Annotated in this window: 105 protein-coding genes and 21 pseudogenes (1 of these 126 cut by a window edge); 66 read left to right on the top strand and 60 right to left on the bottom strand. The window is 68.9% G+C overall.

What is annotated here, in order from left to right; translation table 11 throughout:
* The 5 genes and pseudogenes from AB0I23_RS21060 to AB0I23_RS21040 form a co-directional block, all read right to left on the bottom strand.
* Positions 1-44 (bottom strand): annotated as a pseudogene (locus tag AB0I23_RS21060) (arsenic resistance protein); its annotated part reaches 444 nt to the left of the window's first position; the annotation flags it as partial.
* A gap of 131 nt (positions 45-175) precedes the next feature.
* Entirely contained in the window at positions 176-496 is a 321-nt protein-coding gene (locus tag AB0I23_RS21055) for a hypothetical protein (protein ID WP_359111209.1), read from the bottom strand.
* A complete protein-coding gene (locus AB0I23_RS21050; RefSeq protein ID WP_359111207.1) occupies positions 493-1,263 on the bottom strand; it encodes a heavy metal-responsive transcriptional regulator in 771 nt (256 codons plus the stop codon). Before AB0I23_RS21050 ends, AB0I23_RS21055 begins: the two co-directional genes overlap by 4 nt.
* A gap of 445 nt (positions 1,264-1,708) precedes the next feature.
* A complete protein-coding gene (locus AB0I23_RS21045; RefSeq protein ID WP_359111205.1) occupies positions 1,709-2,044 on the bottom strand; it encodes a hypothetical protein in 336 nt (111 codons plus the stop codon).
* A 345-nt stretch (positions 2,045-2,389) separates the two neighbouring features.
* Positions 2,390-2,791 carry a hypothetical protein gene (locus AB0I23_RS21040; RefSeq protein WP_359111203.1) on the bottom strand — a complete coding sequence of 134 codons (402 nt, stop codon included), beginning with the start codon at positions 2,789-2,791 and terminating at the stop codon, positions 2,390-2,392.
* Positions 2,792-2,812: 21 nt separating this feature from the next.
* Here AB0I23_RS21040 and AB0I23_RS21035 point away from each other — a divergent pair, with 21 nt between their 5' ends.
* The 3 genes and pseudogenes from AB0I23_RS21035 to AB0I23_RS21025 form a co-directional block, all read left to right on the top strand.
* On the top strand, positions 2,813-3,961 hold the full coding sequence (locus AB0I23_RS21035) for a hypothetical protein (RefSeq protein WP_359111201.1): 1,149 nt from the start codon (positions 2,813-2,815) through the stop codon (positions 3,959-3,961).
* 316 nt (positions 3,962-4,277) lie between these two features.
* Positions 4,278-4,520 (top strand): hypothetical protein, encoded by a 243-nt coding sequence (locus AB0I23_RS21030; RefSeq protein ID WP_359111199.1) that lies wholly within the window; start codon positions 4,278-4,280, stop codon positions 4,518-4,520.
* Positions 4,514-4,771 (top strand): annotated as a pseudogene (locus AB0I23_RS21025) (transposase); the annotation flags it as partial. The gene AB0I23_RS21030 and the pseudogene AB0I23_RS21025, both read left to right, overlap by 7 nt.
* Before the next feature lie 669 nt (positions 4,772-5,440).
* On the opposite strand, the gene AB0I23_RS21020 reads toward AB0I23_RS21025, so the two are convergent.
* The 4 genes and pseudogenes from AB0I23_RS21020 to AB0I23_RS21005 all read right to left on the bottom strand — a co-directional run.
* Complete coding sequence (locus tag AB0I23_RS21020) at positions 5,441-6,874, bottom strand: arylsulfotransferase family protein (RefSeq protein ID WP_359111197.1); 1,434 nt, start codon at positions 6,872-6,874, stop codon at positions 5,441-5,443.
* A 1,125-nt stretch (positions 6,875-7,999) separates the two neighbouring features.
* Positions 8,000-8,710, bottom strand: a complete 711-nt coding sequence (locus AB0I23_RS21015; protein ID WP_359111196.1) for a hypothetical protein — start codon at positions 8,708-8,710, stop codon at positions 8,000-8,002.
* A 146-nt stretch (positions 8,711-8,856) separates the two neighbouring features.
* Positions 8,857-9,093: a transposase gene (locus AB0I23_RS41730; RefSeq protein ID WP_436846973.1), complete on the bottom strand. Its 237-nt coding sequence runs from the start codon at positions 9,091-9,093 to the stop codon at positions 8,857-8,859.
* Positions 9,094-9,105: 12 nt separating this feature from the next.
* Positions 9,106-9,470, bottom strand: a pseudogene (locus AB0I23_RS21005) (DUF2267 domain-containing protein); the annotation flags it as partial.
* A gap of 114 nt (positions 9,471-9,584) precedes the next feature.
* On the opposite strand from AB0I23_RS21005, the pseudogene AB0I23_RS21000 reads away from it, so the two are divergent.
* Positions 9,585-9,875 (top strand): annotated as a pseudogene (locus AB0I23_RS21000) (ATP-binding cassette domain-containing protein); the annotation flags it as partial.
* 509 nt (positions 9,876-10,384) lie between these two features.
* On the top strand, positions 10,385-11,149 hold the full coding sequence (locus AB0I23_RS20995) for an SDR family NAD(P)-dependent oxidoreductase (protein ID WP_359111194.1): 765 nt from the start codon (positions 10,385-10,387) through the stop codon (positions 11,147-11,149).
* A gap of 167 nt (positions 11,150-11,316) precedes the next feature.
* Here AB0I23_RS20995 and AB0I23_RS20990 read toward each other — a convergent pair whose 3' ends face one another.
* Positions 11,317-11,925, bottom strand: a complete 609-nt coding sequence (locus AB0I23_RS20990; RefSeq protein ID WP_359111192.1) for a TetR/AcrR family transcriptional regulator — start codon at positions 11,923-11,925, stop codon at positions 11,317-11,319.
* A 196-nt stretch (positions 11,926-12,121) separates the two neighbouring features.
* Between AB0I23_RS20990 and AB0I23_RS20985 the strand changes: the two are divergent.
* Positions 12,122-12,409 (top strand): annotated as a pseudogene (locus tag AB0I23_RS20985) (IS701 family transposase); the annotation flags it as partial.
* A gap of 176 nt (positions 12,410-12,585) precedes the next feature.
* Here the strand turns inward: AB0I23_RS20985 and AB0I23_RS20980 are convergent.
* Positions 12,586-13,611 carry a hypothetical protein gene (locus AB0I23_RS20980; protein ID WP_359111190.1) on the bottom strand — a complete coding sequence of 342 codons (1,026 nt, stop codon included), beginning with the start codon at positions 13,609-13,611 and terminating at the stop codon, positions 12,586-12,588.
* Between the two features lie 241 nt (positions 13,612-13,852).
* Between AB0I23_RS20980 and AB0I23_RS20975 the strand changes: the two genes are divergently transcribed.
* On the top strand, positions 13,853-14,011 hold the full coding sequence (locus AB0I23_RS20975) for a hypothetical protein (protein ID WP_359111259.1): 159 nt from the start codon (positions 13,853-13,855) through the stop codon (positions 14,009-14,011).
* Between the two features lie 65 nt (positions 14,012-14,076).
* Here the strand turns inward: AB0I23_RS20975 and AB0I23_RS20970 are convergent, their stop codons facing one another.
* Complete coding sequence (locus tag AB0I23_RS20970) at positions 14,077-15,093, bottom strand: hypothetical protein (RefSeq protein WP_359111188.1); 1,017 nt, start codon at positions 15,091-15,093, stop codon at positions 14,077-14,079.
* A 637-nt stretch (positions 15,094-15,730) separates the two neighbouring features.
* Here AB0I23_RS20970 and AB0I23_RS20965 point away from each other — a divergent pair.
* Together AB0I23_RS20965 and AB0I23_RS20960 are read left to right on the top strand one after the other, a co-directional pair.
* Entirely contained in the window at positions 15,731-18,106 is a 2,376-nt protein-coding gene (locus AB0I23_RS20965; RefSeq protein WP_359111186.1) for a beta-N-acetylglucosaminidase domain-containing protein, read from the top strand.
* A 100-nt stretch (positions 18,107-18,206) separates the two neighbouring features.
* Positions 18,207-18,836 carry a DUF2264 domain-containing protein gene (locus AB0I23_RS20960; RefSeq protein ID WP_359111184.1) on the top strand — a complete coding sequence of 210 codons (630 nt, stop codon included), beginning with the start codon at positions 18,207-18,209 and terminating at the stop codon, positions 18,834-18,836.
* Here the strand turns inward: AB0I23_RS20960 and AB0I23_RS20955 are convergent.
* From AB0I23_RS20955 to AB0I23_RS20945, 3 genes are all read right to left on the bottom strand, one after another.
* On the bottom strand, positions 18,826-19,194 hold the full coding sequence (locus AB0I23_RS20955; RefSeq protein ID WP_359111253.1) for a hypothetical protein: 369 nt from the start codon (positions 19,192-19,194) through the stop codon (positions 18,826-18,828). The genes AB0I23_RS20960 and AB0I23_RS20955 overlap by 11 nt on opposite strands.
* A gap of 8 nt (positions 19,195-19,202) precedes the next feature.
* A complete protein-coding gene (locus AB0I23_RS20950; RefSeq protein ID WP_030936061.1) occupies positions 19,203-19,460 on the bottom strand; it encodes a hypothetical protein in 258 nt (85 codons plus the stop codon).
* Positions 19,461-19,739: 279 nt separating this feature from the next.
* Positions 19,740-20,783 (bottom strand): LacI family DNA-binding transcriptional regulator, encoded by a 1,044-nt coding sequence (locus AB0I23_RS20945; protein ID WP_359111182.1) that lies wholly within the window; start codon positions 20,781-20,783, stop codon positions 19,740-19,742.
* A gap of 169 nt (positions 20,784-20,952) precedes the next feature.
* Here AB0I23_RS20945 and AB0I23_RS20940 point away from each other — a divergent pair, with 169 nt between their 5' ends.
* The 8 genes and pseudogenes from AB0I23_RS20940 (at position 20,953) to AB0I23_RS20905 (ending at position 32,234) form a co-directional block, all read left to right on the top strand.
* Positions 20,953-21,939, top strand: coding sequence for a nucleoside hydrolase (locus AB0I23_RS20940; protein WP_359111180.1), 987 nt, complete (start codon positions 20,953-20,955; stop codon positions 21,937-21,939).
* Positions 21,936-23,366, top strand: coding sequence for an MFS transporter (locus AB0I23_RS20935; RefSeq protein ID WP_359111178.1), 1,431 nt, complete (start codon positions 21,936-21,938; stop codon positions 23,364-23,366). Before AB0I23_RS20940 ends, AB0I23_RS20935 begins: the two co-directional genes overlap by 4 nt.
* A 770-nt stretch (positions 23,367-24,136) precedes the next feature.
* The gene (locus tag AB0I23_RS20930; protein ID WP_359111252.1) at positions 24,137-25,063 is read left to right on the top strand and encodes a ribokinase; all 927 of its coding nucleotides are present in this window, start codon (positions 24,137-24,139) and stop codon (positions 25,061-25,063) included.
* 1,367 nt (positions 25,064-26,430) lie between these two features.
* Positions 26,431-28,242: an exo-alpha-sialidase gene (locus tag AB0I23_RS20925; RefSeq protein ID WP_436846971.1), complete on the top strand. Its 1,812-nt coding sequence runs from the start codon at positions 26,431-26,433 to the stop codon at positions 28,240-28,242.
* Positions 28,239-29,429, top strand: a pseudogene (locus AB0I23_RS20920) (family 20 glycosylhydrolase). The gene AB0I23_RS20925 and the pseudogene AB0I23_RS20920 overlap by 4 nt, the downstream one beginning before the upstream one ends.
* A gap of 23 nt (positions 29,430-29,452) precedes the next feature.
* Positions 29,453-30,187 (top strand): hypothetical protein, encoded by a 735-nt coding sequence (locus tag AB0I23_RS20915; RefSeq protein ID WP_359111177.1) that lies wholly within the window; start codon positions 29,453-29,455, stop codon positions 30,185-30,187.
* Positions 30,184-30,957 (top strand): LysR family transcriptional regulator, encoded by a 774-nt coding sequence (locus tag AB0I23_RS20910; protein WP_359111175.1) that lies wholly within the window; start codon positions 30,184-30,186, stop codon positions 30,955-30,957. Before AB0I23_RS20915 ends, AB0I23_RS20910 begins: the two co-directional genes overlap by 4 nt.
* A gap of 392 nt (positions 30,958-31,349) precedes the next feature.
* Positions 31,350-32,234, top strand: a complete 885-nt coding sequence (locus tag AB0I23_RS20905) for a M20/M25/M40 family metallo-hydrolase (RefSeq protein ID WP_359111250.1) — start codon at positions 31,350-31,352, stop codon at positions 32,232-32,234.
* Between the two features lie 302 nt (positions 32,235-32,536).
* On the opposite strand, the gene AB0I23_RS20900 is transcribed toward AB0I23_RS20905, so the two are convergent.
* On the bottom strand, positions 32,537-34,288 hold the full coding sequence (locus tag AB0I23_RS20900) for an FUSC family protein (protein WP_359111173.1): 1,752 nt from the start codon (positions 34,286-34,288) through the stop codon (positions 32,537-32,539).
* A gap of 279 nt (positions 34,289-34,567) precedes the next feature.
* Here AB0I23_RS20900 and AB0I23_RS20895 point away from each other — a divergent pair, with 279 nt between their 5' ends.
* The gene (locus AB0I23_RS20895) at positions 34,568-34,903 is read left to right on the top strand and encodes a DUF6233 domain-containing protein (protein WP_359111171.1); all 336 of its coding nucleotides are present in this window, start codon (positions 34,568-34,570) and stop codon (positions 34,901-34,903) included.
* A 273-nt stretch (positions 34,904-35,176) separates the two neighbouring features.
* Here AB0I23_RS20895 and AB0I23_RS20890 read toward each other — a convergent pair whose 3' ends face one another.
* On the bottom strand, positions 35,177-35,785 hold the full coding sequence (locus tag AB0I23_RS20890) for a TetR/AcrR family transcriptional regulator (protein ID WP_359111169.1): 609 nt from the start codon (positions 35,783-35,785) through the stop codon (positions 35,177-35,179).
* Between the two features lie 46 nt (positions 35,786-35,831).
* On the opposite strand from AB0I23_RS20890, the gene AB0I23_RS20885 reads away from it, so the two are divergent.
* A complete protein-coding gene (locus AB0I23_RS20885; protein WP_359111168.1) occupies positions 35,832-36,284 on the top strand; it encodes an SRPBCC family protein in 453 nt (150 codons plus the stop codon).
* Positions 36,263-36,544, top strand: a pseudogene (locus AB0I23_RS20880) (amino acid permease); the annotation flags it as partial. The gene AB0I23_RS20885 and the pseudogene AB0I23_RS20880, both read left to right, overlap by 22 nt.
* Here the strand turns inward: AB0I23_RS20880 and AB0I23_RS20875 are convergent.
* Both AB0I23_RS20875 and AB0I23_RS20870 read right to left on the bottom strand, forming a co-directional pair.
* Positions 36,496-36,651: a hypothetical protein gene (locus AB0I23_RS20875; protein ID WP_359111166.1), complete on the bottom strand. Its 156-nt coding sequence runs from the start codon at positions 36,649-36,651 to the stop codon at positions 36,496-36,498. The pseudogene AB0I23_RS20880 and the gene AB0I23_RS20875 sit on opposite strands and share 49 nt — an antisense overlap.
* A 378-nt stretch (positions 36,652-37,029) precedes the next feature.
* Entirely contained in the window at positions 37,030-37,185 is a 156-nt protein-coding gene (locus tag AB0I23_RS20870) for a hypothetical protein (protein ID WP_359111164.1), read from the bottom strand.
* A gap of 156 nt (positions 37,186-37,341) precedes the next feature.
* Here AB0I23_RS20870 and AB0I23_RS20865 point away from each other — a divergent pair, with 156 nt between their 5' ends.
* Together AB0I23_RS20865 and AB0I23_RS20860 are read left to right on the top strand one after the other, a co-directional pair.
* Positions 37,342-37,572, top strand: coding sequence for an SHOCT domain-containing protein (locus AB0I23_RS20865; protein WP_436846972.1), 231 nt, complete (start codon positions 37,342-37,344; stop codon positions 37,570-37,572).
* The gene (locus tag AB0I23_RS20860) at positions 37,569-38,159 is read left to right on the top strand and encodes a sulfocyanin-like copper-binding protein (RefSeq protein ID WP_359111160.1); all 591 of its coding nucleotides are present in this window, start codon (positions 37,569-37,571) and stop codon (positions 38,157-38,159) included. Before AB0I23_RS20865 ends, AB0I23_RS20860 begins: the two co-directional genes overlap by 4 nt.
* 328 nt (positions 38,160-38,487) lie before the next feature.
* On the opposite strand, the gene AB0I23_RS20855 is transcribed toward AB0I23_RS20860, so the two are convergent.
* Positions 38,488-38,982, bottom strand: a complete 495-nt coding sequence (locus tag AB0I23_RS20855; RefSeq protein WP_359111158.1) for a recombinase family protein — start codon at positions 38,980-38,982, stop codon at positions 38,488-38,490.
* Between the two features lie 441 nt (positions 38,983-39,423).
* On the opposite strand from AB0I23_RS20855, the pseudogene AB0I23_RS20850 reads away from it, so the two are divergent.
* The 3 genes and pseudogenes from AB0I23_RS20850 to AB0I23_RS20840 form a co-directional block, all read left to right on the top strand.
* A pseudogene (locus AB0I23_RS20850) lies at positions 39,424-39,713 on the top strand (transposase); the annotation flags it as partial.
* Positions 39,714-39,924: 211 nt separating this feature from the next.
* A complete protein-coding gene (locus tag AB0I23_RS20845) occupies positions 39,925-40,473 on the top strand; it encodes a DUF1062 domain-containing protein (RefSeq protein ID WP_359111156.1) in 549 nt (182 codons plus the stop codon).
* Between the two features lie 203 nt (positions 40,474-40,676).
* The gene (locus AB0I23_RS20840) at positions 40,677-41,708 is read left to right on the top strand and encodes a hypothetical protein (protein ID WP_359111154.1); all 1,032 of its coding nucleotides are present in this window, start codon (positions 40,677-40,679) and stop codon (positions 41,706-41,708) included.
* A gap of 5 nt (positions 41,709-41,713) precedes the next feature.
* On the opposite strand, the gene AB0I23_RS20835 is transcribed toward AB0I23_RS20840, so the two are convergent.
* Entirely contained in the window at positions 41,714-42,022 is a 309-nt protein-coding gene (locus AB0I23_RS20835) for a hypothetical protein (protein WP_359111152.1), read from the bottom strand.
* Between the two features lie 29 nt (positions 42,023-42,051).
* Positions 42,052-42,656, bottom strand: a pseudogene (locus AB0I23_RS20830) (recombinase family protein).
* 403 nt (positions 42,657-43,059) lie between these two features.
* Between AB0I23_RS20830 and AB0I23_RS20825 the strand changes: the two are divergent.
* From AB0I23_RS20825 to AB0I23_RS20815, 3 genes are read left to right on the top strand one after another with little or no spacing between them, the layout of a single operon-like run.
* Complete coding sequence (locus tag AB0I23_RS20825; RefSeq protein WP_359111150.1) at positions 43,060-43,755, top strand: type 1 glutamine amidotransferase domain-containing protein; 696 nt, start codon at positions 43,060-43,062, stop codon at positions 43,753-43,755.
* Positions 43,752-44,510: an SDR family NAD(P)-dependent oxidoreductase gene (locus AB0I23_RS20820; protein WP_359111149.1), complete on the top strand. Its 759-nt coding sequence runs from the start codon at positions 43,752-43,754 to the stop codon at positions 44,508-44,510. The genes AB0I23_RS20825 and AB0I23_RS20820 overlap by 4 nt, the downstream gene beginning before the upstream one ends.
* Before the next feature lie 54 nt (positions 44,511-44,564).
* The gene (locus tag AB0I23_RS20815) at positions 44,565-44,969 is read left to right on the top strand and encodes a nuclear transport factor 2 family protein (RefSeq protein ID WP_359111147.1); all 405 of its coding nucleotides are present in this window, start codon (positions 44,565-44,567) and stop codon (positions 44,967-44,969) included.
* 304 nt (positions 44,970-45,273) lie between these two features.
* On the opposite strand, the gene AB0I23_RS20810 is transcribed toward AB0I23_RS20815, so the two are convergent.
* The 3 genes from AB0I23_RS20810 to AB0I23_RS20800 all read right to left on the bottom strand — a co-directional run bounded on the left by AB0I23_RS20810 (position 45,274) and on the right by AB0I23_RS20800 (position 47,456).
* Positions 45,274-45,852 carry a Tn3 family transposase gene (locus tag AB0I23_RS20810; protein ID WP_359111146.1) on the bottom strand — a complete coding sequence of 193 codons (579 nt, stop codon included), beginning with the start codon at positions 45,850-45,852 and terminating at the stop codon, positions 45,274-45,276.
* A complete protein-coding gene (locus AB0I23_RS20805) occupies positions 45,795-46,613 on the bottom strand; it encodes a DUF4158 domain-containing protein (protein WP_359111144.1) in 819 nt (272 codons plus the stop codon). Before AB0I23_RS20805 ends, AB0I23_RS20810 begins: the two co-directional genes overlap by 58 nt.
* A gap of 291 nt (positions 46,614-46,904) precedes the next feature.
* Entirely contained in the window at positions 46,905-47,456 is a 552-nt protein-coding gene (locus AB0I23_RS20800; protein ID WP_359111142.1) for a YciI family protein, read from the bottom strand.
* Positions 47,457-48,001: 545 nt separating this feature from the next.
* On the opposite strand from AB0I23_RS20800, the pseudogene AB0I23_RS20795 reads away from it, so the two are divergent.
* From AB0I23_RS20795 to AB0I23_RS20765, 7 genes and pseudogenes are all read left to right on the top strand, one after another.
* Positions 48,002-48,670 (top strand): annotated as a pseudogene (locus AB0I23_RS20795) (tyrosine-type recombinase/integrase); the annotation flags it as partial.
* 205 nt (positions 48,671-48,875) lie between these two features.
* Entirely contained in the window at positions 48,876-49,205 is a 330-nt protein-coding gene (locus tag AB0I23_RS20790) for a helix-turn-helix domain-containing protein (RefSeq protein WP_359111140.1), read from the top strand.
* Between the two features lie 258 nt (positions 49,206-49,463).
* Entirely contained in the window at positions 49,464-50,447 is a 984-nt protein-coding gene (locus AB0I23_RS20785; RefSeq protein ID WP_359111138.1) for a hypothetical protein, read from the top strand.
* Positions 50,411-50,830 carry a hypothetical protein gene (locus tag AB0I23_RS20780; RefSeq protein WP_359111137.1) on the top strand — a complete coding sequence of 140 codons (420 nt, stop codon included), beginning with the start codon at positions 50,411-50,413 and terminating at the stop codon, positions 50,828-50,830. Before AB0I23_RS20785 ends, AB0I23_RS20780 begins: the two co-directional genes overlap by 37 nt.
* 16 nt (positions 50,831-50,846) lie before the next feature.
* Positions 50,847-51,320 carry a hypothetical protein gene (locus AB0I23_RS20775; RefSeq protein ID WP_359111135.1) on the top strand — a complete coding sequence of 158 codons (474 nt, stop codon included), beginning with the start codon at positions 50,847-50,849 and terminating at the stop codon, positions 51,318-51,320.
* Positions 51,321-51,704: 384 nt separating this feature from the next.
* On the top strand, positions 51,705-52,976 hold the full coding sequence (locus tag AB0I23_RS20770; RefSeq protein WP_359111133.1) for an MFS transporter: 1,272 nt from the start codon (positions 51,705-51,707) through the stop codon (positions 52,974-52,976).
* A gap of 227 nt (positions 52,977-53,203) precedes the next feature.
* Positions 53,204-53,401, top strand: a complete 198-nt coding sequence (locus tag AB0I23_RS20765) for a hypothetical protein (RefSeq protein WP_359111132.1) — start codon at positions 53,204-53,206, stop codon at positions 53,399-53,401.
* A gap of 346 nt (positions 53,402-53,747) precedes the next feature.
* Here AB0I23_RS20765 and AB0I23_RS20760 read toward each other — a convergent pair whose 3' ends face one another.
* On the bottom strand, positions 53,748-54,125 hold the full coding sequence (locus AB0I23_RS20760) for a winged helix-turn-helix transcriptional regulator (protein WP_359111131.1): 378 nt from the start codon (positions 54,123-54,125) through the stop codon (positions 53,748-53,750).
* 102 nt (positions 54,126-54,227) lie between these two features.
* Here AB0I23_RS20760 and AB0I23_RS20755 point away from each other — a divergent pair, with 102 nt between their 5' ends.
* Positions 54,228-54,863 (top strand): NAD(P)-dependent oxidoreductase, encoded by a 636-nt coding sequence (locus tag AB0I23_RS20755; protein ID WP_359111129.1) that lies wholly within the window; start codon positions 54,228-54,230, stop codon positions 54,861-54,863.
* A gap of 48 nt (positions 54,864-54,911) precedes the next feature.
* Here AB0I23_RS20755 and AB0I23_RS20750 read toward each other — a convergent pair whose 3' ends face one another.
* Together AB0I23_RS20750 and AB0I23_RS20745 are read right to left on the bottom strand one after the other, a co-directional pair.
* Complete coding sequence (locus AB0I23_RS20750; protein ID WP_359111127.1) at positions 54,912-56,252, bottom strand: tyrosine-type recombinase/integrase; 1,341 nt, start codon at positions 56,250-56,252, stop codon at positions 54,912-54,914.
* Positions 56,253-56,664: 412 nt separating this feature from the next.
* Positions 56,665-57,282, bottom strand: a complete 618-nt coding sequence (locus AB0I23_RS20745) for a DUF6000 family protein (RefSeq protein ID WP_359111249.1) — start codon at positions 57,280-57,282, stop codon at positions 56,665-56,667.
* 199 nt (positions 57,283-57,481) lie between these two features.
* Here AB0I23_RS20745 and AB0I23_RS41725 point away from each other — a divergent pair, with 199 nt between their 5' ends.
* On the top strand, positions 57,482-58,084 hold the full coding sequence (locus tag AB0I23_RS41725; protein WP_436846970.1) for a DUF3885 domain-containing protein: 603 nt from the start codon (positions 57,482-57,484) through the stop codon (positions 58,082-58,084).
* On the opposite strand, the gene AB0I23_RS20735 is transcribed toward AB0I23_RS41725, so the two are convergent.
* From AB0I23_RS20735 to AB0I23_RS20715, 4 genes and pseudogenes are all read right to left on the bottom strand, one after another.
* Positions 58,066-58,467, bottom strand: a complete 402-nt coding sequence (locus AB0I23_RS20735) for a hypothetical protein (RefSeq protein WP_359111257.1) — start codon at positions 58,465-58,467, stop codon at positions 58,066-58,068. The genes AB0I23_RS41725 and AB0I23_RS20735 overlap by 19 nt on opposite strands.
* Positions 58,389-58,649 carry a YrhB domain-containing protein gene (locus AB0I23_RS20730; protein WP_359111123.1) on the bottom strand — a complete coding sequence of 87 codons (261 nt, stop codon included), beginning with the start codon at positions 58,647-58,649 and terminating at the stop codon, positions 58,389-58,391. Before AB0I23_RS20730 ends, AB0I23_RS20735 begins: the two co-directional genes overlap by 79 nt.
* 455 nt (positions 58,650-59,104) lie before the next feature.
* A pseudogene (locus AB0I23_RS20720) lies at positions 59,105-59,518 on the bottom strand (ATP-binding protein); the annotation flags it as partial.
* Entirely contained in the window at positions 59,518-59,904 is a 387-nt protein-coding gene (locus AB0I23_RS20715; RefSeq protein ID WP_359111122.1) for a hypothetical protein, read from the bottom strand. The pseudogene AB0I23_RS20720 and the gene AB0I23_RS20715, both read right to left, overlap by 1 nt.
* A gap of 483 nt (positions 59,905-60,387) precedes the next feature.
* On the opposite strand from AB0I23_RS20715, the gene AB0I23_RS20710 reads away from it, so the two are divergent.
* Together AB0I23_RS20710 and AB0I23_RS20705 are read left to right on the top strand one after the other, a co-directional pair.
* The gene (locus AB0I23_RS20710) at positions 60,388-60,570 is read left to right on the top strand and encodes a DUF6480 family protein (RefSeq protein ID WP_359111120.1); all 183 of its coding nucleotides are present in this window, start codon (positions 60,388-60,390) and stop codon (positions 60,568-60,570) included.
* Positions 60,571-61,103: 533 nt separating this feature from the next.
* Positions 61,104-61,529 (top strand): annotated as a pseudogene (locus tag AB0I23_RS20705) (transposase); the annotation flags it as partial.
* Positions 61,530-61,624: 95 nt separating this feature from the next.
* Here AB0I23_RS20705 and AB0I23_RS20700 read toward each other — a convergent pair.
* The 3 genes and pseudogenes from AB0I23_RS20700 to AB0I23_RS20695 all read right to left on the bottom strand — a co-directional run.
* A pseudogene (locus tag AB0I23_RS20700) lies at positions 61,625-62,014 on the bottom strand (SRPBCC family protein); the annotation flags it as partial.
* A complete protein-coding gene (locus AB0I23_RS41720; RefSeq protein WP_436846969.1) occupies positions 61,959-62,195 on the bottom strand; it encodes a hypothetical protein in 237 nt (78 codons plus the stop codon). The gene AB0I23_RS41720 and the pseudogene AB0I23_RS20700, both read right to left, overlap by 56 nt.
* A 4-nt stretch (positions 62,196-62,199) precedes the next feature.
* Complete coding sequence (locus tag AB0I23_RS20695; RefSeq protein WP_359111118.1) at positions 62,200-62,766, bottom strand: hypothetical protein; 567 nt, start codon at positions 62,764-62,766, stop codon at positions 62,200-62,202.
* 203 nt (positions 62,767-62,969) lie between these two features.
* Between AB0I23_RS20695 and AB0I23_RS20690 the strand changes: the two genes are divergently transcribed.
* The 8 genes from AB0I23_RS20690 to AB0I23_RS20655 are packed head-to-tail and all read left to right on the top strand — an operon-like array spanning position 62,970 to position 66,632.
* Positions 62,970-63,263: a gas vesicle protein gene (locus tag AB0I23_RS20690; protein WP_359111117.1), complete on the top strand. Its 294-nt coding sequence runs from the start codon at positions 62,970-62,972 to the stop codon at positions 63,261-63,263.
* Between the two features lie 32 nt (positions 63,264-63,295).
* Positions 63,296-63,772, top strand: a complete 477-nt coding sequence (gvpJ, locus tag AB0I23_RS20685; RefSeq protein WP_359111115.1) for a gas vesicle protein GvpJ — start codon at positions 63,296-63,298, stop codon at positions 63,770-63,772.
* A gap of 3 nt (positions 63,773-63,775) precedes the next feature.
* Positions 63,776-64,489: a GvpL/GvpF family gas vesicle protein gene (locus AB0I23_RS20680; RefSeq protein WP_359111113.1), complete on the top strand. Its 714-nt coding sequence runs from the start codon at positions 63,776-63,778 to the stop codon at positions 64,487-64,489.
* Positions 64,490-64,499: 10 nt separating this feature from the next.
* The gene (locus AB0I23_RS20675; protein ID WP_359111111.1) at positions 64,500-64,760 is read left to right on the top strand and encodes a gas vesicle protein GvpG; all 261 of its coding nucleotides are present in this window, start codon (positions 64,500-64,502) and stop codon (positions 64,758-64,760) included.
* Between the two features lie 8 nt (positions 64,761-64,768).
* On the top strand, positions 64,769-65,212 hold the full coding sequence (locus tag AB0I23_RS20670; RefSeq protein ID WP_359111247.1) for a gas vesicle protein: 444 nt from the start codon (positions 64,769-64,771) through the stop codon (positions 65,210-65,212).
* The gene (locus AB0I23_RS20665) at positions 65,205-66,026 is read left to right on the top strand and encodes a GvpL/GvpF family gas vesicle protein (protein WP_359111110.1); all 822 of its coding nucleotides are present in this window, start codon (positions 65,205-65,207) and stop codon (positions 66,024-66,026) included. The genes AB0I23_RS20670 and AB0I23_RS20665 overlap by 8 nt, the downstream gene beginning before the upstream one ends.
* Complete coding sequence (locus AB0I23_RS20660) at positions 66,023-66,235, top strand: gas vesicle protein (protein ID WP_359111108.1); 213 nt, start codon at positions 66,023-66,025, stop codon at positions 66,233-66,235. The genes AB0I23_RS20665 and AB0I23_RS20660 overlap by 4 nt, the downstream gene beginning before the upstream one ends.
* Entirely contained in the window at positions 66,225-66,632 is a 408-nt protein-coding gene (locus tag AB0I23_RS20655; protein WP_359111106.1) for a gas vesicle protein K, read from the top strand. The genes AB0I23_RS20660 and AB0I23_RS20655 overlap by 11 nt, the downstream gene beginning before the upstream one ends.
* A gap of 480 nt (positions 66,633-67,112) precedes the next feature.
* On the opposite strand, the gene AB0I23_RS20650 is transcribed toward AB0I23_RS20655, so the two are convergent.
* The 3 genes and pseudogenes from AB0I23_RS20650 to AB0I23_RS20640 all read right to left on the bottom strand — a co-directional run.
* Positions 67,113-67,331: a hypothetical protein gene (locus AB0I23_RS20650; RefSeq protein ID WP_359111105.1), complete on the bottom strand. Its 219-nt coding sequence runs from the start codon at positions 67,329-67,331 to the stop codon at positions 67,113-67,115.
* A gap of 120 nt (positions 67,332-67,451) precedes the next feature.
* Positions 67,452-68,846 (bottom strand): NAD(P)/FAD-dependent oxidoreductase, encoded by a 1,395-nt coding sequence (locus AB0I23_RS20645; protein ID WP_359111103.1) that lies wholly within the window; start codon positions 68,844-68,846, stop codon positions 67,452-67,454.
* A 161-nt stretch (positions 68,847-69,007) separates the two neighbouring features.
* Positions 69,008-69,184, bottom strand: a pseudogene (locus AB0I23_RS20640) (TetR/AcrR family transcriptional regulator); the annotation flags it as partial.
* A gap of 92 nt (positions 69,185-69,276) precedes the next feature.
* Here AB0I23_RS20640 and AB0I23_RS20635 point away from each other — a divergent pair.
* Entirely contained in the window at positions 69,277-70,911 is a 1,635-nt protein-coding gene (locus AB0I23_RS20635) for an amidohydrolase (protein WP_359111102.1), read from the top strand.
* Positions 70,912-71,135: 224 nt separating this feature from the next.
* Here AB0I23_RS20635 and AB0I23_RS20630 read toward each other — a convergent pair whose 3' ends face one another.
* The gene (locus tag AB0I23_RS20630) at positions 71,136-72,194 is read right to left on the bottom strand and encodes a LacI family DNA-binding transcriptional regulator (protein WP_359111100.1); all 1,059 of its coding nucleotides are present in this window, start codon (positions 72,192-72,194) and stop codon (positions 71,136-71,138) included.
* A gap of 130 nt (positions 72,195-72,324) precedes the next feature.
* On the opposite strand from AB0I23_RS20630, the gene AB0I23_RS20625 reads away from it, so the two are divergent.
* The 7 genes from AB0I23_RS20625 to AB0I23_RS20595 all read left to right on the top strand — a co-directional run bounded on the left by AB0I23_RS20625 (position 72,325) and on the right by AB0I23_RS20595 (position 80,687).
* A complete protein-coding gene (locus AB0I23_RS20625) occupies positions 72,325-73,962 on the top strand; it encodes an ABC transporter substrate-binding protein (RefSeq protein WP_359111098.1) in 1,638 nt (545 codons plus the stop codon).
* A complete protein-coding gene (locus AB0I23_RS20620) occupies positions 73,959-74,912 on the top strand; it encodes an ABC transporter permease (protein WP_359111097.1) in 954 nt (317 codons plus the stop codon). The genes AB0I23_RS20625 and AB0I23_RS20620 overlap by 4 nt, the downstream gene beginning before the upstream one ends.
* Positions 74,909-75,796, top strand: coding sequence for an ABC transporter permease (locus AB0I23_RS20615; protein WP_359111095.1), 888 nt, complete (start codon positions 74,909-74,911; stop codon positions 75,794-75,796). Before AB0I23_RS20620 ends, AB0I23_RS20615 begins: the two co-directional genes overlap by 4 nt.
* A 5-nt stretch (positions 75,797-75,801) precedes the next feature.
* Complete coding sequence (locus tag AB0I23_RS20610) at positions 75,802-76,809, top strand: ABC transporter ATP-binding protein (RefSeq protein WP_359111093.1); 1,008 nt, start codon at positions 75,802-75,804, stop codon at positions 76,807-76,809.
* On the top strand, positions 76,806-77,618 hold the full coding sequence (locus tag AB0I23_RS20605) for an ABC transporter ATP-binding protein (RefSeq protein ID WP_359111091.1): 813 nt from the start codon (positions 76,806-76,808) through the stop codon (positions 77,616-77,618). The genes AB0I23_RS20610 and AB0I23_RS20605 overlap by 4 nt, the downstream gene beginning before the upstream one ends.
* An 881-nt stretch (positions 77,619-78,499) precedes the next feature.
* Entirely contained in the window at positions 78,500-79,543 is a 1,044-nt protein-coding gene (locus AB0I23_RS20600) for a helix-turn-helix domain-containing protein (RefSeq protein WP_436846968.1), read from the top strand.
* Positions 79,544-79,697: 154 nt separating this feature from the next.
* The gene (locus AB0I23_RS20595; protein WP_359111090.1) at positions 79,698-80,687 is read left to right on the top strand and encodes an alpha/beta hydrolase; all 990 of its coding nucleotides are present in this window, start codon (positions 79,698-79,700) and stop codon (positions 80,685-80,687) included.
* Positions 80,688-81,251: 564 nt separating this feature from the next.
* Here AB0I23_RS20595 and AB0I23_RS20590 read toward each other — a convergent pair.
* The 5 genes and pseudogenes from AB0I23_RS20590 to AB0I23_RS20570 all read right to left on the bottom strand — a co-directional run.
* A complete protein-coding gene (locus AB0I23_RS20590) occupies positions 81,252-83,507 on the bottom strand; it encodes a helix-turn-helix domain-containing protein (RefSeq protein WP_359111088.1) in 2,256 nt (751 codons plus the stop codon).
* A 126-nt stretch (positions 83,508-83,633) separates the two neighbouring features.
* On the bottom strand, positions 83,634-83,771 hold the full coding sequence (locus AB0I23_RS20585; protein WP_359111086.1) for a hypothetical protein: 138 nt from the start codon (positions 83,769-83,771) through the stop codon (positions 83,634-83,636).
* Between the two features lie 115 nt (positions 83,772-83,886).
* Positions 83,887-84,094 (bottom strand): annotated as a pseudogene (locus AB0I23_RS20580) (IS701 family transposase); the annotation flags it as partial.
* A gap of 162 nt (positions 84,095-84,256) precedes the next feature.
* Positions 84,257-85,459, bottom strand: a complete 1,203-nt coding sequence (locus AB0I23_RS20575; RefSeq protein WP_359111084.1) for an MFS transporter — start codon at positions 85,457-85,459, stop codon at positions 84,257-84,259.
* Between the two features lie 188 nt (positions 85,460-85,647).
* Positions 85,648-85,779: pseudogene (locus AB0I23_RS20570) on the bottom strand (N-acetyltransferase); the annotation flags it as partial.
* Between the two features lie 29 nt (positions 85,780-85,808).
* Between AB0I23_RS20570 and AB0I23_RS20565 the strand changes: the two are divergent.
* Positions 85,809-85,933 (top strand): annotated as a pseudogene (locus tag AB0I23_RS20565) (IS256 family transposase); the annotation flags it as partial.
* Positions 85,934-86,094: 161 nt separating this feature from the next.
* Here the strand turns inward: AB0I23_RS20565 and AB0I23_RS20560 are convergent.
* Positions 86,095-88,869, bottom strand: coding sequence for a helix-turn-helix transcriptional regulator (locus AB0I23_RS20560; protein WP_359111083.1), 2,775 nt, complete (start codon positions 88,867-88,869; stop codon positions 86,095-86,097).
* Between the two features lie 263 nt (positions 88,870-89,132).
* Here AB0I23_RS20560 and AB0I23_RS20555 point away from each other — a divergent pair, with 263 nt between their 5' ends.
* The 3 genes and pseudogenes from AB0I23_RS20555 to AB0I23_RS20545 form a co-directional block, all read left to right on the top strand.
* A complete protein-coding gene (locus AB0I23_RS20555) occupies positions 89,133-91,967 on the top strand; it encodes a helix-turn-helix transcriptional regulator (protein ID WP_359111081.1) in 2,835 nt (944 codons plus the stop codon).
* A gap of 118 nt (positions 91,968-92,085) precedes the next feature.
* Positions 92,086-93,072, top strand: coding sequence for an alpha/beta hydrolase (locus AB0I23_RS20550; RefSeq protein WP_359111079.1), 987 nt, complete (start codon positions 92,086-92,088; stop codon positions 93,070-93,072).
* 88 nt (positions 93,073-93,160) lie between these two features.
* Positions 93,161-94,117, top strand: a pseudogene (locus AB0I23_RS20545) (helix-turn-helix domain-containing protein); the annotation flags it as partial.
* A gap of 20 nt (positions 94,118-94,137) precedes the next feature.
* Here the strand turns inward: AB0I23_RS20545 and AB0I23_RS20540 are convergent.
* The 5 genes from AB0I23_RS20540 to AB0I23_RS20520 form a co-directional block, all read right to left on the bottom strand.
* On the bottom strand, positions 94,138-95,877 hold the full coding sequence (locus AB0I23_RS20540) for an MFS transporter (protein ID WP_359111078.1): 1,740 nt from the start codon (positions 95,875-95,877) through the stop codon (positions 94,138-94,140).
* Between the two features lie 178 nt (positions 95,878-96,055).
* A complete protein-coding gene (locus AB0I23_RS20535; RefSeq protein ID WP_359111075.1) occupies positions 96,056-96,793 on the bottom strand; it encodes a YoaK family protein in 738 nt (245 codons plus the stop codon).
* Positions 96,774-97,298: a DoxX family protein gene (locus tag AB0I23_RS20530; protein ID WP_359111074.1), complete on the bottom strand. Its 525-nt coding sequence runs from the start codon at positions 97,296-97,298 to the stop codon at positions 96,774-96,776. Before AB0I23_RS20530 ends, AB0I23_RS20535 begins: the two co-directional genes overlap by 20 nt.
* A gap of 47 nt (positions 97,299-97,345) precedes the next feature.
* Positions 97,346-98,008, bottom strand: a complete 663-nt coding sequence (locus AB0I23_RS20525; protein ID WP_359111072.1) for a hydrolase — start codon at positions 98,006-98,008, stop codon at positions 97,346-97,348.
* Between the two features lie 127 nt (positions 98,009-98,135).
* Positions 98,136-100,016 (bottom strand): amidohydrolase, encoded by a 1,881-nt coding sequence (locus AB0I23_RS20520; protein WP_359111244.1) that lies wholly within the window; start codon positions 100,014-100,016, stop codon positions 98,136-98,138.
* A 439-nt stretch (positions 100,017-100,455) separates the two neighbouring features.
* Here AB0I23_RS20520 and AB0I23_RS20515 point away from each other — a divergent pair, with 439 nt between their 5' ends.
* Entirely contained in the window at positions 100,456-101,427 is a 972-nt protein-coding gene (locus tag AB0I23_RS20515; protein WP_359111070.1) for an alpha/beta hydrolase, read from the top strand.
* A 57-nt stretch (positions 101,428-101,484) separates the two neighbouring features.
* Positions 101,485-102,207: an alpha/beta fold hydrolase gene (locus AB0I23_RS20510; protein ID WP_359111068.1), complete on the top strand. Its 723-nt coding sequence runs from the start codon at positions 101,485-101,487 to the stop codon at positions 102,205-102,207.
* Positions 102,208-102,315: 108 nt separating this feature from the next.
* Here the strand turns inward: AB0I23_RS20510 and AB0I23_RS20505 are convergent, their stop codons facing one another.
* The 5 genes and pseudogenes from AB0I23_RS20505 to AB0I23_RS20485 all read right to left on the bottom strand — a co-directional run bounded on the left by AB0I23_RS20505 (position 102,316) and on the right by AB0I23_RS20485 (position 104,867).
* Positions 102,316-102,534: a hypothetical protein gene (locus AB0I23_RS20505; RefSeq protein ID WP_359111066.1), complete on the bottom strand. Its 219-nt coding sequence runs from the start codon at positions 102,532-102,534 to the stop codon at positions 102,316-102,318.
* Between the two features lie 36 nt (positions 102,535-102,570).
* Entirely contained in the window at positions 102,571-102,756 is a 186-nt protein-coding gene (locus tag AB0I23_RS20500) for a low temperature requirement protein A (RefSeq protein WP_359111064.1), read from the bottom strand.
* A 62-nt stretch (positions 102,757-102,818) separates the two neighbouring features.
* Positions 102,819-102,887, bottom strand: a pseudogene (locus AB0I23_RS20495) (low temperature requirement protein A); the annotation flags it as partial.
* Complete coding sequence (locus tag AB0I23_RS20490; RefSeq protein ID WP_359111062.1) at positions 102,884-103,363, bottom strand: low temperature requirement protein A; 480 nt, start codon at positions 103,361-103,363, stop codon at positions 102,884-102,886. The pseudogene AB0I23_RS20495 and the gene AB0I23_RS20490, both read right to left, overlap by 4 nt.
* A gap of 136 nt (positions 103,364-103,499) precedes the next feature.
* On the bottom strand, positions 103,500-104,867 hold the full coding sequence (locus AB0I23_RS20485; RefSeq protein WP_359111061.1) for a dihydrolipoyl dehydrogenase family protein: 1,368 nt from the start codon (positions 104,865-104,867) through the stop codon (positions 103,500-103,502).
* 239 nt (positions 104,868-105,106) lie between these two features.
* Between AB0I23_RS20485 and AB0I23_RS20480 the strand changes: the two genes are divergently transcribed.
* Positions 105,107-105,685, top strand: coding sequence for a Dps family protein (locus tag AB0I23_RS20480; RefSeq protein ID WP_359111059.1), 579 nt, complete (start codon positions 105,107-105,109; stop codon positions 105,683-105,685).
* A 130-nt stretch (positions 105,686-105,815) separates the two neighbouring features.
* Positions 105,816-106,706: a LysR family transcriptional regulator gene (locus tag AB0I23_RS20475; protein ID WP_359111058.1), complete on the top strand. Its 891-nt coding sequence runs from the start codon at positions 105,816-105,818 to the stop codon at positions 106,704-106,706.
* Between the two features lie 135 nt (positions 106,707-106,841).
* Here AB0I23_RS20475 and AB0I23_RS20470 read toward each other — a convergent pair.
* Positions 106,842-107,028, bottom strand: a pseudogene (locus tag AB0I23_RS20470) (integrase core domain-containing protein); the annotation flags it as partial.
* Positions 107,029-107,169: 141 nt separating this feature from the next.
* On the opposite strand from AB0I23_RS20470, the gene AB0I23_RS20465 reads away from it, so the two are divergent.
* The 3 genes from AB0I23_RS20465 (at position 107,170) to AB0I23_RS20455 (ending at position 108,298) form a co-directional block, all read left to right on the top strand.
* Positions 107,170-107,409 carry a hypothetical protein gene (locus AB0I23_RS20465; RefSeq protein ID WP_359111055.1) on the top strand — a complete coding sequence of 80 codons (240 nt, stop codon included), beginning with the start codon at positions 107,170-107,172 and terminating at the stop codon, positions 107,407-107,409.
* 69 nt (positions 107,410-107,478) lie between these two features.
* Positions 107,479-107,796 (top strand): hypothetical protein, encoded by a 318-nt coding sequence (locus AB0I23_RS20460; RefSeq protein WP_359111054.1) that lies wholly within the window; start codon positions 107,479-107,481, stop codon positions 107,794-107,796.
* Positions 107,735-108,298, top strand: a complete 564-nt coding sequence (locus tag AB0I23_RS20455) for an integrase (RefSeq protein WP_359111052.1) — start codon at positions 107,735-107,737, stop codon at positions 108,296-108,298. Before AB0I23_RS20460 ends, AB0I23_RS20455 begins: the two co-directional genes overlap by 62 nt.
* Here the strand turns inward: AB0I23_RS20455 and AB0I23_RS20450 are convergent.
* The 4 genes and pseudogenes from AB0I23_RS20450 to AB0I23_RS41715 form a co-directional block, all read right to left on the bottom strand.
* Positions 108,249-109,217, bottom strand: a complete 969-nt coding sequence (locus AB0I23_RS20450; protein WP_359111242.1) for a hypothetical protein — start codon at positions 109,215-109,217, stop codon at positions 108,249-108,251. The two genes, AB0I23_RS20455 and AB0I23_RS20450, sit on opposite strands and share 50 nt — an antisense overlap.
* A gap of 153 nt (positions 109,218-109,370) precedes the next feature.
* Entirely contained in the window at positions 109,371-109,532 is a 162-nt protein-coding gene (locus tag AB0I23_RS20445) for a hypothetical protein (protein ID WP_359111240.1), read from the bottom strand.
* 594 nt (positions 109,533-110,126) lie between these two features.
* Positions 110,127-110,414 carry a site-specific integrase gene (locus AB0I23_RS20440; RefSeq protein ID WP_359111050.1) on the bottom strand — a complete coding sequence of 96 codons (288 nt, stop codon included), beginning with the start codon at positions 110,412-110,414 and terminating at the stop codon, positions 110,127-110,129.
* A 961-nt stretch (positions 110,415-111,375) separates the two neighbouring features.
* Positions 111,376-111,540, bottom strand: a pseudogene (locus AB0I23_RS41715) (helix-turn-helix domain-containing protein); the annotation flags it as partial.
* Positions 111,541-111,766: the final 226 nt, after the last annotated feature.

The following is a 111,766-nucleotide window of genomic DNA, read 5'->3' as shown; positions in this document are numbered from 1 at the left end:
GCGGCCATCGCCACGAGGTAGATCGCGGCCCGGTGGTGTTTCATCCGCTCGACCAGGCTCTGCGGTCCCTGCTGCGGCACCCGAACTGCTCCTTCGTGCTGCGCCAGCCGTCTGGTGGCGGTCGCGCGTTCCATCCTCACAGGCCCTCGCGCCCGACCTGACCTGGGGCTCCCGCTCAGTGAGCGGCCTTGCTGCCGTCCGTGTCCGGGGGCAGGCCGACGGTCGGCATGCCGAGGTCGGCCCGCGCCGGGACCGTGCGGCACGAGGCCGTCCGGCGCCGCCGTCGCACCACCAGGGCTGCGAGTCCGGCGGCGACGGCCAGCACCGCCAAGGCAGGCGTCCACAGCGACCCGATCGCGGAAGTGACACCGATGCCGCCGAGGACGGCCAGGAGCGGGCCCGCGCAGCACACCGCGCAGGCGGCGAGCGCGGCAGCCCCGGCGCCGAGCGCGCCCCAGGGCCGGGACGGACGGGAATCGGGGGACTGGGTGGTCATGCGGTCGCTCCGAAGAGGTCGGCCAGCATCCCGGCGGCGGACTCGGGCGCCCGCACCTCCAGCTGGAGAGCGGTCGGGGTCAGGTGCAGGGTGAAGTCGAAGAACGCGCAGCAGCCCTGTTCCGCGGCGGCGAGGGCCGCGACCTCACCGGCGAGCTCGGCGCCGACGGGGAAGGACAGACGTACGCCGTCGTCGATCTCCTCGCGCTGCTCGGCCTTGCCGACCAACTGCTGCCACTGCTCGGTGCGCTCGCCCAGCTCGGCGCCGAGCGTGCAGGCGACCGGTGTGTCCCGCCACGGCTCGGCAGCCTGGACCGGGCGGGTCGGCGACAGCGTGATCGGCACGGGCCCGGCCGCCGGAGTGCTGGTCATGGCGCATCCGCAGTCGGGACCGCACGCCCCTTCGGGCGCCGGGCCCGACAGCTCGGCATGGACACCGGTCAGGTGGGCGGAGAACGCGCGCAGCTCAGCGATCCGGCCGTCGGTCTCCGAGATCCGGTCGGTGACCAGCGGCAGCATCCGCGTCCGGACGGACGCGCACACCCCTTCCTCACGGACCTCCAGCAGCTCGCGGATCTCCTCCAGGGCCAGGCCCAGCAGCTTGGCCGAAGAGATGAACGCCAGACGCTCCACCGCATCCTCGCCGTACACCCGATACCCGGACGGTGTCCGGTCGGCGGGCAGCAGCCCGGCGTCCTCGTAGAAGCGCAGCGTTGTCGCCGGTACACCAGAGCGCTCGGCCAGCTGCGAGATGCGGTAGCTCGTCATGCCCCCGACGGTAAACCTTCGACCCGACTTGAAGGTCAAGCCGGAATCCCCGGCCGCTTCGGCAAGCCGGTCACTGACCGCTTATGCACAAGGGTGCGGGTGCCGTAAGAAGACGCCGTGGGTGTGGACGGCGCGCGGAATGCGGGGGATGAGCTCCGATGGGTTGTCGCCCGGGTAGAGGTGGAGGTTGCGCCAGCCGTGGACGCGGGCCATGTACGTGGCGGCTGCCTCGATGATGTCGGCCCACCTCTGGTGCCCGAGCACGACGAAAGCGACCGGGTAGAGATGGTCGTCGATGGAGTCGTCGATGCCGGTGACGTACAGGCCGCGATGGGTGATGAAGCCGCTGTCGGCGGCGTCGTCGGCGCAGGGGGCCAGAGCTGTTCGACGGGGTGCCGGCCGCCGTCCTCGGCTTCGCTGGTCTCGATCTCGTACAGGGTCGTGGTCATGCGGCGCTCACCCCCGCGACGGCATCGGCCAGGAGCGCGACGACGTCGGCCTCGTACGGGTCGGCGTATCTCTCGCGGTCGCTGACGTCGAACGGCGTGTCCTTCGCGGTGACAGTGAAGCCGGAGATGACGGTGGCCGCCTTGCCCTCCAGCTCGGTGTTGAGGCGTTCGGCGTCGCGGGAGGCGAGCCAGGTTTGGGTGTATGGCCCGAGGCGGAGCAGCGTGTGGCCGGTGCCGTCGGCGCGGCGGGCTTCGACGTGGACGCCGTAGTGCGCTGGGTCCACGCCGACGTCGTCGGGGAGGAGCAGGTTAGCGGCGGCGTGCGTGAGCATCGCGTAGGCCGGCTGCCAGGCCCCGAGGATCGCGGTCGTCTCGCAGCGCAGCCAGCCCTTGCCTGTGTAGCCGAGCTGGTGGCCGTGGAGGTAGGCCGCGGCGTGCGGGGTGTCGGGGTGGACCAGGGCGACGGCGACTAATCGGTGCCGTGGTCGTCGCCGGGGGATGCGCGCGCTCGATGAACGGGCCGACCCTCACGGCGACGTCCTGGGCCTTGCCGGGCGTCCAGGGCTCCGGGTCGCGCACGGCAGTGAGCATCGCGCGGAACTGATCGACCACGGCCTGGTCCTCGGGGGAGGGAGTGGTGCCGGGTGGGGTGCCGCAGGGACGGAACAAACGACGGATCATCGGGCGGTCTCCTGCTCGGGGTTGGCGGTGCGGGTGCTGGCGGACGTCTTGAGCACGCGCGGCAGGTGGACGTGAAGGTGCTCGACTTCGACCTCGCGGCCGCTGTCGCGGACTTCGCGGGCAAGGAGTTCGGTGAGTCCGCATGCCCTCTTCCGGACAAGGACCGATGGAGGGCTGGCACGCAGCGGCCCGACTAGGTTGAGCGCATGACAAGCCTCGATCACCCCCAACTCTCCGGGCTGGGGCGGAACCCAACAGCCCCTCAGGACGTCCTGGTACGCCTGGCCACACACACGGCCGGCCGACACGGGATATCGCTGCGTCACGGGCAACTGGAGGACGCCGTTGTCGAGGCTCTGCTGACGCACGGCGACGACATCACCGCGGTGGGCCTTCACGGGGACCGGATCTCCCCGGAGATGCGCCGAAGGATCGCCGAGCATCCCGATCCGGCGATCCGTGATGCGTACACAGACTTTGTCCGCGACATGGTGGACCGCAAGGTGCCGATCGGCATCGATGACCTGGAGGAAGCCTACGGCCAGCCTCGGACGGCACTCGTCAGCGCGCCCGGTCCGAGCCTGCGCGCCGCGGTCGCGCGAGCCTGGCACGACCGGCCTCTCGCCGTGCAAGTGGAACTACTCGCCGACCCGGATCCGCAGGTCCGTGCAGCCGCCACCGAGCACAGGCAACCGGGTGTCCCGCCTGAGTGGAGGGAACGTTGCCTTACCGACCCTGCCGTGCGCGTCAACGTGGCGCGCTACGTCCCGCTCACGTCGGAGCAGTTTGCGCAGCTCATGCAGATCGAGGAAGAGGAGGTCCATCAGGCTGTCGCCGGGAACCCTCATCTATCGGCAGAGATGGTTGCCCGGCTACTGGACATCGTCGACCCGCTCGTGCGGGTCGCGGCGGCGCAGAGTCGCCATGTGGACGCCGAAACCCGGGGCCGACTGTACGCGCTCGTAGAAGCCGAACGCGCGGATGGAAGCATCGAGGCCGAGGTGGCTCTGAACTGGAACTTCGCCGAACCGGACTGGCTGCGCGAAGCGCCCCTCAACGAGCGGATGACCTACCTGGACAGTCGGTACACAACATTCCGGCGCGTACTGGCCTCCTGCCATGACCTACCTGAAGAGGCATGGCGTCAGCTGGACAACGACCCGGAACTCGTGGTTCGTCGTGCTGCTGCCCGCCGGCCAGACACACCACCGGAGATCCTGGAAGGGCTGGTACGCGCACACGGCGACGTGTTCCACATCCGACCGCTACTCGTCGACCACCCCAACTTCCCCCGACACGTGCTGCGGACGTTCATTGACGAACCAAGCCCGAACGTGCGCTACCTCGCCCTGCAAGACCCAGAACTACCCGTCCCAGACCTTCAGCAACTCGCCGCCGCTGCCGAGTCCTTCCTGCGCCGAGGGGTCGCCCGTCACCCCAACATCACGGACGTGTTGCTGGAGCAGCTGCTTTCAGACCCGGATCCCCAGGTCGCCGACGATGCCGCTGCCAACTCCGCGCTGCGGCCGACCCAGATGTATCGAATCCTCACTACTGCAGGCTTGTGACCCCACGAGAGGATCAGGCCCGGGCCCTGTGTTCTCCCGGTTCTCGCGGAGGGGGAGTGTCATGAATCAGGCTCTGCCAAGATTTTCGTAGCCGTTGATCGACTTTGCGGTTTCGGCCTCGGCAAGTGCCTTGGTGGGGGAGGCTGGTGGCGTGTGATGTCGAGTTGACGGCGCTGCTTCCCCAGCTGGCTTCGGTGTTGGTCGAGGCGGTAGAGACAGGCGACGGCCTGGTCAGGATCACGGTGCGGACCGCCGCCGGGATCTCGGTGGTCTGCCCGGACTGCGGGCAGGAAGCGCGTGGGAGCACAGCCGGTACGTGCGGCATGGCGCCGACGAGGCGATCGGCGGGAAACCGGTGGTGATCGACGTGTCGGTGCGCCGCTTGTACTGCGAGAACCCGGGCTGTTCCAAGACCACGTTCGTCGAGCAGGTCCCGGGGCTGACGGTGCGCTACCAGCGGCGTACCCCGTTCCTGCAGAAGGTGATCGCGTCGGTCGCGACGGCCCTGGCCGGCAGAGCCGGGGCCCGGCTGTTGCCTTGTCGTGGGCGAGCATGCTGACCTGCTTGTTACGCATCCCCCTGCCCGCGGTAGCGATGCCCACGGTGCTCGGTGTGAACAACTTCGCACTGCGGCAAGGCCACCGCTACGCCACGATCCTGATCGACGCCGAAACCCGCGCACGCGTCGAGGTCCTGCCCGACCGCAAGGCCGAAACCCTGACCGCCTGGCTGCGTACTCATCCCGGCATCGAGGCGGTCTGCCGGGACGGCGCGGCGGGCTACGCGCAGGCCGTCACCGACGCGCTGCCCGGGGTGCCGCAGATCGCCGACCGCTGGCACCTGTGGCACAACCTCGGCGAAGCTGTTCTCAAGGAGGTCCACGCGCACGCCGGCTGCTGGGCGAAATGCGCGCCGCCCTCCCAGGCCCGGGTACGCGAAGAGACCACCCGCGAGCGCTGGCACCAGGCCCACGACCTGCTCGGCCAGGGCGTCCGCCTGCTGGAATGCGCCCGCCGCCTGCAACTGGCGCTGAACACCGTCAAGCGCTATGCATACGTCCCCGAGCCCGAGCAGCTGAAGAAGGCCCCGCAGTACCGGCCCACCCTGGTCGGCCCCTACCGCAACCACCTGCGTCGCCGTCGCGAGGAGGATCCCGCAGTGAGCGTCAGCCAGCTCCTGAAGGAGATCAAGAACCTCGGCTACCAGGGCAGCTCGAACCTCCTCTACCGCTACATCAACCAAGGGCGTGTCGAGTCCAACCGCCCAGCCGTCCCGCCCCGCCGCTTCAAGAGCCTGCTCTGCACCGCCCCCGATCAGCTGAGGGACAAAGACCGCGAGCTCGTCACGGCCCTGACCGGTTCCAGTACTTTGGCGTACCATTTGCCGTCGCGTTCGTCGGCATGCATTCCCGGGTGGGGTCGGCGGGTGGGATCAGGGTGTGGCGCGGTCCCTTCAGCCATGCCGCGACTCCTTTCTGGTCTACCTCGTCAACCGTTGGCTGGAGAGCGTCACGACGTGGGATGTCCCAAGGACTTTGCCCTGCGCATTCAGCGCCTTTACCTGGAAGTACGGTCCGGAGGCATTCGTGGTGACGGCTGTCTCGAATCCGGACCGTGGGACGTGTCTGACAACGACCGACAGGGCGTGGGGGTCGGACCCGGCGAGTACCTGCCATGCTCTGGTCTGCGTCGAGCCGTTCCAGGAGGCGTAGACGACGCTGCCCCCGCCGTCGACCCGTGCCGCGGCACTCGGGGGGTAGTACGGCGTGCCGATCCATTCGTTCCGGAACGCTCGGTACGAGATGTTGGAGCCCGGCAGCTTCGCGTCGTAAAGCCGGTTCTGCGAGCCGTTGCCCTGGATGTTCCCCGCGCCCGCGTACTCCGAGTAGTACGGGCTTTGACCCCATCCAATGAATTCGTTGCCGTTGGAAAGGGCCTGGATGTTTCCCTGGGTCGGCGACTCCAGCGGTGGCTGGTGGTAGTAGGTCCTGTCCACGGTCGCCTTCCGGCTGCGGAAGTCGAGGTTGAGGATCAGGCCGTGCGACACCTGTTCAGGGGCGCCGTCGGGCAGGTCGCAGCAGCCGTCGTCGAACATGCTGATCCGGTTTCCCGGCCGGAATCGGGCATCATGCTGCCAGAAGAAGTCCGCGTTCGGGCCGAAGGTGAAGTCGCTTTTCTTTCCACCGAGTTGCCAGCGGATCCTCCCCGATCTCTTGGTGACGTCGTAGATCGCCCACATGTTCCGGGCCGAGATCAGCAGCCGACCGTCAGGACCCTCGTCGACCGAGTTGATGTGAAAGGCATCCCACACCCCGTCGGACGACGACGCACTGGAGACCGGCTCCTCGGAATCCGCGGGGTCGAGGTGGTCCAGTGCGTTCCACGAGAAGAGGAGTCTGCCCGTGGCGAGGTCTACCTCCTGGACCTCGCTGTTCTCGATGGCTCCGTTCTTCGGACCCCCATAGGAAGTGAGATCCATGGGCACCGGTTTGGAAGCGATGAACAGCGCGGTGCCCCTGCGGGTCAGAGTGAATTCGTGCTCGTCCGGGTAGTAGCCGTGATGCGCGAAAACGGTCTTGATCAGGCGGTAGTGGGTGTCGTAGATGTAGTAGCACCCGCCCGGTTCGGGCGCACCGGCCGGGAGGTTCGTATACGCCGGGGGAAGCGCGAGGGTGCCCTGCCACCAGGTCAGCACCGGTTGTCCCCAGCCCCTGCGGCCGTCGTAATAAGTCTGGACCTTGAAGTCGGCATTCTGGAGGTTCGTGGAGGGCAGTGGGCGGAACCAGACCGGATCACCGGAGTTGTCGTTGATCAGTGCCCCGGTCTGGCCGACCATCTGGTCCGCGCTGAACGGCGCGACAAAGATGTCCCCGCGAGCCGTCCCCGGTTTGTTCGCCGTCACGGTCACCCGCATGGGGTGAAGGCCCGGCTCGGAGACGAAACTCCACACGTCGCTGCCCGACAGGATTGGTGGCGGAGTGCTTTCCGACGGAGGGAAGGGCGTCGTCGCGCACAGGCGGGACGCGCCCCCTTGCGAACTCGCCGCGGCCGAGGGCACGCAGCTTGCGACGACACACCCCACAACGAGCACACAGGCACCGACCGTGCGACGCGTCCTTCCTCGTGTCCGGCGAGCCCATGGCTCTCGTGTCGCCATTGCCGACCTCCTTGGCACCCGGAACCCTTCTCCGATGGCGGTGCCGCTCGTCTTCGAACGTCTTGTTCGGTTCGCCCCTCCGACCCGGAATGGTCAAGACCGGGAGGAGTTGTTCCCCGGGTGACGGTAAGCAGCAAGGACCGCCTGCAACTGCTCAAAGCCACGCCGGTAGACCATTCGGCAGGCGTGATCTCACCCGGACACACGCCAGAGCCACGCAGGACCCGTGAGGCGTTAACTCCGCAACGGAGACCACCGGATCCGGCGAGTAGCAACCCATGGCACACCGAACCGGCCCCCGGAAGGCGCAGGTCCCGCCAGCAGAACCGACCCGAGACGTGTAAGCCGGCGCCCATCCGACGCGACAGCCGGACCACCAGACTAAAAGCCGGCTTGTTACGGGTGGCGGCCCAGTCGATGGGCCGATCGGGGATCCCCGCGAGTTCCATCACGGGCCGCTGCCCGGCGGTCGGGTAGCGGGGCACGGTCGCCAGATCGAGCGCGCGACAGATCTCTTCCAGGAGGCGTTGGTTGTAGAGCTCTGAGAGGGCGACGGCGTACTCGAGGAACGGGCGGGTGTGCAGGGTGCTGGAGGCCCGCAATTGGAATGGCCCGTTCCGTCGTGGCGACCTGCGCGTTCTCGGCATGTCTCATGCGCGGGCCACGGCGTCTTGTCTCACGATCTTGGCCCTTTGCTCCGGGGCAACGAAGTATGCGATGGCGTTTCCATTGTCCTGTCGTAGCGCAGCTGGCAGATTCTCACTCGGCCTCATCCGCATTGTCGGATTCTCACCATTTTGCACGCCAAGTGAAGTGAACGTTATCCGGGTGATCTTGACTGCTGGCAGCGCTTACCACCTGATCTTGTTCGGTCCCGCGAGGCTACTGCTGATGGGCGGCTGGTCGCGCGAGAGCGAGTCCGCTCCACCGCTCCAGTTCGTCCGCGTGGCTGCCGACCGCCGTCGCCCGGGCGACCGCTACGGCCTCCTTCGGTGTCGGCTCACCATGGCGGGAGAGCAGCGCCAGCGGCCAGGCCGGAGTGCCCGACTGCTCACCGTCGAAGGGGTGCCAGTCCCAGGCCGCATCGAACCGCCAGGCGCGCCCGTTCCGGTCGGCAACCTCATCACCCGGTTCGAGGAAGGCGTACGGACGGAAGAACAGCTCGATGCGTATCGGTTCACCGCCGGCCGGATCGATCGCGTAGCCCTGGTCCTCAAGGTCAGGATCATGGGTCTCACCCTGCTGCAGGACCTCGAGGTAGGACGCGGGCCGGGGCAGCATGCCGGTGACCAGGGGCGGATCGAAGCGATGGACCGCCTGGACGTGCACCACGGTCGCGGGGATTCCCACCAGGCAGGTATCGCCCGGCTTCAGTGCGGTCTCCGCCGGTTCCGTTCGGAAGAGCTCCCACTCGCGGGCCGCTGGCGTCGGAAGCGCCCTCTGGCCGTTCCACCTGATGTTCTCGGCCTGCGAGTCCACCTCCAACCACGGCCACCGCACGGACACGTAGTAACGGGTGACCCCGGTGACGGCGGTCTCAGTGAACGGGCACTCCAGCAACAGCACGTCACCGGGCCGGTAGTCGCAACTCATGGACGCATTCTGCATGCCCTCACTGACAAGCGACCGAACGAGTATCCGGTGTTCCGGGGAGGCGGCCCGCAGCGCGCGCCCCCTTCCACGAGAGCCAACTCGTCTGAGAACAGCGCCCGGCGTCATTCTCAAACCACCTGGCAACCTCACAGGTCAGCGACCCACCAGCTGCCACCTCGAATCGGACGGGACCTCCATACCGTCTGCGAGGGGCCGAACACCTCGCGGGCTGATCTCTTCATGGGAATCCCGGTGCGGTACCAATAGATGATCCCGTTGATGATGCAACGGTGGTCGGCGAACGGGCGCCCTGCCTTCCCATCGTTGCAAGGAAGACAGGGCGCCAGGTGTGCCCACTGGTGCCGGCCAGTAGGACGGACCACGATCAGTCGGCCGCGGTCCAGGAGGCCGGTGCCGCCCACGTGGCCGACGACGGCGAGGACGGCTCCGGTGTCCCAGCGGGCGGTCGCAAGGGTGCCGCCGGTGCGGGTGGCAAGGCCCTTGACGAAGCCCCAGCCGGTGAGCTCTTGCCGGTCGGGGATCTGGCTGGTGAAGACGCGGGCGGCCTCGATGGGGAGGCAGGCGGCGAGATCGACGCGTTCGTCACCGGTGAGCTGACGGCCAGGGCCGCCAGCACGGCACGTGTGACGTCCTCGGCGCGCTCCCGGGTGGGATACGCGCCCCCGTACCGGATCCTTTCGAGCATCTGGTGAAACGTCATGCCGGGCCCGGCAGCGGCCGGTTCACGCAGCGAAAGCATCGCAGAGTGGTTGCCCTTCTCGTCAAGGGAAGGTGTCGCCGACGGGCAGGGCCGACCAGGTGTGCGGTGGCCGGCCCTGCTGATGTGGTGCGCGGGTCACGCTCTTCCGACGCGGCGGACTTGGACAAACCCGTCGACCAGCTGTCCGTCGGCCAGCGCCGGCGGCTCGCACTGGCCCTCCTGGTGGCCCGTCCGCCCCAGTTGCTGCTGCTCGACGAACCCACCAACCATCTCTCCCCGCGCCTGTGCGACGAACTGGAGGAGGCCTTGAGGACCGGCCCCGGCGCGATCGTCCTCGCGAGCCACGACCGCTGGCTTCGCCGACGTTGGCAGGGGCGCGAGATCCGATTGGAGCCGGGACGCGGTCAGCGGGAGAACGCGGCGGCGGCCCGTTCCCGGTCCTGACCGAGGGCCAACCCGGCGCTCACTCGCCGTCGTCCCCGCCCTCGGCAACTGGGTCGGAAGCCACACCAACCACTGCGCAACGTCATCGACCACGCTGAGGACGGTGTCCGGTCCCTGACCAGTCACTGGGCCGACGGCTGCACGGAGGCGGCCCCACTCGTGTCGGCTGTCGCGCGAGGCGGCTGCTGGATCCCGATCGCCCGCGACATGGTCACGCCCCTCGACGGCATGGTCACCGGTGAGCCGACTTTAACGCAGACGGCGCGACGCCTTCACGGTTCTGCCTGCGCCCCTGCGGTCAGGGACCACTACCCACCCGAGATCACTGACAGCCCGGCCGCCACCGGCTCCCGGAGGCGAGGCACTGGAGAAATTTTGGACTTGCTAGTCCAGTATTTCCGTCGCACAGTGGCGCTTACGCCCTGGCTGTCAGGGCCCCGTTCGGTCGAAGGCGGCGCGCGGTTCGGCCGTTCGGGCTCACAGTGGAAAACCAAGCAACGGAGTGGATCATGTCGATGCGGCTTGAGGGCAAGACCGCCCTGGTGACCGGAGCGACCAGCAACATCGGGCGGGCGATCGCGGAGGCCTTCGCCGCCGAGGGGGCGCACGTCGTCGTCTCAGGCCGCAGCGCCGAGCGGGGCAAGGAAGTCGTCGACGGGATCCGCGCACGCGGCGGCCGTGCCAACTTCGTGCAGGCCGACCTGGACGGCAGCGCCGTCGCCTCGCGGACACTGGCCCAGGAGGCGACGCAGGTCCTCGGCGGCCGTATCGATGTCCTGGTCAACAACGCCGGCATCTACCCCGGCGACACCACGGCGGCTACTGACGAGAAGACCTTCGACCGGGTCTACGCCGTGAACGTGAAGGCCCCGTTCTTCCTGACTGCTGCCGTGGCGCCCACCATGGTGGAGGCCGGCGGCGGGGCGATCATCAACTTGGGCTCCTGGATCGCGCGCCTGGGCGTTCCGATCGGTGCCCTCTACAGCTCCACCAAGGGAGCCGTGGAGACGCTGACCCGGGCTTGGGCGGCGGAGTTCGGGCCGCAGGGCGTACGGGTGAACGCGATCTCCCCGGGCGTGGTGCTGACGCCCGCACCCGGAGAGGTCCACCCCGGCGAGATCATGATGAAGGGCACCCCTGCGGGCCGGGTGGGCACCCCCGACGCCATCGCGAACGCCGCCGTGTACCTGGCCGGTGACGAGTCCTCATTCGTGCACGGCATCGTGCTCGACGTCGACGGCGGTCGCACCACCGTCGCCGTCATCGCCGGCTGACGCACGGCATGGACCCGGGGGTGCCCAGGAGGGTGGTGGTTTCGATGAGCTGCCTGCCCCGTTTCCCCGTCCGGCCGCGAACGTGCCACGCGCAGGGCAGGGGTGCTGCGGCTGGGCACGATCGGCGCCCGGCCTGAGGTTGGGCGTGTGATCCAGCCGACGCCAGGTCACACCACGGCGCAGCCTGCGCGCCGCAGGTCCGCGATCCCTTGATCGAGAGCGGCGCGCAGGTGGGTGGACTGCCCCGTCGACAGCAGGATCGACACGCCCCCTTGGATCGCGGCCAGCAGCGCCGCAGCCCTCATGTCGACATCGAGCTCGTCGGGAAGCCGGCCAGCCGCCTGCATCGCCCTGATGCCCGCCGCCAGGCTCTCCTGCCAACGGCACATCAGCTCGATCACGATCGCCCGCGCCCCGGGGGTCGAACGCCCGACCTGAAGGAACAACGACCCGAGCGGACACCGGTCCCCCTGCGCTTCGTAGCGCTTGATCACCACGTCCCGCCACTGCTCCCATGCCTCCCACGAGTCGAGGCAGCCCAGATAGGGCTGCTGGTCCTCCAAGACTCGATCCGCCTCGAACTGGGCCACCGCGACGAGGAGTTCATCCTTTCCGGATGGGAAGTAGTGGAACAGCTGGCTCTTGCTCGTGCTGGTCCGCGCCATGATGTCGTCCAGCGTCGCCGAGGCAACGCCCTTCTCCCGCAGCACCGCCGCAGCCCCCTCGACGATCCGGCTCCGCGTCGTCTTCCCCTTTGCCGTGAGCTCGCCACGCATGCCACGCACCTCCTCAAAAATGGACCGTCCAGTCCATTGTATTGCGGCATCCTACTGCGGCCGACAGGGACGGTTCGAAAGTCCGTACCCCGGTCCACCTCCTCGAACAATGCCGCCGCTCGCGTGGCGGTGCCCGAGGCCCAGCGCCCGGTGCTGAGCAGCCCCAAGACCGCAACGCCGAGGCCCAGCCGCCGACCTCGTACGCATCGCCGGCTGCCGCTGGAAGGTCGAGGAATGCTTCCAGAGCGCGAAGAACGAATGCGGCCCGGACCAGTACGAAGTCCGCCGTTACGTGGGCTGGTACCGGCGCATCACACTCGCCATGCTCGCGCATGCTTTCCTCGCCGTCCCGGCCAGTCAGGAACGGGAAAAAGGGGCACTGAGCGGGACACACCCGACCTCGTGGACCTCACACCGGCCGAGATTCGACATCTGTTGGCAGGTGGACCCCACCGCCGTGCTCCGGACCGCAACCACGCGATGACGTGGTCCCACTGACGTCGCCGCCACCAAGCACGGGCCCGCCGTTGCCACTACAAGCAGCGCGGCCACACGTTCGTGGGACGGCCCGGCAATGACCGCTCCACCCCCGTTCCAGCCCGCTACACTTCCCACGCCCAAGCCGTTGACCAGCACGAATGAAGAAGTCCGGCTGGAGTACTAGCCGTCCTCCCTGTCCGGGTTCTCGTAGCTCGTGAACCAGTGCCGGTCGAAGTAGCACGCGGTGGAGTACGGGTGTTGCGGGTCGGTGAGCAGGCAGTGGATGAACTCCGCGGTCGAGCTGTCAAACCGGTCCCACTCCCTGTGGTCGTCGCCCGTGACGAGGATGGACCACCGGTCGGGGGCGGCGCCTTCGGTGAGCCAGTAGAACGAGGTCCGCTGCTCTGTGCTCGCCCACTGCAGCAGGCCTCCCGGGGCCGGGTAGAGGCGGTACGGCTCCCATGGCCCGCCACCGTCCTCTGCGGCCGTCCGGGCCCAGAACTCGTTGAATTCGACGAGGTCGAGGCTGCCGGGCGGGCCGTCGGGAACCAGGAGGCCGAGGTAGTCGTCGAAGTCGCCGTAGCCGAACCGCTCAACCAGTTCCTTGTAGTCTCCGGGCAACACTGTCCCGAGGCGGGACTCGACCGTCGCCCAGTCGACAGCGGTGCCGCCCCGCTCCCGTGTCCATCCGGTGACGGCGACGACCTGGTCCACCCAGGACGTCTCCTCCGTTGGCCCGTACGGCCGCTCCTTCGGTACGGCCTTCGCCGCCGGCTGCTGCTGCGATGTTTCGACCTGCGTGCCCGGCTGCCGAGGTGCCGCCTCCGCGTCCGGCTGCTGCTGTACGGCCTGCCCGGCCACCAACACCACCGGCCTCACCACCCCGTCGGCGCGGACCGCACCGCAGCCGATCCACCAGTCGGCGTGCTTCCACGCGCGCATCTCGGCGACCTGGTCCCCGAAAGGGGCGAGGAGCGGTGCGCCGGTGCGTCCGGTCACCGTCGGATCGACGTACCCGCCCATGGCCAGGTTACGCAAACGCCCGTACCGGGCGGTCAGTTCCTTGCTCAAAGCCCTCAGATCGACAACCTCGTCCGCCGGCAGGCAGACATGGTCCGCACCATGACCGGCCCGGCCGCACACCACGTCTTGCCGGTTGTGAGCCACCAGGGTGTGAACGGCAGCGAGCAGTTCCTGTTCGTCCATGACCGGGCAGTCAAGCACGGACCTGTGACACCACGCCGCTCCGTGCGCCCTCGGGCTCGTTACGGGCGGCTACCCGATCCAGCGGCGGCCGGGGTGTTGCGGTTCAGGGAGGAACGCGACCCGGCCGTGCTGGCCCAGTTCGTGCAGCTGCGGGTGGTGGAACGGGAAGGCGCCCCACCGGCCCGTACCACGCGGCCACCGTGAGCAGATCACGGTCGACGGCGAAGACGAGCCGACGGCCGTGAAGCTGGGCGTATGGGTCTCCAACACCAAATCGAGGCGCGACAAGCTCACCCAGGAGCAGTTGGCCGCCGTCGCCGCCGAACTCAACGGCCGCCCACGCAAAACGCTCGGCTGGGAAACCCCAGCCGAGCGCCTGCATAAACTGCTCGCAGCCTGATCAACACAACCACGTGTTGCGACGACTCCTGGAAACCGCCCGCTCTCCGGGCCCCTTCGTAGTGCTTACTCGGACTGCTGAGGAGCCAGGGCGACCCAGGCGTCGCCGGGGGCGGATTCGGTGCCGTCGGCGTGGAGCGCCGTCACCCAGTAGAAGTGCGTGGTGCCGGCGGTGGCCGTGGTGTCGGTGCACGACAGGCCGGTGACCGGGTCCGCGGTCAGCGGCTCGTACGCGGCGGTGGCCGGGTTCCAGCGGTGGACCCGGTATCCGGTGATGTCCGTCCGGTTGTACGCGGAGGACAGGTCCCAGTCGAGCTGGACCGTGCCGGCGGCGGGATCGGCCTTGGCCTTGACGGAGACCAGCCAGTCGGCCGGCGTCTTCGCGGTGGGCCGCAGGTCGTACTCGGTAACGGTGGTGTGCGCCGTCTCGTAGGGGTCGCCGGCCACGTTGTGGACGGAGTTGCCCGAGGTGTCCAACGCGTCCACGAAGTACGTGTGGTTCTCGCCGTCCTGGAGGTTCTCCGTGTCGACGAACCGGGTCGTTCCCGGCTTGGTCTGTCCCACCCAGGTGTACTCGGTGCCGTCGTCCTTCGTGCTCTTCCGGAATACGCTGTACTGGGCGAGGTCGGCGGCCGGGCCGTCCTCCCAGTCCAGGACCGTGCCGTACTCGGTGGCGGTGGCCGTGAACCCGGTGACGGCCGGCGGGGCGGTGCCGTCACGGTAGGAGAGCGAGTGGGCAGCGGACGGCCCCGACTCCCGCCCGAGCGCGTCGACGGTGGTCACCCAGTACACGTAGAAGCTTTCGGACGGGCTCGGGGTGACCGTGGTGTCGGTGCAGACGTACGTGTGGCGGATGCCGTAGGCGGTGTCGGTGAGCGTTGGGGCGCAGGGCACCACCCGGGAGTCGACGACGTCGAACGTGCCGGTCGCGTCGTCGAAGCGGCGCTCCTCGCGGTGGACCCGGAACTCCGTCGGTGCGTACGGCGACATCTGCCAGGACAGGTCGACGCCGCCACCGTCCTCCGGCCGGTTCTGCGACCTGCTGAAGTAGGGCACGGCGAGCGGCCGGGCGAACGACACCACCGACGAGTACCCGGTGCTGCCCGCCGGGTCGGTCGCCGCGACCTACGGCCGTCTCGACGCGATACGCCTCGGGGGATGCCGAACCGGGCACCCGGCCGAGCTGGAGGGCCAGGTCGTGAGGCGCGGGGTGTGGCTTCACCACGATCTGCGGCGACCGGTCCAGATGGCCCTCCTGGACCAACTCGGCTGCCACTGTGCGGGCTTCGTCGCGCAGCCGCCCGGCGGAGCCCAGCACCAGGACGACGCGGGTGGCGGGGCCCGGCCGCCAGCGCCCCGGCGCCGCCGCGACATCGCGTACGGCCGGGATCGTGGGTGTCGCGGATGTGTCCCCGACCCCGGATGCGTACCCTGCGGCACGCCTCACCTCGGCGGCCCCCCGACGCCGCTGAGCAGGGCCGACGTGGTGAGCGCGCCGCATGCTACGGCCGACCTGCGGTTGATCATAGAGCTCTCCCCTTCATCGTGTTTGCCTTGGACTCCGTGGTTTGGCTCCAGCGAAACGTAGCGACTCAAGTGGTCTAATCCAATAGGTCGGACCTGTTGACAGTGAACTGAGTTTCAGCAGTAACCTTTTGCGGTCGTTGCGGTCTAGACCACCTTGGAGATCTTTATGGCACGCCGCAGGATCGCCGCCGGAATGTTCGCAATAGCAAGTGCCATGGTGCTCGGGGTGCTGCCGCACGCCGCCAGTGCCCAGCCAGCCCCGGACGCGGCCTCGGCCGACGCCGGCCCCCTGCCACCGGTTTCCCCCACCCCGCAGTCCATCTCCCGCGCCGGACGCGACGCGACCGTAACGGGCCGGGTGCTCGTGGTCGCGGACGACCACACGGACGCGGCCGCCCGTGACCGGCTGATCCGCGAACTGAAGAAGCACGGCGCCGCGCGCGTCGATGTCGTCGCCCCCGGCGAAGTCCCCTCGGGAGCAGCCGGTTTGCTCACCATCAGGCTTGGATCCGCCGAACGCCCGGACATCGCACGCGCGCTGGGTGACACCGCCGTGTCCGATCACGCCGAGGGTTACGCCCTGCGCGTGTCGGGACAGGCCCCGCACCAGCAGGTCGCCCTCGGAGGCACGGACGCGACGGGCCAGTTCTACGCGGTGCAGACACTGCGTCAGCTCTTCCAACGCCAGGGCGACGACTGGCAGGTGGCGGGCGCACAGACGAGCGACTACCCCTCGATGCCCCTGCGCGGCACCATCGAGGGCTTCTACGGTCAGCCCTGGACGCACGCCGAACGGCTCGACCAGATGGACTTCTACGGCGACGTCAAGGCCAACACCTACATCTACGCGCCCAAGGACGACCCCTACCACCGCGACAAGTGGCGTGACCCCTATCCCACCGACAAACTCGCCGAACTGGGCGAGCTGGTGAACCGGGCCACCGCGAACCACGTCCGCTTCACCTTCGCCGTCTCACCCGGCGGATCGATCTGCTACTCCAACCCCGACGACCGCAAGGCCCTCAAGGCCAAGCTCCAGGCCCTCTACGACCTGGGCACCCGGTCCTTCTCCATCCCGCTGGACGACATCAGCTACACCAGGTGGAACTGCGCGGCCGACCAGGCGGCGTACGGCCAACCGGGGCGCACCGCGGCCGCGAAGGCCCAGGTCGACCTGCTCAACGACCTCCAGCGGAACTTCATCGCCACCCACGAGGACGCCCGCCCGCTCCAGATGGTGCCGACCGAGTACGGCGACCTCACCGACACCAGCTACAAGCAGACGATGCGGGCCACCCTGGACCCGGCGGTCGTCGTCATGTGGACCGGTACCGACGTCGTACCGCCCGCGATCACCAACGAGCAGGCCGACGGCGCCTCGAAGCTCTTCGGCCGCAAGGTCTTCGTCTGGGACAACTACCCGGTCAACGACTACGGCAACACCAGCGGCCGGCTGCTGCTCGCCCCGTACGACAAGCGCGAGGCGGGACTCTCCGAGCATCTCTCGGGCATCGTCGCGAACCCGATGAACCAGCCGTACGCCAGCAAGATCGCGGTCTTCGGCGCCGCGGACTTCACCTGGAACGACAAGGCGTACGACGCGAAGGCGAGTTGGGCGCGCGCCATGGCCTACCTCGCGGGCGGTGACCGCCGGGCCACCGACGCGCTGCTCGTCTTCGCCGACCTGGAACACCTGGCCCCGACCTTCGGCACCACCCCCTGGCAGTCCCAGGCACCCGAACTCGCCAGCCGGGTAGCCGAGTTCTGGAAGGCATGGGACGCGGGCGACCGCACCAGTTCTATCAAGGCGCTGCGCACCTACGCGAGCGAAATCGAGGACGCCCCGGCCGCCATCCGCGCCGGATCGGTGGAGCAGGGCTTCGCCGCCGATGCCAAGCCCTGGCTGGACGCCACCCAGCTGTGGGGCATGTCGATGGTGAAGACACTGGACGCGCTCGCAGCCCGGCAGGCCGGTGACAAGGAGAAGGCCGAGGTGCTGCTCGCCGACTCCGAGGCTCTGCAGAAGCAGGCCCGGGCCGTACGGGTCGATCCGGCGCGCAACACCTGGGGCAAGGCCCAGCCCAAGGTCGGCGACGGGGTGCTCGACTCCTTCCTCATCCAGGCGGACATCCGGCTTCAGCTGTGGGATGCCGCGGGCGGCTCGGAGAACCTCGCGCTGAAGGGCACGGCGAGCGCATCCAGCGTCGAGCAGAACCTCGACCGGCTCTCGGCCCGGTACGTCAACGACGGTCAGCTCGGCACCCGTTGGGCATCCGGCTACAGCGACAACGAGTGGGTCCAGGTGAAGCTCGCCGCCCCCGCCGAGGTCGCAGCGGTAACCCTCGCCTGGGAGGGCGCCTGCGCGACGGAGTACCAGATCCAGACCTCCCTGGATGGGACGAACTGGAGCGAGGCGGCCACCCAGCACCCCGACAGCTGCGGCAATGACGTGATCAAGATCAACTCCGGCAGCGCGGTGCAGTATGTCCGAATGCAGGGCGTTAAGCGGAAGACGACCTGGGGCTACTCGGTCTACGAGATGGGCATCTACGGCTCGCCCGCCGCGTGATTCGGCGGTAGCCGCCAAGGCGTAGTCAAGAGGCAGGAGGGCGGTCCGTCCGAGGCGGACCGCCCTTTTGTGCACCTCGTGATCCGTCGCCGGCGCCGCGGTGTGCGCGGCAGGGGCGGCGGCCGGTCTGGCCCGGGACCGCGCCTGGGCGGCGTTGTCCCCCCAGGCGCAGCAACAGGTCATCGAATGGATGAGCGGGGCTTTCGACATCCAGATCCCGGACAACAACTGGTACTGGTTCCGGATCGCCGTCGGCGAGTTCCTCGCCTCGGTCGGTACTCCACTCACCGACGACCAGTGCGACCAGCTGGAGCGGGAACGCTCCCGACTGGAGGAGTTCCGGGTCGGTGACGGGTGGTACCGCGACGGCCCGCACGTGACCTTCGACCACTACTGCGGCTGGGCGATGCACACTTGCCCCGTCCTCGTCGACCTCATCACTGGTCCTCACGAGGGCACCGTCCCCGCCCACGAGCGCCTGCGCCGCTACCTCGAGGACGCTTCCTACCTCGTGGGTGCCGACGGGTCGCCCATCTTCCAAGGGCATTCGCTCATCTATCGATTCGCCGCCCGCGGCCCCGTGGGCCGGTGCCCTCGCCGGATGCACACCACTCACGCCTGGGCAGACCCGGCGGTTGGCGAGCGGGATGCTTCGTCACTTCGTAGTTGGCACCGCGCAGGGCTCGCCTTGGGCGGCGCCGTCACACGGAGGGGCTGGATCAGGCGTTGAGGTTCAGTACGCGGACCGGCTCGCCCTGCCACCGCTTCGGGGCGGTGGTGGCGATGATCGCTCCGTCGGGGCGGTCGGGTGTGGGCTGCGCTGCGTACTGACTGTGAGCCGCAGCCCATGTTTTCTGCCGGGCGAGGGCCAGGGCCGCGGCCAGGTCCAGGTCCAGGACGGTGATACCCGGCAGTGCGGCAAGGTGCTCGGCTGTGCCGGGCCGTGCGCGGTCGGCTTCGACGAGTGCACACGCCGGGGCGTACAGGAACCAGCCGGATTCGGCGTGGGCTCGGTGGATGAGACGGGAGGCGAGGATGTTGCCCTGACCGGCCGCGGCCATCGCCGTTTCGTCCAGGACGATATGCATGGCGCCGGTCACCGGCTCGTCACCTGGGCCAGGCGCCGGTCCAGCTCACTGTCCAGGTCGTCCTGCTCGGCCGGGGTGGGTGCGTAGCCGTTCCACTCCTTCAGTGCGGCCAGGGCCTTCTCGGCACGCTCGGCACGCTCGGCCGGGGTGAGCATGGTCTCGGCCAGACGAGCCAGATAGGCGCGCAGTGACAGCCCCTCAGCGGCTGCGATCGCGGCGAGCCGGTCCTTGGCCTCTTCGGGGATACGGACATTGGCATCAGACATTGTCGTACTCCTTCCTATTCCTCCAGAGTACGGGTACGTACCCGTACCCGTCACGTCGGCGTGGGTGACCGCCACCCCGAAGGCGCAGCGAACTCCGGCGCCTCGCGCCTCCGGACCAAGGATGCGCTTCCCTCCCCGGCTGAAGCCGGGGATACCCACGCAAGATCAGGGATGGCCCGCATCGCCATGGATGCACCCGGTCGCCGCAGCGTCACTCATCGGCCGATCAGAATGCGTTGCTTCCGTGGGCCGGTGCGGGCTGCCCGGCCAGGGGCAGTCCTACAGAGCCCCTACGGTCGATTCCCGGAGGATGAGCCTGCTTGTCAGTATGACCTGGTCGTCTGCGGGGTTCCCGCCCTCGATGATCGCGCGCAGGGCCCTGCCCGCCGCCTCGCCGAGTTCACGGGCGGGGAGGCGCACGCTTGTAAGGCTCGGGCTCATGTGGCGCGAATACGGGAGGTCGTCGAAGCCGGCGACGGCGAGTACACCGGGGACGCTCACACCGGCCGCGCGGGCGGCCGCAAGGATCCCGTATGCGTGGGTGTCGGTGCAGCCGACCGCCGCGCTGATGCCGGCGGCCTGCCACGCGGGCCAGACTTTCGCGAAGGCATTGGCGGCATCGTCAACAGCGGTGAGCGAGCTGGCCTGATAGCCGGCCTCAAGCCCTAGATCCGCTGCCGTGTCGCAGAACGCCTCACGTCGCACCCGGAAGGTCTCTGCCTCGACGACGCTGTCGAGATAGGCGACGCGCCGGTGGCCGAGGCCCGCGAGATGGCGGGCCAACTCGGCTGCGCCGCCCGCTACGTCGAGGTTGACGGTGGGCCAGGCGGTGTTGAGCCCGGGGGCATCCAGCAGAACGGCCCGTGTTCCGGCGGGAAGGCTCGCGACCAGCTCCGCGTTCGGGGCGTCGATGAGGAAGCCTGCTGGGCGCTGCGAGATCAGGCGGGGGATGCTGGCAGGGTTGGTCGGGCTGCCGGGGTCGCTCACGGACAACAACAGCTCGTACCGATCGCCGAGCGCCGCGCGGGCGGCGGAGATCAGCTCGGCGTAGAAGGGGTTGGTGACGTCCGTTGCGATGAGTACGACCACGGGGCTGAACCCCTTGGAGAGGGAGCTGCCGGCAGTGTCCACCACGTAACGCAGGCGTGCGACTGCGTTCTCGACCTTCTCCCTGTTCGCGGCAGAGACACGCCCGCGCGCTTTGCCACTGACCACGAGTGAGACGGTGGCGGTCGAGACCCCCGCCTCACGCGCGACCATCGCTGCCGTCACGCGCCGGGAGCCTGCGGGGCGGGTGAGCGGACTGCCGTCGGCCGTATCCATGTGCCGCATTGTACTGGGGGCGTCCTGCCCTGCCTCACCATGGGGTGAAACGCTTAACGTCAAACGCTTGACGTCAAACGCTTGACGTGAATCTTTGCCGGTGTCACAGTCGTGTGATCCCCCTGGCCGCCTGTAGCAGCCCGAGTTCCCGACGACGCGGAGCAACGCCATGTCCTTTTCCCCGCATGAATCCAGTCCGCGCAAGATCATCCTCGATTGCGACCCCGGCCACGATGACGCAGTGGCCCTCCTTCTGGCCCACGGAAACCCGAGCATCGAGCTGCTGGCCGTGACGACCGTGGTCGGCAACCAGACACTGGAGAAGGTCACACGCAACGCGCTGTCCGTGGCTGCCGTCGCCGGTATCACCGGGGTCCCGTTCGCGGCCGGCTGCTCCCGGCCCCTGGTCCGCCCGATCGAGATCGCGCCGGATATCCACGGCGATTCGGGGCTCGACGGGCCCGACCTTCGCAAGCCGGCGTTCGAGCTCGATCCGCGTCACGCCGTCGACCTCATCATCGACACGGTCATGGCCCATGAGCCCGGAACCGTGACCCTCGTCCCCACGGCGGGACTGACGAATATCGCGATGGCAGCCAGGAAGGAGCCGCGGATCGTCGAGCGGGTCCGCGAGGTCGTCCTCATGGGGGGCGGTTACCACGTGGGCAACTGGAGCGCCGTCGCGGAGTTCAACATCAAGATCGACCCCGAGGCCGCTCACATCGTCTTCAACGAGTCCTGGCCTGTCGTCATGGTGGGCCTCGACCTCACTCATCAGGCCCTCGCAACGCCGGATGTGGTCGAGCGCTTCGCCGCGATCGGCACGGGTCCTGCGAAGTTCGTCGTCGAGCTGATGGACTTCTTCGCGGCGACGTACAAGGACGCTCAGGGCTTCGACCACCCGCCCGTGCACGATCCGTGCGCCGTCGCCTACGTCATCGACCCCACGGTCATGACCACCAGGCGCGTCCCCGTGGACATCGAACTCACCGGCACGCTCACCCTCGGCATGACCGTCGCCGACTTCCGTTCCCCGGCACCGGAGAACTGCAACACCTCGGTGGCCGTCGAGCTGGACCGTGAGAGGTTCTGGGACCTCGTCGTCGACGCCGTGAGGAACATCGGCGAGCCGTCCTCGGAGGTGTCCGCGGAATGAGCGTGCAGACGAGCCCAAGTATCGAAACGTCGGTGACGAGAACCAGCGTCCTGACCGTAGCGCTCCTCGCGGCGTGCGTGGCCTTCCAGCTGAATGCATCGATGCTCAGCCCCGCGCTGGTGTCGATGGCGCGCGAGCTGCACACCGACCAGGCCGTGATCGACCTGACCCAGACATGGTTCTTCACAGCTGCGGCGCTCTTCTCACTGTTCCTGCCGCGGCTGAGCGACATCGTGGGCCGCAAGCGCGTCCTCGTCGGGATGATGGTGCTCATGGCCGCGGGCTCCATGATCGCTGCGCTGGCCCCCGATGTGAGCTGGCTCTTCGTGGGGCGCATCATCCAGGGTGTGTCCGGACCTACGGTCCCGCTGTGCCTCATGATGCTCCGGTCTGCCACGGCGGATCCGCGCCGCTACGGGGCGCTCCTGGGCGTCATCACCGCCGTCAACGGTGGCGTGGCCGGGATTGACTCGTTCGTCGGCGGCTACTTCACCGAGCACTTCGGCTTCCGCAGCCTCTTCTGGATCATGATGGTCCTCGCCGTCGTCGCTGCCGTCCTCGTCGCGGCCAAGGCACCTGAGACCCGCCCGGGAGCCGGCACGTCGATGGACTGGGCCGGGGTGTTCTGCATCGTCGTCGCCGTCGGCGCCGTCCTTGTCGCGCTCAACCAGGCGGCCGGTCTCGTCGCCACCTTCGACAGCGGCACGCTTCTCGTCTCGGTGCTGCTGGCCGCCCTTGGCGTCGCGGCCTTCGCGGGCTTCTGGGCGGTGGAGAAGCGGGCGGCCCAGCCCATGGTCGAGATCGTGCACCTCCGCCAGCGCGCGACGTGGGCTCCGTTGCTGACAACCGTGATGACCATGACCGGCATCTTCGCGGTGATCAACGGGATCGTGCCCGCCTATGTTCAGGCTGCTGCGCCCGGCTTCGCGATCGGTCCCACGGAAATGTCTTTGATCATCCTCACCCCCTACGCCCTGCTCGGCTGGGTGGCCGGCCCGTTCAGCGGCCGCCTCGCCCCTGTGCTCGGTTACGGAAAAATGCTGCGGATCGGTCTGCTCGGAAGTCTCGTAGCGCTCGCGGTCATCGCGTTCCTGGGCCTGGCGAGCCTTCCCGTCATGGTGGCGGGCACAGCACTCCTGGGCGTCGCGTACGCGGGAACCGCGAACATCATGCTCAACGGGCTCGGTATCGTCCTCTCCCCGAAGGCCAACCCCGGCTTCCTGCCGGGCATGAACGCCGGTGCGTTCAACCTCGGCGCCGGCCTGAGCTTCCTCGTCCTGCCCGCAGTCCGCCAGGCCACAGAGTCGCTCGGCGACACCCGGACCTCGTACCAGATCGTCGTCCTGGCCGGCTTCCTCGTCACCCTCGCGGCACTTGCCGTGTCGTTCCTCATCCCGCGCCCGGTGGAAGCCGAGGTGCCGCGCTGACCGGCAGCACCGTCGGCCCGCCCACACGGATCTGACGCTTCTGACCCTCGAACGGCCGGATGTCCGTCGAGCCCAAGTCGCCGATCGTGGCGGCGCGCACGGTGCAACTGATGGCCGGTCTGCGCTCCGACAGCAGGGAATCCGTCCTGGAAGCCGGCAGCTCGCTCCGCAGGCAGATCGAACTGCCGGCCTGGGGACGGAACATTCAGGTCAGCGTCACCGACTTCGGCATCCGCCCTACCCGCCGCTATTCCGAGAGCGACCTGCTCCTGGCCGAGGAGGCAGCCGCCGACCTGGGACTCTCCGTCCGCGGTGTCCAGACGATGGCCGGCCACGACTCCGTTGCCCTGAACACGATGGACCCCACCGTGATGCTTTTACCCCCAGCGTCGACGGTGTCTCGCACGGTGAACGCGAGTTCTCCAAGGACGAGGACATGGACGGGGCCCGAGGGCGCTCACCCAGGTGGTGCGCGGGCTGGTCCAGGGAGTACTCGCAGAGCAGCCCGCGGAAACCGGCGCTCTGGCCAGCCCGCAGCCCAGGGACGCCCCGTGACGCAGGACGCACAAGGGAGCGCGGCGACACAACCGACGCAGGCCACCCCACCGGACCCGCAGGCGGACCGCCCTCCGCACCTGGTGCATCCGGGCACCCATCGCACTGATCGAACGGAAAGCACACTCACATGGACACGACACGCTCTCCCCACAGCACGCGCACCGTATGTGTCGTCGGCTCGATCAACGCAGACCTGAGTTGCCACGGAGCACCTGCCCCAGCCGGGACAGACCGTGCGCGGCGGCGGCCTGGTGATCGGTTCCGGCGGCAAGTCGGCCAACCAGGCAGTGGCCGCGTCCCGCCTCGGCGCATCCGTGAGCATGGTGGGCGCGGTCGGCCGCGACGAGCACGGCGGCATCCTGCGCGGCGCGCTCGAACGGGAAGGCATCGACACCTCCCGGGTGCAGTCCTTCTCGGACGTCGCCACCGGCACGGCGTTGATCACCATTGACCACGAAGGCGAGAACACCATCGTCGTCTCCCCGGGAGCCAACGGAGTCCTGTGCGACCGGGACATCGAACTTGCCCGAGAGACCATCGCCCAGGCTGCAGTACTCGGCCTCGCCTTCGAAGTCGACGACCGGGTGCTCCTCACCGCGGCTCGGATCGCCCACAGCTCCGGAGGCCAGGTCGTGCTCAACCCCTCGCCCTATCGCACACCGCACCCGGACCTACTGGCCATGGTCGACCTGCTCGTGCTCAACGAACTCGAACTCGCCGACATGGTGGGAGCCGAACTGGCGGAACAGTCGTGGGACGACATCTGCCGTGTGCTGTTCGAACGCTTCGGTATCCGCCGCACGGTGGTGACCGCAGGAGCCCGCGGCGCGATGGTGCTGAACCATGCCGGCGGCGTCGGCCCCGACACTCAGGCCCACGTCGTCCGCATCGCGCCGATCACCGTCAGCGCTGTCGACACCACCGGCTGCGGGGACGCCTTCCTCGGAGCGGTACTCGCGGGCCTTGCCGACGGCCGTACCGTCGTCGACGCCGCGCACACGGCAGCAGCGGTCGCCGCCTGCGCCGCCACCCGCCGCGGAGCCCAGAGCTCCTACCCGACCATCGCCGAACTGCAAGCCCTGCTCGACTCACTCGACCATGACGACGTCGCCGCCTCGGCACACTGCTTCGGCCGCTGACGCCCGCCGTATCTGCTCCAACTCCTGTGGGGCTCGAAAAGTCTTCGTTGCAGGTCACGCGGCGTATCAATACTCGTTGATGATGCCGCCGAGGACCCTGGTGCGGAGCAGGCTTCGGTCGTCGAGGTCGTGCACGATTGCGGGCTGCTCGGTCGCGCTGGGCGATAGCTGCTGCCGGGATCGGTGCGGCCGGTGTCCGTTGTACGGGTCCTGGCAGTCAGTCAGGACCTTCCTGGCGTGGCTCTCGCCCAGGACCAGGACGTGGTCTGGGCCTCGCGGCGGATGGTGCCGATCACGCGTTCGCACTGCGCGTACATGCCCGGTGCCCGGGGCGCGCTGAGCAGCACCTGCGTGTCCTCGGGCGGTCAAGACGGCATCGAAGGCGTCGGTGTACCTGGCTGTCGCGGTCGCGTAGCAGGAACCGTGGTCCGGCGCCCCGCTCGCCGAGGCCGGCAGCGATGTTCCGGGCCTGTTGTACCGCCCACTGCGCGGTGGGGTACGCGGTCACCTTGGTGATGTGCAGTCTCCGGGTGCCGTGCTCGATGAACGCCCTCGCGTACAGGCGCTTGCCCCAGGCCGTGTCGACAGGGAAGAAGTCCGCGGCAAGGATCCCCTGAGCCCGCGCCGTGAGGAAACCGCGCCAGGTGGGGCCAAAGCGGTGCGGGGCCGGGCCGGTGCCTGCTGCGTGCAGGATCCTCCGGACCGTGGAGGCCGCGATGGGGTGCCCGGGGCCAGTTCACCCTGGATGCGGCGGTGGCCCCAGCGGGGATTCTCATCAGCCAGGCGCAGCACGAGACTCTTGAGCGCGGCCGCCGCCGGCGGCCGTCCGGTGCGGGAGCTGCGGGCGCAGTAGTCCCACTTCCTGGCGATCGGTTTGCGGTGCCAGGCCCCGGCAAAGTACCGGGAGTGGCGGGGAAGACGGCGGCCACGCGGTATCAGCGAAGTGAGGGCGGCGAGCCGGAACCGGTCGGCCGGCTCATGGCGCACCCTGCCCTTCACATGCCTGCGCAGGATGGCGTTCTCGTGCCGCAGCACCAGCAGTTCAACATCCTTGGCGGTGTCTCGGCGCAGTAGGACCACGGGGACGGACAACAGCGCGCGGGCGGTGCGGCAGAGCAGGGACACGATCACCAGGGCAGCACTACAAGTCCCCACCGACGAGCCTGGAGACGGTTGCTGACCAGCAGCAATGACTTTACGAGCCCCACAGCCGGCCGGAGCCGGAGGCGAACCCGGGCAGCCGCAACACCTTGACGTGTGGTCTACACCACTATACGTTCCGGCACGCATAGACATCTGACGTCAGAGGTCCGTTGTTGAGGTGCTCTCGGCGCCCGAGCATCGAACCCGAGAAGGGGTTCCGCTTCATGAAACGTCAATTCGCCCGGCTGCTGGCGACCGTGGTTCTGACCGGCCTCGCCACCGTGCCGGCGCAGGCCGACGGCCCTCCAGGGATCGGCCAGACAAGCCACATCGCGCGGCAGGACCTCGCCGACCGGGGCGAGGGAGGCTTCCCGCAGTACCGCATTCCCGCGCTCACCACGACCGTCGACGGCACGCTGATCGCCGCGTACGACGGGCGGCCCAGCATGGCCGACGTGCCCAGCAACATCGCGATGGTGATCAGACGGAGCACGGACGGCGGCCGTACCTGGCAGCCGCAGCAGATCGTCCGCCAGGACGCCGCACCCCGGGGATACGGCGACCCGAGCCTGCTCGTGGACCGCCGGACCGGACGTGTCTTCGTCTTCTACGCGGCCTCCGTCAACCAGGGCTACATCGGTTCGGGCACCGGGACCGACCCCGACGACCCGAACGTGCTGCACGCGGACTACAGCTACTCCGACGACGACGGACGCACCTGGAAGCACCGCCGGATCACGTCGCAGATCAAGACCCCTGGCTGGGGCGGGATGTTCGCCTCTTCCGGCGAGGGCATCCAACTGCGGCACGGCACGTACGCCGGGCGTCTCATCCAGCAGTACGTGGTCCGTCACAAGGGCGGCAATTACGCGGCCAGCGCCTACAGCGACGACCAGGGCGAGACCTGGCACATGGGGGAGCTCGTCGGCCCGGGGGCGGACGAGAACAAGACCGTCGAGCTCTCGGACGGCACGGTGATGCTCAACGTGCGCTCCGCGCCCTACCGCAAGGTCGCTCTCTCCCACGACGGCGGCGTCACCTACGACGGGCTCCTCCAGGACACCGAGTTGACCGACCCCGGCAACAACGGGGCGATCATGCGCTTCGCGCCGGACGCGCCCGCGTCCGATCCGCGGTCGAAGTGGCTGGTCTTCAGCAACACCGAGGACAACGGGATCCGGCGCAACCTCACCGTGAAGATGTCGTGCGACGACGGCAGGACGTGGCCGATCAAGCGCGTCCTCGAGCCCGGTGCCGCCGGGTACTCCACCATCACTCCGCTGTCCCACGGCCGCATCGGCATGCTCTACGAGCGGGCGGGATACCGCTACATGACCTATGCCGGGTTCGACCGGAAGTGGCTGGGCGGCGTCTGCGCCCCGGTCACCATCCAGGCACCGGAACAGCTGACGGCCGGCGAGAGCGCCGACCTCACCGCCACCGTGACCAACCAGAGGCGGAAGACCACCGGGCCCGGCACGCTGAGCCTGAATCTCCCGTCGGGCTGGACCTCCAACGGCAGGGCCGCCGTGCCGCGAATCGCCCCCGGCAAGACCGCTGAGGTCACCGTACGCGTCACAGCCCCCGCAACCGCGTCCGGCAGTGTCCCGGTGACGGCCGTCTACCGGACCCGGAACACCCAGTCCTCGGGGACGGGTTCGATCGGTGTCACGGCCGACCCGGCAGCCCCCGCACGGCCGTCACTGACGGCGCTCCCCGTGATCGACCACTACGACGCGGCGAGTGGCCCGGGGGTCACCGGCGATGTGATGACGTACTGGACCCGCGTGACCAACTCCGGCAACACGACGCTCACCGATGTCACCGTCACCGGCAACATGAGCAATCTGCCCAGCTGCCACTACTCCAGCCTGGCCGCCGGCCAGTCCTACGTCTGCCGCACGGCCAAGGTCACCGTCTCCGACGCCGATGTCGAACGGGGCTTCTTCATCCCCGAACTGACCGTGACCGGCCTGGCTCCGGACGGCAGCCGGACGGCCACCAATGTCACCGGCGACCGCGTGGACCTGCGATGAAGGGCCTGACCCGCCGGACGCGGCGCCCGCGCCGCACGACGCTGACCCTGACCGCGCTGGCCGTCGGAGCGCTGCTCCTTCCCCTGGCCGCGACGTCCCCCTCCACGGCCGCCGCGCCCGGACCGCAGGACCCGGCATCGCGGACCCGAGCGGTCAACCCCGCTCCCGCCGTGCTGCCCAGCCTGCAGAAGTGGCAAGGTGGCCGGGGCCACTGGCGGCTGACCGGGAGCAGCCGGATTCTCGTCAGCCGGGCGGAGGCCGCCGAACTGACCGAGACCGCCCGGGCGTTCGCCTCCGACCTGTCCGCCCTGTCTGGGCGCACGATCCCCGTGACGTCGGGGTCCGCTCGCCCGGGGGACGTCGTCCTCACCGCGCACACGGACGACCGGGGCCTCGGCACCGAGGGCTACCGGCTGACGTCGGCGGCCGCCCTGACCATCGAGGCGCCCACCCCGACCGGAGTGTTCTACGGCACGCAGACGGTGCAGCAGATCCTCAAGGCCGACCCACGGCGCGCCCGTGTCCCCAAGGGCACGGCACGGGACTGGCCGCGCATGGAGCAGCGCGCCCAGATGCTCGATGTAGGACGCAAGTTCTACCCGGTGAGCTATCTCAAGTCGCAGATACGCCTGATGGCATGGCCGAAACTCAACACCTTCCATCTGCATCTCACCGACTGGCGGGGCTTCCGTATCCGTACGGAGAAGTTCCCGGAACTCGCCGCGAAGGAGTCCTACTCGGCCGCCGACCTGCGGGAGCTGCAGGACTACGCCCGCCGCTACCACGTCGAGATCATTCCCGAGGTCGATCTTCCGGGGCACGCGACCCCGATCACCGCCTATGACCCGCGGCTGCGGTTCTCGTGCGCGTCGATGGACAAGGCGCAGTGACCGGGCGGCGAGCAGGGTGGCTGGACGCTCGACATCACCAAGGAGCACACCCGCCGCTTCGTCCACGACCTGCTCGAAGAGATCATCCCGATGTTCGACAGCCGGTACTTCCATGTCGGCGGCGACGAGATCGGCTACGACAACGCCAAGAACGCCTGCCCCGAACTGGTCGCCTATCAGAAGGAACGCGGTTTCGCGTATCCGGGCGACGTGTTCGTGGACTTCCTCAACACGCTCAACCGCCAGGTCCCGGCGAATAGTTCAGCAACAAAACCACCCAGGCCCCCCGCTACCTGAACGCCCAGCGCTACCTCCACCAGTTGCTGACCGGCGCCGACCTCACCGACCCCCGCCACCCTCTCGTGCTGCGATCGGCAGCCGACCGTTCCCGCTACTTCGCCTTCCCTCCCTCCTTGACGCTCGACCAGCGCGACGCACTCAACCAGCACGCGCTGAGGATCCTGGACGGCTTGGACATCAACGAACCGCTGACCTGGGAGCCGCCGGGAGACTGCGCCGACGGACTCGACCTCCCCGGCCGACGGCTCGACGACATCGACCTGGAAGCGGTCCGCCGCATCGTCATCACCGAACAGCGCGCCCCGCGAGAGGCGGCCAGGGAACTGGACACCACGCTCACCCACGTCCGGTTCGCACTCGAACGCGTTCCCCGCGAGCCCCGGGAGTGGGGCCGGTCATCGGCTGTCGGCTCCTGGCGCCTGCGCGAGACAGCCAAGTCCGTCCTCACCGCGGACTTCCTTCAACGCGAATACGCCGCCAGCGGGAAGACCCTCAGGGAAATCGCGCTGGAAACCGGCATCCCCCGCCACATCGCCGCCGCACAGGCCCGCGCCGTCGGCATCACCGTTCGCCGCACCCGGCAGCCCTTCCCCATGGACGAAACCTGGCTGCGCGAGCAATACCTCACCCACAAACGATCAACGCTCGACATCGCCGAAGAACTCGGCACGGAAGACGAGACGGTCCGCCGTCGCCTCAAGTACCTCGGCGTCCCCCTGCGGCCACCGGGAGTACACAGCCGCACACCATCATGACCGCCAAGGACGACACCACGCTGCCCCGGGACATCCGGGCCGCTGTTGAAGGCACCCTTCACGGCTGGCTCCGGCTCCACCGTTTCCAGATCGCCATGCGTTTCCCGTCTCTCGACAGCGCCGCCCCTCACCTGAAAACCGAACCCAGCGCTCTGGTCACGCAGTTCCAACGGCTGGAACACGACATCGGCGCGACGCTCTTCGACCGGGCAGCCTTCGGCCGCCCTCAGCAGCCCACCAAACAGGGCCGACGACTGCTCCGCGACCTCGAAACAGACCGAGTCCAGGCCCTCATGGCCGCCTCACTCCACCATGACCAGATCACGCCCCCACCCGACAATCACACTTTGGAAACCACCCATGCACAACTCAAGATCCGCCGCGGTCCCGGCCCGCTCACCCCCTTCAGCGACATCGCTGTCGAGCGCATCCGCATCACCAGGCCAACGCTCACCCTCCTCCACGACCTCCTCACGCACCCGCAGGAGGAGTTCTACGGGGCCGAAGTCATCGCACGCACCGGGCTCGACCCAGGGACGCTCTATCCCCAACTCAAGCGGCTCGAACGCGCAGGATGGCTCACCTGCCGCCTCGAAGACGACGCCGCCTGGACCAGCAGAGCCACACCGGGCCGCAGCCCCGGCAAACGCCGGACCTTCTACACCCTCACTACCGAGGGCCAGTGCGCCGCCCACCACGAGGTCCAACGCCGCGCTCCGAAGACCCAGCGTTCAAGCCCTGGAGACACTTCATCCGGCTCCTACTACTGAGCGTGATGGCCCGACGGCGATCAGCGGTCCTGACGCTCCTCTTGGCGCGCGTCGCGCTTGAGAGCCCGAAGACCATCGCGAAGGTTCAGATAATCGAGAACTGCGGCGATTCCTCGGCCAATCCAGCGCACGATGCGCCACGCAAGGCTCCCCAGGTCATCCACGATGTCTCCCCCCAAACCGTGTCGCGGCGGTGCCCCTGACGAGCACGGTCAGCAGCACCCGGGCCCACGCTACCCGACATCAGAGGAACCCCTGTCTCGAACCAGGCAACCACCACAACAGCCCTCCAGCGACGAACACGCGCTGAGGAAAACGACAGATAGGCAAGACAGAACCGCCGACAAACCGTCGAGACACTCACGCAAGGCCACACGTCACAGCATCACCGACTGACAAGTCGTATCGGAACCTACACTGTCCTGGCCGTGTTCCAGCCCGCCGAAGAACTCGGCCAAGGCGCTCAGGCCATGGTCGACGACAACCTCTACGCCCGCTTCGGCACTCCCGATGTCGTCCTCGGCCAGCATGTGATGTCGATCCCGGCCGGCACTATCGCCTGCCACCCCGGTCTCGCCTTCGCTGCCACCGACGCGCTCAAGGTGCGTATGTTCGGGCGTGGAGCACACGCGTCGATGCCGGAAGCGGCGATCGACCCGGTAATGATGGCGGCCTCCACCGTGATGCGGCTGCAGACCGTGGTCTCCCGCGAGATCGCCTCCAGGGACCGGGCCGTGGTGGTCACCGTCGGCGCTCTGCAGGCCGGTACCAGAGACAACATCATCCCGGACGAGGCCGAACTCCAGCTCAACATCCGCACCTACACCCCGCAGGTCCGCGCGGCCGTCCTGGGCGCGGTGGAACGGATCGTACGCGGTGAGGCGGCAGTCGCCGGCGCGCAGCGGGATGCCGAGATCAGCACGATGCACACCTTCCCGCTGATGGTCAACGACGAGGACGCGTGCGCCCGCGCCCTGGCCGCTATCGGTGACGCGGTCGGCCACGACAGGCTGACCGACCCCGGTGCCTCCTCCGGCAGTGAGGACGTCTGCGTCTTCGGAACCAGTGCGAACGTCCCGGTCTGCTACTGGCTGCTCGGCGGCATCGACCCCGACACCTATGCGAAGGCCGAAGCCGCGGGCACCAGGAACCGCGACATCCCGCAGAACCACTCGCCGTACTTCGCACCCGTAATGCAGCCCACCATCACCAACGGCATCACGGCACTGACCGCCGCGGCCCTCGCATGGCTCGGCCTTGCCGCACACCCAGCGTAACCACATGCACGTCCACGCCATGCCCGGTCGCCGCAGAGCGCTGCGCCACGCTCCTGTGTACGGCCCGGATGCTGCCCTATTTCACCCACAGCATGCCGCCGATTGCCAGGCCGCTGCCGTCATAGGACCGACAGTCTGGCCTCGCCTGCGTAGTTGTCGTTTCGCCTGGGAGGTGCGGCAGTTCTGGGTGCCTCGGTCCCGTGCCGCCACACCCGCTCCGAACGCCAGGACCGAGATTGACCGGATCGCCTCGCTCACCTGCGAACAGACCAGGACGGGGCACCTGCCCGCGGTGAAGCGGGTCAGCCGTCCGGGACCGTCTGCACCAAGGACTCGTGCAAGGTCGACAGCTCGGTGGACAGGAAGGACGGCACCTTGCCGAGCGGCGTCGGGGCGGTCCCCGTACGGATCGCGCTGGCAAGGGCCGCGAGCGCTCGGTGCAGCTGCTCGTCGCCGTGGGCACTGAACAGCGAGCGGGGCACCCCGCGTGCCGCCTCACTGCCGCTGCCGACCTGCTCCAGCGCCCAGCAGGCGGAGAGCACCCGGTAGGCCAGCCGTTGAGTGGCGACCACCGTGGGCCACATCTGCTCCGCGTCACCGCGCCGGACGACCGAGGAGTTGACGCTGGCGTCGTATGCCTTGACGACGCCAATGGCCTGCATCTGAAGATCGCGTCGAGCCGCCCAGGCGGCCGGGGTGGTGACCGCACTCCTGGCGAGATGGTCCGACACGGCGCCGATCGCTTCCAGGGTGCGGTTGATTGCAATCGGGATGCGTGCCGCCGCGCCGGCCCGCATGGTTACCAGGTACACCGCGAGTGCCACGGCGCAGCCGATCGCGGTGTCGAGCCCGCGGGCGAGCAGCAGTCCACCGAGCCCGGGAACGTGCTGTCCGCCGCTCACGATGGTCAGCGCGATGGTGGTGATGAAGACGACAGCCAGGGCGTAGTTGCGCACTACGAACATCTCGATGGTGAACTGCAGCAGTACGAGGGTCAGCGCTAGCCACAGCCCGGTGGGATGTGCCGTGAGCACGCCCAGGGCGAGAATCAGTCCGACCCAGGTGCCGACGAGCCGCTCCAGGCCGCGCTGCATGGTGCGGACCCAGTCGAAGCCCTGGTGCAGCATCAGCACCGCGGCCGCGATGGCCCAGTAGGCGTGGTCCAGACTCAGGGCGGCACCGATCACTCCGGCCACCAGGGCCGCAGCGCCGACCCGCAGGACGACGAGGAGCTGTTCCGACCCGGCCGTGACCGCTTGCCGTACCAGGTCGAGAGGCCTGGGGCCGCCGAGCGGGATCTCCTCCTCGCCGGCCACGGCACCGGCCGAGGACGGGTGCTGGGTCTGGGCGGCGAGTCGTCGTGCCTGGTCGGGGACGGTGGGGTTCATGGGCGCGTTGTGGGTCGCGGCCCGCATGGCGTCGGCGAAGATCAGATGCAGTTCGCGATTGAGTTGGCGCAGCCCGTCCAACGTGCTGTCGGGGGTGGTGCGGATCGGCTGGTAGCTGACCAGCGCCGCCCATGACTCATGCATCGCCACGGCGGCCCAGTGCCGGGCGGTGTCCTGCCGGGGTGTGCCCACCGCCTCGGCGAACCGCGCCACCGCGTCGCCTGCGGCCGCGACCGCGGACTCCTCCGGGCCCCGCGGCCACAGGAGGGCGCCGGACATATGGACCAGCCAGGCGAAGCCACCGCCCGCCAGCACCAGTAGGCCGGTGTGCCAGGGGCTCAGGTGCTCCGCGTGCATCGCTGTGCCGACGGCACAGGCGAGGGCGATCATGTAGGCCCCGGGCGGACCGACGGCCAGGGCGTTGCACAGCAGGGTCGCCGCCATCGCGATGAGGGCGACCACGAGCACGCCCACCCACACGACAGCGGCAGCCCAGATGCCCATCCCGACCGCGAACGCCAGGGACGCCGCGACGAGCGCGAGCCTGCCTGCGCGATAGAGGTAGGGCAGGGCGCTGCCATACAACGCGGTGAAGCCACCGATCGTCGCCATGAGACCGCCCGCGGTGTCACCAGCGGCCCAGCCGATCACGACCGGCACGCCCATGCACAGCCCCGCGCGTGCCGCGAACGGCCACCGCCGCCTCGCGTCACGCAGCGCGAACAGGGGGCGGATCCCGATCGGCCCTGGCCCTGGCGCGGGCGGGATCGGCGCCTGTGACGCTGCCGGTCCTCGAGACATGCTTCCAGAGCACCACGGACAGCGCCCCGACGCTCGCCCTGCGCCCCGGGCATTGTGTCCTCCGCGAGAGCCACCGCCCCGGGATGTTGACGCTCATCGCGCCACGGCTGCCGGTCATTCCCTCGCGGCGCGAGCGGCGTAGCCGTGTCCGATCCCGGTGCCATACCCGACCTGGACACGAACCGTGCCCTGGCCGAGTGGCTGGAGTGGCAGCTCCGGCAGGTCCGGAACCGGATCCGGGAGCTTGAGGTCAAGGCGGAACAGGAGCGGCGTGCCCGGGAGCGGGCTCGGGCTGGGCAGCCGTGGAAGATCCAGCCCAAGCGCTCTGGTGAAACGGCGATGCTGCACCGTGGGGGTTGCTCCCTGTACAGCGCCCAGCTCGGGTTCATCAACCGCCAGGAAGCGATGATCGCGCTGACGGAGCCGGGCATCGAGCATTGTCAGATCTGCAATCCGCAGACAGGGCTGGTGGAGGCGTAGGCCGTACGGACCGTACGGCGCGCTCCGAAGGGTGCTGTGCTCGCAGGATCGGGCTGTGGAGTTCCCGATCAAAGTGGCACCGGCCAAGGCCGTCCCGACCCTGGCCGAGGGGCCCGGCTGGTGATTCGAGCCCAGATTTGACGGTTCTCAAGACGCTTCGAATGTGCCTCAGAAAGCCTGCGAAGCAGGTCGAGGTGTACGTCTACCTCGGCGACCGTTGTTCGAACGGTGGTCGTCGTCCGGCCCAGCCGCTTGGCCTGATCGGCGACTCCGTCACTTCGAGCCGTAGTACAGCCGGAGGAACTCCTCCATCGCCGCGTCGACGCCGGCGCGGTCACCGGTGGCGAGCAGGTCGAGCAGCAGACCGCGGACGGTGGCGAGTCCCAGCCTGGCGCGGTTCCGGGCCACGGCAGGGTCCGCACCTGCGGCGACCTCGGCGGCCATGAGCGGCTCCAGCCAGTCGTTCACGAGCCCTTCGAGGACCGGGGCGGCCTCGGGGCGGCCCCGCAGCGCGTGCCCGCAGATTTCGAAGAAGAGCCGCTCCTGACCGGCCAGTCGAGGGTCCGTCAGCTGCTGCCAGAGGAGCCGCGCAGCATCGGCGGGCGAGAGACCGGGTTCCAGGCGGAGCCGGGACAGCAGATCACGCTGGCGCTGCTCCGACGTCCGGACGATCTCGACGAGCAGCTGTTCCTTGGAGCCGAAATAGTGGATCAGCATGCGGTGACTGACGCCGATCGCGGCGCCCAGGCCACGCAGGCTCAGGTCCGCGAAGCCGTGTGCCGCGACGTAGTCGACAGCCGCGTTCACCAGTTGAGAGCGCCGGTCCCCGTCCGTGCCGGGCGCGGCCTCGCCCTCAGGATGCGAGTCGTCCGTATTCACCACGTCGCGAGTGTACCAATTGGTACATGCCCTATGTACCGTGTGGTGCATGAAGTCTGTCACCGTGTCGATCGACGTACCGCAGACGCCCGAGCAGGTCTACGACTTCCTCGATGTCATGGCTCACCACGAGCGATTCACCAACCACTACCTGACCGACTGGCACTACAGCGGCCCTGGCCGCGGCATCGGATCGTGCGCCACGGTCACAGCCGCGCTGGGCGGTACGAAGACCGACGTCACCATCGAGGTCGTCAAGGCCGACCCGCCGCGGCGCATTGTCGAACGGAACGTCAGCGCGGCCGGTCGGCGCCTGGCCCACGGCACCTACACCATCGAACCGCTGCGGACCGGCGGGAGTCACGTGTCGTTCACGTACACCTGGGCGCGCGCCCCGCTCGCCGACCGCCTGCTGGCACCAGTCGTCCGGGCCACGATGCGGCGCGCCAACCGCACGGTCATGCGACGCCTGGCCACCGAGTTGGGGTGCTCGCCGCCGTAGTCGTCGCCGCCCTCACCTCCGGCGCCTCGGACGCGGCCTGGCTCGATGTCGGTGACGACGCGACCTTCGGCGGGGTGCTCCAGGCGGCGGGCCTGTTGTTCTTTGCCTTCGCTGGGTACGCGCGCATCGCGACCCTGGGTGAGGAGGTCCGTGATCCAGCGCGGACCATCCCCCGGGCCATCCCGATCGCACTCGGCATCACCTTGATCGTTTACGCGGTCGTCGCGGTTGCTGTTCTGATGGTTCTCGGCCCGAAGGGGCGCTGACGATGGCCCGCGACCGGCAGTCCCGGCTGGTCGGCGGTGAAGTCGAGGGTCTGGTAGCCGCCGAGCATGACGACGTCCTTGTCGAGGCCGTGGGTGGACATGGAACAGCACCCGCTGCCCGGACTTGACCCTGATCGGTTCGTCGCCGCGGTCACGCGGCGCCGCAGCGGGGCGTCCGAGAGGTAGCGCGGCTCAAAAACGGTGCGGATCACGCGGAACGCGGTGTAGGTGGCGTTTTCCGCCACCCGGAGCGCAGCCGCTTGAGCAGCGTCGACGAGGAGACGAGTAGCGTTGAGTCCTACGCCGACGTGGTGTCGACGGGCACCGGGCAGGCCGGGAAGAGGAACTGCCGGGCTTGTGGAGAACGGCTGAGGCCGGGTGCCCAGCCTGGGGCGGTGTTCTGCTCGTCGGCGTGTCGTGCCCAGGCCACCCCCAGCTGGCCGAGGAAACCGGCTCACGCCGACGCCTGACCACCAGCCTTACTCCCCCTCTTCCTCGGCGCCGCCGATGGCGACGCCGAGGCCATGGATGCCCTGCATGATCCCGATGACGGACACCTCCGCCCGGCCAAGGGCTTGCCGCGCGCCTTCCGCATCACCGCGCTGGAAACGAAGGTGGGCGCCGAACGTGTCCACCGCCCCCACATGGGCCGTTCAGCCCCGGCAAGAGGACCCATGTGCCCCTCTCCAGCGATGCCGCACCGCGCGATCCTGGGCTTATCGACGGTCGACAAGCCGAAGAAGGTGATCGGTGTGATGTGGTACGGCGGCTGGGGCGGCGGATGGTTCCTCATGACCGTGATCATGATTCTGTTCTGGGGACTGCTGATCGCCGGAATCATCGCCCTCATCCACTACCTCACCGGCGCTGGCCGCAGCCACCAGAGCGGCCCGCCCTCGTCCGGCGAGAGCGGACGGGGTGGCCGGCGGGCGGAGGAACTGCTCGCAGAACGATTCGCACGCGGAGAGATCGACGAGGACGAGTACAAGCGCCGCCTCACGCTGCTACGGGAGCATCGGTGACCACGCAACGTCACCGCACACTGTGGCTGGTCATCGTCGGGGCAGCCGCAGCCGTGGTGCTGGGCATCGCCACGACCGCCTTGCTCGCCACCACCAGCGCTCACCGCGCCACACTCCCCCCGGGGTGGACGATCCCGGCCGCGCGATGCGCGGCGCCCGCTCTACCAGGCCGCGCCGTGGACGTGACCGCGGACGACATGGCTCCGGGCATGATGAGTCACGCTCCTGGCCGGCACCCCAGGGCCATGATGCGCCTGACCGCCCACCCGGCCACGATCCCGGCCGGGACCATCTCACTACGGGTGAGGAACAACGGTGCCCTCACCCACGAAGTCCTGGTGATCCCGCTGCCAGCGGGCAAGTCCGTGGGAGACAGGCCCACCGGCTCCGATGGACGGATCAACGAGACGGGCAGCGTGGGCGAAGCCTCTCGCAACTGCCACTCGGGCAGCGGCAACGGCATCATCCCGGGCATGACGGGCTGGACCACACTCACGCTGCACCCGGGGCGCTACGAACTCGTCTGCAACTTCCCCGGCCACTACGCCGCCGGCATGTATGCCGAGCTCGACGTCACGGGCCGATAAGGCCACCCTCGTCCGCCAAGCGGGGCGCGGCCGTGTACCCGTCCGGGCGCCGCGGGTGGGTGAAGGTCCGCCATGCTGACACCGTCGACGGTTTGGTCGTCGGGTTCACGGAACCCAGGATCCGACCGCACACCCGGCCCTGGTGGTCGGCGACGAGGACAGCCAAGTAGGAGGGCAGCCGGAGTACGCCGGAAATAGGCAACAGGCGTGATCCGGGGGAACGTTGCCGCTTCGCCGGACGCAGCATGACCGGCGTCGCTGCGTAATGAGGGCCGCCTGCCGGCGGCCCCCGCAGGTAGCCGGCCCCCAGGGTTCGTGGCGTTGCTGCTCACCGCACGGCTTCCGTCTCCGCCCTCGGCCCGGGAACCTCTCCGGCCTGGAGGGCGGCGAAGTCGGCGTGGGCCTGCTCGACGGCTTCGGGGTACGCCTCGCGCTTGGCGTGCTCGGCGAGCGCCCGGTAGATGCTGGCGACGGAGGGGTTCTGGCCCTTGCGCTTGCCGGTGGGGATGATCAGGTCGGGCTGGATGTGCTCGACGGACTCGCCGTTCGCACGGCGTCGCAGCACGGTGTGGAGCATGACGTCGGTGACGACCGACGGCCGGCTGCCGTGCTTGCCCTTGCGGGCGGCGGTGTCGAGCCCTTCCGGCGTCGACTCGCGGATGTTCTCCCGCTCGGTCTCCGCCATCGCGGCGAAGAAGGCGAACAGCAGCTTGCCGGGGCCGGTGGGGTCGTAGATGCCGTGCAGGGGCCCGGCGACCTTCTCGCAGCGCTCGCCACCCGATACGCCCCCAGTGCGCCCGCCGACGAGGCAGGGGCGCTGCACTGCGCACGCTGCGACGAGACCTTCGCCCTGCCGACCGCGGGTACAGGGCTGTTCCAGAACGTGCCTTCGCCTTGAAGCCCTTGCCTTCTCTCGCAGTCGTCGCGTGCGCCGTCACCTTGCCGCTCGCATCACGCTGCGGGGCGTGCCGGCCTACGGCCTGTCTTCGGTCGGCGTCGGGTCCGGATGGGATGGCGGCGAGGTGTCACGGTCCACCGTGAGGGATCCGCCGTTCCTGTCCTCACGCGTATGACGACCGACTGGACAGCAGAGGCCGAACGTGTGGTGGGCGGGAGGCGTTTGGGCAAGGCCAATCTTCCGCTGCCGAGGCGAGCTGCCCCTCCCGCCCCGCCACTGGCCAAAGAAGAGGTCCGCGAGGCGGAAGAGCAACTGGGGGTCACATTCCCGGAGGAACCTACGGACGGCAACATGCCGCCGAAAGGCGGCGACAAGGCGTACAGCTCCCGCCGTAACCGCCGCTACCTGCGCAGACGCCACATCAGCACACCATCCCCGAGCCGAGGGACCAGCGGGCCAACCGCAAGCGCCGGGGCAGCAAAGGCGGTCGGCCCGCCGACTTCGACAAGACGATCAACAAGCATAGGGGCAAGGTCGAGCGCACGATCAACAGGCTCAAGAACTTCCGGGACGTGGCCACGAGGTACGACAAGCGGGCCTACGTCTTCCACGACTCCGTCACCGTCGCCGCGATCTGGCTCTGGCTTCGTCCATGATCCGCCGGATGGAACCTGGCGGTAGGCGATCGAAAACCAGTGGAGCAGCGCCGCTGTTCGCCATTACCGTGCTGCCGAACCAAGTCGTCTGGTCAAGGACGTGCCGTTGTACACCCTGTGAGACCTCCCGAGCGCTGATTCGTCGCGCGTCGCGCATGTGCGGCCGCGCTGCTTTTTGCTGCGGACTTCTCACTGAAACCGGTGTACTTCTGTGCTCAACAACTGGGTGGTCGTGCCCACCTGCCTGCCGCTCGTTCTCCGCCGTTGCCACGCGTGCGCGTCCGAGCGCTTCCGGGCAAGCGGTAAATTTCGCGTCAACGCAAACCACAAGCTCATCGACGCCTGGCTCCTCGTGCTCTGTACCGCTTGCGGGGAGACTGCAAAGCTCACGGTCCTGGAGCGGATGAATGTGCGCTCCGTACGACCTGAGCTGCTGGACCGGCTGCATGACAACGACTCTGGCCTGACAGCAGAACTGCTCCAGGATCCGGCCGTGCGGCGCCGTAATCGCATCGCCCTCGACTGGGACAACGCCTGGCGCCTCGACACCGGCGGATCGGATCACCTGGACCGCGAGGTCATTGACGTCTCGGTCCGCTTTGCGGCGCGGATCCCTGTCCGGCCGGTGCGACTGATCGCTGAAGGTTGCGGTCTTTCGCGGGCCGAGGTCGAGAGACTGATCACGGAGGGGAGACTCGTTTCGGCAGTCCGGCTGACCGGCAAGCTCTCCGGCGACTTCACCTTCACGCTCAAGCGCTGAGCCCTCCTCGGGATCAGGGGCCTGTCCGGCAAGATCCGCCGGACAGGCCCTGGAGCCGACATGTTCCGGGAGTGTCGGTAGGTTCGGATATTCGCCTCTGCGGAACAGCGGTTGTGTCCACGGCTCCGACAGCACTGATGCGGAGGTGGTTGCCTCCAGGGGCGCTGGATCATGGTGGTTGGCAGTTGTCTAAGGTCACGTGCATGTCGAGGACCACACCGCCGCGCCCGCTCGATGTCGAGGCGCTCTTCCCGGAGCTGTCGGCCTACCGCGGCACGACCACCCGGCTCCATCCGCGCCCGGGGCGACCGGATGTCGCGACGAGTTCCGTGGGCGGTCCACTGCTGTGGCCGTCAAACGAACCCTGGCCGGTATGCACCGAGCCTCACAGCCACGCACGTGGCCAACGGCCGACTGACATCCATCAGCGACGGCAGATCCTGTCATCTGCGTGGCGCCGTGAACGGAACCCCGCCCCCACCGACGAGGAACGCCAGTTGCTCATCGAACTCGACCGGCGGCACCACATCGAAGGGGCCGCTGCGACGGACCCACTGCCGCTGATTGGCGTTGCGCAGTTGTACCGGAGGGACATTCCTGACTTGTCGGCCGGGCCGGACGACTGCGATCTGCTCCAGGTGTTCTGGTGCCCCTTCGACGCGCACGGCCCGAGGGGCCACGGCATGCTGCTTCACCTTCACTGGCGCCGGTCCTGGGAGGTCACCGAGGTGCTGACCGCACCGCCGCAGCCGCAGGTCGTCGGCTTCGAGGGTTACGTGCCGGAGCCGTGCGTGCTGCATCCGGAGCAGGTGGCCACCTACCCGTTCGCCGGCCTCCTCCCGGAGGACCTGTGCGCCCGGATCGACGCATGGGAGGAAGCCCTGGAGGAGGAAGCCGAGGAGTCGGCGGACGAGGACGCCGCAGCGGTGGTCGGCTACCAGTACGACCTGTCTATCCCACCGGGCTGGCGCGCCGGTGGCTTCGCCTCCTGGCACGCCACCGACCCGGCCTCCATGGACTGTCTCACCTGCGCGAAACCGATGCACCTGCTGCTGACCATCGACAGTTCGGAGTGGGACGGCGGCAGCGGCAGCTGGAAACCGCTGGAGGAACAAGGTCTGCCCCCGCACCCGTACGCCAGTCCGACCGAGGTCACCGTGGGCCGCTGGGGCGAGCTCAACGTCTTCGCCTGCCCCGAGAATCCCGCCCACCCGCACCGCTGGAGCATCCAGTAGAACCCTCAGGATCGGCGAGCGAATTCCGCCGCGTAGGCGGTTCTGGTGGCCCCGGCGGCCCAGCGCTCGGCAGCTGCCGGGCTGATGCCGAGAAGGCGTTCAAGGACCGTCGGGGGCATCTGCGTACAGAGGTCGAGACGGGCCGTGCAGCGTCCGGCTTCAGCTGGCAGGCCGATGCGCCGCAGCCGATTGGCAAGCTGCTTGCTGCCCAGGGACTTCCCCGGGCGTTGGGTCGGAAAGAGCCAGGCCGCGTTGAGCTCGTTCGACATCACGACGTGCTGGTGGTCGTGGGCGATGTCGACAAGTTGGAGCATCAGGCTGTCCAGGGGCGGTGGCAGCTCGATCAGGTCCCAGTCGATGACGTTCTTCCCGGCCTCGCCGAACAGCGCAGCTTCAGCGGCGTTTTGCAGAGCTTGAGGGCAACGCCGTTCTCGTCCTCCGTGACGTGCGCTGTGGTCAGCCGGCAGATTCGTGTGGGCATCTGCCCGTGGAGCAAGACCATCAGCCCGGCCACCCGGTCTCTGGTCTCGAAGGAGTCGTCGTTCAGGAGCTGGCGGACGGTCGCCCAGCGGTCGTCGGCGTCGAGCGGGCGATGGCAGATCCGCCGTGGCCGGGCGGGGATACTGACCAGGGAAGCGAATTTGCTGCGAACGGCCCAGACGAGCCGGCCGCCGGGGGTGGTGGTGTCCAGGTTCTCGTGCAGCGAGGTGAAGCCGATCCCGCGCTCGCGCAGTTCGGCGACCATGCTGATGAGGTCCTGGAGGCTGCGGCGTAGCGGTCGAGAGAGGGGACCACGAGGGTGTCGCCGGCGTCGAGGAAGGCGTGGCACGCCTTCAGTTCCGGGCGGAGGGCGTTCTTGCCGGACTTCTTGTCCGCGAAGATCTTCCGGCACCCGGCGGTGGTGAGTGCGTCGATCTGGCGGTCGAGCTTCTGCCCGCCGCTCGACACCCGGGCATACCCGACGTGATCTCGGTGCGGACGAGCGGTTCGGCGACGATGTGGACGTTCGCGTTATTCCCCGGCAGGTTGTTCACGTAATGGGCCAGGTCCTGGCTTGGGCGGGCGGGTTCTAGGTGATCTTGGGTTTCTCGGTTCTGGTGGTGCGGTTCAGCGAGCCGCGGCAGTGAGGTGCCGCACCGGCAGCCCCGGTACGAAGCACTCCAGACGCGCCTGTTCCTCCCCGCCCGCAGTCCCGCCAGAAGTACTCCGCCAGGCGGTCCGCGCAGAAATACGCCGAAGCGGCGAATCATCGCATATACGCCTAGAGTGGAAGGCGGGGGTTATTGGCGGCGAATCGTGTCACTGGTCGTCCCACCGAACACGTATGCGCGTGCGAGAGGGGATCTTTGCCATGGCCACGGTGCTTTTCATCGTGAGCGGTGCCAGCTACTGGGTGCTGAAGGACGGCACGAGGCACGCGACGGGCTACTGGGCCGAGGAGTTCGCGAACCCGTACAAGATCTTGACGGACGCCGGTCACGAGGTCGTCGTCGCGACCCCGAACGGCGTGATCCCGACCGTCGACATGATGAGTCTGCGCCCCGAGATGGTCGGCGGAAACGACAGCGCCCTGGAACTGGAGGCCGTGATCCGTTCCGCGGAGGTGATGCGTCGGCCGCTGCGGCTGTCGGACGTCCGCCTCGAGGACTACGACGCGGTGTACCTGCCAGGCGGTCACGGTCCGATGTCGGACCTGGCTTGGGACGCCGATGCCGGACGGCTGCTGACGCGGCAGCTGACCTCGGGCAGCCCGCTGTTCATCGTCTGTCATGCCCCCGCCTCGATGCTGGCGACCAGGATCCACGGCGAGTCGCCGTTCAAGGGCTTCAACGTCACGTGCTTCACCAATGAGGAAGAGGAGGGCGTCGGGCTGGCCTCCAGGGCGCCGTGGCTGCTGGAGACCGATGTGCAGGAGAAGGTCGGGGTCAACTTCAGCCACGGCCCGATCTGGGAGCCGTACATGGTCGAGGACCGCAACCTGGTCACCGGGCAGAACCCGGCCTCGGCCGCGGTTCTGGGCAACCGAATGCTGGAAATCCTCAAGTGAAACCGTCCCGGAGCGATCCGGCCCAGGCGCGTGCCCGCACGCACAAGCCGGGTCCGAAGGTCGCGATCATCACCGGCGCCGACGGGGGCATCGGCTCGGCCATCGTCACCGCCTACCGCGGCCTCGGGTACGCGGTCGTGGCCACCAGCCGTTCCATGCCGGATTCCGATGATCCGCAGGTGCTCACCTGCTGCGGCGATCTGATGGAGTCCGGTGTCGGCGAGCGGATCACAGGGGCGGCGATGGACCGGTTCGGTCGGATCGACACCGTGGTCAACAGCGCCGGTGTCTACATCGGCAAGCCGTTCACCGACTACACGGACAAGGACTTCGACCTGATCGTCGGAGTGAACCTGCGCGGATTCTTCAGCGTCTCGCGCAGTGCCATCGGCGCGATGCTCTCCCGCGACGAGGGCGGTGGTCACCTCGTGAACATTTCGACCTCCCTGGTCGACCAGCCGAATTCACAGGTGCCCTGCGCGCTCGCGTCTCTGACCAAGGGCGGGCTGAACGCGGTCACCAAGGAGCTGGCGATCGAATTCGCGGGGCACGGCATCCGCGTGAACACCGTCTCGCTCGGCGTCGTCCACACGCCGATGAACCCGGAGGTGACGCCCGAACTCATGGCCCGCCATCCACTCGGGCGGATGGAAGAGGTCGACGACGTCGTCCAGGCCATCCTGTACCTGGAGCAGGCGTCCTTCGTCACCGGCGAGATCCTGCATGTGGACGGCGGCCAGAGCGCCGGCCACTGAAGGGAATACGAACGCCTCCGGCGCGCTTCGGCCGCGTGCGGAAGGGACAACGCGATGGATCCTGACGTCCGGACCAGGGCCGCGATCGAGGAACACTGGCGGGCATCGGAACATGGGGACACCGAAGCCGAGCACGCCATCTACGCTGCGGACGCGATCCTCGACTACCCCCAGTCAGGTGAACGATTCCGGGGCCGCACGACGATCTCGGCGCAACGTGGCGGGCACCCCGCCAGCCGGCATTTCGCCGTCCACCGGATTGTCGGCGGCGGGGACCTGTGGGTCAGCGAGTGCGTCATCACCTACGACGGAGTGCCCAGCCGCTCGGTGAGCATCATGGAATTCGCCCACGGGCATGTCGTGCACGAGACGCAGTACTTCGCGGACGCCTTCGGCGCCCCCGAATGGCGGACGGCGCTCGCGGAGCCGATGCCGGGCAGGAACATCGCCAGGGCCTGATTCACCGCATGCAGGGACGTGAACTGAGCCGGGCCGCTCGTCCACTGCTCGTCGAACGGCGCCGGGTCGATGAGGACCTGCCCCTGTTCGTCGACGTCGACCAGGTCCCACAGGTCGAGCCCTTGGGGCCAGTCCCACTCGTCCATCGGCGTGCCCGTGGTGGTGTGGCCGGTGGCGTACCGGGCCGGGACGTCGTGGCCGATGCCCTCGTCGTCGACGTAAGCGCGCTCGGCGCGGTACAGGCACCGGCCCGCGCGTGCGGGGTTGTTCACCGTCTCGCCGCTCGTTCCGGCCGCGCCCGCCATCAGGCGGCCTGGCCGAGGCCGGCAGCGGCCAGGTCCTGCTCGCGCTGCGGGGTCAAGTCGACGTCGAGTTTCGGGTCGTACGCGTCGGGCTCGACGCCGAGTTCGTGGGTGCTGTACTCGCCGAACCGGTTGATGTGCTCGGTCAGGTACGGCGAGATGTGGGCCAGATCCTCCGGGTCGATCTCCCATCCCTCTTCCAGCAGCTGCCGCACGATCTCCGCGATGTCCAGGGAGTTGTGAAAAATGACCGCGTTCGTGAGCAGCGCGTTGAACTTCATCGCCTTCTCCTGCTCGATGGGGTCGTTGTCGGCGATGACGCCGCGGTTGCCGAACCCGATCCACTGGGAGAACCGGTTGGACGACTCGACCTTGTTCGTCGCCGCGGTCACTCGCCAACGCAGCGGCGTGTCGGAGAGGTAGCGCAGCAGCAGCTCCGCCTTGGCCTTCTTGATCTTCATCGCCACGCGCTTGCAGAACTTCGTTGCCAGGTCGTCACGCACCCGCATCCGCGCCTTGTGCGTCAGGCACGCCACCAGCGCGAGGCGCTTGACGGGCTTGTAGTCCCGCAGCTCCGCCACGTCGGCCGCGTCCGCCTTCCCTGCGAAGTCGGTGATCTTCCCCGCCGCGACGTCGTCCATCCACATGCCCGTATCGCCGAGCCCGTCCACCCATTCCAGCCGCTCGGCCAGGTTCTTGAAGTGTGACCAGGTCGGGCCCTGGGCGGGCTTCTTGAGCCGTTGTACAGGGTCGTGCCGTCGCTCTCGCGCTCCTCCAGCAGCCGCAGCAGTCCAGCCCGCTCCGGCGCGCTCATCCGGTCGTGGATACCCCCGCAGATCTCGGCGTTCACCTCCTTGCGGAGGGTCGAGGCCATCGCGTCGAAAGTGGAGAACGCCGGCAGCTCCAGCCCGGCCTCCACCACCTTCTCCAACGCGATGTTGATCAGGTCCGCAGGCCGGTTCTGCGACGCTGCCTCCCGGCCGATCGACTCCTCGGCGATCCGCCGGGCCCGCACCTGGTCGTAGGCCACGCCAACCCGTTGCCGTACCAGCCCCCGGTGGTTCTTCATCGTCTTCGCCGCCCGATACACCGGTAGCGTGCACTCCGGCAGCTCCACCGCCCGCCGCACGAACTCCGCCACCGCCTCCGGGACGTCCTCCACCTTCGGGAAGCACCTCATGCGCTGATGCGACTTCAGCAGGGCCAGCAGATGCTCATCGCTGTCCGTACGGTCGGCGGCCCACTCCAGCTCATCGCGAGTCGGTGAGAAGAACAGATGCAACTCATGCGCGGTGATCAGCCGCTTGAACCGCGGATACGCGGTCCGTTCGATCGAGGTCACACCCCACCCCAGGCCCCAGACGACAGTCAACATCACCCCCCAACGACACTGAGCCGAACGGGTGACGGGCCGAGCTCTCACGGATTCAAGATCATCCCGTGGCCCCTTTTGGGCTTACTTCGGCGATACCCCATGAGCCCCGCGAGTTCGCGAAAACTGAAGGCTCTTCAGCGCGAACCCACGGGTTTACCGGTATGCATCAGGCCGGTGCATCCGTGAGTTCGGGTGGAACATGGGGATGCTGAGCGATCCGAAGGGCTTCGGCGGTAACGTCGGCCGGACGTCCTCGGGTCAGGACGGCCGCCCGCCGAACTGCCAGTTGTGCACCTCAATGTCGGCGTACCGGTCCGGGGTCAGGATGGCGCGTGCCGTGTCTGGGTCCGGCGCCCGGACCAACGCGGCCGTGCCCAGCCAGGTGGTGCCGTTGTCGGACAGCAGCGGCCCGTAGGCAATCAGCTCGTCGCGGTCGGGCGGCAGTGCGAGGTCGGCGGCCTGCCCCGCGCCGAGGCCGAGCACCAGGTACCGGTTGCCGCCGGTCGGGCCACCAGCGAAGTCCCACATGGTGCGCCCCAGCAGGTTGCGCCACCGCCGCAGCAGCACGTCCCGGTAGACGCCGGCCTGGTAGCCGGGCTCGTCGAAGGCGAACGCGCGGGCGGCGACGGGATCGGGCAGGTCCACGATGTGCACGCTTCCGGTGGGCGTGTCGCCGTCGTCGGCGAGGGTCGGGCCCCGGGCGATCATCTCCTTCCCGTACCGGTCCATATAGGACCAATGCTCTTCCAGTAGCTCGTCGCGCAGCGGCAGGGAGCCGTGCCGGTCGCGGTGGTAGCAGAGGAACTCCATGCCCAAAGGATCTCTTCAAGAAGGTAACCAGGTCGAGCGGGTTTCACTGCGATGGCTACTCGGCGGCCTGTTCCAGCAGGGCCCGCGCGGAGTCCGCGTAGCGCATCGCGGTCTTCTCGTCGAGCCCGAAGACCTCCGCGAGGTGGAGCGGGTCGGGGCCTTGGACCAGTGCTTCTGTGCGACATCCCGTGAGTTCCCCTGGGCCCCGCTGAGTACCTGACCCCGTGGCCAGGGGGTTCTTCCTCCTTGGGCACTGTGGCCTTGTGACGTAACTTCGGGATTCTTGAAGCGTTCTCACCTCGTCCGACCGATCAGCAGTCGGGCCGAAGGTGAGGGGGCTCGGGTTGGCGGCGCTGGCAGTTGTACGGGACCTGCGCGAGCACTTGGCGCCCGCGTCGGCGGAGGAACTGGAGCAGTTCGAGACCGACGCGCTGTCCGGGTTCGTTCTCGCACGTGCCTCGGCAGGACTGGCAGACGGCACGATCCGCGGGGATGTCGGACACCTGGACCAGGTCAGGACCTGGTTCGGCCGACCACTGTGGGATATGGAGCCGGCCGACGCCGACGCGTACTTCGGGAAGGTGCTGCGTGGCTCGCCGAGTGGCACCCGGTTGGCCCGGTCCCAGGCGCTGACCACGTACTTCATGTTCCTGGAGCTGCGGCACAAGGCCGAACTGCACCGGATGACCGGCCGGGTCATCGAGTGCCCGATCGACGAGATGAACAAGCCGCGCGGCGCGAAAGACGCCCAGCTGCGGATTCCACCGAGCGAGCCGGAGGTTGGAACGCTCTTCACCGGCTGGGGCGGCGAGTTGGCCACCTGCCGCAAGTTCGCCCCTACCGCCAGGAACTACACCGCCTCGAAGCTGCTGTCCCAAATCGGCCTGCGGGTCAGCGAGGCATGCGGGCTCGACCTGGACGACATCAAGTGGGACCGGGGCCGCTTCGGCAAGCTCCACGTCCGCCACGGCAAGGGCGCCCGCGGATCGGGGCCGCGCGAACGGATGGTGCCGCTGATCAACGGCGCCGACCGGACCCTTCGGTGGTTCATCGAGGACGTCTGGGGCCAGTTCGACGACGACCACACCCGCCCCGGAGCCCCGCTGTTCCCCTCTGAGCGCAAGAACACCGACGCGTCCTCGCGCCGGGTGGGCGACGACGCCCTGCGTAATGGGCTCAAGGACGCGGCCAAAGCGCACCTGCCCGGGTGGGGCAAGAAGCTGACACCGCACGTCCTGCGGCACTTCTGCGCGTCCCAACTCTACGTAACCGGACCGACTTGCTCGCAATCCAGGAGGTTTTGGGACACTCGTGGATCGCCACCACGATGCGATACATCCACGTCCAGCAGACCCGGGTCGAGGACGCCTGGGTCGCCGGGATGGAACGGGCCGCGAAGCGGCTGGAAGGACTGGTCTGATGAGGTGGAACCTGCGGCTGACCGCCACGAACAAAGGGGTCTGGAAGGCTTCCGAGCTCCAGCGGAACCTGGCCGAGCACGGGTTGGTGATCTCGGCGGGGAAGATGTCCGGCTTGTGGTCAGGGCAGCCCGTCTCGCTCAAGCTGGAAGACCTGGACGTCATCTGCGTCGTCCTCGGCTGCGAGATCGGCGACCTGCTGATCCCCGAGCCAGAGAAGGTCAGCCGCCCAGGGCAGGCGGAGACGGAACGAGCGGCGGTCGGCGCGGGGGCCGCCGCACCGGCGGTGATCCCCAAGCGTCGGGACGGCCGGTCGCTGCCGCCGGAGTGAACTGATGGCACGCTTCCCGAAGGGCTACGTCAAGCCCACCAGCTCCTGCCCAGGCTGCCTGGCCTGGGGCGACTTCCGCGGCCGACTCTGTCACACCTGCTACATGTTCGGCCGCAGCCACGAGACGGCCGTCTGTATCGGATGCCAGCGAGTCGAGCCGCTGAAGTGGGAGTACTGCCGTCTGTGCTGGTGCCAGGCCCGACTCAACGCCAGGACCGCCACCGGCATGCCCACCGTCAGCGGCGAGGTGATGACCCCGTGGCTCCAGGCCGTGCGCCATCACCAGCTCTTCTTCGTGGGACTGCACTACCGCAGAGGATCAGCTCTCACCGCCCTGCACCACGTCAAGGCACGAGAAGCATCCCGCAAGCCGCCACCCATGTCGCGCTCAGGCCGAGAACCGCTTGGAGGCAACTGCCACTGTTCGAGCAGGTTCCGCGTGACTTCGGCCGGCTCGACCCGGCCGCCGCAGACCTGGCCGGCCCCTGGCTGGCCTGGGCGAAGCACCTCGCCCACCAACTCGCCGAAGCCCGGGGCTGGGGACGCGGTATCCGCTTCGCGGTCAACCGCGGCCTGGCCATCGTTCTCACGGGATACACCGAGGGCGATGTCATCCGCCACAGCGAGATATTCACCCCGCTCCGGGCCCTCGACCTGCGGGTTGGCCACGTCATCACGGTCCTTGAGGAAATGGGAATCTTCCGGGACGACGAGGAACCCTTCTTCGAGCGGTGGCTCACCGAGCGTCTGGACGGCATCGCCCCCGGCATCGCTGCGGAAGCCGAACGCTGGACCCGAGTTCTCCGTGACGGCGGCCCCCGCAGCCTGCCTCGGCAGCAGGCCACAGTCCGGCTCTACCTCAACCGGGCCCGCCCAGCGTTGTCGGCGTGGTCGAACCGCTACGACCACCTGCGGGAGGTGACCCGCGAAGACGTACTAGCCCATGCCAAGACACTGCACGGCCACCACCGCATGGACGAGCTCGTCGCCCTACGCTCACTGTTCGCTCGGGCCAAGCGGTCGGGCCTGATCTTTCGCAACCCGGCCAGCCGCATCAAGGTCGGCCAGATTGAGTACAGCATGCTCCAACCGCTCGCACCCGACCAGATCGACCGCTCTGTCGCCACGGCCACCACCCCGGCCCCCGCCTCGTCCTCGCTCTTGCGGCGGTGCACGCAGCCCGGGTCGCTCAGATCGCCACCGTCATGCTCGACGACGTCGACGTCGGGAACCGCCGCCTGACCATCGCCGGGCGAGTCCGGCCGCTTGACGATCTCACCCTGAAACTACTGCTGGACTGGCTGGAATACCGGCGCCAGCATTGGCCGAACACGGCCAACCTCCACCTGCTGATCAACAACCAGACTGCCACAGGCACCGGTCGCGCCAGCAATCGCTGGGTCCGCGGGCCCCTGCGCGGGCAGGAAGCGACTTTGGAAAGACTCCGCGTCGATCGACAACTCGAAGAGGCCATGGTCCGGGGCCCTGACCCCCTCCATCTCGCCGAGGTGTTCGGGCTTCACGAGAAGACGGCCATGCGCTACGCGGACTCCGCACGGGCGCTGCTGGAGCAGGCCGCTGAACAGCAACTTCGGCGAAATCTGCTCGACCGGGACGTGCCGTGAAGGTAATCATGAGTGAGTGACGTCGACCGAAGCAGCATCAATCGCTCTCCAAGACCATGCCGTCCTCTGGAGCATGGGAGAAATCCGTGCGAGCGACATCGTCAATGCCGCCTGTGATGCGCTCGTCGCCGGACTCGACACCCCCGGCCTTCGAGTCCTCGCTGCCTGCACACGCGCTGAGGCGGACTACGACGTCCACGAGTTGCTCCCCGAAGCACTCAACGAACTCGGCCTCACCTTCTATCCGGTCGCCAGCGATGCTGGCCAAGAAGCCGCCGCCCGAGCGCTCTCACGCCGCATGCTCGCTGGCGAGCTGACACTTCGGGAGTTCACTTTCCGAATTCACCAGCGCTACGGACATGAGCTGGCCCTGACAGAGCGGCGCGCCGAACTCGATGACGAGTACGACGTCCTCGAATACGGCGACAGAACAGTGGACCAGGTTGATGCCGAGGTAACGGCTGAAGCCCGCCGCCTCACAGCCCACTGAGAGCCGAAGCTCAGAATGAAAGTGTGAACCCCAATGTTAGTGCACTTGATAGCGTGAACCCCTAAGTGATGGGGTCGCCTTCGGGGGGTGCGCGCGTGTCGCCACGGCGATTAGCGCTGGTCACGGCTCCGCGGGCGGGCGAGGCGTTCGAGTCCTGGGTGGACCGGATGGCACGCGTGAACCGGTGTCCGCCGGCCGAGGTCGCGAGCATGATGGGGCTTGGCCTGCGGGGGGCTTCTGCGGATGTGCGGCCTCCCTTGTTCGGGGTGCGGTCCGACGAGGTGGTCCGGCGAACGGTGTTCGCGGCGACGGGTGTGCCCGATGAGCTGGTCGGCGGAGGTCCAACGCTAATGATCACCGGAGTCACCAGGGGGAGCTCGCAGGATGACCGGCACCATGGAGGCCCTTGGCGGGTCGGCTGCAGTCGACGATGCGGCACGAAGCGTCACGCGCCCGTTCTACGTATACGCCGTGCTCGCCAACACGCTGTTCCAGCGCGGCGTATTCGTCCTCTTCCTTTATGAGCGAGGCTTCTCCCCCGGGCAAGTGGCCCTACTTCAGACACTGCTCTACCTGGTCAGCGGACTTGCGGAGTTGCCGACGGGAGTCATCGCCGACCGAATCGGCAGGCGTGCCAGCATCGTGATCGGCCAGGTGCTGATAGCTGGATGTCTGCTCGGTCAGGTGGCGTTCTCCAACTACTGGGTGTTCCTGGCGCTGTTCATCGGGCAGGGCGTGGGCATGGCATGTGTGTCCGGTTCGGACACCGCCCTGCTGTACGACCTGCTCGTGCGTCGTGGTGCAACGGCCAGCTACGTCAAGATCAAGTCCCGGTTCACCATGCTCGGGACGGTCACCTCGGGAGCTGCCATCGTCTTCGGCGGCCAACTGCAGCAGATTTCCTGGGGAGTCGTCTACGTCGGTTCGGCGGCGTGCCTCGTCCTGGCCGTGGTGGTGCTGATGTCACGGGTGCCCGAGATCCGCGGCGCGGACGCGGTGGACGAGCAGGACGGAGCCGAGGAGGAGCACGGCGACGCCACAGCATGGCGGGCGATGCTTCGGGTCGCCACGCCGGCGCTTGTGACGCTTGTCGTGGTGTCCGGATTGATGCATGCGACTTTGACGCCGTACATCATTTTTACGCAGAAGACCCTCTCCGATCAGGGAGCGGGCACCGCATTGGTCAGCGTGGTCATATCGGCGGGATTCTTCGCCGGCGGGCTCACTCCATTGCTGTCGGACCGCGCGGACCGGCGCATCGGGTATCGGGTCATCGTCCCGGTGTCTCTCCTGACGCTCGCCGTGGCGCTCGGCCTGAGCGGCCTCGGCCTTGTCTGGGTCACCATCGCCGCGTTCCTGGTCCTGGTCGGAATTCCCGAGATCACCGCCGTGATCGTGGACAACGTGTTCAACGAGGCAGTGCCGTCGCGCCACCGGGCGAGCCTGCTGTCGATGATCGCATTCGTGGAGTCGGCGCTCATCGGCATCGGCTATCTCGTCCTCGGCGCGCTCATGGACGGGTTGGGCTCCAGTGTGGGCATGGCCACCTACGCCGCGGTCCCCCTGCTGGCATGTCTCCTGTGGCTCCCGGTGCTCTTCCGAGGGGCACGGGTGACCACCGAGATCGAGAAGCCCACCGACCAAAAGGCATCCTGAAACAGACCATCTCGAGCAACGCCTGCCCGATGGCGGGGGCGTTGCTCGTTGACGTGTCGCTCCCAGCGGCGACGGAGCTGTCTCGGGGCCCGCGGAGTCGAAGTGATGGAGGGACCGGTGCCCGGACTGCTCGCCGACGGCGGTGCAGTCGGCGGGCGGCGGGTTTCTCGGCAAGGGCCTCGACGGAGGCTGGGAAGTGCGGTGCCAAGAGCCGCTACAGCAGGACCATGCGCGAGCGGCAGTTGTCCAACGGCTGCGGTCACTGCGACGCGCTGCAGGGCAACTTCCCCGTCCACGACGAGGCAATGGGCCGCCTCGCCGCGAGCGGCGTGGACGGGCTGGACACGTTGCTGGTCGCTGCCTGCCCGGTGCTGGAGTGGCAGGCCATCGTCCACGACAACAGCGGCGACGTGACGGCGATCTGAGCTCACACGCAGCGAGAACCCCCTGGTCAGCTCCACTCTCATTTCCCATGCCCCAGAATGGCCTCGATTAGATATTCATCTAATCAACAGTGGCCAGGTCAGAGGGCATGTCAAGTCTCATCTTCAGCGGCGGCTCTCACCCACCCCCACGTTCCCGCCGAACCCACAGACACGCCCAGCTGATGCACACGGACCGACCCGCGAGTTCGCACTGAACAGGCTTCAGTTTCCGTGAACACACGGGACTCTACGGCCCGGGGACTGGTGAGGTCGCATGTTGATGTGTCGCGTATTCGTTGCCATGTCGCGGATGAGATCACCGTGAGTGAGGCGGGGCAACGCTGAATCAGCTGGTGCGGTTGGCGGGCGATCTCGCTTCGCGGGCGTCGATGAGTTCGTCCAGGTGTGCCTCTGCCCAGGCACGTGCCGCGTCCAGCAGGTCAAGGAGGCTCCGGCCGAGCGAGGTCAGTTCGTACTCGACGTGCCGGGCAGGTCCCGCATGGACCGTTCGGACGATGAAGCCGTCACGCTCCAGCGCCCGGAGTGACTGTGTGAGCACCTTGGGCGTGATGCTCCGCAGTGGGACCCGTAGTTCAGAGAACCGTCGGGGGCCGCCCGCAAGGCACTGGATGATCATTCCTGCCCATTTGTCCCCCACACGGATCGGCACGAGGTCAGAGGGGCAGAGCGGGTCGAACATCTCCGGGTCCAGGGGCTTGGTCACAGAGCCATCGTAGTGCGGTATCCAGGAGGTAACCATGAGTGCGGCTACCTTGCTCAGGCACGTCGAAAGGCAGAGCTTCTTGAGAGGCGAGGCGGGTAGTCCATGAGCAAGATCATTGTTTTCGGGGCAGGCGGGCGCGCCGGGCGGGCAGTTGTTGGCGAGGCCCTCCACCGAGGGCACCACGTCACTGCCGTCGTCCGGAACCCAGCCAAGTACCAGGACCTTGAAAGCGCGGGAGTCCGCATCCTGACCGGTGCTGTCACCGACACCGACGCTGTTGCCGATCTCGCGGCCGGGCATGACGCCGCGATCATGGCCGCCTACGATGCTGGCGCCCAGCCGGATGTCTTCTTCACAGCCGCTGCCCACGCTCTCGTCGATGGGCTGGCGCGAGCGGGTGTGGGACGGTTGGTTGCCGTCGGCCTGGCGGCAACACTTGAGACCGGTGACGGTATGCCTTTGATGGACACCCCGGGCTTTCCGCAGGAATACCGGCCCTTCTGCCTCGCTCATGCGGCCGGGACAGCTGTGCTGCGTGCCTCGATGACCGCTCTGGACTGGCTGATCGTCAGCCCAGCCGGTGACTTTGATAACGCCGGGGCGGGCTCCGGCCAGTACTCCGTGGCCGGCGTCAATATGGCCAGCCGCATCTCCCACAGTGACTTCGCGCTCGCCCTGCTCGACGAGATCGACGCCCCTCGTCACCACCGCATGCACGTCGGCGTCGAAGGGGCATGACAGAAGCAGACAGGCGGCTCCAGAGGTCGCCGAGCGAGTAGGGCTGAGTCACTTTGAGTGGTCACCGGGGGCGTATCGGCTCCAGGTTCCGCCGGCTTCCGCGACGAGGCGGGTGGCGGTCTTGTCGTGGTAGCCGAGGGCCTTCGCGATGACGGGGGCTGGGGCCTGGAGGACGAACTGGCGGATCGCGGAAGTCCTGCCGCGCTGTGGAGGGACGCCGATCTCGCGTAGGTGGGCCTGGAGGCTGGCCGGGTTCATCGGCTGACCGGGCTGGCGGCCGGGGAAGAGCCAACGAGCACTTCGGCTGCTGGCGTAGGGCAGATGCGGGCGGGAGTGCAAGTAGGCCCGCATCAGTGCGGCGATGGGCTCTGGGAGGGGAGACGGCGGATCTCCCAGGCAGACGGAGATGGTGCTGCCGTCGTCGGTGATGTCGTCGGTGGTGAGGCGAACGATGCGGCTGACAGGCTGGGCATAGACGAGAACGAGTGCGGCAACGATGCGGCTCCGCAGAGGCAGGGAGTCGTCGTTGGGGTCCAGGCCGACGGCGTCCCGGTAGGCGGCGAAGCGGGAGTCCAGCCGCTGGACCCCGACCCGAGGTCCTCGCTCGGATGGCCAGAGGGCCCGGCTGGTCGAATGCCGCATCCCGGGCCGCACCTCGCTGATCCATTCCTCGACGGTGCCGGGTGTCCAGTGCCAGACGGTCAGCACGCTGCGGCGCTTGGGCGGGGACCCCTTCTTGGCCTTGCCGTAGCGGACCAGGAGGGTGCCGTACTCCCCGAACTCCCGGCCCTCCGGATTGCGGCCGAAGTCGGTGAGATTCAGCATCCGGGTCTCGTTGCGTCGCAGGCCATAGGCGTATGCGACCTTGAACAAGGCGGCGTCCCGGAAGGCCGGCAACCAGCCCTTGCGGCCCTTGCCGCGAACGCGCAGGACCTCCTCGTCAGCATGGTCGAAGAACGCTTCCAGCTCGGGCCTGGTGAAGGCTCGGCGTTCTGGCTCGCCCTCCGCTTCATCCGCGTGGGTCGCGGCGTTCCAGTCGTAGACCACCTGAACTGGGTGGGTCCCGAAGTGCCGCAGGCACTCTTCACTCCAGCCGTAGGCTGGGTTGGTCAGAAAGTCGCAGAACTGCCGTACTGAGCCCTGGTAGTTGCGCAGGGTGGAACGGACGCAGCCGTGCACGGCCCGCAGATCGGCCGACCATTCGTCGACGTGCTGCGGCGCCCACTGCCACGGCATCGCATCGGCATGCCGGGTGAAGGACCGGACCGTGCGTTCCTGGTCATTGACGTACCCCTGCGAGAGATTCCGGGCGAGCTGCTGGTTGCGCCAGCCCTTGATCATCGCCTCGAAGACCTGCTCGTCCGGCCGCAGCAACGGCAGACCGTCCACCAGGTGCAGCCGAGCAGACCCTGGAACGAGACCGTCCCCACCCATCCGCCATCACTCTCCGTCTATCGCATCTGACGCGAGAATTTCGCATCAGATGCACCCCGGGGGCGTCTTCGCAGTTCAATCGCTCGATGGAGTGAGACCTGCAGATGTTCGCCGACGAGGCCGCTACCGTACTTCCGAGGCCAACGTCCCTGGTGGGGCCGCTTCCGTGCGGTCCTGGGCCCACCTCCAGGACGGGTGTCGTCTATTCGCATCCAATGCAATTAGCGTCGGTAGGATCAATCGAACCGTGGTTATCGCTGAGATTGATCATGGTCTCTAGGTGACGTCTCCGCCCGCCGCCTGACGCTCGTACAGCGGGTCTGTACGGCGAGCCATGGTCCAGCGAGACCACCACGAGATGGGGCCGTCATCTCGCCTCGGCACATTCGTCGACGAAGGCGCAAAGCCGACGAATGAGGCTCAAAAAGGAGGGGATGGGGTCCGTTTTGGGCTGCATGTGAGACGCATCCTGGAGCCACTGCTGCCACAGGCCGCCCGGGCCCAGGAAACGGTCGGCTTGATCACCTCCAAGATTCACGTTGATGAATTGAAGAGCGCCCATGACGACGGTCTGGTCGTACGCGAGGTCAGGGCGGCAGAGGTAGCGATCAAGATAGGCGGCGAGCAGATCAGCGTCGCGCGCCGTTCCGAAACTGGCCAGGGCCACGCTATAGGCCAGCCCAACACAGCAGACCTCGCTGGCCAGCAGCAGTTCCCCGAGGCGCTCACGGAACTCGGTCCGGCGGGAGACAGCTACGAGCCAAGCCGCAGTTCTCCGCTCTCGCCAGCCGCCCTCAAGGAGAGTGGCGATCTCACCCGCGGTGATGAGTCCCGCGTCCTCGCAGAGATCTCGCATGAATCGGTCGCACTCAGGACCTTGCATGCGCAGCATGCTGCCGCCGAGCTTCAGGTAGCGTCGCTCAGGCGTGACATAGCGGCGAACCAGGGCCAGCAACTCGGCATCGTCTTGGGGATGGCCTATCACACAGCCGATCTTGCCTTGCTGGTGCGAAACGAGGCCAGCCCATTCCTTGCGCTGCTCGTCCGCCGCCCTCACCGGGACCAGCGCGACGGACTGGACGAAGTTCGTCAAGCGCGACTGGACCGGCTACATCAGCAGCCGGCGAAGCAGCAGCCAAGAAGTCGGTTTCTCTCGTGGGTGAGCCCCGGCATCGTGGTCGTCGGTGGGTACATATGCGAGAGGACGAGTGCAGCGGGTGTCTGGAGACGGGCAGGCGGATCTGACGGAGCTGTGGCATCAGCATTGGCCCAATTGCCCTCCGGTTGGGTACAAGCTCCGTGACCCGTATCGAGATGTCTGGGTACGTTTTCACAGCCTGCCGGAGTCAAAGCGATACGCGGAGGACGGGAGCGAGTACACCGTCGTCCTGGAGCGTTACAACACCGTCCTCGATGAGTTGTTTGCTGGTGCGGAGGTGTATGTGATCACTCCGCTCTGGACGACCGAAGCCGAGGGTCCACCATCGCAACCCGTCACGGGGTATTGGCAGAGCCTGCTGGTGGAGGACGATCCTGACCCTGAGTTCCGCACGTACTGCCACCTCTTCGCCGCCCGCCGGCCCTGGCGGCGTGGCTGCATCGACGAGCTGCTCCGAGACATCGCCGATGACAAGGTGGCGGGCGTCCTCATCACCGACACCCGGATGCAGCGCGTCCACCACCCCTACGACGGTGGCGCCGACGTCTTCCTTGCCACGTCCGAGGAACGGGACCGGATGCGCGATCGGCATGCCGACTGGCTTTCCCGTCATCCGTCGGGTCTCTGACCGGTTCGGATCACCGCTCCACTCAGAATGGTCTGCACCGCAAGTACCGGGTTGAGAGGCTCGACGAGTTCCTTGGTGGCGACGGCCACGAGGCGCGCGGGCGCATCACCGTCCAGTAACGCGCTCACGTACTCGATAGCCTCCGCAGGCGAGAGCGTGGGCAGCCTCTGGCGCAGTGTCCGCACAGCATGCATGCGTCCGCGCGTAGCGGCTATTCCGCACAGCGCATCGTGTAGATCGTCTACTGCGGTGTGCACCGGCAGCCCACGTATCCGGGCTCGGTAGTCGGTCTCCCACTCGCCGGTCACCGCGGAGACGACGCCGATCTGGTGCAGTCCGCCGTCGACACGGTCGACCAGGTACGGCCCGTTGCCAGCCAGCATGAACTCCGAGTTCCGAGACGTACGAACTCCTCGGAGGTCCAGGAGACGATCCACACCAGCTCGTGCTCCTCGACGTCGACCACAGCCATGCGCATCGCATCGACACCCGCGGTCCGCCACTTTTGACAGTCGCGCTCCAGCTGCTCTTCGACAGCCTGAACGGCGTCGCCTCGCTCAATCACGCGTGCAGCATCCCGTACGGCCCCGCTTCTCGACCAGCGAATTCGCACGGACCATACCCACGTACAAGAGGCCTGACGGACCTACTTGCGCAGGAATACGACAGCCACGGAACAAATGCTCTGCGCCAATACCGCTCAAAAGGCTCGGCTCCTGTCTGGAGTGCCACGACGGCACCCCGGCCGACCCGAGCAGCTACACCGTTCCCCCGGCCACGCACCGCCTGGCCGCCTGATCGCACCACCCGCCCGAAGGAGATGTCACCGTGACCGAGATCCTGACCCCGCCCGCCGCGCATTCCCCGTTGGCATTCCTGTTCGACATCGTCGGCACCGCATCGAGATCACCGCCCGGCCCCAGCCGGGCTGCCCGCGCTGCCACGGCGAGGGCGGCTGGTGGACCGGCGGCACCTTTCCCGAGATGGAGGCGTGCGGCTGCTGGTCCGACCGGCGCCCGGGCTGGTCTTGGCGAAGCGGACGTGGGCGCCCTGGCGGACCGCGAGGTGGCCGAGGGCCTGGGCGACGTGGGTCTTGCCAACCCCGACCGGGCCGAAGAGGATGACCGACTCGCCGGCGTGCAGCCAGCGCAGGGCCCCGAGATCTCGGATCTGGGCGGCCGGGAGCTTCGAGGAGGCGGTGAAGTCGAACTCCTCCAACGTGACCTGCTGCTCGAACTTTGCCCGCACCAGGCGCCGTTGGAAAGCGACGGTCTCGCGGCGGGTGATCTCGTCCTGGCAGAGGACCTGGAGGAAGTCCAGGTGCCCGAGTTCACCGCCGTGGGCCTGGGCCAGGCGGGCGTCGAGAGTTTCCAGCATGCCCGAGAGCCGCAGGGACTTCAGCGACTCACACAAGGCTGAGTCCATCACGCTCATCAGATGCTTCCCTCAGCCTCGCCGTGGACCTGATCGTCGTGGATGTCGTCCGCCGTCTCGGACGGGTCGACGGAGGCGAACAGTCGCTGGGGCCCGTGAAGGAAGGCCGCGGCTCCCGCGTCCCCGCTCGACTCCGGCTCCGGGTCGGTCTCGGTGCCGGCGATCAGGATGCCCTTGATGGTTCGGCAGGACGGATCACCGACCGCGATTGCCTTCGCGCAGGCGGCCTCCAGTCGCGTTTCGTCGTACTTCTTCCTCAGCCCGACGATCCCCTGGGCGGCGCGGAGTCGGTAGAGCGCGTTGACCTCCAGAAGTTGGTCGACGACGGTCCGGCAGACGTCCCCGACCTCGGATGCCTGGGTCCGACACCAGACAGGCGTCCGCATCTGGAAGGCGATCTTCCGGGTCCTCCGGGCAGTCGGCCAGACAGCAGAGCCGGCAGACGGCGCGTCCTGTGCGGTCCCGGCCGTAGCGCGGGGTCGCGTCGTTTCCGCAGGCTGAGCAGGCCCAGCCCGGTGTCTTCCGGTGGCTGCTGCAGGGCGAACATATCCTCCGTCCGGTGCCGTCGGTGTTCCCCAACGACCGCAGGCTTCCGCAGCGGGTGCACGGCGGCCGGACGACGTTGACGGCGCCGAGGTCCACCAGCGTCCCGATGAAGCGTTCGACGTCGGCGACCGTCCAGGTGGCGATCCAGCCACCGGCGCGACAGCAGCCACTTTCACTGGGATGCACCGTGTCTGTTCAACTTCCTGAGGACGATGCATGGCCTGCCTCGCATGACTCACCCGTCGTTCCCCCGGCCGTGCGTACAGCGGGATCACTGCCCCGGGCGCAATGCGAACGGGATGTGGGCAGGAGAGGGTGGAGGTATGGCCATATCACTTAATCCCCCAGGGGAGACACCACCTGCCGAGGGCTGCATCAGCGAAGCCCACCAGGAACGCCCGGACGGAGGCATCTGGGAACACCCCGCCCTATGGGCAGGACTCATTCTGCTGGGATCGGTCATCTTTGCCGCGTTCTTCGTCGCGCGGATCTTCGGATACGGATGACCGGCCTGCCCCGGCGTCGGCCGGTGGCCGGACCAGGCCTCGGCCGGCGTCGGCTGCCGTGAGCATCGGGCAGAGGGAAGGCTTCCCGGCGATGGTTGCCCGGGCCCCCCGGGGTGGCGTCTCCGTCGGCAAGCAAGGCCGAGTCAAGGCCGGCCCTGGGCGTCGGACACCGGACCCACCGGCTTGACCGACACCCTCGTTGACCGACGCCCTCGCCGAGCAAGCACGGCCTGACCCGGCCCCTCTGGCCGAACACACTGCCGGCCGGTCTCGGCCTCAGCGGCGACACCGCGATGACATTGCCCTGACCCCGTTGGTGGCTGCCATCGCCCGCATGGGGCGCATCCGACGGGGTCCTCGTCGCCCCCGTCACCTGGGCATACGACCGGCTCGCGACGGACCCCCGTGGGCTGGCCTCGATCTTTCAGGAAGCGGGCTGTCCGGCTGGTGATCAGCAGGCGGAAGTGCCTCTGACAAGCGAGAATGAGGACTTCTGAGGCCTTGTTCCCGGACCGGCCTGAGGCACTTTCCAGGTGACGAGGCGTATCGGGTCCCATCCGTGGGTCCGTGTCGAGGGCAGTGGTCGCGGGGTCGTCTCGCAGACCGGCGTTGCTGGTCGAGACGATCCGCAGGACTGGTCTTGATGCGGCGATGTCGGCGGCGCTTGAGCCGTGGCACAGACCTCGGGCGGTGCATGGTCCGCGCAAGAATCCTGCTGGATGTCGCGCTGACGGTGGCACCGGGCGGGGACCGCCTGGGGGATGTGGGCATGTTGCGGGCCGAGCCGGCCGTGTCGGGCCCGTTGCCTCCGATCCGACCGTCTCACGCCTGGTCGACAGGCCGGCGTCGGGCGGGAATCGGGTCCGGCCGCGCTGCGCACCGCCCGCGCTGAAGTACGCGAAGGTGTCTGGCGGTTGGCCGGGGTTGCGGCGCCGGATGCGGGAGGGCAGGTGAGGGTTCGTCGACCACGGCCGGGGCAGGCCCGGAGTGCCGGTCGCGGGGGAACCAGATCTGGCTGGACATTGTCCAGCTCGCCCTCGGCCTGCCGGCCTGGTCATTCCTCCTCTTCTTCGTACTCCTCCTCGTATTCACCGTCCGCAGCGCCGTCCCGTTCCTCCTCGCCTTCGTCGTCTTCTCCCTCGGCCTCCTCGCCGTATTCCTCTTCGTCCTCCATGGCCTCTTCATGGGTGCGGACCACTTCGCCCTCGCGGATTTCGCCGCGCCATCCTTCGACATCTTCGTCGGCGAAGGTGACATGGCGCGCGAAGTGCTTGAAGTCCAGGCGCAGACGCCGTCCTTGAGCCCGCCAGAGGTTTCCGGTCTTTTCGAAGACCCCAGAAGGGTAGTACTCGACAACGAGCACAATCCGAGTCAGAGCAAGGCCCAGTTCATGGAAACTGACGCATCCGCGTGTCGTTCCTTTGGCACCCTCGGATGTCCAGAGCGGAGAGCCCACCCCCATTCTCCGCGATGTCGAACAACTGGTCGGTGAGATCAGCAAGTTTGTCGCCGACTTTGTCCGCAAGGTGCCCCACCTCAGCGCCGAGATAGTCGACCAACTCGTCGCGCAGCAGGTCCATACCCGAGGCTTCGCCGCCGCCGGAGTCACGATCTGTCTTGACCATCGCCCTACCTCCGTCGTGTGGCCGTCTTCTTGGCGGGAGCCTTCTTCGCCGGGGCCCTCTTCGCAGGCTGCGCAGCCTTCTTGGCGGGCTTTCGCTCGGGCCTCTTGGCCGCGCTCTTCCGGGGTGCCGCCCGGGCGGCCTTCTTGGACGGCGCTCGGCGACGGCGCGGCAGCGCTTCCTCTTCCGGCTCTTTCTCCTCCTCCTCGGGCTCTTCCTCTTCCTCCTCAGGCTCTTCCTCCTCTCCTTCGCCTTCAGGCCCCTCCTCGAACTCCTCCTCCTCTTCCCCCTCTTCCTCTTCCTCGTCACCCTTCACACCGAGGCGAAGCCTGCGATCGTGGAGCGATTCGGCCAGATCCGCGAGGCGTTGGTCAACCGTGGCGGCGAGTGCCTGACGTCCCGCGTCCAGCAGTTCCCCGCGTATCCGTTCGTTCAGCTCGGCGACTTGCGGAACGTCCTTGAGTCTGCGCAGACCTTCCGTGACCAGTTGCTGTGGATCGAGCCCGAAGCGCCGCCCTGCGATAAACGTCGCCATGGCGAAGGCGAGCCGTCCCTTCTTCGCCCGTCCGAGCACGTACCGCCCGCGACCGCGGCAGCGAGAGCGATCTTGGTCGTGTCGTTCATGAACTGATCCCTCCGGCAAGGGTCATTGAGGAGGAGGGGCGGGACCCGGCGGGCCGCAGTGAGACCGCCTGCACCGATGTCGCCTATGCGCCTATATGATGGAATTGTATGTGTACGCGATGAACGGTGCCCCTCCCGCATCGGAGACCGACCATGGCCGCAGCAGAACCCGCCAAGCGGCGGTCCAGGGCCAAGCCGGCATCAGCCATGCGTGCCGCGGCGGAACAGCTGCAAGAGCTGCTCGGACGTCCCCCCGAATCGGTGTCGGCCCTGAAGCCGACAGAAGAGGGCTGGGAGGCCGATGTGGAGGTGCTGGAGCTGGAGCGTATTCCCGAGACGACCAGTGTGATGGCCACCTACCGCGTAACGCTGGACAAGGACGGCGACCTGGTGGCCTACGAACGAAAACGTCGTTACACCCGTGGACAAATCGACCGACGAGGCTGAGAGACACGGGCCGGCCGGTGAACGGAGGCACCATGACAGTGGTACCGCAAGGCGGTGGCAGCGTGTCGAGAGGCGGTGGCGGCAGCAGCCTCTACGACGTCCTGGAACTCATTCTTGACCGCGGGCTCGTCATCGACGTGTTCGTCCGTGTGTCACTGGTCGGGATCGAGATTCTGAAGATCGATGCCCGCATCGTCGTGGCCAGCGTCGATACGTACTTGCGCTTCGCCGAAGCCTGCAACCGCCTCGACCTCGAGGCGGGGAGCAAGCAGCCGGCGCGGCTGACGGACATCGTCGGGGACACGCTCGAGAGCGGCGCTCGCGGCAAGTCCAAGGGAGCCCTCACCGGCGCTGTGGAAGCCGTGACCGACACTCTCAAGGGCGGCCGGGAGAGAGGTGACGAGGATGAGGAGACCGAAGAGGAGGAGAAGCGGAAGGAACCTGTGGAAGGGCGCCGGCGGCCGACACGGAGGCCCACGCGGCGCATGAGGGAACGCGAGGAGGAGTGAGCTATGGCGGTATACGTCTACGCCATCGCCGGCAAAAAGCATCCGCTCCGCCTCGACGGTGTCACCGGGGTCGGGGAACCTCCCTCGAGCCTGCGCACGGTCACCGAGGGGCCACTGAGCGCAGTGGTCAGCGACGCACCGGACGGCCTGCGCCCCAAACGCCGCGACCTCACCGCACATCAGGAGGTCCAGAACCGTCTCATGGCGGACGGCACCGTGCTGCCCTTGAGATTCGGCCTCACAGCAGAGAACGACGAAGCCGTACGAGCCGCACTGGTTGCGCGAGCCACCGAGTACGTGGACAGGCTTCAGGTGCTGGAGGGTTGCACCGAATATCACCTGAAGGTGGCGCAGGACGAGGAAGCCCTCCTACGCCAGATCCTCGAGGATTCGAGCGAGGCCCGGGAGCTCAACGACGAAATCCGCAGCGGCGCCGCCGGCCCCGACACCCCGCTTGTGCTGGGCGAGCTGGTCGCGCGGGAGGTACAGGCGCGCCAGGACGCACTGGCCACAGGCGTGGTCGAGGCGCTCCGTCCGTTTGCCCGGGATCAGGACATCTCGCAGCCGACCGGCAGCGATTTCCTCAGCGCCTCGTTTCTGGTGGCCGAGGATCAGGAAGAAAGCTTCCTCACCACGGAGTTGAGCCTCGCCAACCAGATGGGGGACGAGTTCGAGTTCCGGCTCAACGGCCCCCTCCCCCCGTACAGCTTCGTCTGAAGGACATCCGATGGGCCTGTTCACTCAGATCGTGACCCTCCCGCTGGCTCCTGTGCGCGGCGTCGGCTGGGTGGTGGACCGCGTCCTTGAAGCGGCCGAGAACGAGTACTACGACCCCACACCCGTGCAGCAGGACCTCGCCGCGCTCGAAGCGGATCTCCTCGCCGGGCGCATCGACGAGGAGACGTTCGACCGGAGAGAGGACGAGCTGCTCGACCGGCTGGAGGAGATCAGGGAGTACCGGCAAGGAAGCTCGAGGCCAGGGCCGTGACCGAGCCCATGGCCAACAGGCTCGGCTCCTACCCCTCCAGGGCGGCGCCGCCACACGGCCAAGCCTCGTCCGCGAACCTCGCCGACATCCTTGAGCGTGTGCTGGACAAAGGCATCGTCATCGCGGGCGACATTCAGATCAATCTGCTCGACATCGAGCTGTTGACCATCAAGCTGCGACTGTTGGTCGCCTCCGTCGACAAGGCGAAGGAAATGGGAATCGACTGGTGGGAGCACGATCCCGCGCTGTCGTCCCGTGCCCACGGGGAGCGGTCCCTCGCCGAGGAGAACAAACGCCTCCGGGCCGAGATCGACACGCTGCGGCGAAGCGGTGGGCTTCCCGAGAGCCGGGCGGTCCCCGGAGTCGATGCGGCACTCAAGGGCGAGGCACTTCCGGAAGGCGAACAGGAGCCCAGGACGAGCCGCCGCGGAAAGAAGCCGCGCGATGACTGAGCGTGTCACCTATGCCTATGCGGTCGCCCGTAACGTCGGCGGACTGGAGGAAGCCGCGGCCGCACTCATCGGTGTGGCCGACGCCCCGGTCCATCTCGTGAGGGGTACACGCGGTGACGAGCTGGTGCTCGCGGTGAGCGGGGTGTCCGCACAGGATTTTCAGGAGGACGCCCTCAAGGACCATCTCGAAAATCTGGAGTGGCTGGAGGCGGTCGCCCGCGCCCACCACGGGGTGATCGAGGCGCTGGCCGCCCGCACTGCGGTTCTTCCGCTGCGGCTCGCGACCGTGTACCTCGACGACGATCGGGCGCGGAGCGTCCTGGAGTCCGAGTGGAATGCCTTTGCGGACCGTCTGTCCCACCTGGCCGCGCATATCGAATGGGGGGTCAAGATCTACGTGGAGCCGTCTGCCCAACCCTCCGCGCCCAGCCCCGGATCGACAGCCGCGAACGGCCTCAGTCCGGGGCGCGCCTATCTCCGTACCCGCAAGGCACAGCAGAGTGTGCGCGACGACGTCTACCGAGCGGCCCAGAGGGCGGCGGAGCGGGTCGAGGCCGCAGGACGCAGGCATGCCGCCGACCGGGCCAGGCACCGGGTGCAGCAGGGCGAGCTGGCCACCGCTCCGGGTGAGAATGTCGTCAATGACGCGTATCTCGTCCCCATTGACCATGCCGAGGAGTTCCGCACCGAGGTCAGTGGCGCCGCCGACGGAATTCCCGGGGTGCGGGTCGAGATCACCGGCCCCTGGGCTCCGTACTCCTTCGCAATGCCACCGGCCGCATCCGGCGACGCGGCGGAAGGCGCACATTCATGACCATGCCCGGTCCCCCTTCCGAGGTGGAGCCTCTGGCGAGCCGCCAGGTCGCCCTCGTCGACCTGCTGGACCGGCTGCTCAGCGGCGGTGTGGTCCTCACCGGTGATGTGGTGCTGTCCATCGCCGACATCGATCTCGTGCGCATTTCGCTCCGCGCCCTGATCATGTCCATTCGTACATCGCCGCCCGGGAGGGACAGTGGCGACTGAGGAGCCCCACGACGCCGCGCGTCGGCTCGAGGAGGTCGCGGACGCCGCAGCCCGCGCCTTCCGGCTGCTGCCGGCCGCTCCGCGCGACCTGCCCGCGCCCGACGGGACCGGTCACCCCCGGCCTCACCGGATCAGCACGAACCCCGACAACGTGGAACGAGACCTCGTCAAACTCGTTCTCACCCTGGTAGAGCTGCTGCGTCAGCTCATGGAGCGTCAGGCACTGCACCGGGTCGACCAAGGAGACCTCACCGAGGAGCAGGAGGAACGGCTGGGTGCGACCCTGCTGGTCCTGCATGACCGCATGAGCGACCTCTGCGCCCAGCACGGACTGACCATGGACGACCTGAACCTCGACCTCGGACCGCTGGGACCGCTGCTGCCGCCCCCGGAATGAGTCAGCTCCGCTCCGTGGCCGCGAGAAGACTGTCGTCGAGGTGGTCGAACAGGTCGGCGGTGTCGGCGGCCGGGGGCGCGCCCGTTACGGGGCGGCGCCCGTGGCACGCTCACCCCGTGCCGGGGTCACTGCCCCATCCGCGGCTCCAGCACCACGGGGCCGATACGGAGCGCCGGTGCCCGCTCGCCTGGACGCGCACCCGCGCACCCAGCTGCTGGTCGGCAACCTCGCCACCGCCGAGCCCAAGCCGTGAACAGCATGCGGTTCAGGGCAGCGATGCCTCACGTACACGACGCAGTGGGTCGTGCACCGTGCGGGGTTCGGCAGCCCATACCCGGGTCGCGCGGGTTTTCGTGTGTGTACGGCGGCCAGGCTGCGCCCTGGTCGACGTCGCGGACGAAACGGACCCAGGACGCGGGATCGCGTCGGCGAGCGACTGGGGCGGGTGGGCACCCACGGCCTCGGGGACGCCGGGAGCGTTCAGGGCTGGGCGTACGGGATGCCGAGGAAGCGCAGGCTGCCGTCGTCACGACTCCCACCCCGCACAGGGCCCTGCCCGGTAGGGACGAGGGTGTCGGTCGTGGGAAGAGGCCTCCTGTGTGCGGTCGGTTGCGGGGCGTCGTGTTCGACGACATTGCGGATCTCCGGGAGCGTCTCGGGATCCGCGAGCTTCACGCCGTACGTGCGGTCGGCGGTCACCGGCACCACGGTGATCCGACCGCCAGGCACGAGGGCGCGCCGAGGGCCGCGAGGCCGCCGCCTAGGATCCACGGGTCGCGGCGCCCGAGCGGGAGGGTGGGGATGCGCGGCGGCCGGGCGTCAGCTGTCGAAGCCGAGGCCGACGCGGTCGAGCGTCCTGAGCCAGAGGTTGCGCCGGCCTTCGTTGCGGTCGGCGCGCGCCATCGACCACTTGGTGATGCCGATTCCCACCGCTCGGACCGGCTCCGGCGGAAACGGAAGCGGCTTGCGGCGTACGAGTTCGAGCTCGGTCCGCGCGGTGCGTTCGCCCGCCAGAAGGTCGAGCATGACCTCGGCGCCGAAGCGGGTGGCGCCGACGCCGAGGCCCGTGAACCCGGCCGCGTAGGCGACCTTCCCATGGTGACTCGTGTCGAAGAACACGCAGAAACGGGTGGAGGTGTCGATGGCACCGCCCCAGGCGTGGGTGAACCGGACTCCGTCCAACTGCGGAAAGGTCGTAAAGAAGTGCCGGGCGAGGGTGGCGAAGGTCTCGGGCCGCTGGTCGTGCTCGGCGCGGACCCGGCCGCCGTAGCGGTAGACGGCGTCGTAGCCGCCCCACAGGATGCGGTTGTCCGCGGAGAGCCTGACGTAGTGGAACTGGTTGGCGCTGTCCGCGAAGCCCTGCCGGTTGCGCCAGCCGACGGAGGCGAGCTGCTGTTCGGTCAGTGGCTCGGTCATGAGGGCGTAGTCGTACACGGGGACGGTGTAGGGGCGGTGGCGTCGGAGCAGGGAGGGGTAGGCGTTGGTGGCCAGGGCCACGCGCCGCGCGCCGATCCGGCCGTAGGGAGTTCGGACCGTGACCACGGCGCCGTGCTCGTCGAGCGAGGCGGCGGGTGTGTGCTCGTGGATACGGACGCCGAGGTCGAGGCAGGCGCGCTTGAGCCCCCAGGCGAGCCGGGCCGGGTTGACCATGGCCACGTCGTCCTTGTTCCAGAGGCCGCCGAGGAACGTCGGCGAGTCGATCTCGGCCCGGACGGCTTCTGCGTCGAGCAGCACCGGCTTGCCGCCGTAACGGGTGAGCGCGCCGGCCTCTTCCTTCAGGCCGTCGACCTGATAGGGCTCGGTGGCCACGATCAGGGAGCCCGTGCGCTCCCAGGAGCAGTCGATGCTGTGGCGTTCGACAGCGTCCTCCATGGCCTGGAGGTTCTCGCGGCCGAGCCGCTCCAGGAGGCCGATCTCCCCGGGCCAGCGCTGGAGTCCGTTGTGCAGTCCGTGGGTGAGGCTGGCTTCGCAGAATCCGCCGTTGCGGCCGGAGGCGGCGCCGCCGGCCTCGTCCGCCTCGATGAGCACCACATCGGTGGACGGATCGCGCTCCTTGGCGACGAGGGCGGTCCACAGTCCGGTGTACCCGCCGCCGACCACCAGCAGGTCGCAGGTGGTGTCGCCGACAAGGGCGGGCGCGGGCTGCGGCCGGCCGGGGTCGTCGAGCCAGAACGGGGTCGGTACGGCGTCTCGAAGAGAGGCGAGGTGGTTCATGCGGCGGACTCCTTCGGATCGCGGAGGTACGGGCCTCCGAAGTGCCGCTATGAGAACGCGCATGGACTGGCAAGGTCAATGATGTTGACATAAGGCTCCGACCGCCCCGCCGACCGCCTCCGAGGGCTCGGGTGAGGTCGAAGACCTTGCCCGGGTCGATGTGCTCTGGGATCGGCGCCCAGTGCGGCACCGAGCCGCCGTACCGAAAGTGCCTCCGCACCGTGATGCGAGACCAGGCGCAGCGCGGTCTCGACGATCATCCGTTCGGAAAGGACGGCGCCCTCCTTGGTCGGCCTGCGTCGCCGCCGCCCGCTTTCGGGAACCACACATTCGACCAGGCCGCGACCTTACGACAACACCATTGACGTGTAAGAGACCGAGCCGCTTACATGGCGCCCACTTGATGATTCCTCACGTCCTGGAGCACCGTATGACCACGGCCGATCTGGTCTTCACCCGCGGCCCCGTCTTCACCGCCGATCCGGCCCGCACCCGGGCTACTTCACTCGCCGTCGTCGGCGACCGGATCGCCGCTGTCGGGCACGACGACGTGCGCGAGCTCATCGGTCCCGGCACCGAAGTCGTCGACCTGCGGGGGAAACTGCTGCTTCCCGGCTTCCAGGACGCCCACATCCACGCGGTGTTCGGCGGGACGGAGCTGGCCGAGTGCGACCTGACCGGCACCGTCGGCGTCGAGGAGTACCTGGGCCGGATACGGGCCTACGCGGACGCCCACCCCGACCACCTGTGGATCACCGGCGGCGGGTGGTCGATGGAAAGCTTCGACGGTGGTCTGCCGACCCGGCAGTTGCTCGACTCCGTGGTCCCGGACCGTCCGGTCCTGCTGTCGAACCGTGACCACCACGGCGCGTGGGCCAACACCCGGGCGCTCGAGCTGGCCGGAATCACCGCCGCCACTCCGGACCCCGCCGACGGCCGCATCGAGCGCGAACCGGACGGCACGCCCAGCGGGATGCTCCAGGAGGGTGCCACGGCGCTGGTCTCCCGCCTGGTGCCGGCGAGCACCCCGGCGGACCGGCTCGCCGGTCTGCTGAGGGCCCAGGAGCTGCTGCACTCCCTCGGTGTCACCGGCTGGCAGGACGCCCTGCTCGGCGTGTTCAGCGGCAGGCCCGATCCGTCGGACGCCTATCTGACCGCCGCCCGCGACGGCTCGCTCACCGCCCGGGTCACCGGCGCGCTGTGGTGGGACCGCGAGCGTGGTGCCGAGCAGATCGACGAACTGGTCGCGCTGCGCGAGAAGTTGAGCTGCGGACGATTCCGGGCCGGTTCCGTGAAGATCATGCAGGACGGCATCGCCGAGAACTTCACCGCCGCGATGACCTCCCCGTATCTCGACGGCTGCGGATGCGCCACCGCCAACAGCGGCCTCAGTTTCGTCGACCCGCAGGAACTGCGCAGCCACGTCACCCGGCTCGACGCCCTCGACTTCCAGGTCCATTTCCACGCGCTCGGCGACCGGGCCGTCCGCGAGGCCCTCGACGCGATCGAGGCCGCCGTCGAGGCCAACGGTTACCGCGGCAACCGCCACCATCTCGCTCATCTCCAGGTCGTGCACCCCGACGACCTCGCGCGCTTCGCCCGGCTCGGTGCCATCGCCAACATCCAGCCGCTGTGGGCCGCCCACGAGCCCCAGATGGACGAACTGACCATCCCGTTCCTCGGCCCCGAGCGCGCGGCCTGGCAGTACCCGTTCGGCGACCTGCTGCGCGCAGGCGCCACCCTGGCCGCCGGGAGCGACTGGCCCGTCAGCAGCCCCGACCCGATCGAGGGCCTCCATGTGGCGGTGAACCGCATGGAGCCCGAGGCCACCGACGGCCGGGTCTTCCTCCCCGAGCAGCGCCTGGACCTGGCGACGGCCGTCGCCGCCTACACCGCGGGCACCGCCCATGTGAACGGCCTGGACGACACCGGCAGTCTGCGTCCCGGCAACCTCGCCGACCTGGTGGTCCTGGACCGCGACATCTTCACGGCGCCGCCGGAGGAGATCGCCGCGGCACGCGTCCTGCGGACCTATGTCGGCGGGGCGCTCGTGCACGCCGCCTGAGAGCCTGTCGGGTGACCTTCGATCGGATAGCGGACGCGGCATGGTGCGTGCGATTCCAAGGCGCCGGGATGGCCTCGGACGGGGTCTCCCCTGCTCGAACGAAGCCGAGAGCTCGGAGAAGGAGCCACCAGGGCGTTTCGGCAACGCCGGAAGCGTGCGTGCCAGGGCGTGGCCGCCCGATCAGAGGTCACCCGACAGGCTCTGAGCCTGCCGCGCGGGCCGGCTCAGTCCCCGGCCGTGCGCAGCGAGGACGCGCGCACCTCGAGCCGGGTCGGCACCAGTACACCGGCCGGCTCGGGGTGCACCTGTTCCAGTGCGGCGACAAGGAGTTCGATCCCTGCCTCCGCGACCTCTCGGGGCCCCAGGCTCAGCGTCGTCACCGGCGGCTGTGTGTGGATGGCCGTCGTGTCCTCGCTGACGCACACCAGAAGCAGGTCGTCGGGTACGTCGTAACCGTGGCGGCGCACCGCCTCCAGGACGAGGGGCGGGCTGGCCTCTGCCACGACGAACAACGCGTCGGGCCGGTCGGCCCCGGTCACGGCGTCCTCGACGGCTCGTACGACCGGTCCGTTGCCGGCCGCGGCGGCGAGGACGACCTGCTCCGGCAGCCCCTGCCCGGCGCACCACTCGCGGTAGGCGGCGAGGACGTCCGAGTGGAATCGCGTCGTACTGTCGGGCAGCACGAGCGCGGGCCGCCGGGCACCCTGCGCCTTGAGGTGGTCCAGTGTCTCGCGCACGGCCGCCGGGGCGTCGACGTCCACCCAGTGCGCTCCCGGCCGCCCCTCGACGGAGCGGTCGGTGAACACCGGGATCCGGGCGGCGAGCAGGTCCTCCACGATCCGGTCGTCGGCGACCGGATCGGCGACGATCACCGCGTCCAGCGGCAGGTCGGCCCACTCGCCGTGCAGCGAACCCGCGGGCAGCAGCACCAAGGCGTAGCCGTGCTTGAGCGCGGCCGCCGCGGTGGAGCTCGTCAGCTGGGCGAAGTACGGCGACTCCAGGAACGTCCAGGGGGCGCCGGCGAACTCGCCCACCACGTATCCGATCAACCGGGCTCGCCCCGCGCGCAGTTGGCGCGCGGTGGCGTTGGGCCGGTAGCCCATCCTCCGCGCGGTCTCCCTGGCCTTCTCCCGTACGGCAGGGGAGAGCCGTCCTGTGCCGTTGAGCGCCGCTGAGACGGTGGTCTTGGACAGTCCCGTCTCGCGGGCCACGTCGACGAGCCGGACGCGCGGCGGGGTGGTCGGCGAGGAAGGCCCGCCACGCCCGGAAGCAGCTTTTGTCATGGGGCTGATGCTGCCACCCCCGCGACCTCAGCAGAACCGTTCCCGCAAAGGCTTGTGCGGGAACGTTCCCGCAACAATACTCGCTCCATCCCCAGCGCCCGTCACTACACCCGTAAAGGGGTGGGTCTCCATGCGCATGCCCAGAGCCATCGCGCTGCTCGTCTGTTCCGTCGCCGTCGCGGCCACCTCCACCGCCTGCTCCGGCGCCACGGGCCCCCGGTCCGCCGGCAACGGCCCCGCCTACCGGGTCACCCCGACCTCACCGTCGGCGAAGGGTCCGCTGAACTCGTTCACGTGGTCCCTCTACGCCGAGCCCTACACGCTCGACTACGCCCTCGCGTACGACTACCCGCCCAACACCGTGCTCGCCAACGTGTGCGAGCAACTCCTGCGGGTCACCCCCGACATGAAGATCCAGCCCGGCCTCGCGGTCAAGTACACCCAGCCGGATCCCAAAACCCTGGTGTACACCCTGCGTCCGGGAGTGAAGTTCCACGACGGAACGACGATGACCGCGGACGACGTGGTGGCCTCCCTCGAGCGCCACATGGACCCGGCCACCGGCTCGCCCTGGGCGTCGGCGTTCAAGAACGTCGACGCCATCAAGAAGACCGGCCCCCTGGAGGTCACGATCCGGCTCGGCAAGCCCGATGTCCTCCTCAACGAACTGATGGCCGCCTCCCCCGGCACCGTCGAGAGCGCCGCCTTCCTGGCCAGGGCCGGCAAGGACTACGGCGGCCCCAAGGGCAAGGTCAACTGCACCGGCCCGTACGCCCTCGCCGACTGGGCCCAGGGCGACACCATCACCCTGAAGAAGCACGCCGCGTACTGGGACCGGTCTCTGGCCCCGAAGACCGACAAGGTGACGTTCACCTTCATCGAGGACCCGGCCGCCCGCTCCAACGCCTTCCTCTCGGGTACGGCCGACGGCGGGTACATGGTGCCCTCCTCCTCGCTCGCTCAACTGCGCTCCAGCAGCAGGGGAACCGTGCTGTTCGGTCCCAACACCGCCACGGCCGACCTCGCCGTCCTCGACTTCAAGGGCGCCCTCGGGGACCTCAAGGTCCGCAAGGCACTGTCCATGGCGCTCGACCGCAAGAACATCATCAAGGCGGCCGCCGGCGGCATCGGTATCCCCGCCAAGGCCCCCGCCGCGCGCGGCGCCTGGGCGCTGGCCCCGGAGAAGGCCGACGGCTACTTCGACGCCCTCCCCGAGCCGACGTACGACCTGAAGGCCGCGAAGAAGCTCGTCGTCGAGGCGGGCGCCAAGGGCCGGAAGGTCACCATGGCCACCAGTTCGCTCGCGCCCGAGATCAGTGTCGTCGCCAACGCCGTCCAGGCGGCCGGCCGGCAGATCGGCCTCGACGTCGAACTGAAGGCGGTCGCCCCGGAGGCGTACAGCAGCATCTTCGTCGACCCCGGCGCCCGTAAGGGCCTCGACCTGGTCATCACCAACGGATACGACAACACCCCCGACCCCCTGGAGTTCTACCAGTACCTGCGCACCGGCGACTTCGGGAACTACGGCAAGTGGTCGAACGCCGAGTACGACGCCGCGTTCGACCGCGCGAACGCGGAAACCGATCCTGCTGCCCGCGCGGACCTGACCGCTGAGCTCCAAAGGATCGCGGTGCGCGAACTCCCGATGATCCCGCTGTACGAGGCGCCGTACTCGGTCTTCCTCGGCAACCGTGTGACCGGCGCCCCCACCGGCATCGCGCAGCTGTACTACCCGTGGGCCGCGACGATCGGGGCCGCGAAGCCATGACCCGCTATCTCGCCGGGCGCCTCCTCGGCCTCGTGACCGTGCTGTTCGTGACCTCCTTCGTGGTCTTCGGTTCGGTCCGTCTGGCCCCCGGCGACCCGGTGTCCTTCCTGCTGCACGGCCGCCCGGCGACGCCGGAGGCGATGGCGGCGCTGCGAGCCCAGTACCACCTGGACGACCCGCTGCCCGTGCAGTACGCGAAATGGCTCGGCGACGTGCTGCACGGTGACTTCGGCCGGTCCGCCCAGTTCCACCAGGACGTCGGGAGCCTCATCGGTTCCCGGCTGCCGGGCACCGCCCTCCTGGTGGGGTACGCGGCCCTGCTGGTCGGCGTCCTCGGTGTGACGGCCGGTCTCCTTGCCGCGCTGCGCCCCGGACCGGTGGACCGCGCGGTGCTCCTCGGCACGGGGGTGGCCACCGCGACGCCCTCCTTCGTGAGCGCCATGGCGCTCGTCTCGCTGTTCTCCGTCCAACTGGGCTGGTTCCCGGGACCGGGCGGCACCCCGGAGGGTTTCGCGGACCGGCTGTACCACCTCACGCTGCCTGCCTTCGCTCTTGCGCTGACGTTCGCGGGGCTGCTCGCCCGGGTGACCCGGTCGGCGATGCTCGACGAACTCGGACGCGACCACGTCGAGGTGGCGCGCGCCCGTGGCGTGGCGCAGCGGGCCGTGGTCCGCCGCCACGTGCTGCGCAACGCGCTGGGCCCCGTCGTCACCGTCGGCGGAACCATGCTCGCCGGTCTGCTCATCAGTACCTCGATCGTCGAGACCGCCTTCGACGTGTCCGGCATCGGCTCCCTGCTCGTGCAGTCGGTGACGGCCAAGGACTTCGCCGTCGTGCAGGCGATCACCCTGCTCAGTGTGGCGGCCTTCGTCGTGGTGAACCTCGCCGTCGACCTGCTCGCCCCGGTCATCGACCCGCGGCTGTCCCTCCGGGGGGAAGGCTCCTCATGACCACCACAGCAACTCCCGCGGCCGGAACACCCGATACGCTGCGCCGCCGCCCCGGCCTGCGCGCCCTCCGGGTCCTCGGCCAGGGCCCCATGTTCACCGCAGCCGTCGTGGTCCTGACCGCGCTCGTCCTGGTCGCCGTCCTCGCACCCGTCCTCGCACCGCACGACCCCGAATCGCTCGACCTGTCGGCGAGTCTGGTCGGGACCAGCGGAGACCACTTCCTGGGCACCGACCAATCGGGGCGCGACGTCCTGTCCCGGCTGATCCATGGCGCGCGGACCGGTCTCTTCGGACCGCTGCTCGTCGTCGGTGTCTCCACACTTCTCGGCACCCTGCTCGGCGTGGTCGCCGCCTGGCGGGGCGGCTGGGCGGACACCGTCCTGTCCCGGTCGATGGACCTGGTCTTCGCGCTCCCCGGACTGCTGCTCGCGATTCTCCTCGTGGCCGTGGTCGGCTCCGGCATGACCGCTCCGGTCATCGCCATGGCCGTGGCCTACACCCCGTACGTGGGACGGCTGGTGCGAAGCATCGCGCGCCAGGAGAAGGCCCGTCCGTACATCGAGTCGTACCGGGTGCAGGGCTGGTCCGGCTGGACGATCTGCCTGCGGCACCTGCTGCCCAACATCGCGCCCACGGTCCTCGCCCAGTCCGCGATGAACTTCGGGTACGCGCTGATGGACCTGGCGGCGCTCTCCTTCCTCGGCTTCGGTGTGCAGCCGCCCACCGCCGACTGGGGCGCCATGATCAACGAAGGCCAGTCGGCCCTCCAGCAGGGGGCGATGCTGCCCGCCCTCGCGCCGTCCGCGTGCATCGTGCTCGCCGTGGTGGCGTTCGGCATCGTCGGCGAGGGGCTCGCCGACCGGATCGCGAAGCGGGAACGGTGAGCGCCATGACCCAGGACAGCTCTCAGGTGCGAAGCACCGGGGACAGCTTCCCCGTACTCGACATCGACGGGCTCGGCGTACGGCTTCCGGACGGGCAGGCAGCCCGGCCGATCCTGGACGGCGTCAGCCTCCGGGTCCTGCCGGGCGAGACGGTCGGCCTGGTCGGCGAGTCCGGCTCCGGCAAGTCGGTTGCCTGCCGCAGCGTGCTGGGGCTGCTGCCCGCCGGAGCGCGGACGAGCGGGGCGGTGCGGGTCGCCGGCCGGGACGTGCTGACCATGAACCGCACGGACCTTTCCGCACTGCGGGCCCGGCAGGTGGCGATGGTCTTCCAGGACCCGCGCGCCGCTGTCAATCCGCTGCGCCGGGTCGGCGACTTCGTCACCGAGGGGCTGCGCGCGTCCGGCACGCCCGCCGCCGCGGCCACCACCCGGGCCGAGGCTCTCCTCGACGCCGTGGGCATCCGCGATCCGCGGGGCGCGCTGCGCCGCTATCCGCACCAGTTCTCCGGCGGGATGCTCCAGCGGGTGGTCATCGCCGCGGCCCTCGCGAGCGAGCCCGCCCTGCTGGTCGCCGACGAACCGACCACGGCCCTGGACGTCACGACGCAGGCGGAGATCATCGCGATCCTCACGCGCCTGAGGGCCGAACAGGGCACCGGACTCCTCTTCGTCACCCACGATCTCGAACTGGCCTCGGCCATCTGCGACCGCGTGTACGTCATGTACGCGGGCCGGATCGTCGAGACCCGGGGCACCGACGAGCTCTTCGACCGGCCCCGCCATCCGTACACGTCGGGACTGCTCGCCTGCACCCCGCGCATCGAACCGGGCGCACCGACCCCCCGGCCCATCCCCGGCCGTCCCGTCTCCCTCGCCGAGGCTCCACCGGGGTGCGCCTTCGCGGCGCGCTGCGCTCACGCGCAGCCGCGCTGCTCCGAAGAGACCCCCGTACTGGCGCGGTACGGCGACGGTCTCACCGCGTGCCACCGCGCCGACGAAGGGATCACGCTGTGACCGGAACGACGAAGGGGCTCGTGGTCGACGGGCTGCGCAAACGGTACGGGGACCACACCGCGGTCGACGACGTGTCGTTCACCCTGGCACCGGGGTCCTCCCTGGCCGTCGTCGGCGAGTCCGGCAGCGGCAAGACGACGACCGTACGCATGCTGGTCGGGCTGGAGCGGCCGGACGGCGGCTCCGTCCGCCTCGACGGCCGGGACCGGTCGGCCCGCCCCCGGAACCGATCCGAACGGCTGTCGCGCGCCCGTGAGATCCAGATGGTCTTCCAGGATCCGTACCTCTCCCTCGACCCGCGGGTGACGGTGGCCGGCTGTGTCGAGGAGGTCCTGCGCCTCCACACCCGACTGAACGCGGACGCCCGGCGCTCCCGGGTCGCCGAACTGCTGAGCCAGGTCGGTCTCGGCGAACGCGAGGCCTCGGCCATGCCCCGACGGCTCTCCGGCGGGCAGCGCCAGCGCGTCGCCATCGCCCGGGCCCTGGCGGTCGAACCCCGCGTCCTCATCCTCGACGAGGCGGTCGCAGCGCTCGACGTGTCCATCCAGGCCCAGATCCTCGATCTGCTCGCCACGATCCGGCGGGAATCGGGGATCGGCTACCTCTTCGTCACCCACGACCTCGCCGTGGTCCGCCACATCGCCGAGGAAGTCATCGTGCTCAAGTCGGGGCGGCTGGTGGAGGCCGGCCCGGCGGACCGGGTCCTGGACGCCCCGGAACATCCCTACACGCGCCTGCTCCTCGACTCCGTGCCCCGACGCGGCTGGAACCCGGCCCTCGCGGCACCGAGCCGCCGTTCCCTCGGCTGACGGACACCGCGGGGAACGCCGCCTCGCGGGACCGCGCGGCGGCGTTCCCTGCCTTTCGCCGGAGTGCGTGCCCCGCGCCGACCACCGGTCGTGGGACGACCGGGCTTCACGCCGACGGGGTCCGACACGGCCTCCGACCTGTGTATCTGCACGTCGGAACGACAGGATCGGGCCGTGCCTCATACCCCTGCTCTCGCCGACCCTGACGCCGAGACCCCGTGGCCGGCCACCGCCTACATTCCGGGCCCGACCCTCAACCAGCACCTGACTGCCTACGCTCCGCTCACCGGCGGCACCCTGTATGCCTTCGCCACCGGCACCGCCCAGGCACCAGCTCTGTCTCCGGCGGTTCGGCACCAGGCGGCGTCCGGACGCCGCCGGTCCCGTCGTGCGGCATGTCTCCGTCGCTGAGCCTATCGGCGCGTACCTTCGCTTCGCGCAGCAACGCCACCGCCTTTGGAATCTCCTGACCGCCTCCGATGGTGAGGAACGGACGCGCCGCACTCCTGCGCACCGGTCGGGGCAGGTTCGGCGGCCTGACGCCACATCAACGAAGTAGGCCGGTGTGACGGCCGCGTCTTTCCTCACGGCACCCTGTGCTGTTCCGGTACTGCACAGCACCGGACGTGCCCGTCCGCTCCCGCGATTTCTGCCTATGTTTCTGCCTGGAGACAGAAGCGGTCCGCTGCTTGGCTGTTCGGTGCGGGCGGGAACCCGGGCCTCGCCGAAGCGGTCCGGTTGCGCTCCAGCGAGGTCGCTGCCCGTACGACGAGCCGTCCGGCCCTGCCGGGCACCGGCCGCCGCCTTCCGGGGAGGTGTAGCCGTCCGTCCTGTTCCCGTCCGTTGCAGCCCCGAAGTCACTTCCCCCGAGGGAGAGCACCTTGAGCTTGGTGTTGACGACCGCCTCCGTGCCGGACCGCGACAAGGTCGCGTACTGGAACGATGCGGTGAGCAGGACGCTGGTGCCGATGACGGTCGCCCCGCGGGGCGACGGCCCGTTCGACGGCCGGATCGCCACCAACCGCCTCGGGTATCTCCAGGTCTCCACCGTGGAGGCCGACGCGGAGCGGGTCAGCCGCACCCCGGCACTGATCGCCCGATCGTCCGAGGCGCTGGTGGCGGTCGGTGTCCAGATATCTGGCACGGCCACCTTCATCCAGGACGGCCGACGGGCCGAGGTGGGCGAGGGAGACCTGGTGGTGTACGACACGACCCGGCCGTACTCCTTCGACTATCCGCAGCGGTTCGCCACGCACGTCTTCCAACTGCCCCGCCGCACGCTGGGCGTGCCGGGCAGCGATATCCGGCAGGTCACGGGCAACGCCATCGGCACCGGGGACGGCTTCGGCGCGATGCTGCTCCCGTTCCTGGCCAACCTGGCCTCCGCGGCCGACAGCTACCCGCCGGCCGTCGCGAACCGGCTGGCCGGCAATGTCGTCGACCTGTTCGCCACCCTGATCGCCGAGCGGGCCCACCCGGGTCGCACGGACGCGGACGCACGCAGCCACCTGCTGCTGCGCGTCCGCGACCACATCAACCGGAACCTCGGCGACCCGGACCTGTCGCCGGAGAGCATCGCCCGGACGCACCGGATCTCCGTCCGGTACCTGCACCGGCTGTTCGAAGGCGAGGGGACCACCGTCGGCCGGCTCATCCGGCAACGGCGCCTGGAGGAGTGCGGCCGCGAACTGGCCCGCCGCGGCAAGACAGCTCCCACCGTGTCGGCCGTGGCCCAGCGGTGGGGCTTCGTCAACCCCGCACACTTCAGCCGGGCCTTCCGCACCACCTACGGCGTCTCCCCCCGTGAATGGCGCAACTTGCGCACCGCCCAGGACGACGTCGGACGGTCTCCGGCGGGCACGCCGGCGCCGTCGTCCACGGTGGCAGATCGACCGGGGGCTGACCTCCCACGTTCCAGGGGGTAGGGTGCCCGCTCGGAGTCGTGCGGCCGCCCTGTGCCCGCGGCGTCAGTGCCCCGGCCCGGCGGCCGCAGCATCGCTTGCTGCCTCTCGATCAGGCACCCCGTGCACCGAACAACCCTTTCCCTTCAAGTTCCCTTGATCCTCGGCAGGAGACCGTGTGACCGACTACGCCTCTTCGCCCCTTCGGCACCCGGTCCTGGACGATTCCACCCGAGCATTCGTGGACAGGTACACCTGCCCACCGTGGGCGCGCGACCCGGACCTGGAACAGCTCCGGCTGGGCCTGGCCCGTCTTCAGGGCGAGGACGACCCCCTCGACGCGGAGGCCACCTCCACCGAGTGGTTCGTACTGCCGGGCGGGCCGACCGGTCACGTACGGGTGAGAGTGGTCAGGCCCGGCGACAGCGTCGGCAAGATCCCCGTCGTGCTGTTCCTGCACGGGCTGGGCTGGGTCCTGGGTGATGCCGGCACCTATGAGCGCCTGGTGCGCGCGTTCGCGCTCGGTACGGACGCGGCCGTGGTCTTCGTCGAGTACGAGCGCGCACCCGAGGCGCGGTATCCGGTCGCCGTCGAGCAGTGCTACGCGGTCGCGAAGTGGATCTGCGAGCAAGGCGGCGAAATCGGTCTGGACGGGAGCCGGATGGCCGCCGTGGGCGACTCGGCCGGCGGCAACCTGGTGGCGGCGCTGACCCTGCTCGCAAAGGAGCGCGGCGGGGTGCGGTTGCTGCAGCAGGTGCTGCTCTGCCCGGTCACCGACGCCGACTTCGACACCCCCTCGTACCAGCAGTTCGCCAAGGGATACTTCCTCGGCCGCGAGTCGATGCGCTGGTTCTGGGACCAGTACCTGCCCGACGCACGGCAGCGCAGCGAGGTCACCGCATCACCGCTGCAGGCAACCCTGGAGCAGCTCGCCGGACTCCCCCCGGCACTGGTGGTCACCAGCGAGGCCGACGTGGTACGCGACGAGGGTGAGGCCTACGCGGCGAAACTCCGGGCGGCCGGCGTCGCGGTGGTCTCCATGCGGTACCACGGGACGATCCACGGCTTCATGGTGCTCGATCCGCTGCGCGACACGGACGCTGCCCGCGCAGCCCTCATCCAGGCCCTCGACACTGTGCATGTCGCCCTGCACCGGCACCGCGGCTGATTCCTTCCGCTCCGGGACAGGTACACGGAGGTGAACACAGAGCACATCCCTCATGCGCGAGCAGGCAGGCGCCTGCGCCCGTACCGGGTCGGCTTGGGGTGCGGCTGCGGGACGGAGAACGGACCGGTACGAGCCGCAGCACACGCCCGAGAGCGAGGAAGACGACGGGGGAACACGGATACGCGACGGTACTGATCCTTCTGTCGGTGACAGCCATCGCGCTGATGTTCCGTCAGCGGCGGCACCCCAAGCCGTAGCCGGAGCGCACCCGGCCGACATCGGGGCAGATCTGACCGCCCCGGCACCGCTTCAACGCTGCGGCCGGTCCGCTCTGCGCAGGAAAGCACCGCTTGCCGGACGGCCGCCCGCGTCGGCGGACGGTCGCGCAAGGCCGTGAGTGAACGAAGTCATGGACCAGGCCGGGAAACAGGCCGCGACGCAGCGCAGCTGATCGATACTGCTTCCCCTCGTCCCACGTCACGTCGGCCTCCGTTGTGATCACCAGGGCCGGCGGCAGCCCCGTGGGATGCCGAACCCAGGGCATGTCACGGCGGCGGGCGTCACTCACTCGGCGGGGAGCGAGTCCAGGAGTTCCTGTGCGGTCTTCATGTCTTTGCTGTCGGCCGCGTCGCCGAAAGCGAGGGCCTGACGGAGGCAGGAGCGGGCTTCCTCGGTTTCTCCCAGTTCGATCAGGGCCTCTCCCAGATGCAGTAGCGTGCTGCCCTCTATGTGGGGAATGCCGATGCGGTTGGACTGGACCACAGCATTGCGATAGTGGTCGGCGGCCTCGCGCCACCGCCGCAGGACGGCGTAGCCGCGACCGAGTGCGCGGGTCGTGTTGGCACGGTAGATGTCGGCGAGGTGCCCGCTCACCGGACAGTCGGGCGCATCCAGGAAGGCGATGATGCGCTTGTGCTGGATCAGGGCTTCCTCGGCACGGCCGAGCAGGCGCAGGGAGGATCCGTAGGTGAACATGGCGCCCAGCCAGCCCTCGCGGTCGTCGGCCTCTTCGAATAGGTCTATGGAGGCGAGCGACTTGTCGGCGGCCTCCTGGACCTCGCCGAGCTCCACTTGGGCCCATGCCGCTTGAGCCAGTGCCGAGGCTTGCTGGGAAGCGTCCTGGGCGCGGCGGGCGCAGTCCAGCGCTTCGTCGGCCCGTTCGATGGCCTCCCGGTACCGGGACTCGCAGGAGAGGGCCCAGGAGTACATGTTGAGGTGGAAGGCCTGCATGTACGGGTCGTCAAGTGCGGTAGCGGCCTCGCTGGCCAAGCGGAAGGCTTCGGGCCAGTGTCCCCAGTGGACCCACAGGTCGCAGAACCATTCCATGGCATAGGCGGTCTCCACGACTCGGGTGTGCTCACCCCTGTGGGCGGCGCTGCGCAGCGCGGCGAGCCAGGCGGGGGCTTCGCTCTGGAGCCAGGCCCGGGCCTGTTCGGCACTCTCCAGGGGGACCAGGCCCTGCCAGGAGGACGGCGGCGCCCCGTACCTGGGCTTGTACCAGCGGCCAGCGATCACAGCCGTCTCCAGCAGCCAGGTGCGCAGCCGGTCGTCGGCTGCTTCCTGCTCGCCGGGTTCCTCCTCGCGGGACAGCCGGGCGCGGGCGAAAAGCCGTAGCAGGTCGTGCAGTTGGTAGCGGCCGGTGAAGGTGGCTTGGAGCAGCCCGACCTCGACCAGCTCCTCCATCACGTCCTCGGCCTCGAAGACCCCGGTCGAGGTCAACGCGGCGCCGTAGGCGGCGGTCATGTCCGGCCCCGGGACCAGGCTCAGCATCCGCAGCATCCGCGCGGCCTGGCCGGTCAGCTGCCGGTAGGACAGCTCGAATGCCGCCTCGACCCGCACATCACCCGCGGCCAGGGCGCCCAGTCTGCGTTCTTCGTCGGCCAGGCGGCGGACCAGGTGGTCAACGCCCCACCCTGACCGGACCGTCAGCCAGTTCCCCGCCACCCGCAAGGCCAACGGCAGACGCCCGCACAGCTCCGCCACTTGCGTCACGGCCTCGGCTTCCGCGTCCGCCCGCTCCTCGCCAAGGATCCGGCGCAGCAGCTCGACCGCCTCCGACTGCGCCATCTCCGACAGTGCCAGGCGTTCGACATCCTCCAGCCCGGTCAACGGCCGCCGGCTGGTGACCAGCACCAGACTCCGCCCGCCCGCAGGCAGCAACGGACGGACCTGCCCCTCGTCGCGGGCGTTGTCCAACACCACCAGGCACCGACGCTCACCCAACAGCGCCCTCAGCAGCCCCGCACGACCCTGCGCATTCTCCTGCGCCAGCCGGCGGTCCGACACCCCAAGGGCCTTCAGCAGCTTCAGCAGCGCCTCGCCCGGGTCCACGGGGCCTTCCACCCCGTGCAGGTCCACCACGAAGCACCCGTCAGGGAAGTCTTCCGCCAGATCCGCTGCCACCTTCAGCGCCAGCGTCGTCTTCCCGCACCCCGGAGGACCCGAGACGACCGACACCGACACCCCCTCGCCGGCACGGGCCCGTTCCGCCGCCTCCCGTAGTAGCGCCAACTCCGGGCCGCGCCCGGTGAAGTCCCCCACCGATCGCGGCGGCGCAACCGTCCCCGCCACCGCCACCGCGCGTGTCGGACGCGCCGCCCGCGCCGCGGCCAGCAGCGCCTCCCGCTCCGCGTCCGCAAGCCCCAGCCCTTCCGCCAGCGCCACCACCGTACGCCGCTGCGGAACCCGACTACGCCCCCGCTCCATATCGCCGATCGCCCGGACACTCACACCCGACGCCTCAGCCAACTCCTCCATCGTCAAACGGCACTGCTGCCGCAGACAACGCAGAGCAAACCCGAACGGCTTCTCCCCGGCCACAAAACCTCCCTGTCCTCCCCCGGCGGAAGAATACGGCGTGCTTCTCCGGGCCCGGCCTCAGGTGGCGGCAACAGCCGCCCCGGAATGCCTGACCGACCCCGCCCCCCACTGAGCCGCCGACGTTGCTCAACCGGCCGCGGCCCGCCCGTCGCCCTGCAGGGCGACGACGACGGCCAGCAGCACCAGCAGGACCCCGGTGGCCAGGGCCGGCGCCGGGGAGAGGGCGGGCAGGAAGTCCAGGAGGTCGCGGCTCTCCGTGGACACGCCATGTGTGAGCTGCCTCGCCGCAGGTCGGGCCCACCCCTCGTCGAGTGCTTCGTCATCGACGGGTCTCCGGTCACGCTTCTCGTGACCAGATGTGGCATGACGGAAATCGGGAACGGCTCTTGGACAACAGGTGCTGCAGCCCGTCGGGGGTGGCGTGGCCCGGCGTACTCGGCGAGCTACCAGCTGTTCTTGCGGCCTACCGGGCCGAGCAGTCCGCGCACGTAGTCCCGCATCCGGCGCCGAGCCTCCACCCGGGCGAAGCGGGCTCCGGTCCGCAGGAAGAGTTCTTCAAGCGCAAAGTCCCATGAATTCCTCGGAATGCCGCTGATCACGACTACGGACTGCTCGGGACGCTGAACGGGACGAGGTGACCTGTCGGAACGAACGTCGCGTGCGCCGACTGTCGCACCCACCGCGCACAGCCGGCGTGACCGCCGCGGGACACACTGCGGTTCGTGTGCGCCTGCGGCAGGCAGCGCATGTCATGCCGCCTGTCGATCGGTAAGTTTCGAATCCGCCTGCGGTTGGCGCTCAACGGCCCAGTAGGCAAGAGCGGCCAGTGGGAGAACTCCACCCAAGCCGGTCAGGCCGGCCCAGCCGGCAGCGTGGTAGACGATCGCCCCGAGCTGGGAGCCGATCGCACCGCCGACGAAGAACATGGCGATGAAGGCGCTGTTGAGGCGGGCGCGGGCGGTCGGGTCGAGCTGGTAGACGGTGTGCTGCCCCAGGATGAGTGTCGTCTGCACAGCCATGTCGATCAGGATCGCAGCCAGGGCGATCAGGACGATACTGCGCCCGCCCAGACCCGCGACAGCAAAAGCCAGCGCGGTCACAAGGAACGCAGCCCCGGTCATGGGACGTACGAGCCCTCGGTCGGCCCAGTGCCCGGCGAACGGAGCGATGGCCGCTCCGGCCGCGCCCACGAGGGCGAAGACGCCGACTCCGACCGGTGAGTAGTGGAAGCGGGGACCGGTCAGAACAAACGAGACAGTGGTCCAGAACGCGCTGAACGCGCCGAACATCGCCGCCTGGTACAGCCCTCGCCGCAGCAGCGCGGGATGCGTGCGCACCAGCTGGACGGTGGAGCGCAGCACGTGGTGGTACGGGATGGATGTGGTGGGTGCGTGCTGTGGCAGGGCCGCACGCAGGGCCACCGTGAGCACGGCCATCAGAGCGGCGGAGCCGAGAAAGACGACGCGCCAGCCTGCGATGTCGGAGACCAGGCTGCTCAGGGTTCGGGAGAGCAGAATGCCGGTGAGCAGACCGCTCATGACCCGGCCGACGATGCGGCCCCTGGCATGGTCCGGGGCCAGGTTCGCCGCGAAGGGCACGAGTATCTGAGCCACGACGGAGGTGGCACCGCTGATCAGCGACGCGATCAGCAGCATGGGGAAGCTCGTGGCGAGGCCGGCTGCCACGAGGGCGAGGGTCGTGATCATCAGGAGGACGGTGACCAGATTGCGCTTCTCCAGCCGGTCGCCGAGCGGAACCAGGAAGATCATGCCGAAGACGTAGCCGACCTGGGTGAGCGTGATCAGTATTCCGGACATAGCCGTGCTGATGTGGAAGACACCGCTCAGCGAGGACAGCAGAGGCTGGGCGTAGTAGAGATTGGCGACCGTCATCCCGGATGCGACGGCCAGGAGCGCGACCAGCCAGCCTGGCACGCCTTGCGAGGCCCCCATGGACCGGGGCGAAGTGCGGAGGTTAGACCTTGTGGACATGTGCACCTTCTTTCGTCACGCAGGCACAACCACGCGAACGCCGCTTTCCCTTCCTCACCAGGAGCGATGATCGGGGATATCAGTCATCTCGTGCAGAGATGACCAGCAGCGTCGCCCGGTACCTGTTGGGCATGCAATAGCGGAAACGATCAACGTGACAGCACGGCTGCCAGCCACTGCCGGATCTCGGAGGTCACGGGGTCGGTGATGTCGTCGAACTCGTCATGCTTTCTGAGGAACTTCGCGACGTAGGGGCAGACGGGCACGATGCGCTGCCCCGTCTCTCCCTGGCCCGACCGAGCCATCGGCTGTACGCAACGGCTTCCACCAACCACGGAGGGTGACCAGGGCGGCCGGGAAGTCGAGGTGATGGCCCCGCGGTTGAACGACAAGCGCGTCGACGAGGCGACCGGTGAGCGCAAGCGGTTCTCCTCGTGGCAGGCCGACCACGCGGCATGGGCCGCGACCTGTCCACCACCGGTTCCGTCTACGTCCGGGCCACCGGCAGGCCGCGCACCCGGCCGTCGGAGACGGCGCACTCGACGCCGAGGAGACGGCCGTGGCACCGGCCCGGCAGGGGCACTCACAACGCTGAGTCAGTCCGGCCGCGGAACGTGGCCGAGGGCATCGCGCAGTTGGACGCGGCCCGTGACGCCGAGCTTGGGGAAGATCTTGTGCAGGTGGAAGCCGATGGTGCGGGGAGACAGGTAGAGCCGGGCACCGATGTCCCGGTTGGTCAGGCCCTCTGCGGCGAGTTGGGCGATCTGCAGTTCTTGCGGCGTCAGGTCGGCCACGGCTTCGGGCGCTGCCGAAGGCGCCACGGCCACGCCCGCCGCGCGGAGTTCGGCAGCGGTGCGCTCGATCCAGGGGTGTGCGTCCAGCCGTTCGAAGATCTCAAGGGCGGTGCCGAGCAGGGGGCGGGCCTCGGCGCTTCGCCGGCGGCGCCGCAGCCACTCGCCGAAGTCCAGGTGCGCGAGGGCGTGCTCGAAAGGCCATCGAGCACCGGCCGGGGCGGCCGCCGTCCGGAAATGGGGCTCCGCGTCGTCAGGATCGCTCAGCAGGGCCGAGGCACGGTGCACGATCGCCTCCAGGCGAGCGGAGCGGGACTCGCCAAGGGTCCCCTCGGCGGCGCGGAGCACGGTGCGCGCGTCATCCGCCCGTCCGGCTCGGACGGCGGCGGCGGCAAGATCGGCGAGGCAGTAGGGCGAGGCGTGGTAGTGCACGGGTGCAGGTGGGAAGTCCCGGGTGAAGGCCTGCCGGAACTGCTCGTACGCCGCCGTGTGGTCACCCTCCGCGAGGGCTGCCATGCCGAGCGCGTGACGGTGACGCACGTACAGGCTCCGGGACTTGCGCAGGTCGCGTCCGCGGACGGCCTCGTCCGCCTGCGCCCGTGCTCCCGCGTGGTCCCCGCGGGCGGCGCGCAGCGTGGCCTGGAGGAGCGGTGATCCCACGGTGACATTGTCCGCGCCTGCCTCTGTCGCCATCCAGAAGGCGTCTTCGGCGGCGGACTGCGACGCGGTCCAGTCCCCGCTCTCGAACAGCGCGAGGGCGAGGGCTTGCGCGACGGTGCAGTTGGTACCGGCTGTCGCAGTCCGTCGCAGCTGGTCCATGGCCTGGCCGAGCAGACGCACGGCCTCGTCGGTTTCGTCCAGTATCCAGGCAGAGGCGCCGAACGGGACGAGGGCGGTCAGAGAGGCGTCCGGCATGGCGTCCACTGCCTGGGGCAGGCTCTTCAGAACCCGCTCGCGGTCCGTGAACGGGCGGCTGACCGCATGGGGCCACATGCGGTCGGTCTCGTCCGGCTGCGGCGCTATGAGCTCGCTGATCCGGTGGATTTCGTTCCGGTAGCGGGCGTCGCCGGAGTTGTACGCCGGGGTCGCTGCCGTTCCCAGAGCGCTCAGCCCGAGGGCGGGGGCCTGTATGGCCATGGACTCGGCCACGGGAAGCAGGAAGGCCAGGGAGTCGTCGTGCCGCAGGGTGACCGCCAGTGACCACCCGGCGCGGAGGGACGCCTCGGCGAGGAGCTGCGGATCGTCCGTCAGGGCATCGACCTGGGCCGCGATCTCACCGACCCACTGCGGGTGCCCTGCGAACATGGCCGACTTGGCTGCGGCGAGCAGGCGGTGGGCCCGCAGTTCCGCCTCCGGGGTGAGTTCGGCGGCGCGTTCCAGTGCGGCAGCCGCTGCCGCGTGCCCGCCGCGGTACCGGGAGCGTTCCGCGCTCTCCGCCAGAGCGCCGGCGACCTGTTCGTCCGGGCCGATTGCGGCTGCGGCAAGATGCCAGGCGCGGCGTTCGGGTTCATGTGCGAGGGCGGCGGCGAGCGCCAGATGGGCCTCGCGGCGTTCGGCGAAGGAGGCGGCCTGGTAGACGGCGGAGCGGACCAGCGGGTGGCGCAGACGGACTTGCCCGCCCTCGACGCGCACGAGCCCGGCCTGTTCGGCAGGTCGCCAGATCTGGAGCCCGTCCATGTCCGGGGCGGCGTGGAGGACGTCCGAGAGTTGCGTGGTGCCGGCGGCCGCCGCCAGGAGCAGGACCCGTTGTGTCGCGTGCGGCAGGGTGGGCAGATCGGCGGCGAAGATCTGCTCCAGCCGGGCGGTGAGGGGCAGCGAGCCGCTCGAGCCGGTGTCGCGGCTGCCTGGATCCCTGGCGAACGCTCGCGTGAGCTCGATGAGAGCCAGCGGGTTCCCAGCGGCCTGCTCGAGAATCTGGGACCGGACCCGGCCCCGCGGCGGATGCGGCTGTGCGTCCAGCAGGAGTCCGGCCGCGGCTCGGCTGAGGGGGCCGGCCGTCAGATGCGGGAAGTCGCGGTCGAAGCGCACCGGCACCGCTTCGTCACGGGCGACAAGCAACATGGCGGCGGGTTCGTCTTCGAGGCGCCGGGCGACGAACGCGAGCGCGTCCAGCGAGCCGACGTCCAGCCACTGGGCGTCGTCGACGATGATCAGCAACGGTTGTTCCGTCGCCGTGTCCGAGAGCAGCGTCAACACGCCGAGCCTGATCAGCAGCGGGTCCGGCACCTGCGATCCGTCTGCCTGATCCATGCCGAACACGCAGCGCAAGGCGTCGCGCTGCCGTGAGGGGAGCCGCTCGACACCGGTGAGTACCGGACGCAGCAGTTGGTGCACTCCCGCGAAACCAAGGTCCTTCTCGCCTTCGCAGCCTCGTACCCGGAGCACACGTCGCCCGTGAGCCACGGCCTGCGAAGCGGCCCAGTCCACCAGGGTGCTCTTGCCTGCCCCCGGCTCGCCGGTCAGCACGAGCACCTTCGGGCCACTCCCGTCCGCGGCGTCGACCAGCTGACTGATCCGGGACTTTTCATGATCCCTGCCCAGGATCTCCAGCTCGGGTGCCGGCTCGGTGCCGAAGTCCATGCTCTCCACTTTCCTCCAACCGTCCGCCTGGCGGAGCGGGCGCACAGGCGACGAACGTGCTCATCGCTCTGACTGCATCCTGCCAGGCCCACCGCATGGACCGGCCAGGAGTTCGTTCCCTCGGCAGGCGCACGTAACTGGTCACATGACAGAAGCGTGGCTTCCCGCATCCCTGGCAGCATCCGAATCGGCATGCCGACAGCGACCTTGTCCGTGGTTCCGGCTGATCGGAATGCGGCGGAGGTTCGAGGTGAGGAGGCGCGGTGGCCGCCGATGAGGGAGACGGCCCTGACCGCTCAGGGCTGAGTGGCACACTGCCGATCGGCCGAGAGACGGAGGTCGACCGGATTCTGCGCTCCATCGACGGGCCCTGTGACCCGCCCCACGCTCTGCTCCTGTTGGGGGAGGCCGGCACCGGCAAGACCCAGTTGCTTCGGCTTGCCGAGGAGAAGGCCGGAGGACGCCGAACCCGGGTCTTGTCGGCACAGGGCTGGGGCTCGGAGGAACCGCTGTCATTCGCCTCCCTGCACCAGCTCCTCCTCCCGGTACTCGGCGAACTCGATGCACTGCCGGAGCACCAGCGGCTGGTGCTCCGCACCGCATTCGAGCCGGCTCCGGACGCCCGGCCGCCGGAGGGAAACGTACTGCGCGCCGCGGTCCTGACACTGCTGAGTCACCTGGCGCGGGCAAGACCGGTCCTGCTGACCGTGGACGACATCCAGGACTGCGACCGTGACTCCATGGAGCTCCTCTACTTCGTGACACGACGCTTGACCGACCAGGCTGTGACCGTGCTGTTCACCGCACGCGGAGAGGCTCCCCCGGCTGGGGCCCCTGCGGATCTCGCCGTCTTGTGTCTCGGGCCGCTGTCACGGCGGGCGGCGGCCCGGCTTCTGGATGCGCAGCCCGGCGCGCCCACCGGAAGGGCCAGACTGGACCTGCTCCGGCAAGCGGAGGGCCATCCGCTGTCGGTCATCGAGCTCAGCCGGGCCGCGCGCGGCGGCACCGGGCCGTCACTGGCGGGCGGGGAACCGCAGCAGACCTCGCGCATCCAGCAGATGTTCGCTGCGCGGCTGGGCGCGCTGCCGGAAGGCACACAGCGCGCACTGCTCTACGCGGCGGCGGCCTCGCACCATGAGGAACTCACGACTGTCATGGCCGCTTTGGGCACGCAGGACCTGAAGGTGTGGGTCCCAGCGGAGGAAGCCGGCCTGGTCACGATCGCGGACGACCGTCTCGCCTTCCGCGACCCCCTGATCCGCACAGCGGCCTTCCACCGTCAGTACGCGAAGCAGCGTCAGCAGGCGCATCGCGATCTTGCCGCCGTGCGCGGGCAGAACCCGTCACACCGAGCCTGGCATCTGGCCGCCGCGGCCATCGGTCCCGACGAGTCCGTGGCCGCGGCCCTGGATGGCGTCGCCACCACCGCTGTGCAGGAGGGAGAGAGCTTCACCGCGGCAAGGGCGCTGGAGCAGGCCGCGCGCCTCAGTCCCCTCGACCACGACCGGGCCCGCCGTCTCGCCGGAGCTCTGACCGCCGCGAGCGATTTCGGAGACCCGGCATGGGTGCGCGACCTGTACGCGCTACTCACCGGAGTGACCCGCGACCCGGACCTGATGTGGGGCGCAGCCTGCGCCCTGAGTGGAGCACTGTCGCTGCTCTCGTTCCAGCAGGAGGCCTTCGACCTCCTGCTCAGCGTGTCGCAGCACACACCCCCAGGCAGCGCCACCACTGCCTTCGCCCTGGCGGCACTCGCCACGGGGATCGCCTTCCAGTCCGGGCTCCCGGAGCACCGGCAGCAGCTGCCACGACTGCGCGACCAGACGGTACGGGCCGCACGAACCGAGAAGGACCGGTGCGGACAGGAGGACCGGTTCTTTCCCGAGCTCGCCGGTCCTGACGTCCTCGCGGCCCTGGAGGCACTCGTGTCGACCGGAATCGATCCGGCGGCCCACGCCGACAGCGCGTTGCGAAGGTTGACGATCCCGCGTCTCAGCACCCGCGGTGGTCGGGGCCGGCTGATCCGGCTGATGGCGACCGCCTCGGTCGCCTACTACGCCGACGTGCCGGACGTGTGCGCGGAGCAGTTCCGGCAGGCAGACGAGCTGCTTCGCCGGCAAGAAGCCCTGGGCACGCGCGCGTGGACCCTCGCGGCCCAGGTGGACACACTCCTGAGTATCGGGCGCTGGGCGGAGGCCGGGACACTCATCGAGGAGGGCCTCACTCACGCCGTCGTCCACCGGTGGACTCGCGTCGGGATGGACCTCGAAGCGCTCCGGGCGACCCTGCGCGCACTTCTCGGCGAGAGCGTGACGGGCGTGCAGTTCATCGGCTCGAACTGGCGCTCCGTCAGCCTGGACGAGAACCGGGCCACACATGCCCGGATGCTGCGGGCATGCGGTCTGACCGCGATGGCCCTCGGGGACGGGGACAGTGCCTTCCGGCACTTGCGGGCTCTCTTCCGGGACGACGGCTCGCCTCTTGATCCGTTTCTTTCACCCCGCTGCATCAGCGAGCTGGCCGCCGCCGCCCAGCGGGTCGGCCGGCAGCAGGAGGCGGCGCGCATCCTCAGGGAAGTGCGAGAACGCCAGGGCCCCCGGCCGACGACACGGATGACACTGCTCATGCACCATGCGGCGGCCCTCGTCGATGACGATGCCGACCCCGAGCACCACTTCCGGCTGGCCCTGGTCAACCCGGAGGCGGACAAGTGGCCCCTGGAACGGGCCCAGGCTCGTTTGCACTATGCGATCTGGCTGCGCAGGCGCAGAAGGCCCCTGGAAGCGCGCGCACAGCTGACCGCGGTTCTGGAAGTCGCTACCCGGCTGGGCGCCCGGCACCTTGCCGCCTCGGCCCGCAGCGAGCTGCGCGCGAGCGGAGTCGCCCACACTCCCGCGTCGGCGGACCGGTTGGCCGAGTTGACCGCCCAGCAACAGCAGATCGCGCGGCTGGCGGCGAACGGCCTGTCGAATCGGGAGATCGGCGAACGGCTGTTCCTCTCGCCGCGTACCGTGGGCTCGCACCTCTACAACGTCTATCCCAAGCTCGGCATCAGCAGCCGCCACCAACTCCGCGACATTCTGCTGCACGACGGGTGACGTGCGCGAAGCAGTGGTCGCGGCGCCAAGGGTCGACGGGGAGGTGCACCAGCGTGCATCCTCCTTGGCCGCTGAGCGACGAAACAGAGCCCGGAGGGCTGAGCGAAAGGTGTACCGGATGGAGTGGGATTCCGGGGAGGACAGGGGCGGGAAGGTCCCGTCCTCCGTGGTTCTCGATCCGCTGGTGCAACGGCTCGTCGACGCGTCCTCGGCCCCGCCGTTTCTGCACGAGCTGGGACCGGTCGACGGTCGGCAGGCACTGAGGGAGTCCCAGGTCCACCGGGTCGAGGACTTCGAAGTGGACGCCACCTTCCAGGTGGCGCCCGTGGGACCGTCCGGGCTGGTGGGCTTCTGGGTCCTCAGACCGGCCCGCGTAAGAGGACCGCTCCCCACCATGCTCTACGTCCACGGGGGCCGGTGGATGCTCGGAGACGCGCAGACCCACGCACGGCTCATCACCGAGCTCGCGCTCAGCGCGGGCGTGGCCGCTGTCGTCCCCGAGTACAGCCGCACTCCCGAGGCCCGCTATCCCGTGGCCATCGAGGAGTGCTATGCCCTGATGACCTGGGTGGTCCAGCAGGCCGGCGAACTCGATCTCGACGCGGACCGATTGGTGGCCGCCGGGGACTGTGCCGGCGCCACCATGGCCACGGCGCTCACCATGTTGGCGAAGTCGCGCGGCGGCCCGAGGATTCGTGCCCAGCTGCTGTACTACCCGATCACCGACGCACAGTGCGACAGCCCCTCCCAGCGGCAGTTCGCCCATGGGTATCTGCTGACCCGGGAGGCCTTGCGTCGGTACTGGCAGCAGTACACCGACGATCCCCGGCAGCAGGATGAACCGACCGTGTCTCCGTTGCGCGCGAGCCTCGCGGAGCTTGCGGGGCTGCCGCCGGCGCTGGTGATCACGGCGGAGGCGGACGTGACGCGGGACGAGGGGGAACAGTACGCGGATCGGCTTCGTCGTGCCGGCGTGGAGGTGACCGCGGCCCGTTTCCTGGGCACGGTCCACGACTTCGTGTCACTGACGGCATTGCGCGACAGCCTGCCGACGCGGGCGGCCGTACGGCAGGGCGCTGCTTTCCTGCGCAGGCTGCTGAACTGAGAGGTTCGGTCGGGCCCGTCACCCAAAGAGCGCAGACCAGTCGGCCGACTGATGCCTCTGCCCGCTGCACAAAGGCACGCTGGCAGGCATGTCAGCGATCTTTGGTTCCTTCACGGAGAACGGCGGCCCCGGCCTCGGCTCCACGGCGAGGCAACGCGGTGAGGTGCTGTCCACGAGTTCTGCGCCGCTGTCACACGCAGCGCAAAGGACGGCGCCGCGGAGACCCGCGCCCGGTGGGGAAACCGGCCGCCGGAGTACCGCACCGCACGGGCATCGTCGAAAAGTGACCGGCACGGACGGTCTCGGTTCTCTGCGGGCCTCCGTCCTGCGTTCCGGCGAGGAAGGCGCCCCCGTCCTGCCCTGGCTGTCGGACGCCGACGATGAAGAAGTCCTGTACGTCGCCCTGCATGGCCACGGTTCGGTCGCGGTCCGCCACGACGGAAGCGAGGTCTTCCTGGAACCGGGCGACATCGTCTTCTGCGATGCGGGACTGCGCGACTCCCCGCGCTTCGGCGACCAGTTCCGGATGACGTTCTTCCGTGTGCCGCGACGCCGCCTGGAGGTCGCCGAGTCCGACCTGCGCCGGGTCATGGGGGTGCCCCTGCGCTGCGGAGAGGGTGTGGGGGCACTGGTGTCGAACTTCCTGTCCGCGCTCGCCTCCGAGACGGCGTTCCACCAGTCGCACATCGGCGACCGGCTCGCCCGCAACGCCGTGGATCTCCTCGCCGCACTCGTCACGGGGTTCGTCGAGGGGGAGCAGTCCGACGCCTCCGGCGTCGGTGCGCAGACGCTTTCACGCATCCGGACCTTCATCGAGCTGCATCTGACCGATCCGGATCTGTCGCCGGAGTCGATCGCACTCGCCCACCACATCTCCGTCCGCTATCTGCACAAGCTCTTCCAGAGCGAGGGCACGACAGTGAGTCAGTTGATACGACTGCGCCGGCTCGAGGCCTGCCGATACGAACTCGGCCGGGCACCGGCTCGCAGGCTCGCCGTGGCCGCCGTAGCGCACCGTTGGGGTTTCGCCAGCGCGTCACACTTCAGCCGGGTCTTCCGGGCCGCCTACGGCATGTCGCCCAGCGAGTGGCAGGCTTCGGCGTCGGCTGACTCGGAGATGCCCGTTCCTGGCCGTTGCCCCGGTGGGCATCGACGCCCCGGGGCCGTCATCGCGTCGCCCGTCTCGGGCACCACGGCTCCCGCGGCGGCGTCGAAGGCATGGGTCACCTCCGGTGCGGTGCCCTCGACGAGCAGTCGGCGGGCCCTCTCCTCGTGACGGCGGTCGGTGGCCGTGAGCCGGCTGTGGTGCTGGGCGAGATGCTCCGACCAGGACGCGACCAGGTAGTTCTCGACGAACCGGCCCGGATCGCTGCCGTCCTGGTAGAGGCCCCAGGTGAGGGCCCCCGTGCGTCGGCGTGAACGGGCCACATGGTCCATGCAGTCGATGAAGGCGGCCCTGTTCGCGGCCGCGATCCGGTACACGACGGAGACCAGTACGGGGCCGTCGGCCGGTCCGGGCTCGAACACCAGGGGCGGAACGGGCCAGTGGTCGGACGGGGACGGGTCGATGCCGTCCGTGCCGTGCAGCGGCCAGCGGCGCACACTCACCGCGCCGAGCAGCAGCAGACCACTGCCGGCCAAAAGGGCGACGGTGAGCCCCAGTCCGTCGGCCAGCGCACCCCATACCGGTGCCGCCAGCGCCTGCCCGCCCTGGAAGACCAGGAGATAGACGGCGAGTCCCCGGGCCCTGACCCAGCCGGGCAACCGTGCCTGGACGGCCGCGTTGAGGGTGGACAGCACGCCGATCCAGGCCAGACCGGCGGGCAGCAGCACGACCGCGGCGAGCCATGGGACCCGGACCGTGGCCAGTACCGCCAGGACTCCGGCGAAGACGAGGGCCCCAGCGGCCAGAGTGCCGTTGACGCCCAGAGCGCGACGGATCGCGGGCAGTGCGAAGGCCCCGCCCACGGCACCGGCTCCGACCGCACCGAGCAGCACCCCGTACCCGCCCGAGCCCAGGTCGAGGGAGCGGCTCGCGACCAGTGGAAGCAGCGACCACAGCGCGCCGCCGCCGGGGATGAACAGCACCGTGCGTAGCAGGACTCGGCGGACGCCGGGCGCGTTCCACACGTAGCGGCGGCCGGCTTGCAGAGCTGTCAGGAGCTTCTCGCCCTGCGCAGTCGGCGGTTCCGCCCCGGGCCGTCTCCACCATGCGAGAACGGCCGCGGTGCCGAGGTAGGAGGCGGCGTTGAAGGCGAAGACCCAGCCCGCGCCCGCTGCCGCGACCACCGCTCCCCCGAGTGCCGGGCCGAGGGCGCGAGCGAGGTTCATGTTCACGGCGCCGAGCGCGGCCGCCTGTCCCAACTGGCTGCGTTCCACGAGTTCCGGCTGGATGGCCTGCCAGGCCGGGCCCATCAGGGCGGTGCCGCAGCCCAGCAGGAAGGTGAGACCGAGCAGCAGAGCCGGAGTGAGCGTGTCCGCGAACGCCAGCACCGACAACGTGGTGGAGGCGGCGAGCATGGCGAACTGAGCGGTCAGCAGCACCGTGCGACGGTCGAAACGGTCGGCCAGCACGCCAGAAGGCAGAGCCAGCAGCACGACGGGGAGACTGGACGCGGTCTGCACGAGCGTCACCAGAGCGGCGTCGTGGCCGATCAGCAGCCACTGGGCGCCCACGGTCTGCATCCAGCTGCCGATGTTGGAAACCAGTTGTGCGATCCACAGCGCCCGGAAGACGCGCGCCGCGAGCGGGGCCCAGGCTGAACCGGCCTCCGGGAAGTCTTTCGTCGACAGTGCGGTGTTCACGTCGATCCCTACCGGTATGGGGCACGGACACCTTGCTTCCGGGGGTGCCCCGGATGCCGTGCGGGTGCGGCCGAGGGTGGCGACGGTCGCGGGTGCCCGTCGACTGGGAATGCAACGTCCGTGGTCCCGCGGCTCACTGACGAGGGCGCCGGCCCCTCCCGCGGGGCCGGCGCCGAGTTCACGCCAGCGGCTTGACCCAGGGGGCGTCGGAGGCCGAGAGACGGTGGGCTGCCGCGGACGTCACCACGAGCAGCACCAACGTCAGGACCAGGACCAGGACGAGTCCGGTGTGTGCCAGAAGCACGGCGCCGGCAAGGGCTCCGAGGAATATGGCCAGTACGGACAGGATCCGCCGACCGGGCCGGGGTGCGGCCCCGCCCGCCGGGGCGGAGTCCGCGGCCAGTCCCGTCAGGGTCAGGGTCAACACGGTCGTGGTCAGGTCCGGGACCCCGAGGCGTCTGGCGACCGCGTTCTGCAGCCCCATGGCGAGGCCGAGGAGCACGATCAGGGCATAACGGACCTCGGTGGTCACACTGCCGTGCGAGACCACGGCCGTGATGACCGACCCGGCGACGAGCAACGCCTGAAGCGCCGTGGCGAAGGTCAACAGCCGCCCGCGGTGCTCAGCGAACCGGGTGCCGAACCGGCCTCCCGCCAGCGCGCCGACGAGGAACGCGGCCATCGACACGACGGAGGCGAGCACGGACAGGCCGTCGGCACCTGCCAGGGCGAACCCGAGGAAGACCACGTTGCCGGTCATGTTGGCGACGAAGACGTGCCCGAGCCCCAGATAGCTGACGGCGTCGACCAGGCCGGTCGCCACCGTCAGCATCAGCATGAGCGGCGGCAACGGGCCGTGCCTGTCCCCCTTGGGCGGAGCCAGCGTGCGGGCCGCGTCAGTCAGCAGCTTGCGCATACTGAGTGTTTCCTTCCTTGCCTGAGGGACGATGCAACAGCACACGGGTGAGCAGTCCGCTCACCGGGCCGACGACGATGGCCACGACCGGGACCCACAGGGGCCAGGGGGCCAGCCCGAGGGCGTGGTCGGCCGACCAGCGGCCGGGTCCGGTGAGGGCCAGGACCGCGGAGGCCACGACGAGGACCATCGGGTACTCGTAGCCGTCGTTCTGGACCCAGAGCCCGTTGTGCCATTTGACGGTGCCGGCGACCGTCATCACTCCCATGCCGGCCATCGCCGCCGCGGGAGTGAGCAGACCGGCCGCCAGGAACAGACCGGCGCCGATCTGGCTGCCGCCCGCGGCAAGCGCGGTGAGCCTGCCGCCGCGGAAGCCGTCGTGACGGAACTCCTCGGCTCCGCCCGCCAAGCCGTTGCCGCCGAGGCGGAAACTGACTTTCTGCACTCCGTGTCCGGCGATGAGGAGCCCCGCCACGAGTCGGAGGACCAACAGTCCGGTGTCCATTCGTTCCTGCCTGTTCCTGACGTTCCGTCGATGCTCAGGTGAAGGGGTCAGCCGGCCGCGTGGGCGCCGATGACCGACTGCGCGTAGACCAGGCCCAGGCCATAGGCCCCGCCGTGCTCCTTCACCACCTCCGTGACGGGGACGTACGTCTCCGTCCGCGCCCAGTCGCGCTGGAGCTCAAGGAGCACCTGCACCCAGGTCACCGGGATCGCGCCGCCCTGGACCATGCGCTGGACGGCGTGCTCGTGCGCCTGCGGGCTGACGCCGCCGGACGCGTCCGTGACGACATAGACCTCGTAGCCCTGGGAGATGGCGGACAGTGTGGGCAGTACGACGCAGACCTCGGTCCACAGCCCGGCGATGACGAGCTTCTTGCGCCCCGTCGCCTTGACGGCCTCGACGAAGTTGATGTCCTCCCAGGCGTTCATCGTGGTGCGGTCGATGATCTCCTGGTCGGGGAAGACAGCGGCCAGCTGCGGCATGATCGGACCCGAGAAGGACTCGGCGGCCACGGTGCTCAGGACCACCGGAACGTCGAACACCTTGGCCGCCTTGGCCAGGCCCAAGGTCGAGTTGATGATGGCGGTGCGGTCGCCGCTGCCGGTGCCGAAGAACATCTGCGGCTGGTGGTCCACGAACAGCACGGCGCAGTTGTCGGGGGTCAGCAGGTCGGGACCGGGGGCGGCGGTGACTTCGGAGATATTGACCACGAGAGGGCCTTTCCATGAGTGGTGTGATCGCGGACGCGCGTCCGCTGCTGAGTGAAGCCGTCCGTTCGACGGCGAGATGTGGGGGGTGTCCCGGGAGGGGGGTCGTGACCGGGCCTCTCCCGGGAGATCAGAGCGAGAAGCAGGGGTCGAAGACCGTGCTCTCGGTATCCGGGGCCAGACCTCGTCGGGCGCGCCACTGCCGGTGCTGCTCCGACTCCGCGACGGCCTGGCCGAGCAACTCGGCCTGGCGGGCGCCCGACGAGCCGGTACCGGGCGTGGACTGGTAGCCGCCGAAGTGCGCGACCGGGCTCCACTCGGGGCTGACCGGCGGCAGTTCCTCGTCGAGGCCCTCGTACTCGGCGGCGGCGTAGACGATGCGGCCGCCGACGACCGTCAGCAGGGACTCGATGTGTGCGATCTCCGACTCGGGCACGGCAAAGTAGTCCTCGGACAGGACCGCGAGGTCGCCGAGGAAGCCCGAGCGCAGGACGCCCTTGACGTCCTGCTCGCCGGTCAGCCGGGCCCCCGCTTCGGTGAACATCGACAGCGCCGTCTGCCGGTCGACGCGGTTGTGCGGCGGGCGCATGACCAGGTCGCCGATGGTACGGCCGGTGATCAGCCAGTGCAGGGCGATCCACGGGTTGTAGCTCGAGACCCGGGTGGCGTCGGTGCCGGCGCCGACGGTCAGGCCGCGCTCCAGCATGGCACGGATCGGAGGGGCGTCCGCCGCTGCTCCGGGGCCGTAGCGGCGTACGAACGCCTCGCCCTGGAAGGACAGGCGGTTCTGCACGGACATGGCGCCGCCGAGGGCGGCGATGCGGTCGAGGCTGTCCGCGGAGACGGTCTCCGCATGGTCGAACAGCCACCGGTTTCCGGCCGGGAAGAGTCCTTCCACGGCCAGCTTTTCGAATACCGCGAGATCGCGTCGGATGGTGTCGTCGTAGGTGGCGTGCAGCCGGAATCCCCAGCCGTTCTCCATGAGCAGACGTACGGCCTTCTCGAATTCTGTCTCAGAGCCGGGAGCAAGTTCCGGGCGCGGCTGGGCAAAGTTCTCAAAATCTGCTGCCGCCCAGGTGAGATTCTCTCCCGCACCGTTGAGGCGGAGCCATTCGTCTCCGTCGTCGGGGCGGGCCATTTCGATCCATCGGGCGAGGTCGTCGATTTCCTGACCGGCGGTCTGCGGGAAAAGGTGATAGGCGATGCGCAGCGACAGTTGACCGGCCTCGGCCAGCTCGACGACCGTGCTGTAGTTGTCGGGGAAATTCTGGAATCCCCCCGCTGCATCGATCGCCGATGTGAGCCCGAACCGGTTCAGTTCGCGCAGGAAATGACGGGTGGAGGTCTTCTTGTCCTCGCCCTGAAGTACCGGGGCCTTGGCCAGAGTCGAGTAGAGGATCAGAGCGCTCGGGGCGGCCAGCAGCATGCCCGTGGGCTCCCCGTCCCGGCCCCGTACGATCTGACCGCCTTTCGGGTCGGGGGTGTCCCTGGTGTATCCGGCTGCCTTGAGCGCCGCCCGGTTGAGCACCGCCGACTGGTACAGGTGCAGAACGAACACCGGTGTGTCCGGCGCGGCGGCGTTCAGCTCGGCGACGGTCGGCAGCCGCCGTTCGGCGAACTGCTCGGCCGACCATCCCCCCACCACCCGGACCCACTGACCCTTCGGCGTGCGGGCCGCCTGTTCACGCAGCATCGCCAGGCCCTGGCGCAGCGTGCGTACGCCGTCCCAGCGCAGCTCCAGCACGTAGTTGAGCCCGCCCCGGATGACGTGCAGGTGGGAGTCGTTGAGGCCCGGGATCATCCGGCGGCCGAGGGCGTCGACCACCTTCGTGGCCGGGCCGACGTGGAGGGCCACGTCCATGTCGTCGCCGACGACCGTGATGACGCCGTCCCGTATGGCGATCGCCTCGGCCTGCGGGCGACCCGGGTCTCCTGTGTGGATCTTCGCGTTGCGGACGATGAGGTCCGCGGGGTTGTCGGTGGCGCTGGGAACCAGCCCACCGACCGGCATCGTGGACACCTTTCGACAACCTCCTGCGGCATGAACAGCGTCGATTTCCATCTGCATCGACTTCCAACTGCGGTGACAGCAGCGGGCGGAGAGAATCGGGGGAACACGCAATCAGTGCGTCTACGCTCAACCGAAATGAATTCCGGGTGGGCCTTCCGTGCGATGCACAGCCCCAACTCCGGCAGCCCGCAACTGCTTCGCCACCAGGCTATTTCGAGCCGAAGCTTCCATGTGTCCCGGCAGTGCACAGCATTCGTTCCGACAGTGCACTGCGTCCCGTTTCCATGCGCTGTGGGGTCAACTCCGGTGCACTGGCGGTCAATCTCCGCCGCCTTCAGGGACTTAGCGTGGTGATCGACGGCCCCGCAGATCTCCATGTCTGGCCCGGAGTTGCCCCGCCGGAGGGACCACCACATCACATGAAACCCAGGAGACTCACATGTCCGACGTTGTAGAGCCGGTCCAGCCGGTGCTGGAGCCGGCGGCAGCTGCTTTCGCCGAAGCGACCGCCAATCCGCCCTATCTGTTCGACCTGCTGCCCGCCGAGGGCCGTAAGGCGGTCGACGAGGTGCAGTCCGGCGAGATCGGCAAGCCGCAGATCGACGAGAAATGGATCACCGTCTCGGGCGGTCCGACGGGCAGTGTCCGCGCACGCATCGTGCGCCCCGCCGGCGTGGAAGGGTCCCTGCCGGTGATCCTCTACATCCACGGCGCGGGCTGGGTGTTCGGCAACGCCCACACCCACGACCGCCTGGTACGCGAACTCGCCGTCGGCGCGAACGCCGCCGTGGTCTTCCCCGAGTACGACCTCTCTCCCGAGGCCCGCTACCCGGTCGCCATCGAGCAGAACTACGCGGTCGCGAAGTGGGTCGTCCAGCAGGGCGCTTCCAAGAACCTGGACGGCTCGCGGCTGGCCGTCGTCGGCGACTCCGTCGGCGGCAACATGAGCGCCGCACTGACCCTGATGGCCAAGGAACGCGGCGACGTCCCGCTCGTGCAGCAGGTGCTGTTCTACCCGGTCACCGACGCGAACTTCGACACCGGTTCCTACCACCAGTTCGCCACCGGCTACTTCCTGCGCCGCGACGGCATGCAGTGGTTCTGGGACCAGTACACGACCGACGAGGCAGACCGCGCCCAGATCACCGCCTCCCCGCTACGGGCCACCACCGACCAGCTCACCGGGCTGCCGCCGGCCCTGGTCATCACCGGTGAGGCCGATGTGCTGCGCGACGAGGGCGAGGCCTACGCCAACAAGCTGCGCGAAGCCGGCGTCCCCGTCACCGCCGTGCGCTTCCAGGGCATCATCCACGACTTCGTCATGCTCAACGCCCTCCGCGAGACCCACGCCGCCCAAGCCGCCATCACGCTGGCCGCCGAGACCCTGCGCACCGCGCTCCACACCGGCTGACACCGCGCTCCACGCCGACCTTCGAAAGCCCCCGACAACAGGGAGAACAACCCGAACATGACCACGAACCCCACCCCCACAGCTGTTCTCGTGCACGGAGCCTTCGCGGACGCCGCCAGTTGGACCGGGGTCATCGCGGAACTGCAGAACCACGGCATCCCCGTGGTCGCGCCACCGAACCCGCTGCGCGGCCTGGCGTCCGACGCCGCATACATCGCGTCCGTGGCTGCTCAGATCGACGGTCCGGTGGTGCTCGTCGGCCACTCCTACGGCGGTGCGGTCATCTCCGTGGCAGGCGCCGCGGAGAACGTCGTCGGGCTGGTCTACGTAGCGGCCTACGTCACCGAAGAGGGCGAGAGCCTGGGCGAGTTGCAGGGCCGCTTCCCCCTCTCGCCGCTCGTCAGCAACCTGAAGGAGGCGACGTACCCTGCGGAGGGGTCGGAGCCTGCCGTCGAAGTCACCATCAAGGCCGAGGCGTTCCCGGACATTTTCGCCGCCGACGTCCCGGCCGCCGCCACCAAGGTCCTTGCGGCGGGGCAGCGTCCGCTGGCCGCCTCTGCATTCACGGAGACGGCCTCGGCCGCCGCGTGGAAGACCAAGCCTTCCTGGGCGCTCGTGGCCGGCGCCGACCAGGCGATCAACCCCGAGGTCGAGCGCTTCGGAGCCAAGCGGGCCGGGGCGACGATCGTCGAGATCGAGGGCGCCTCGCACGCCGTGGCCGTGTCCCGGCCCAAGGAGGTCGCCGAACTGATCCGCGATGCGGTACGCGCGACGAGCTGACGAGGCGACGGGCGACAGGACGGCCGCGCGGCGGCACTCACCACACGGTGAGTGCCGCCGCGCGGCCCTTCGGTCCCGGCGCGGGGTGAGATCTCGCCGCGGGCTTCTTCACCGGCGCTTCACCATGTCCACCACGACCAGGACCGCCGGCAGCACACCGGCGGCGAGGGCAGGTGCCGGGAAGAAAGCGGCCGGCAGGACGCCGACCGCGGCGACGGGATACGGAATCCACTCGGCCACGGTTCTTCGATGGGGCCGGAGGTGTACGGCCCGGACGGTGATCAGGAAGACGGCCGCGGGGACGGTGACCGCCACGCCCGCGGCCAACGGCGAGGCGTCCGTGCGACGCGTGACGTGATCGGCTTACACGGCCAGGCCGGCTCCCTCAGCGGTCGCCGAAGCGAAGATCAGGTAGTGGCCGTAGGCCCAGGTGAATCTCCTGCGGTGGGCCCGGTACGCCGTGGCAAGCAGGGTGTGCGCGGATCTGGCGAAGTGCAGCCACCACATGGCGTAGGCCATGAACAGGACACCGGCCGCCACCGCGTACACGAGCCGGTGCCGTGGTGCCGGTCGAAGGCGCCCCGGACGGCGACGGTGGCCGCCGCGACCGACTCTCCGAGGACGATGAGGGTGAAGAGTTCGTAGCGCTCGGCAATGTGGCGCGGATGCCATGGGGTCATCCCGGCGGACTGCGCCCCACACCGGGACGGAGACCTCGGCGGTGATCATCACCACAATGCCCGGCAGCCGCGCCGATGCCGGGAGGCCGAGCAGCCCGACCCACCATATCTGACATATCGTCACCCCAACGGCGAAGCGCAGGATGGTCGCCCGCCGAGCGGGGTCGGACCATGCGGCCCGCAGCCGCAGGGCGGCCAGCGCCGTGGCGCAGCACGACGTCTCCGACGATGATGACCCGCAGATCACCCTCCTCGAACGCGCGGGGGACTCCGGCGGCGAGCACGAGCGACCTCGTGATCTGGACCAGCACCGTCAACCGGTACGGGACGTCGTCCGGATCGTAGGCGGAAGCGAACCAGGTGAAGTTCATCCACGCCCACCAGATGGTGAAGAAGACCAGCGCGAAGCGCAGGACACCGGTGGCGTACTCCCCCTCGGTCAGCGCCTCGTGCAGACTCCCGGACGCCTGCGCCACCGCGATGACGAAGCACAGGTCGAAGAGGAGTTCCAGCGAGGTGGCGGACCTGTGCGGCTCGCCGGCCCCGGCGCCCAGCCATGGTGCGCCATCGCCTGGGCACCGGGGCCGCGTGGGCGATCGATCGGGGGGCGGCTCAGCGGAGGGCTCCGAGCGCGGCCTCGACCGTCCGGTGGAAGGTGGGATACGTGTAAATCATGTGCTGGAGCCGGTCGATGGGTATCTCGGCGTGGACAGCCACGTTCAGTCCGTAGAGCACCTCGCCTCCCGCCGGCCCCGCCGACGTCGCGCCGATCAGCACACCCCGGTCCGCGTCCTCGACAAGCTTGATGAGCCCCTCGTTGCCCGGCCCGTGGATCCACCCACGTGTGGAGGAGGAAATGGGCAGCACGCTGGTGCGCACCCGCAGCCCCTGCTCCCGTGCCTGACGCTCCGTCATTCCCACCGCGCCGATCTCCGGATCAGTGAAGGTGACGCGAGGCAGCGCCCGGTAGTCGGCGTCGGGACCGGGCTGACCGAGTATGTCCCGAACGGCGATCTCCGCCTGGTACATCGAGACGTGGGTGAAGGCGCCCCGGCCGGTGATGTCGCCAACCGCCCACAGCCCGTCCCCTGCCCGCATCTGTCCGTCCGTGCGTACGACTCCTGCTGCCGGATCGAGCCCCACCGAGTCGACCGCCAGTGGGGCCAGATCGGCGTGACGCCCGGCGGCGACCAGTAGCCTCTCGGCGCGCAGCGGTTGCCCGCCCGCTTCCAACCGTACGGTGAACGCGGTGCCGTCATGGCTGATCTGCCGCGCCCGGGCACCCGTCAGTACGGTGACACCGTCCGCCCGCAGAGCCTCCGCCGCCAACTCCCCCGCCTCCGGCTCCTCCTGTGACAGCAGCCGCTCCTGGCCCTCGATCACCGTGACCACACACGTGAAACGGGCGAAAACCTGGGCGAGTTCGACTCCGATGGCGCCCCCGCCGAGCACGACCATCGACTCCGGCAGCTCCTTGGCCGCCATGGCATCCCGATTGGTCCAGTACGGCGTTCCGTAGAGGCCCGGCACTGGAGGGATCCGAGGCCGCGTGCCGGTGGCCAGCACAACACCGCGCCGGGCTTCGAAGGTGCGGTCGCCGACCACCACCCGGCGTGGCCCCGCGAGTCGGCCTGTCCCGCGGACGAGTCGGCCGCCCTTGGCCGCCAGCCGGTCGACGGCCACCCGGTCGTTCCAGTCGTCGGTCGCCTCGCCGCGAATGCGTCCGGCGACCCGGCCCCAGTCCGGAGTCACGACCGCCTCACCGGCGAGGGCGGGGATCCGGCCCGCCTCGGCGAGCAGATTCCCGGCCCGGATCATCATCTTGCTGGGCACGCACGCCCAGTACGGACACTCGCCTCCGACGAGTTCCGCCTCGGCCCCCACCACGTCCAGCCCGGCCTCGGCCAGCGTGCCCGCGACGTACTCGCCGCCCGGCCCCAGCCCGAGGACCACCACATCCACCTGCTCGTTCGTACTCATGCCTCTCCTCGCTCCCCGGCTCGCCGGGCGTGGGTTGTCCCGCCGAGGCTAGAGCGGCAGGACCACCACCCATGCCTGCCGGCGCACGGGGGCTTGTCGGAGAGCGAACGCCTCGCACATGCAACGGGCACAGTGCGCCGACAGGCATCACCACATGCGCTGTCGGTCAATGCGCCCTGCGTCGGGGCACCTAGCGTCGCCCGGGGTAAGCGCAAGCACGGCATCGCAGGAGGCGGTCCATGACCAGCAGTTCCAAGCCCTTGAGCAGCAGCCAGCCCTGGCTGCACCAGAAGGGCGAGGTGATTCAGGAATTCGGCACCGTCAAGCAGTTCCCGATCGGTCTGTCCTACGAGGCGCGGATGTACTCCTGCCAGCGCCTGAACAGGGTCCTGGCGGACACCCAGATCCTCTACGGCCTCTACAAGAAGCATCACTGGCTGATGCGCGGCGCGACCTTCTACCAACTGCACCTGGTCCTGGACAAGCACGCGGGAGAGCAGCTCGAACTCGTCGACACCATCGCCGAACGCGTCCAGTCCCTGGGCGGCGTCGCGGTAGGGGATCCTCGGCACGTCGCCGAGATCACCTCGATTCCGCGGCCTCCGGACGGGGTGGAGGAAGTGCCGGCGATGCTGTCACGACTGCTGGAGGCCCACGAGACCATCCTCGTCGAGGCCCACGACGCCGCTGCCCGTACGGCCGAGCTGGGGGACGACGGCACCAACGACCTGCTGGTCTCCCAGGTGATCAGGACCGGCGAACTGCAGGCGTGGTTCCTGGCCGAGCATCTGGTCGACACACCGCTGGTACGTGCCTGACGGAGCTTCGGCCCGTGTCCGGAAGGACACGGGCCGAAGCCCGCAGGGCACCCCCCGTCCGCCTACGATGCAGTGAGGATCGAAGATCGCGGACTCTGCATCAGGCGGAGCGCTGCTTGACCGGGAGCGGATGATGGATCTGCGTCAGATGGAGGTCGTCGTCTCTGTGGCGGAGACGGGCGGTTTCACGGCGGCGGCGAGGCGCCTGCACGTGGTCCAGTCCGCAGTGTCCAGCACGGTGCGGGCCCTCGAACGCGAATTTGGCACCACCCTGTTCGACCGCACCACGCACCGTGTTTCGCTGACCCCCGCAGGTGAAGCGTTCCTCCCCGCCGCGCGTGCGACCCTCCGAGCCGCCGAACTGGCCCGGGAAGCGGTCGATGCGGTGCAGGGGCAGCTGCGCGGACGCATCACCGTCGGGATGATGCAGGGGGTCTGGGCCGGGCTCCACCACGCCCTGGCCGCGCTGCGGGCGGAGCATCCAGGCGTGGTGGTCCAGTTGCGGCAAGCGGCGGTGGCCGACATCCGCCAGGCGTTGCGCGAGGGCACGGTGGACCTGGCCGTGGTGGCGTTCGACCGGCAGCAACAGCGTGGGCTGACGACGCGGCTGCTGTCCCGCGAGGATATGGTGCTGCTGGCGTCGTCCCGGCGGATTCTCGGTACGACTCCGAACGGTGAAGTCGAACTCGCCGAGGCCGCCCGGTCGCCCCTGGTGGACTTCACACCGGGCTGGGCCATCCGCTACGCGGTCGATCGAGCCTTCCGCGCCGCCGGCGTCGACCGCAGCACAACCTTCGAAGTGAACGACATCGGCGCGGCAGCCGAACTGGTCCGCAATGACCTGGGAGTCTGCATCATGCCTGCGTCGATCGCCGACCGCTTCCCCGATCTCCCCCAGTACCGGTTCCACAGGCACGCGCCGCACTGGAAAGTCATGGTGGTAAGACCTCCCGGCGAGGCACCACCGGCAGTCGCCGCACTGCTGCAGCACATGCCGGTGCCGATCCGCGTAAAACATTAGCCTCCGCCAACCGCAGGAAGAAGGGCAGCCGGGGCGGCCGGCCAGTCACCCCCCGGCACCGATCTCTACCGCGCCGCAACACCGTCGAGCACGCCATCAACAAGCTGAAGGCTGGCGAGGCATTGCCAGCGGGAATGCTTCGCGGCGTTCGGTCTCTGACTGGTAGGGCTTCGCGTAGACCCATTCGTCGAGCAGGGCGCAGTTGAGGCGTTCGACCGTGCCGTTGGTCTGCGGCCGGCAGGGCCGGGTTCGTTTGTGGGTGATCCCGGCCGCGGCGAGAGTGTTGCGCCGGCCGGGACTTGTAGCAGGAGCCGTTGTTTTGGCGAACATCGAGGATGCTGCCAGGCGCGCGGAGGGGATGGATGGGGGCGTTCTCATCTGGTGAGGTGCCTGCTGATTTCTTTGTACCTCGCCCTCACCAGTGTGTTGGCTATGTGGCTCGTCAAGGTGCCTCCGGGGTTGAGTGCGTGATTCGGGGTGCGGGGATGCCCAGGTCGACGGCTGGGCGCCATGTCCGGCGTTGGGTCTCTTCACGCTTGGCACGGAGGAAGGTGAGCGTGAGGTTGATGCCTTCGACCTCGCCGCGCCAGTTCTCTTCTTCGGCTCGCCGCAGGCGGGCCACGAGGTCGGTTTCGAGTTCTTCGAGCCGGGGCCGAGCCTCTTCGGCTTGATGCGCAGCACCGGACAGCGGATGCCCCGTTGACTGAACGAACCACGTTGATTGTGCAGTTCAGGGCACAGGTGAGGTTGTCGCCCAGTACGGTTTGCGGTCGTGATGAACGATCGTGTGCCCGAGCGGGATCTGTCGAGGTTGGCCGTTCCTCGGTGGGGTCGGCTCGTGGACACCGGCGACCGGTACGAGCCCTACCGGCTCGTCGACGCCGACGGTGCGACCGTGGCGCCGGTCGCGGTGTACTTCCAGGAGCTGCTCGCAGCTGGGAAGGCGGCGACGACCGTCCGCTCCTATGGCATGGACCTGCTGCGGTGGTGGCGGTTCTTGCATGCGGTCGAGGTGCCGTGGAATCTTCGTGACCGACGCCATCATGAACGGCCTGCCACCGCACATCGCTCAAGTGATCTGCGCGCATAAGAGTCTTGACACGACGATGGGCTATAAGGCGATCTACCCAGCCGAGACCATCGAGGCCCATCGCGCCTTCGTCGCCCGCCGCAGGGCCACCCGACCCAGCGATGAGTATCGGACCCCCACCGAGGAGGAATGGGACGCCTTCCTCACGCACTTCGAGAAGCGCAAGGTCTCCATCGGCACCTGCGCTCCTGCCTTTTCAAGCCCTTGTGTTCATGAACACGCTTGCGTTCGTTGCTCGCTCCTCCGGCCGGACCCGGCCCAGGGCAGCCGGTTGGAGGAGATCCGCGACAACCTCGTCGCCCGCATCGCCGAGGCCGAGCGCGAAGGCTGGCTCGGCGAGGTCGAAGGACTCCGGGTCAGCCTGGCTGGCGCCGAGGACAAACTCGCGCAGATCAGGAGGCGCACGGCCCGGGCGTTGGTTGACCTCCCGGTCCCGAAGTTCCGGGAACGCCCTAGGCGAGCACCCATCGGGGCGGGTGTCCGGGGTCGGCTGGGCAGGTGAAAACGTGCAGGTCCCGGTCCCGGCCGAAGCGAAGCCGGGTGGGTTGGGCAACGGATTGGCCACCCCGGATCGATGCCTTCCCCCTCAGGGGCGGGTCACAGTCCTCCAACGGCACCCAACTGTGCGAGCCGGCGTCCATCTCGTAGCCCTCGGCCGTCAGCAGCAGCTGCATGGGGGTCGCGCAGGACGCGCAGTCGATGGCCATCGGGCCCGTCGACGCCCAGCTGGGGAAGCCGCCGACGCGCCAGCCGGGAGGGATCGACAAGTCGCACTGGTAGCTGGGGGCGTCGGGGCCGTGTTCCGCTACCTGGGCGTCGTCCCACGCGTCGATGCGCGCGATCAGCGAGGCGGGCAGCGTGTCGTCCTCCGCCCAGGGATAGGTGTCCACCTCTTCCGGGTGCAGGACACATGGCTCGGGGAGTTCGTGCTCCCATCGAAGCATGGGCACGTGGGGCGGATCGGTGAGGAAGCGTTCCGCGTGCTCGGTCTGCCTGGCCTGTCGCCACCGCAGGCGGTAGCGGCGCTCCAGGTACGGGCCGTGGGTGAAGGGGCAGCGGAAGAGCTGCACCAGGTCCGCGCCGTCGGGCCCGCAGGCAAGGCCCGGGATGTCACGGCGGAAGAACTGGGCCAGCCCCACGAAGGGCACCGGACCGTCCAGTCCGGGAGTTCCTGCGGGCGGCCATGGCCGGCTCGGCGGCCAGACCCCTGCGGCCCGGGCGCTGCGGATGTCCTCCGGTGCGTGCCCCTCGCTCTCGCGCTGGTGCGGCTCGTGGCAGAGCGGCCATGGTTCGCTGTCCGGCCACAGCATCGGCCCGCCGACGTGACTGTCGTGCATACCGGGCCGCCCCGGTCTGGGGTGCAACCGGGTCGTCCGGGCTCGGTAGGGGGCCAGCTCCGGGAATACGGCCTCCACGGACACCGGTCTGGCCGGCGTGGTCCTCGTCATGCGCAGACCGTACGCGGCCGGGCAAACGACGCGCGAGCGGATTGCCGTCCGTTCTCGCGCCCATCGAACTCAGCCCCGGGGCGAGTGCCTCCCGAACCGGTGCAGATCCTCTGTCACCACCCGTGCTCAGCCGGCCAACGACCGAACCGCGCGCCTCTGGTGGAGGTGGGCCTGGTAGTGGCGGATCACGCGCTCGTCGAAGACGGCGACGTAGCCGCGGGTGGTCTGGATGCTGAGGTGGCCCAGCAAGGCGGCGCCGATGTGGATGGGCAGGCCGCTGTTGACCAGCTCGGTAGCGAAGATCCTTCGGAAGGCACGTGTCGAGCACCGCCTCTCGCTGGTGCTTGAGCCGTAGCCCCTGCGCGGCGATGTGCTCCTCGAAGGTGACCAGCAGCGGGTCCTTTTGCGCGGAGATGAACAGGGGGGTGAAGTTGTTCAGCCGGTTCTGCCGGAAGGCGAGCATCGAGGGCTGGACAACGCGGAGGCAGAACGGCGTGCGGACCCCAGGGGTGATCGCGAGGCCGGTCGTCCTGCAGGCTCCTAGGCTGTTCGCCTTGATCACCCCCTTGCCCAGTGGGCTGGCGTCCCAGCAACTCCTGCCAGGTCCGGCCCGGGTGGGTGGACAGGTATCGAAGGATCCCTCGGGTGGCTTGGGCGCGCTGGTGCCGCGTGACGGTGGAGGCGTCTTCCCAGACGTCGAAGGCCAGCTTGGAGATGTGGTTGATCGTGGCACCCGACAGTTCTCCGTGCGGACGCGGTGCTGTCTTCGCGACCGCGGCCTGTGGCTTCATTGGGCCGCCCACGAATCGGCTCGGGAAGGTGAGCCCCTCCACTATGGGTCCGTGTCGGCAGCTGACACCGGTGGTCGGGCTGGCCTGTGACCTAGGCACCGAACACTGCCTTGATGTCGTCCGCGGAGTACCTGGTGGGGTAGCTCGTTGCGGGTCGAGGGGTGTTGTAGTGCTCGGCAAGCGTGTCGAACATCTCCTCCGCCCGGGCGGTTAGGTAGCGGCTGGTGGTCTGGATGTTGGCGTGCCGCATGATCACTTGGACCTCGACTGGGGTGAGCTTCCCGCCGTTGGCCATCCGGGACGCCGACGTGTGGCGAAGGTCGTGCAGGGTCCAGTTCGTGCCCAGCAGCTCGTTCGCCCGCTGCATGATCCGGCGCATCGCCCAGTAGGACAGGGGCGATCGCTCCCGCGCCGGGTCCGCCAGACCGGCTCGCCCTGCGACGGCGTGCCCGCTTCGTCGAGGTAGCGGGCACGCCGGACGAACGCCTGTGGCAAGGCCGGCCCCGCTTCCCGCTCCCGGGTGCCCTTGAGATCACGTAGATTCGCTGGCCGGCCCAGTCGATGTCGGTCACTCCGACCCCGAGGAGCTCGACCGCGCGGGCGCCGCTGGAGACGTAGAACTCCAGCAGGGCGCGGTCGCGCTCGCATCCCATGCGGTCGAACAGCTCGTCCCACAGCCGGTCGGGAATCGAGCGGGGCGGCCGGTCGGAGACCTTCTGCCGCAGCCGGGCCCGCCCCACGACCGCCCGCGGCTCCAACGGGCTCCGGTGCGCGAGAGGCCGCCGGCACTGCGGCGAGACAGGGACAGGGTTGACCACCGGCCCGTTGCCCTGATGGGCATGCGTAGAAGCCACTGACCACCGACAACGCGTGATTGATCGTCCTGGACGCATACCCAGCACGAAGCGTCGGCTTGCCGGTCCTCAGGTTCACCGACCCCGGCGCGTCACCGCCCGGCCGCGTCCGCCGGCGCTGCGGATTCGAGGCCGTCCGCAACCAACCCGCCAGCACCGCGACCTCAGCCTCAGTCGCCTTCTCCCACGCCACCCCCAACAGCCACAACAGCCGAAACCACCTCAGCAGGCCGTACCCATAGCTGCGTACCGTCAGCGGACTGCAGTCGTTCAGCGCCAGGTCCCGCAGGTAGGCGGTAGCCGCTTCGATCTCGTCGTCGTACGCGTTCACGACGATGTACGGAGGGTGGACGCCCCGAGCGGGTACAACGGCCCCCACCCGGGGCAGCTCGACCCGCCCCTCGATCAGTTCATGTCGCAGTTCCAAGGTGTTCCTCCTCGTCGATCGCGTGGACCATCACGTCAATCACCGAGGGGAGTTAGTGCAGATAACTGTGCCTCGCCGAAGACCCGGTATCGGTCGGCCCATCGTTGGGCCGTGGTGGACGAGACCTGGAAGCGTTCGACCGCCCGGCGCAGGGGCCAGCCGTCCTCGACCATGCGGCGGGCGAGCCGCAGACGGCCGGTCTCGGTCAGGGGTGCATTACGGTGGGGGCACGAGGGCCTTTCTGATCACTGGTGCAGATGTCGCAATCCACACCGGGCCAGAAGGCCCTCACCTATTTCGCGATCCCTCAGCCGAGACCTGCATCACCCGTCCACAACCTCCCCGGACAGAACAACTAGCGGTGGTTTGTTGACTGCGGGTCAGGGTTGCAGTAGGCCGGTAGCAGAGAAACGTCGCCTCGCCGTCTGGGGGCTTGTGATGACCCGTCGT

Source organism: Streptomyces atratus (assembly GCF_040655115.1).
Taxonomy (GTDB): Bacteria; Actinomycetota; Actinomycetes; order Streptomycetales; family Streptomycetaceae; genus Streptomyces; species Streptomyces atratus_D.
Note: the sequence above shows the minus strand (reverse complement) of the source record. Positions and strands in the feature narration are given on the sequence as shown.

Excerpts from the sequence above, each read along its gene's own strand:
- AB0I23_RS21055 (WP_359111209.1), bottom strand. The coding sequence starts at position 496 with ATGACCACCCAGTCCCCCGATTCCCGTCCGTCCCGGCCCTGGGGCGCG.
- AB0I23_RS21050 (WP_359111207.1), bottom strand. The coding sequence starts at position 1,263 with ATGACGAGCTACCGCATCTCGCAGCTGGCCGAGCGCTCTGGTGTACCG.
- AB0I23_RS21045 (WP_359111205.1), bottom strand. The coding sequence starts at position 2,044 with ATGCTCACGCACGCCGCCGCTAACCTGCTCCTCCCCGACGACGTCGGC.
- AB0I23_RS21035 (WP_359111201.1), top strand. The coding sequence starts at position 2,813 with ATGCGCCGAAGGATCGCCGAGCATCCCGATCCGGCGATCCGTGATGCG.
- AB0I23_RS21020 (WP_359111197.1), bottom strand. The coding sequence starts at position 6,874 with ATGCGGGTGACCGTGACGGCGAACAAACCGGGGACGGCTCGCGGGGAC.
- AB0I23_RS21015 (WP_359111196.1), bottom strand. The coding sequence starts at position 8,710 with ATGAGTTGCGACTACCGGCCCGGTGACGTGCTGTTGCTGGAGTGCCCG.
- AB0I23_RS20995 (WP_359111194.1), top strand. The coding sequence starts at position 10,385 with ATGTCGATGCGGCTTGAGGGCAAGACCGCCCTGGTGACCGGAGCGACC.
- AB0I23_RS20990 (WP_359111192.1), bottom strand. The coding sequence starts at position 11,925 with ATGCGTGGCGAGCTCACGGCAAAGGGGAAGACGACGCGGAGCCGGATC.
- AB0I23_RS20980 (WP_359111190.1), bottom strand. The coding sequence starts at position 13,611 with ATGGACGAACAGGAACTGCTCGCTGCCGTTCACACCCTGGTGGCTCAC.
- AB0I23_RS20965 (WP_359111186.1), top strand. The coding sequence starts at position 15,731 with ATGTTCGCAATAGCAAGTGCCATGGTGCTCGGGGTGCTGCCGCACGCC.
- AB0I23_RS20955 (WP_359111253.1), bottom strand. The coding sequence starts at position 19,194 with ATGCATATCGTCCTGGACGAAACGGCGATGGCCGCGGCCGGTCAGGGC.
- AB0I23_RS20950 (WP_030936061.1), bottom strand. The coding sequence starts at position 19,460 with ATGTCTGATGCCAATGTCCGTATCCCCGAAGAGGCCAAGGACCGGCTC.
- AB0I23_RS20945 (WP_359111182.1), bottom strand. The coding sequence starts at position 20,783 with ATGGATACGGCCGACGGCAGTCCGCTCACCCGCCCCGCAGGCTCCCGG.
- AB0I23_RS20940 (WP_359111180.1), top strand. The coding sequence starts at position 20,953 with ATGTCCTTTTCCCCGCATGAATCCAGTCCGCGCAAGATCATCCTCGAT.
- AB0I23_RS20935 (WP_359111178.1), top strand. The coding sequence starts at position 21,936 with ATGAGCGTGCAGACGAGCCCAAGTATCGAAACGTCGGTGACGAGAACC.
- AB0I23_RS20925 (WP_436846971.1), top strand. The coding sequence starts at position 26,431 with ATGAAACGTCAATTCGCCCGGCTGCTGGCGACCGTGGTTCTGACCGGC.
- AB0I23_RS20910 (WP_359111175.1), top strand. The coding sequence starts at position 30,184 with ATGACCGCCAAGGACGACACCACGCTGCCCCGGGACATCCGGGCCGCT.
- AB0I23_RS20900 (WP_359111173.1), bottom strand. The coding sequence starts at position 34,288 with ATGGGCGTGCCGGTCGTGATCGGCTGGGCCGCTGGTGACACCGCGGGC.
- AB0I23_RS20885 (WP_359111168.1), top strand. The coding sequence starts at position 35,832 with ATGAAGTCTGTCACCGTGTCGATCGACGTACCGCAGACGCCCGAGCAG.
- AB0I23_RS20875 (WP_359111166.1), bottom strand. The coding sequence starts at position 36,651 with ATGTCCACCCACGGCCTCGACAAGGACGTCGTCATGCTCGGCGGCTAC.
- AB0I23_RS20865 (WP_436846972.1), top strand. The coding sequence starts at position 37,342 with ATGACCGTGATCATGATTCTGTTCTGGGGACTGCTGATCGCCGGAATC.
- AB0I23_RS20840 (WP_359111154.1), top strand. The coding sequence starts at position 40,677 with ATGTCGAGGACCACACCGCCGCGCCCGCTCGATGTCGAGGCGCTCTTC.
- AB0I23_RS20835 (WP_359111152.1), bottom strand. The coding sequence starts at position 42,022 with ATGCTCCAACTTGTCGACATCGCCCACGACCACCAGCACGTCGTGATG.
- AB0I23_RS20825 (WP_359111150.1), top strand. The coding sequence starts at position 43,060 with ATGGCCACGGTGCTTTTCATCGTGAGCGGTGCCAGCTACTGGGTGCTG.
- AB0I23_RS20815 (WP_359111147.1), top strand. The coding sequence starts at position 44,565 with ATGGATCCTGACGTCCGGACCAGGGCCGCGATCGAGGAACACTGGCGG.
- AB0I23_RS20800 (WP_359111142.1), bottom strand. The coding sequence starts at position 47,456 with ATGGAGTTCCTCTGCTACCACCGCGACCGGCACGGCTCCCTGCCGCTG.
- AB0I23_RS20790 (WP_359111140.1), top strand. The coding sequence starts at position 48,876 with ATGAGGTGGAACCTGCGGCTGACCGCCACGAACAAAGGGGTCTGGAAG.
- AB0I23_RS20780 (WP_359111137.1), top strand. The coding sequence starts at position 50,411 with ATGCTCGACGACGTCGACGTCGGGAACCGCCGCCTGACCATCGCCGGG.
- AB0I23_RS20770 (WP_359111133.1), top strand. The coding sequence starts at position 51,705 with ATGACCGGCACCATGGAGGCCCTTGGCGGGTCGGCTGCAGTCGACGAT.
- AB0I23_RS20765 (WP_359111132.1), top strand. The coding sequence starts at position 53,204 with ATGCGCGAGCGGCAGTTGTCCAACGGCTGCGGTCACTGCGACGCGCTG.
- AB0I23_RS20755 (WP_359111129.1), top strand. The coding sequence starts at position 54,228 with ATGAGCAAGATCATTGTTTTCGGGGCAGGCGGGCGCGCCGGGCGGGCA.
- AB0I23_RS20735 (WP_359111257.1), bottom strand. The coding sequence starts at position 58,467 with ATGCTGGCTGGCAACGGGCCGTACCTGGTCGACCGTGTCGACGGCGGA.
- AB0I23_RS20715 (WP_359111122.1), bottom strand. The coding sequence starts at position 59,904 with ATGCGGACGCCTGTCTGGTGTCGGACCCAGGCATCCGAGGTCGGGGAC.
- AB0I23_RS20710 (WP_359111120.1), top strand. The coding sequence starts at position 60,388 with ATGGCCATATCACTTAATCCCCCAGGGGAGACACCACCTGCCGAGGGC.
- AB0I23_RS41720 (WP_436846969.1), bottom strand. The coding sequence starts at position 62,195 with ATGGTCAAGACAGATCGTGACTCCGGCGGCGGCGAAGCCTCGGGTATG.
- AB0I23_RS20690 (WP_359111117.1), top strand. The coding sequence starts at position 62,970 with ATGGCCGCAGCAGAACCCGCCAAGCGGCGGTCCAGGGCCAAGCCGGCA.
- gvpJ (WP_359111115.1), top strand. The coding sequence starts at position 63,296 with ATGACAGTGGTACCGCAAGGCGGTGGCAGCGTGTCGAGAGGCGGTGGC.
- AB0I23_RS20680 (WP_359111113.1), top strand. The coding sequence starts at position 63,776 with ATGGCGGTATACGTCTACGCCATCGCCGGCAAAAAGCATCCGCTCCGC.
- AB0I23_RS20675 (WP_359111111.1), top strand. The coding sequence starts at position 64,500 with ATGGGCCTGTTCACTCAGATCGTGACCCTCCCGCTGGCTCCTGTGCGC.
- AB0I23_RS20670 (WP_359111247.1), top strand. The coding sequence starts at position 64,769 with ATGGCCAACAGGCTCGGCTCCTACCCCTCCAGGGCGGCGCCGCCACAC.
- AB0I23_RS20665 (WP_359111110.1), top strand. The coding sequence starts at position 65,205 with ATGACTGAGCGTGTCACCTATGCCTATGCGGTCGCCCGTAACGTCGGC.
- AB0I23_RS20660 (WP_359111108.1), top strand. The coding sequence starts at position 66,023 with ATGACCATGCCCGGTCCCCCTTCCGAGGTGGAGCCTCTGGCGAGCCGC.
- AB0I23_RS20645 (WP_359111103.1), bottom strand. The coding sequence starts at position 68,846 with ATGAACCACCTCGCCTCTCTTCGAGACGCCGTACCGACCCCGTTCTGG.
- AB0I23_RS20635 (WP_359111102.1), top strand. The coding sequence starts at position 69,277 with ATGACCACGGCCGATCTGGTCTTCACCCGCGGCCCCGTCTTCACCGCC.
- AB0I23_RS20630 (WP_359111100.1), bottom strand. The coding sequence starts at position 72,194 with ATGACAAAAGCTGCTTCCGGGCGTGGCGGGCCTTCCTCGCCGACCACC.
- AB0I23_RS20625 (WP_359111098.1), top strand. The coding sequence starts at position 72,325 with ATGCGCATGCCCAGAGCCATCGCGCTGCTCGTCTGTTCCGTCGCCGTC.
- AB0I23_RS20620 (WP_359111097.1), top strand. The coding sequence starts at position 73,959 with ATGACCCGCTATCTCGCCGGGCGCCTCCTCGGCCTCGTGACCGTGCTG.
- AB0I23_RS20615 (WP_359111095.1), top strand. The coding sequence starts at position 74,909 with ATGACCACCACAGCAACTCCCGCGGCCGGAACACCCGATACGCTGCGC.
- AB0I23_RS20610 (WP_359111093.1), top strand. The coding sequence starts at position 75,802 with ATGACCCAGGACAGCTCTCAGGTGCGAAGCACCGGGGACAGCTTCCCC.
- AB0I23_RS20575 (WP_359111084.1), bottom strand. The coding sequence starts at position 85,459 with ATGGGGGCCTCGCAAGGCGTGCCAGGCTGGCTGGTCGCGCTCCTGGCC.
- AB0I23_RS20560 (WP_359111083.1), bottom strand. The coding sequence starts at position 88,869 with ATGGACTTCGGCACCGAGCCGGCACCCGAGCTGGAGATCCTGGGCAGG.
- AB0I23_RS20550 (WP_359111079.1), top strand. The coding sequence starts at position 92,086 with ATGGAGTGGGATTCCGGGGAGGACAGGGGCGGGAAGGTCCCGTCCTCC.
- AB0I23_RS20535 (WP_359111075.1), bottom strand. The coding sequence starts at position 96,793 with ATGCGCAAGCTGCTGACTGACGCGGCCCGCACGCTGGCTCCGCCCAAG.
- AB0I23_RS20530 (WP_359111074.1), bottom strand. The coding sequence starts at position 97,298 with ATGGACACCGGACTGTTGGTCCTCCGACTCGTGGCGGGGCTCCTCATC.
- AB0I23_RS20520 (WP_359111244.1), bottom strand. The coding sequence starts at position 100,016 with ATGCCGGTCGGTGGGCTGGTTCCCAGCGCCACCGACAACCCCGCGGAC.
- AB0I23_RS20515 (WP_359111070.1), top strand. The coding sequence starts at position 100,456 with ATGTCCGACGTTGTAGAGCCGGTCCAGCCGGTGCTGGAGCCGGCGGCA.
- AB0I23_RS20510 (WP_359111068.1), top strand. The coding sequence starts at position 101,485 with ATGACCACGAACCCCACCCCCACAGCTGTTCTCGTGCACGGAGCCTTC.
- AB0I23_RS20485 (WP_359111061.1), bottom strand. The coding sequence starts at position 104,867 with ATGAGTACGAACGAGCAGGTGGATGTGGTGGTCCTCGGGCTGGGGCCG.
- AB0I23_RS20480 (WP_359111059.1), top strand. The coding sequence starts at position 105,107 with ATGACCAGCAGTTCCAAGCCCTTGAGCAGCAGCCAGCCCTGGCTGCAC.
- AB0I23_RS20475 (WP_359111058.1), top strand. The coding sequence starts at position 105,816 with ATGATGGATCTGCGTCAGATGGAGGTCGTCGTCTCTGTGGCGGAGACG.
- AB0I23_RS20440 (WP_359111050.1), bottom strand. The coding sequence starts at position 110,414 with ATGCGCCGGATCATGCAGCGGGCGAACGAGCTGCTGGGCACGAACTGG.